This is a genomic window from Sphingobium sp. LMA1-1-1.1 (assembly GCF_040676365.1).
Lineage (GTDB): Bacteria > Pseudomonadota > Alphaproteobacteria > Sphingomonadales > Sphingomonadaceae > Sphingobium.
Genome location: NZ_JBEGHS010000045.1, coordinates 1 through 115,343, shown reverse-complemented (window position 1 = coordinate 115,343; position 115,343 = coordinate 1). Strand labels below are relative to the sequence as shown.

Genomic DNA, 115,343 nt, shown 5'->3' with positions numbered 1-115,343 from the left:
CTTTCGGCCCGCGCGATGAGGTGCTGGGACGGCTGAAGGCCATTCGATCGGAAGAAAAACCCGAGGCACAGAGGGCGGAGGGATAGGCACCATGGGGGACATCGAGCTCAGCGACGCCAGCGGCGCCATCCGCCTGACCTATCCAGCCAGCCATGAGACGCCGGTGATCGACGACCGGCCCGACCGGGACATGCGGACCGGCATCATCATCGCGTTCCTGTTTTTCGTCGTCTTCCTGGGCTGGGCCGCCTTTGCCCGGCTGGACGCCGCCGCCTATGCGCAGGGACGGCTGACCGTGGAGGGTCAGCGCCAGTCCGTCCAGCATCGCGACGGCGGCGTGATCGGCGCCATCTTCGTCAAGGAAGGGCAGCATGTCCGTCAGGGCCAGCCGCTGATGGAACTGGCGGCCGCGGATGTGCGGGCGCAGGCGCGCATGTACAGCGCGCAATATATCGGATTCCAGGCACAGCGCGCCCGGCTGATGGCCGAGCAGCTTGGCGCAGGTCATGTCGAATGGCCCGCCGAATTCGCGACGCTTCAGGGACAGGAAAAGGAGGATGCGCAGGAGGCGATCAAGCTTCAGACGACCCAGTTCGACAGCCGCGCCTCCGTGCTGACGGCGCAGACCGGCGTCCTGCACGAACAGGCCGGCCAGGTGCAGGAAACAGCGCGCGGATACAGGTCGCAACTGGCAGCATCGGCGGAGCAGGCCCGGCTGATCGGCGAGGAACTGGACAGCCTGCGCGACGTGGCGGAGAAGGGTTTTGTTTCCAAATCCCGTATCCGGGCACTGGAACGCGCGCGCGCCGACCTTCATGGGCAAGAGGGGCAATATTCGGCCAGCATTGCCCGGTCTGGCGCGGAGGCCGGCGAAAACCGCCTGAAGGCTCTGGAAGCGGAAAAGGCCTATAGGGAGCGGGCCGCGTCTGAGCTGCGCGACGTCGAATTTTCGCTGAACGAGATCGCCCCCAAATTTCGCGCGGCCAAGGATCAACTGGCGCGGCTGGCGATCCGCGCGCCCGCGACCGGCATCGTCGTCGGTCTGAGCGTTTTCACCGTGGGCGGTGTGATCGCACCGGGCCAGAAGCTGATGGACATCGTACCCGACCATGCGGGCCTGGTCATAGAGGCTCGCATTTCGCCGGAAGATATTGACGACCTGAAGGTGGGCCAGGACGCCCAGATACGCTTCAACAGCCTGCATGAGCGCGACCTGCCGATCATGGACGGCCGGATCACCCGGCTGTCGGCGGACAGTTTCCAGGACGAGAAGACCGGCCAATCCTTCTACACCGGCGAAATCACGGTCCCGTCAAAGGAACTCGACATCATCCGCAGCAGGCGCGGAGAGGATTTCAATCTGAAGGCCGGAATGCCGGTCCAGGTGCTGGTGCCGCTTCGTGCCCGGACCGCCCTGCAATATGCGCTGGAGCCGCTTACCCAATCGCTGTGGCTCTCCTTCCGGGAACATTGATCATTGCAGTTCCGAAAAACGGGCCTGGGCGCCCAGCATGCTGTAGATATGCCGATATTCCGCGATGATGGCGCGCCTGTCATAGTCCTTGACCACGCGATCGCGTAGCGCTTCGCCCATGGCGCGGCGCAGCGACGGCGCGCGCAACAGGCGGAGGATGGCGGCCGCCGTTCCTTCCGGATTGACCAGTTCGGTGACGATGCCGCCGGGCCGATCCACGTCGGGCGAGCGCCCTTCGATCATCTCTCGGCAACTGCCTACATCGGGTGCGACCACCGGCACGCCACATGCCCCCCCTTCCAATATGACCAGCGGCTGGGCTTCCGACAGGCTGGTGAGGACAAGCAGGTCTATGCGCGGCAACCATTCGGCAACCTGGACGCGCCCGGCAAATTGTACCGCATTGCCGATGCCAAGTTCCTTGACGAGCGCCTTGCAATCGGCGGCATAGTCGGGATCCTCGTCCATCGGGCCCAATATGGCGAAGCGCACTTCAGGCATTTCCGCCAGGACGAAGCCGGCCGCCCGGACGAAGGTCTTCACATCCTTGATCGGTACCACGCGTCCGATCAGCGCCACCAGGGGGCGTGCCGGATCGCCCATGCGCTCGATATGGCAGAAGCGGTCGGCCTCGATACCGTTGGGAATGACCCTCAATCGCTCTTGCCGGGCGCCCAGCCGCCGCTGCGTCTGGTTGTTGGCGCCATAGAGCGCGATGATCGGATCGCAGGCATCGTAGCAGGCGCGCGTATAGGTCTGGAACACCGCAAGCCAGAGATCGCGCAGGTCATGCCCTTCCCGGTCGAGCGTCAGTCCGGTTTCGATCTGGTCGCCGATCCAGTCCGCCATCATGATCTCTATCTGGCGCTCCAGCATGTAGATGCCATGTTCGGTGATGAAGGCGGGCTTGCCGGTTTCATAGGCGGCACGCGCCGCCAGCAGACCCGCAAAGCCGGTAGAAATGGTGTGATAGACCCTGGCCCGGGGCAATGGCGCCAGCAGCATCTTGAGCAAGCCGCCCAGCAGCACCCGCATTGCCCAGAAGAAATGATGAAAGGATGCGGAACGGAAGGCCTTTTCATAATAATGGGTGAAGAGGTCAAATATCTCCGGATTGGACAACAGATCGCCCGCGGCCGGCGGCGGATTCAGTTTCCCGATCTCCTGCCGCAGCCTTATCAGGTCATCCTTTCCTCCCGTCGACAGGAAGGCGAGCAGCAACCGGCCGATGCGCTTCACCTGCGGCGCCGGATAGCGGCGCGGCAGGCACGGTTCGATCAGCAACGGGACTTCGATCACCTCGACGACATTGGGCGGCGGCGTCATTCGCCAGGGCTGTTCCATCGACCCGGCCTTGATCGCGACCAGGGAAAATCGCAGGTCGGGCATGGACAGGACCAGATCCTGCAACCAGTTCGATACGCCGCCGATGACGAAAGGATAGGCGCCCTCAACGATCAGGCATACATCGCTGTCCGCACGGTCGGGCATCAGGGCGACAGCTCCATCCGGAAGCTGCGAATGGGCCTGGACTGCGCTTCCCTGTCCTGTTCCATCGTCCGCCGGACATGGGCCCGCGCCGTGCGCAGCGCCCGGCGGCGAATGTCCGTGGCGGACAGTTGTTCGGTGATTTCATCCAACTTCCGGCAGGCATCCTGACAGAGGCGCGCCCGCTGAGACTGCGGCAAAAGCTGGTTGAAGCAGCCATGGTCGGCGAGCAGCATCGCCAGCGCATAGCGGTCGTCCGGATCCTGCGCCGGCGCGATGCGCGCCTGCAATTCGCTGATCTGCAGGGTCAGATTATAGCTGACCTGCGCCGCGGCGGCCGCAGCCAGGGCGCGGATGGTCTGATCCTCATCGGACAGGGCCATGACGATCAGCGGGGAAAGCCGCGGTTCGAACGAGGTCACGGCCGTTTCCAACGCTCTGTAGCGCGCCTGCAGGCTGCCGTGGCGCAGGATCGTAGCCAATGATCCGATTTCATCGCAATCGGGATAGCGTACCCGCTCGTCGAGTATCCGTCCCAGCCGCTCGACCGGCGAAAGGGCATTGCCGATCCGATAGCGGCCGATGCGGATATTGCTGTAGACGATCTGCTTCCTGCGCCTGGAACTGCCCGCCAGCGGCGCCATCAACAGGCACAACAACATGCCCGGCGCGCCCAGCGCCGCGCCGACCGGCAAGGCGAAGGATTGCAACGCGCTCATTCCGTGCAGCCTTCGCACCACGATCAGCAGCGTGGCGATGGCGAGCGCCATATGCATCGGCGCGAACCAGTAAATGGATGTGGCCCCCGCCAACAGCGCCTGGGCCAGCAGGAGAAGATCGATGATCGAACCAAGGGCGAGCAGCGCGATCACGCCACCTTCTCTTCGGGCATCTGCCATTTGGCATGGAAAGCAGGCTCCCGCCCGAAGAGCGCGCAGCTCTTGCCGAGCAGATCGGTGACCTGCAGCAATTGCGCCCTGTAGGCTGCGGTGACCCTGCTCACATTGTGAATGATGATGATCCCGACCAGTTGATCCCTTGCCCCCATGATCGGCAAGGCGATGGCGCCGACCTGCGCCAGAATGGCTTGATCCGCCGGATCGTCATTCTGCAACACCCTGGGTTTTGCGAACATGGCCTCGGCCAGCATCGACCTGCTGAGGTCGCGTGCCTGGCCCGAAGTCGCCCTGCCGCAAAAGCGGGCGACGACCTGGCTCCCGCGCACGTCGTAGAAGGTGAAGTCCTCGGTCCGGGCGACCAGTGCGATCATGCGGGCGACGGCATCGATCTGATGTTCGGAATCGGATCCCGACAGGTCGAGACCGGCCGCAATCGCCTCGACAACCGTCCGCTGTTCGGTTGCGATCCGCACCTGGAGCCTGCGGTTGGTGTCCGCCAGGCGCGCCATCACCTTGGCCAGCTTCTCCCGGTCGCGCAGCATGGCCTGGTGCTGCCGCTTTTGATCGGCGATCCGGTTGCGTCTGCTGGCCGTCACCTCGCCGACGATGAGCGCCGCCACCATCCAGAGCATCGGCTGGATGGACAGGCGCAGTTGCTGCTCCAGATGATCTGCCGATCCGGACCAGATGTTCGCCTGGCAGAGCCAGATCGCCGAAGCGATTGCCCCCGCCACCAATCCCATGCCCGTCCCATAGGCAATCGCCATGACCAGCACCGGCAACCAGTAGGGATTGGGGTTCAGACCGGAATAAGCGTCACCATGCGACAGCCCGTGGTCGATCGCGATCAGTATCGCGAACAGGACCAGCATTTCTGCGCCTTGCAAAAGGATGGGCTGCCTCTTCAGCATCAATGTCTCCCCAGATAGCGCGTCAGCGCGATGCGCAGATAAAGCTGCCGTCCCGAAATGCCGGGCCGGCTGATGGAACTGACGCCACCGCTCGCCTGCAGGCGCCAGCCGTCACTGAGCCGCCCTGTGGCGCTGATATTGGCGGTCGGGCCGTTGGTCTTGCCCTTCCGGTCGAAGGTCCAGCCGGCGGCACCCGTCAACTGCCACCGGGTCCAGGACATGCCGGACACCAGTTGGAAGCTGTGGTTCTCCCGGTCGCTCAGCGGAATATAGGCGAGGCCGTTCGGCCTTATGCCGGTGTGATCGACATATTCGGCGTCCAGCCGATAGCTGAACGCCAACGACGGCTTGCCCCGCCGCAGCAGATAGTCGAAGCCGCCCGCGGCGGTGAAGCTGCGCGTCCGCGCGCCGGTGCCTCTCAGTCCATAGCCGTTCCAGGCGCCGTCCGCCTGCACCACCAGTTCCGGCGTCAGGCGGATCGTGCCGCCAAGCCCGGCGCGGCTGATATGGCCGCCGAAGGTCGACTGTTCAGGCGTGGCGAGATCGGGCAGATGATAAGCCAGCACCAGCCGCCCCTGCCTTTCGGGCGGCCCCGCGAACAGGCGCAAACCGGCGCCAGCGACCTTTTCGTCAAGCTGGGCGCTGCCCTGCAGTTCCAGCCGCGAGACAGGCCCGAGGTTGATCGTGGCGAACAGGTCGCCGATGGTCGAGCGGGATGTGCGGTTGCTGAGAATGCCGGTGGGTCCATAGACCGTGTCGGCTTCCGAGCGGAACCAGCGCAGGCCTGCCCCGGCGGAGATTTGGGCGTCGAGCGGTATCATGCCGTTGAGACCGCCCTCCGCCTGCCAGAAGACCTTGCCCCCGCGCAATGTCAGCGCCGCTGCGACATTGCCACCCGCTTCCGCCAGGGTCTGCCGTGCGAAGGGGTCGTCCGCCGCCAGATTACGGTAGCGCCCCGCCCCCAGCGCCAGCGCGCCTTCGGCAATTTCCATATCGGCCAGCAGGCGCTGAATCCGCTTGTCGTCGGGATGCGCGGCCGCCAGCGGCGCAAGCCGCCGCCGCGCCAGGTCGGAATAGCCGGCGGCTGCATCGGCCTGCGCCCTGGCTATGGCAAGTTCGACGTCGATATCGGACGAGGACGGCGGGCTGGCGATCGTGGGCGCGGCTGGGGACTGCGATTCCGGAACGAAGCGGACGCGCAGCTTTCGCGCTTCGGCGACGGCCTCCAGCCGACGTCCGGCTGCGGCGCGCAACAACAGGCTGTTGTCGTTCCAGCGCAGATCGGCGAGGTCGTCGCCCGCCATGCTGGCGAAATCCTTCAGCCTCTCGTCCGCTATCGGCCGGTCGAAGCGGACGACCAGTTCATAGCCGTTATTTTCCAGTTGCAGATGCACGTCCCCGCTCCATTGCAGGTCGACCGTTCGCACCTCGGCCGAAGCCGAAACGCCGGTATCGGGCGGCAGCGCCGCGACGAGCAAGGGCAGCGGCGGCGCTGGCAGCAGAAGGGCAGCGACAAGTGGCGTCACGGCCGCAGCACCTTTCTTGCCCGTCCAGGATCACCGGAGGCAATCAGCAGCCGCGACAGCATGATGTCCAGCCTGCGGTCGCCGGGCGATACCCGACGCAACATTTCCACCAGCGCCATGGCGTCGGACGTGCGCCCCAGCCGGTTCAGCAGATCTGCCCGATCGATCGATGGCGGCGTGATGGCCAGAAGCCGTTCCAGCCAGGGCCGGGCGGCGACCTCTCCCTTCAACTTCGCCTGCGCGTCCGCCATCAGGCGCAGCGCGGCCCGGTCATCGGGCCGATCCCGCAAATAACCCTGTAAATAGCCCACGGCTTCCTCCGCATTTCCCCTGTCCCAGCCATCCCAGGCCAGGCTCAGGCGGTCGGACGGCTCCCCCTGCCCCGCCGCGATCCGGGCGCGGGCCAGGGCAAGCGCATAGTGCCCGGCCCTGTCCGCCGGAACGGTGGCCGTGGCGGCGGCCTTGAGCTGCCTGGCGGTCAATGGGCGGCCGTCAAGCAACCCGTCCAGCGCCCGCGCCGCCGCCACACGATCCCGCGCTGCATTGGCAAGCGCGATGCGCTGCACCAGCATGTCGCTGCTATCCGCCGCCGGGCGGGATTCGACGAAGGCCAGCGCCTTGGCGGGCTGTTCCCGCTCGATATAGGCAGCCAGCCAGCGCGGGTCGGCCGACGCGCGGGACCGCAACCAGTCCAGATCCTCCCCCGTCGGGCGCGGCCCCATCAGATAAAGCATGCGCGCCGAAGCACCCCCGTCACCCGCTTCCCGGGCCGATTGCTGCCTGAGCAGCGCAATAGCGTCGGGGCGGAAACCCTTTTCCAGCAGCCGCTGGGCGATGGCGGGACGATCGGCGCCCCTGGCGGAGGCCTGAGCGAGCAGATATTGCCGAATGCCCTGCGGATTGCCCGACGCCATGACGATGCTCTCCCGCGCGGCATCGCGGCCGGACGGCAGCAGGGCGGCGTAGCGCAGCGCCGATCCGGTATCGCCGGACCGTTGCGCCAATGTCATGGCCAGCCAGGGATTGTCGGCGCGCCAGCCGGGCGTACCCGCCCGGTCGATGCGGGATATCAGGTCATAGCGCTGCGCCGTGTTCGCCCATGATGCCAGATCGAGTGACTGCGCCTGGCTGAGCGGCGGGATCGCCCCATGTTCGGCGGCGGTGATCAACAGCTCGGGCGTGGCAAGGGCATAGGCCGCCTCCGCGAGATCCTGTGGCGGCGCGTTTCCGGGCGTCATGACGGCAGACCGCAACAGGTCGGCGGCACCCGCCATGTCGCCGGTCTTGCGATGCAGGTCGAAGCGCAGGCGCCAGAGAGCGGGAGCAGCGCGATCCGGGCGGCTTTCCAGAAAGGTGAGGGCGACGTCCGGCCGGCCGGCGGCCATGATGTCATAGCTGACCCGGTCGGTCGCGACAGGGGCGCCGTTCTTTGCCAATGCGTCGGCGATCGCCGAAAGCGTGGAGGCGCTGCCCGTGGCGGACGATGCCGCCATCAGGCGCTGAAGATCGGGCGATGCCAGCCGCCTGCCTTCGGAAAAGCGCTGCATCAACTGGGCGACACCGGGCGGCGGCAGGGGAATGGCGGCGGGCGGCGGCGAGAATGTGCCCCGGCGTATGGCGTCAGCGATCTGCCAGCGATTGGGCATCAGCACGAGCGTGGCGGCAAGCAGCACGCCTCCCCCCAGGATCGGTCCGAGGAAAACCATGTTCGGCTTGCGTAGCGCCTGAATATTGATGGCTCTGAGATTCATGGTCGGGGCTCCGGAATGAGCCGGTCGAGGGCCAGGGTGGATACATAGGGCTGGAACCCGGCGGCGCGTTCACGCGCATAGAGGCTGGCGACGGTCGCCTCGTCCTGAGGATCCCAATAATCGAGCGTGGCGAGGACCAGGCGCGGGTTGAGCTGGCGCGCGGCGAGCAGATGCCCGGCCTGCCACGCCCAATCGTCCGCGGATGTCATTTCATAGCGCCCATCCGCGAAGTTCCAGCGGGATGCCATGGCCTCCCCCAGCACCAGGTCGATCCGGGTCGCAACCGCCGGCAGCAACCCATAGCCGCGGTTCATCATGATGGTGATGCCCGGAAACCGCTCCCGAATGGCCGCCACCAGCCGGGCGGCGGCGGCGGTCATGCCTTTGTTCCTGTCGGCGTCCTGCCGTTCCAACGCCTCCGCATTGTCGAGCGTGTCCATGAAGATGCCATCATAGCCCTTCTCCAGGATTGCCGGCACCAGCCGGTCGAGCACCAGCTTCATCCAGGTGGGATCGCGCAGGTCGACAAGGCGTGCATCGGGCCAGTTGGGATTGGGTTGGCGCAGCGCTCCCGCCCTTTCCAGTTCAGGGACGAAGGGACGCCCCCCATGGACTTCACCCATGCTGATATAACCGAGCAAGCGGCTCCCCTCGGCCCGCAGCGGGGTCACGGGGCGCGGGAAATCGGGTTCGAGCACGAGCAGCCTGAACCGGCGGGCAACAGCCGGATCGGTGGCGTGGCCATAGTCCACGCCCCAGGCCCCGGCATGGTCGGTGTTGGGGACCGCTCGCGCCGACAGGCCGAATACCATCAGCGACAGGGCGAACAGGTCGCGGCGGCGAAGAGAGGTCGGGCTCATGGCCAGAACCTCGCATTGCCGACCACCGCCGGATTGTTGCCGACGAACAGGAGATAGGTGAGGTTGCCGGTGGCCTGCGCCACCAGCGCCACCGCCAGCGATGCGCCGGTGACGGCCCCCGCCAGATAGCCGAAGCCGAAACCGGCAAAGCCCAGATCGCGCAACAGCCATGTTCCGATGGCGCTGGCGATCAGGAAACTGCCCCAGACGACGACGATCCGGCCGGTGAGGTCATAATAGGAAAGGATGATGCTCATCTGGATGACGACGAGGTGAAAGACCACCCCCACCGCGGTCAGGCGAAAACCGAATATGGCCCGCGCATTAAGGTCCAGCAGCCGAACGATCTCCGGCGCGAAGACCCAGCAGAAACTGGCCAATATCGCCTGCTCGACCACCAGCAGGCGCAGATCCAGCCGGATCGTGCTGCCCACCTTCCGCCGGGCCTTTTCGATCCGGCGCCAGTTGGCCGTGCCCGTGCAATGCGCCATCAGTTCGGCAAAGGCCCGGTCGAACCGCGTTTCAGTCGTCACCAGGATGAGCGTCAGGCCGGGAATCATCGTCAACAGGCCAAGGAAGCTGGCCTGGTCGTTGATCGGATTGACCCTGAGCGCGCCGACTGCCTGGATGCTTCCCGGCGCCCACCAGAGCAGCCATTTGTCGATCCAGATGGCCAGCGCATTGGCGAGGCCCGCCACCCCCAGCGCCACCACGCCGGGCGTACGGCCGATCCAGTCGAGCCGCCAGCCGGGGCTGCCCGGAAAATCGTCCCTGATCGCCTTGACCAGCAGTGCCAAGGTCACGACCAGGCCGGCGGCGATGGTGGCCAGCACGGCTGATGGCGTCATCGGCCGAACAATGGCCAGGCAGATGGCGGCCATGGCAATGCCCGAGAGATAGGCAAGGAAGATCGACCCATGCCGCGACGTCGCATGGAGGAAGGGGCTGGCGATCCAGATCTGGGCGAACAGGGCAAGGATGGCCGTCGCCAGCAGGAACTGGTCCGGGCGCATGGCAGCAGCGAGACCGAACAGCACATCGCCCGCGATCAGCGCCGCAATGGCGGCCAGCACCATCGCGACCATCAGGATCGATGGAATGGCGTCCCGCTCGCCGAGGTAGAAGCGATCCGATGCCATGCGCGTGGCGATCATCGCCAGGGGCGCGGTGACGACGGTCGACACGCCAAAGGCATAGACCAGGCTTGTCTGGACGATTACATGGTCGGCAGGTTGCATGACCGAGCGGGTCCAGCCCTGAAGCAGGAATATGGCGCAAGCGGTTATCAGCCAGGGACCGGAGCTGATGACAGCGCCCTGGAAAGTGGCGCGGGCGATGCCGCCCAGCCCCTCCTCCCGCGCTATCCGATCCAGCCTGAAACCGATCCCCGCCATGTTCCCGCCCTCCTCATGTCCAGGCCTAAAGCAGGAAATCGCTCGCGGTCAGGTTATGCACACCGATCAACCGGATCGCCATTTCAATCGTTGCAGGATTATTGTCCGTATTCGCTTCGACAAAGCTATCCGTGCCGTCCGAATAGACATGGACCTGTCCGGGCGCGGTGAAGGCTCCTGTAACGAATGCGAAGTGCTGACTGCCGCCAAGCACAATATTGGCATCGATGCCGGACAGGCTTATCTTGTCGATGCCGTCCTCGAAATCCATGATCCGATCCATGACGAGGGGCGTGCTGTTGCCGATTGCATTGTAGATGAACAGATCGGCACCCGAACCCCCCGTCAATATATCGGCCCCCGCTCCGCCGGTGATGCGATCATTGCCTGCTCCGCCATCGATAACGTCATTACCGCCATTGCCGACCAGCGTGTCGTTGCCGCCGTTGCCGATCAGCGTGTCGTTGCCCGCCGCTCCCTTCAGCGTATCTTCCTCCCCCGTGCCCGTCAGCGTCGATCCGCCATTCGCCGCCGTCAGCGAAACGCCTTTGACGTTGGTGATGACGATGGTCAGGTTCTGGAAATCCTGCGCACCCAGGCTGTCGGTCGCCAACACCTGCACCTGGTAGCGGTTGTCCTGATTGGAGTCGGTGGGACTTTCGAAATCCGCAGCCGTTTTGAAGGTCAGGACACCCGTGGCCGGATCAATATTGAAGAGTGATCCATCAACTGCCGATCCCAGCGAATAGCTGACGGTCTGGCCGATATTGACATCGGTCGCATGGACAGTCGTCACCGCCGTCCTGTTCTCCGCCACATTGATTGTGGCCGACGCGCCACCGCCATTGGACGTGATGATCGGCGGTGCGTTGAATATGGTGACGGTCACTGCAATGGCCTGTTGGTCATAGAATGTTCCGTCCGAAGCGCGAACCGTCACATCGTAGACATTGTCGTTGCCGGCATCGGTCGGCAGCAGAAAATTGGGCGCGTTCAGGAAGTTGAGCTGGCCGGTCGACGCGTTGATCGTGAATTTGCTGGCATCCGCTCCCCCGGCGATCGAATAGACCAGCGTCGTGCCGACATCAGGATCGATGGCCGTCACCTTCATGACGGGTTTCGTGCCGCTGGAAACGGAAATGGCAGCCGTGTCGCCACCGCCGCCCGAAGTGATGACGGGCGTGGATTCGTTCGCATTGGTAATGGTGACGTTGATCGCCTGATCAGCGAACAATGTCCCGTCGGATGCGCGGACGGTCAAGCTGTAGACATTGTTTCCGTTTGCATCGGCAGGGGCTTCGTAATTGGGCGGGGTCAGGAAACTGAGCGCTCCCGTCGATGGATCAATCGCAAATGCCGTGCGATCCGGACCCCCGACGATCGAATAGACCAGCGTCGTCCCCGCGTCGGGGTCGATCGCCTGGACCGTGGTCACTATGGTGGTGTTTTCAGGAACGGAGATGGCCGCTGACGCTCCACCGCCATTTGAGGTGATGACGGGCACCTCGTTCACATTGGTGACGGTGACCGCCATGGCCTGTTCATCGAACAGATAGCCGTCGGAGGCGCGGACCACCACATTGTAGACATTATCCTGGCCGACATCGGCGGGCGCTTCGAAATTCGGTGCGTTGATGAACGAAAGTACGCCGGTCGTGCTGTTGATCGTGAACCTGGCCGCATCCGCCCCGCCGGATATGGAATAGGCGACGACGTCCCCGACATCCGCATCGGTGGCGGTGACGGTGGTGACCAATGTGCCGTTCTCCGGCCTTGAAAACACCGCGCTGTCGCCGCCGCCGTCGGAAGTGATCACGGGCTGATATCCCGTTTCCAGCGTGACATTGTGAAGGCCGGAGCTGCCGAGATCCAGCGTCACGATCTCTCCGACCTGGCTGGCCAATGTGGCGCCGCTGACGATGACGCCCTTGGCGCCGGGATTGGCGATATCGATGATGACCTTGCCCTCGCCCACCAGCGAGAAGGCCAGATTGCGACCGTCACCCGTGACGTTCATCAGCACCGACCGCATCGGCAGGTCGATGATATGGGTCACGTCGTCTGCCGCAGCACCCATGTGGATGGTGAATGTGCCGCCGCTCTGCGGCAGGAATACGCTGTCGCTGTCATAGGCATACCAGCCCGAGACATTCTGTATGACCAGTGATCCCTGGCGGTCGACATCGAGCGAGAGATTGCCGACATTGGCTCCCGTGACGGAGGCGGTGATGGTGGTTCCAACCACCGTCGAGGTGATCGTCGAACTCTTGAGCGCCGTCATCCGGTGCGCCAGATCGTCCAGTGTCACAAATTCCATGTTGGCCGCGACCGCATGTTGCAGCCAGGCGTTGAACATCGAAATGTCATAGGGGCCGTCAGCCGTCGGACTGCCCGACACGAAGTCCGCCGCGCCATAATCATGCCAGGGCCAGACGATCACAGGGGTTTGCGCATTGGCAACGAGCTTGTCGAATTCGGCCAGCCAGGCGCTGGTGGCATCAGCCACGCTCTTTCCCTGGAACTCGACCAGGGTAAAATCGAAGGAGGTGTTGGGCGCGAAATAGATCTGGCTCTGATTGTCGGGCGTCATATAGCCGAAGGCATTGGGAAAGCCCGCCCCCTGCGCCGCATAGCCGCCCGTCAGATAATCCGTCACATATTTCATGATCTCCTGGGAGACCGGCAGCGTTTCCGGCATGCCGGGGACAGCGGCGCCGGCCACCTGGAAGGCGTAGCCCAGATAATTGCTGAGCTGGGTGTTGATGATCGAGGTGCTGCCGCCGAACTCCGTCGCGATCTGGCTCGCGCTCAGCTTGTTGGTATCGTCAGGATGGGTCAGGCTGTGCGTGCCGATCTCGCTGCCCAGATCCAGTATCGCCTTGTAATAGGGCGCCGATATGGCCCAGTCCGTGCCGGTGCCGTTCGTTCCATTCCCGACATTGATGAAAAAGCTGCCGACGAAATTGTAGTCGGCCTTCCATTGGGTGAGGATGGGCAACAGCTTGTCGTAGATGCCCGGCGTGGATCCCGGCGGATTGACGTCTTCCAGTTCCTGGCTCTGATCCATGTCGACGCGCGCAGCGACGATGCCGGAATCGCGGGTCAGATGCAGGCCGACCGACAGGCCGGTCCCGTTGACCGCATAGCTTATCGCCTGTTGCAGCATATTGGCGTCGGCCATGACGCCGTCGCTGGAGAAGAGGACATTGCGCGCCAATCCCGTCTGGGTGGCGAGCGCCGCCGTATAGGTCTGGCCGCCGTTGATGGTTTCGGTCGCGATCGTCTGGCCAGTGCCGCTGACGCTGGTGAAGGCGTTCCACCCGACATTGGTGTAGCTGTTGACGAGTTGTCCGTTCGTATAGTGATCCAGCACTAGACCCGCCGGATCGGTCGCGTTCACCTGCACGTTGCCGGTGCCCCCCGTGACCCGCGTGGCGTCGAACAGGACCTTCATCGCCGCATAGGGATCACCCGGAAGCGGGTCGCCGCCAATGGTGCCTCCACTCACATAGGGCTGGTTCGTCATGAACTCGCCCGCGGTGATGAGCCCTATGCCCAGTTGCTTGCTGGCCATTTCGAGCGTGTGGGTAATCGCCTCCACCTGGTCGACCGGTACGTTGCGGAAGGACGGAAAGACCAGCGCGTCATAATGGGAAAGCTTGTTGAGGTCGGTAAGATCGGCTTCGGTCAGGATGTCGAAGGGGATGCCGGCCTGCATCGCCTGGGACTGGACCGACATGAAGAGTTGGGAATAGGCGGTCGAGTTGAAATAGGCATCGGAGGTCGTCTGCGAAAAGACGATGCCGATCCGCATGTCGGGCGCCTCGGTCGCCGTCGGCTGATTGAAGACCGTGAAAGGTGCAGACTGGTAGTTCGACGGCAGGAAGATCGTGTCGTTGATGTCGTAATAGCTGTACATCGCCGCCGGATTGCCCACCGAAGCGGTCGGCAGCCGGAATTCGACGGTCGTGTGATCAGCGGACCAGGCGGCGGTCAGGCCGCCGAGCACCAGGGTCTCACCTGCAGCGCCGGTATAGAGATTGATCGTCCCGTCGGCGGCGAAATTGATGTTATATTCCGCGCCGCCCGCATAGCCGAATATCTGATAGCCGGTGGACGTCTTGCCATCCGTGTTCAGCCAGATCGTCGTATTCGTGCCGATGGCGACGGGCGCCTTCAGGGCGAAGACGAAGTCGCCATTATCCACGGTTGAATAGATCTGATAGCCGGAATTACTGTTGTCATCGATCCGATCGGTGGCAAACCAGTCATCCAGAGAGCCGTCTATTGTGACGCTATGGCCAAAGGTCATGACAAACCCCCAAACTTATGGATCCTGGAAATCACATCATAAGTTTGCGACCGGAACGTTTTTTCTTTTATTCGGCAAAGCCGAGACAGAACATATATTGGACAACGAAGGACAGCACTTCTCCTGGCATCGACGATAAATCGATGCCATCCGGCCCGTCCCGGCCATTATCCGCGCCAATAAGGCGATATCAGAGTAAAAAGCTCACTTTTCTCAAAACGCCCTTGCGGCCCGAACATCGGAAGCGCCGCATATGGCTACAGTCAAACCACGCAATCTTGGGGCGACTCGATTTTTAACAATTTTTTTCCATGGTTAATGTGCTGTTAGATACGATCTTATGTCAACTTCATTTAACCAGCATTCCCATAAAATTGTCCCGTTCATGAATAGATGGGTCTGTCATTCGACATATGAGATCGTCGATTATAAAATTTGATTTATATCTTAGGGTATATCCCAGAGGGAGTTGTTTTTCTTTATAAGGTTGCCAGTTTTGATTGCCCGTCCCGCCGGAACCATTTCGTGATCCACGATCAATGTTCCCAAAATACAGGGACCATGACTATGTCTCCGGCTCACAAAAATCTCTCGCAACTCAGCGCCTTGGCAATGGCAGCTTTGATGCTTGCTGGCTGTGGTGGTGGCGGTAGCGGTGGCGGCGCCAACAACAATAGCGCCCCGACTCCGACGCCCGCGCCAACAACAGCGCCTTCGCCCAGCCCGACCCCGTCACCGACGCCGCTGTCCAGTTGGGACTGGATATTGCAGAGCCAGGGATTACCGGCGACGCCGCCTTCGGTCGCCTATCTCGACGTCGACGGGTTCGACACGCCGACGAGTTATGTGACGCTTGCCAAGGCCAGCGGGATCAGGACGATCTGTTATCTCGACATTGGATCGGCCGAAAATAATCGTCCAGACTATGCCAGCCTGGCCGCCATTTCCGGACTGTTGGGCAACAGCTATCCCGGTTTTGCGGGGGAACGCTATATCGACATCCGCCGCTATCCCGAGTTCATCCAGATCATGGATGACCGATTGCGCATGTGCCGCGACAAGGGATTTGATTATGTCGAATTCGACGTCATGGATTCCTTCGAGGATGGCGCATCGACCACCGGCTTCGCCCTGACCGAGCAGGATATGATCGATTATGCCACCGCCCTGTCGGTTCGGGCACGGGGCTATGGGCTGAAACCGGTGCAGAAGAACGCGAGCAAATCATCCGCCAAGCTCCTTCCCCTGTTCGACGCGATCCTGTTCGAAGGCTGCGTCCTGGACAATTTCTGTTCCGATGCCGCGCCCTATATCGCGGCGGGAAAACCCGCCTTCAATGCGGAATATCCGGAAGAATGGCCAGCAGGCTCATTCGATCGAACACGGGTGTGCAGTACCTCTGTCAGTGCGCAGATTTCGACGATCATCACCGTCGTCGCGCTCGATCGGCCTGCCCCCGACCGGTGCAACTGACATGATCCATTGATAATTTCGGCAGAAATGGAGCGGATTTACGCGTGCAAAAGGGAAATTCGACAATCTATTTCTTGCACTATTTCTCTTTAATATCGGTTACGACTTGTCACTATTCTTAAGTTTTTATCTGTTTTTTCAATTCTGTGGCGAGACAATCCGACTTGCGGCATTGACGTCATGCGGCTAGGTTCACCTTTCGTTCTGGAAAGGGGCATATATGGACAGCCTGGCCACCATCTTTGTCATTGTCGCTCTGGTCGCGGGGCTGGCGATCGGCTGGCTGGCGCGGGGCCGGTCCGTGGCTCCGCTGCTGGCGGAAAAGGCCGATCTGGCGGGCAAGCTCGACATGGCGGCGGCCCAGCGCAATGCCGCCATCCAGGAACTGGTGGTGGCGCAGGAACGCGCGGCGCAGGCGGCGGATCTGGCGCAGAAGGTGGAAGCGGAGCGCGCGGCGCGGGAAGTGGCGGGGCGGGAACTGGCGGCGTTGCGATCCGACACGCAGGCACGGGCGGAAGCCTTCGAGGCGCAGATCGCCGCGCTCAAGGACGCGAAGGAGCAGCTTTCCGCCCAGTTCAGCGAGATTGGCGGCAAGCTGCTGCACCAGGCGCAGAGCCATTTCCTGGAACGCGCCGACCAGCGCATGACGCAGGCGCATGAGAAGAGCGAGGCGCAGCTCAGGCAATTGCTGCATCCGGTCAACGAGACGATCCAGCGCTACGACCAGAAGATCACCCAGATCGAGCAACAGCGGACAGAGGCCTATGGCATCCTTCGCGGCGAGATCGAATCGATGAAGACGGGCCAGGAGGCGGTGCGCGCCGAGGCCCAGCGGCTGGTCGATTCGCTGCGCCATGCACCCAAGGCGCGCGGGCGCTGGGGCGAACAGCAGTTGCGCAATGTCCTGGAAACCTGTGGACTGTCCGAGCATGTGGATTTCCGGACCGAAGTGAGCGTGGAGGGCGAGGACGGCCGTTTGCGCCCCGATGCGATCCTGCGCATTCCGGGCGGGCGGGCGCTGGTGATTGACGCCAAGGTGTCGCTGAATGCCTATCAGGATGCCTATGGCGCGGAGAGCGAGGAGGAGAGGAAACGGCTGCTGTCCGCCCACGCCGCCGCCATGCGCGCGCATGTCGATACATTGGGGCGGAAAAGCTATGCCGACCAGTTCGACGAGGCGCCCGATTATGTGATCATGTTCGTGCCCGGCGAACATTTCCTCTCCGCGGCGCTGGAGCATGATCCCCAGCTTTGGGACCATGGCTTTGCAAAGCGGGTGCTGCTGGCCACGCCGACCAACCTCATCGCCATCGCCCGGACCGTCGCGGCGGTTTGGCGCCAGGAAAAGATGGCGGACGAGGCCAAGCGAATCGGCATGCTGGGCAAGGAACTATATGAGCGGCTGGCCGGAGCGGCAGGTTCGCTCAAGAAGCTGGGCAACCGGCTGAACGGGGCCGTGGCCGATTATAACAGCTTCGTCGGCAGCTTCGAAGGTCGTGTGCTGGTGACGGGGCGCAAGCTTCGCGACCTCAATATCGAGACGGGTGGCAAAGAACTGGAGGAACTGGAGCCGGTGGAGGCGCTGGTCCGCGAACCCTCTTCGGCGGAAGCGATTCGGGCCCTGCCGAACGCGGCAGAATAGAAGGCGGCATGAAGTTAGGAAGCTAACCAATGCCGTTCACCACAGGATGGGACGCTGAGATTGCTTGTCGCGGCTATTTATTAGTTCGCTAAGAATAAGAGAGTGCTCCCGTCACCCCCCTTGAATTTGCGTGCGGGGCCGCTGACTGGCATGGGCGAATCATGAAACGCATCGGCCTTCTCGGCGGCTCCTTCAATCCGGCGCATGACGGACACCGAGATATTTCCCTGTTCGCGATCGATGCTCTGCGACTGGATGAAGTCTGGTGGCTGGTCTCTCCGGGCAACCCGCTCAAGCCGAAAACCGGCATGGCGCCCCTGCCCGCCCGCCTTGCCCACGCGCAAAAAGTTGCGCGGCGCAACCTCATCCGGCCGACTGCGATCGAGGCGCGGCTTCATACCCGCTACACGATCGACACGGTGAAGGCGCTGCAAAGCCGCTATCGCCGCAATCGCTTCATCTGGTTGATGGGGGCGGACAATCTTGCCCAGTTCGGCCAATGGAGGGACTGGCGTGGCATAGCCCGGATTATGCCCATTGCCGTAATCGCCCGGCCCGGCTATGATGAGGACGCCCGTGGCTCATCGGCCATGAGCTGGCTGCGGCGCTTCGTCCGGCCCGCACGCCAGAGTGCAGCATGGACGGATTGGAGACCGCCGGCGCTTGTGCTTCTGCGCTTTCGCCCTGATCCAAGATCGGCGACCCTGCTGCGGCAGGCAGACCCCCTCTGGCATCGCGAATATGAACACAAACGCGTGCGCGACCCGCTCACGCGCCGGTTGATTGTCTAGAATGGAGCATCTTTGACCAGACCGCATCCCGCCAACGACACGGCTCATAATGCCGACAGCGTTGCCGCCCTGCACGACCTTGTCTTGAAGTCGCTTGACGACGACCAGGCGCAGGAAACCATCTCCATCCCCCTCGAAGGCAAGAGCAGCATCGCCGATCATATGGTGATCGCCAGCGGGCGTTCATCCCGTCAGGTGGCATCGATGGCGCAGAAGCTGGCCGAGCGGATCAAGCAGGCGACCGGCCGCTCCGCCCGCGTCGAGGGCCTGCCCGTGGCTGATTGGGTGCTGATCGACGCGGGTGACGTGATCGTCCACCTTTTCCGGCCGGAGGTTCGCAGCTTCTACAATCTGGAACGGATGTGGGGTTTCGTCGACGCGCCGGTAGCGGGAACCGCCTGAGCCGCCCTTCGACAAGCGTGTCCCAAGCCGTTAGTGGGGGGACATGCTTCTCCACATCATTGCCCGCGGAAAGATCGGGCGCTCGCCCGAAGCGGAACTGGTCGACCGTTATGCCAAGCGGCTGACCATGCCGTTCAAGATCACCGAACTGCCCGACCGGGGCGGCAAGCTGCCGCCGGCCTCGCCGGGCACGGTGAGCGTCATGCTCGACGAAAAGGGCAGGCAACTCAGTTCCCTTGATTTCGCCCGTCATGTCGAGGGCTGGCGCGATTCCGGCAAGCGCGAATGCCGCTTCCTGATCGGCGCGGCCGATGGCTTCGACGATGCGGAGCGGGACAAGGCCGACCTGCTGATCGCCTTTGGCGCGATGACATGGCCGCACATGATGGCCCGCGCCATGCTGGCCGAGCAATTATGGCGGGCTTGCTCGATCCTGGCCGGCCATCCCTATCATCGCGAGGGATAGCGCCCACGGACCCGTGTTCCTGCGCCGATCAGGAATATGCGGGAATGGAGGTTCTTTCATTCCGCCCAAACACGGCCTAGTCAGATGCGGTCGGCATAGCGGGCCGGCAGGGGGCCTTGGTTGAGACGGACGGCAATCTTCGCGGCATGTCTTGCTGGTGCGGCGGCGCTCGCCGGATCGCGCCTGCCCGCCGCCGATGGGCAGGCCATCATCCTGACGGGCACTGGCGGGACCAGCCTCAGCGAGGAACAGGCCGCCCTGAAGACCGCGCGCCGCCAGTCGGAGGAAGCGCGATCGCGTTCCGAGCGGCTGGAGAAACAGGCGGCCGCGGCCCGCAGCGAAGCCGATCAGGCCCGTCGCCGCGCCGCCGCCATGGCCGCCCGCATCCAGCAGGCAGAGGCCGACATCCAGGCCGCGCAGGCCCGCATCGCCATTGTCGCCCGGCTTCAGCGCGCGCAGGCCGCTCGTCTGGCCGCCAGGCAGGAGCCGGTGGTGCGCCTGACCGCCGCCTTGCAGATGATGGCGCAGCGACCATTGGCGCTGGCGCTCGTCCAGCCGGGATCGATCGACGATGCCATCCATATGCGCGCCATGCTGGCACAGGTGCTGCCCGTCATCGAGCAACGGACAGCCGGCCTGCGCGCGGAGCTGGAGCGCAGCCGCGCGCTGCGCGCCACGGCCGAGCAGGCGGCGGCGTCCCTGGCGCAGAGCCAGGAGGACCTGAAGCAAAGGCAGGCCGCGCTGCAAAAGCTGGAAGCGCAAAAGCGGCTCGCGGCGCAGGATTACCGCGCCAATGCCGATCTGGAAAGCGACCGGGCGCTCGCCCTTGGCGAGCGGGCCCGCGACATCGTCGACCTGATGGACAGGCTGGAGGAGGCAGGCGACCTGCGCGACCGGCTGGCTGCCCTGCCGGGGCCGCTGCTGCGCCCCGCCCGACCTGACCAGGCCCGCGCCCCCGCGCCCGCCCGTCCACGCGGCATGGGCGCGCCGCCGCCCTATCGCCTGCCCGTCGTCGGCGAGCTGGTGACCGGCATGGGCGAGGTGTCGGAAGGCGGCGTCCGGTCAAGGGGCCTCACCATCGCCACGCGGCCCGATGCGCTGGCGGTCGCGCCGACCGCGGGGCGCGTCGTCTTTGCTGGCCCCTATCGCGGCTACGGGCAGATCGTCATCATCGACCATGGCGGCGGCTGGACGACGCTGATCACCGGGCTGCTGCGGCTGAACGCCGCCGTGGGCGATGTGGTGCGGCAGGGCGATCCGCTGGGGAATGCCGGGCCGGGGCGACCCAGCGTCACGGTCGAACTGCGGCGCAATGGCCGCCCCGTGGACATTGTGCCGCTGGTGGGCGCGGGCTGATCCAGGCCGGTCCAGGCTATTTGCGTCGGCAGGGCGCGGGCCCCGCCTTCGCCGCCAGGCCCCCGATCGGCAAAGGCGCGACTCGCATTCGAACACAACTTACTTTCCCGCGCATTTTGCCCTAGGCGCTTTCCATGCCCCGACCATCTGCCCCCAAGGACGTCCCCGGCCTCCCCGCCCGCCGCGCCGCGCTTCGCCTGCTGGATGCCGTTCTGCGCCGCGGCGATCCGCTCGAAGGCGCGCTGCATGGCGCGGCGCAGGGGCTTGCCCCGGCGGACCGGGCGCTGGTCCACGCCATCGCGGCCGAGACGCTGCGCCACCTGCCGGACCTCGACGCGCTGATCGACAGCGCCACGCGCCAGCCGCTTCCCCATGATGCCAAGGCGCGGATGGTCCTGCGCATCGCCCTTGTCCAGGTGCTGGCGCTGGGCACCGCGCCCCACGCCGCCATCGCGACTGCCCTGCCGCTGGTCGATGGCGGCCCCCGCAAGCTGGTGCATGGCGTCTTCGGCACGCTAACCCGCGCCGATCCCGCGCTACCCTCGCCACCCACGCTGCCGCATGAGACCGCCAGCCGCTGGGCCGCGCAATGGGGCGAGGCCATGCCGCAGGCCGCGGCCCACGCCTATGCCCAGCGTCCGCCCGTCGACATCAGCCTGCGTGATCCCGGCCAGACCGCGCATTGGGCCGAGGCCCTCAATGGCCTGAGCCTTGCCCCCGGCCATGTCCGCCTGCCCGAAGGCGCCGTCATCCCGGATCTTCCCGGCTTCGACGAAGGCGCCTGGTGGGTCCAGGACCTGGCCGCTTCCATCCCCGCGCGCCTCCTGGGCAGGGGAGAAGGACGCGATGTGCTGGACCTCTGCGCGGCGCCTGGCGGCAAGACGATGCAGCTTGCCGCTGCCGGCTGGCGCGTGACGGCGGTCGACCAGTCCAAAAAGCGCCTGGAGCGCCTGAATGAAAATCTGGAGCGCACCGGCCTGTCCGCCGCGATCGTGCAGGCGGATCTGCGCCTGTGGGAACCCGACGCTCCGGCGGACGCCATATTGCTCGACGCGCCATGCACCGCGACCGGCATCTACCGCCGCCATCCCGACGTGCTGCACCGTATCGGCGCGCGGCAGATAGCGGAGCTGGCCGAGATCCAGGCCGAACTGCTGGCGCGCGCCGCGGCGTGGCTGAAGCCGGGAGGCATGCTGATCTACGCCACCTGTTCGCTCGAACGCGCCGAGGGCGAGGAGCAGGTCGCCCGCTTCCTCGACGAATGGAAGGATTTCAGCGCCTTGCCTGCGACGGCCGCCGAATTGCCTGACGGCATCCAGCCTACGGCGCAGGGCTGGGTCCGCACCCTGCCGGACAATCTCGCCGCGCAGGGCGGCACCGATGGCTTTTTCGTCGCAAGGCTGATACGATCCATCAAGCCTTAACCAGACCAGCCCTATGGTGCGATCCGGCATTCAGAAAGACCTGTCTTGCGCCCGACCGAGCCTCTTCCCCTGCATCATAGCTGGCCGCTCTACGCCTTGCGGGACCATCTGGCGCCCGTGATGCTGGACGACCGGATCGCCAGCGACGATGGGGCACTGGCGGAACGCGGCCTTGGCCTGTGGCATTGCGACCTTGGCGACGACAGTCTGAGCTGGACCAACGGCGTCTATGATATTTTCGGGCTGGAGCGCGGGATAACGGTTCCCCGCCCGCTCGCCGTGTCGCTGTACACAGCCGAAAGTCGTACCGCGATGGAACAGTTGCGCGCCTATGCGATCCGCCACAGGCGGGGCTTCACGGTGGACGTCGACATCCGTCCGGCGGATGGCGGCGAATGCGCCATGCGCCTGATCGCTGCGCCCATCGTCCAGCGAAATCAGGTGGTTTCCCTGCACGGCGTCAAGCAGTTCCTGCCGAAGGGTTCGAAGCCGTCGACGGGACTAGACCCGACATTGTTCGTCCTCTCCTGAAAGCCCGCGATTCGGATCGGCACGTCCCGGCCAAAGCCCGTGCCGAAAGCCTGTGGCCAAAAGCCTGTGGATAGCGTTAATCGAACGTTGCCCTTGGCTTCTGCCAAGGCTAAGGCCGATAGTCAAATGACCAGCCCGATCCTGATCTCGCCCTCCATCCTGTCCGCCGATTTCGCCCGTCTGGGCGAGGAGGTCCGCGCCATTGACGAGGCCGGGGCGGACTGGATCCATATCGATGTGATGGACGGCCATTTCGTGCCCAACATCACCATCGGCCCCGGCGTGGTGAAGGCGCTGCGCCCCCATACGAAGAAGCCGTTCGACGTCCACCTGATGATCTCCCCCGTGGACCAGTATCTGAACGCCTTTGCCGAAGCGGGCGCCGACATATTGACCGTCCATCCGGAGGCCGGGCCGCATATCCACCGCTCCATCCAGCATATCAAGTCGCTGGGCGTGCAGGCAGGCGTGGTGCTCAATCCCGGCACCCCGGCCAAGATGCTGGATTACCTGATCGATGATGTCGACCTGATCCTGGTGATGAGCGTCAATCCCGGCTTTGGCGGACAGAGCTTCATCAGCAACCAGCTTCGCAAGATCGAAGCGATCCGGAAGATGATCGAGAAGTCAGGCCGCGACATCCGCCTTCAGGTGGACGGCGGCATCGACTTCGCCACCGCGCCCCGCGCCATCGAGGCGGGCGCCGATGTGCTGGTCGCCGGCACAGCGACCTTCCGGGGCGGGCCGTCCGCCTATGCCGACAATATCCGGACGTTGCGCGGCGGGTGAGCGACCGCCGCCGCCTTTCCCCCCATCCCGCCCCCGAGGAGGCCGGATCCGGCCCGGAGGACGGGATCGAGCAGGGCAAGCGGCTCATCCGCATCGCGGATGACAAGGGACTTTCGCTGGCGCAACGCATCGCCAATCGCTTCTATCTCCTGAGTTGGAAGACGCCGATCCACGGCCGCCGGCTGAAGGGCAAATATCCACTCAAGCTGCTCGCCGTGCCGGACGACGAAATTCCCGGCAACGCCCATGCGGGCCAGGCGATCCGTGCCGGCTATTTCCTGTTCCGGGGCCAGAAACTGCCCCTGGACAGGCTGGATTTCGCCAATCCCGGCGTGCCGGCGGGCTTTGCCGATTATCTGCACGGTTTCCATTGGCTGCGCGACCTTGCCGCCGTGGCCACCCGCGAACAGGCCGCGCCGATTGCCGAAGGCGTCATGCGCAAATGGCTGGCCGCCCATGCCGACACGCCCAGCGAACCCGCCTGGCGCGCCGACAATGCGGGCTGGCGCCTGTTCTTCTGGTCGGCCTATGCACCGCTGATCCTCTCGTCCAGCGACCTTGTCTATCGCTCGCTGGTACTGAACTGCATCGCCCGCACCGCCCGCCATCTGGACCGCGGCGCGGACAAGGCGCCGGTCGGGCTGCCGCGCCTTGTCGCCTGGGGCGGGATCGTGGCGGCCTCTATGCTGCTGCCCGGCGGCGCGACGCGCAAGCTGTTCGGAGAAGCCGGCCTCAAACGCGCGCTCGACACCGGCCTTCATGGCGATGGCGGCATCATTTCGCGGTCGCCGCTGGACCAGCTTGAAGCCATCATGCTGCTGACCATGGTCGCCGCCGTCTATGAGGTGCGGCGTGAACAGACGCCCGCTTTCCTGACGGAGGCGCTGGCAAGGGCGGTTCCGGCTTTGCTGGGCCTCACCCATGGCGATGGCGGGCTGGGCAACTGGCAGGGGGCCGGCGCCGTCGATCCCGCCACCGTCGAAGCCGTCATCCGCGCCAGCCGCGTCCGCGCGCGCCCGTTGCGGCAGGCCAATGGCTGGGGTTATCAGCGGCTGGCCGCCGGGACCACGGTGATACAGGTGGACGCCGCCCCGCCCCCGGTCGCCCAGTTGGCGGATGCAGGTTGCGCCTCCACCGGCGCGATCGAGATCAGCGACGGGCAGCAGCGGTTGATCGTCAATTGCGGCGGCGCGGCATTGGAGGGCGCGTGGGTACCGCGCGATCTGGCGCAGGGTCTGCGCACCACGGCGGCCCATAGCACGCTGGTGCTGAACGACAGCAATTCCACCGCCCTGCTGCCTGACGGCACGCTGGGCAAGGGCGTGACCGAGGTCGAGATCAACCGGCAGGAAACGGAAAGCGGCAGCCGGTTCGACCTCAGCCATGACGGCTATGTGCGGCGCATGGGCTATGTCCATCGTCGCCTGCTGCTGATGAGCGGAGACGGTAAGGAAATCCGTGGCGAGGACATGCTGACGCCTGCAGCGCGGCGCCGCAAGCCGGTGAAGCTGCCCATCCAGCTCCGCTTCCACCTGGCGCCCGGCGTTGAACCCACGCCCACAGCCGACGGGATGGGCGCGCTGCTGCGCATCGACACGGGCGCGACCTGGCAATTCCGCGCCAATGCGGGGAAGCTGACGATAGAGGAAGGCCTGTGGGTGGATGCCCATGGCCGTCCCCATGGCACAAAGCAGTTGGCGGTCACCAGCGAAGCCCTGCCGGGCGGATCGACCGTGGGATGGCTGCTGAAGAAAGTCAGCTGAGGCACCCTACAGCAAATGATCCGCAACAGGGCTTGATCGCCCACCTCCCCGACCGGCGCTAGAGCGGGTTTCGATCTGATTGAATCAGATCGCCGCTCTGGATTCCTTGTTTTCCGCGATTTCTTAACCAGCGATCGGTGCCGATCGCTTGGAAATCGCTCTAGTCCCGCCGGAGCGGATCGAGGGCGCTCGACTTGCGTATCTTGGGCGCGTGGGGCGCCGCAGCGGGGGAAAGGGCGGAGGCGCGAGGCGGCATGAACGTGCCGCCCGCCAACTCCTCCAAGGCGGCGATGCGCTTTTCGGTTGCCGGGTGGGTGGAGAAAAGCTCGCTCACATGCACGGGCACGATATAGAGTTGCGCGGCGGCGGGATTACGTTCCGCCACCGGGTTGGGAATCATTTCCGCCCGGCCGGAAATCTTGGCGAGGGCAGAGGCCAGCGCGCGGGGGTTACCGCTGATCTCCGCACCCGCACGATCAGCGCCAAACTCGCGCGTGCGGCTGATCGCCATCTGCACGATCATGGCCGCGAAGGGCGCGACGATCACCGCGAGCAGGGTCGCCACGATATTGCCATGGCCATTTTCCTGATTGCCGCCGCGGAAGAACAGGCCGAAATTGGCGAGCATGGAAATCGCGCCCGCAATGGTCGCCACCATCGTCATGATCAGCGTGTCGCGGTTGCGCACATGGCCCAGTTCATGCGCCATGACGCCGCCGACTTCGTCCCGGCTCAGCATCGAGAGCAGGCCGGTTGTGGCCGCGACGGCAGCATGATCCGGGTCGCGACCCGTCGCGAAGGCATTGGGATGGGCCTCATCGATCAGGTAGACGCGCGGCATGGGAAGGCCGGCGCGCTGGGCCAGCTCTGCAACGAGGGTGTAGAATTCGGGCGCGCTTTGCCCATCCACCTCCCGCGCATTGTGCATGGACAGCACGATCCTGTCGGCGTTCCAGAAGGTGAAGAGGTTCATGCCCGCCGCCACCAGCAGGGCGACCACCGCCCCGCCGCTGCCGCCCAGCGTATAGCCCAATGCCATGAACAGCGCCGTCAGCGCCGACAACAGCATCGCCGTCTTCATCCCATTCACTTGCACAAATCTCCTTTGCGGCCCAGAAGCGGGCCGGCCCTGAATATGGGGTGACGATGACGCGCCCGCAATCGAAAGGATGATCGATGGGAACCTTCAACGGCAAGCGCCCCGCGCATGTGAAGCCGCCCGCGCATCTTTCCAAGAGCCCGCCCGTGCCGCAGCCCGACCCGATCGACAATCCTTCGCCTCATGACGAGGAATTGAGCCCGGTTCGCTATGGCGACTGGGAACGCAAGGGAATCGCTGTCGATTTCTGAACGGTCGTCGAAGAGGGTTAACGGCTCATCGCTGTTTGGGCACAGTTGGCGACGGCCTGTGCCGCTGCTGCGGGCGGCATCGGCGCCCCCCCTAGCCTTTTGCGCTGCAAAACGGGCAGGCTTTCTTTGGAGCGGAAAGCATAACATGCCGGGGCGCGGATGAAGTGAACGTGGTTGCCGAAGTCAATTTGAGGGCAGTGTCGGATTATGCGCCGGAAGATGCGGCGCTTTTATGTGCGGTGGGTCGACTGGTCTGCGCCTGGACGATGCTGGAGCAGAGCCTGGAGGCGAAGATCGCGATGATGCGGGAAGCCATGGGGGATGTGCGGACCGTAGGTGCCCGGACCCGTCCGGGCATGACGAAGCTGATGACCGAAATGCGAACGATGGTGTCGATGCGGGACAGGCGCAATGCCAGCGCATTGATGGAAATATCGGATATCGAGCGCGACATGCAGAGGATCGACCGTTTCCGGTCGCTCATCATCGGCGGCTTTCAGCAGCCCGCGCCCGGCGGTTTCACATGCCGCGATGCGCGGAACAATCAGACGCATGTCTCGCTTGAGCAACTCGAAGCGGAAATTGCATCCCTCGAAAGGGTGGCGCAGCGCCTGCTGGCTGTCTGAAGGGGTTAAGTAATCTTCCATGCTTGATCTTTACGTGGCGGAGGGCGAAGCCTTTCGACGCGCCTAGCGAGAAACAGGAGCCTCATGTCCTATAAACCGATTCGCAAAGCCGTTTTCCCTGTCGCGGGTCTTGGCACGCGCTTCCTTCCGGCGACCAAGTCGGTGCCCAAGGAATTGCTGCCGGTCGTCGATCGGCCGCTGATCCAATATGCCGTCGACGAGGCGCGAGAGGCGGGGATCGAGCAGATGATCTTCGTGACCGGCCGCGGCAAGGGCGCGATCGAGGATTATTTCGACATGGCCTATGAGGCCGAGGCGACCCAGCGCGAGCGGGGCAAGGATCTTTCGGCGCTGGATGGCACCCGCCTGTCGCCCGGCAATGCGGTGTTCCTGCGCCAGCAGGAGCCGCTGGGCCTGGGCCACGCCATCTGGTGCGCGCGGGACATTGTCGGTGACGAGCCCTTCGCCATCCTGCTGCCCGACGAATTCATGAAGGGGACACCCGGCCGGGGATGCCTGAAGCAGATGGTCGATGCCTATGAAAAGGTCGGCGGCAATCTGGTCTGTGCGCTGGAAGTGCCGATGGCCGATACGCCGAGCTATGGGGTGATCGATCCGGGCCAGCGCGACGGCGCCCTGACCGAGGTGAAGGGATTGGTGGAAAAGCCCGCACCGGGTACGGCGCCGTCCAACCTGATCCTGCCGGGCCGCTACATCCTGCAGCCCGAAGTGATGAAGATCCTGGAGACGCAGGAGAAGGGCGCCGGCGGCGAGATTCAGCTGACCGATGCCATGGCGTCGATGATCGGTACCCAACCCTTCCATGGCGTGACGTTCGATGGCCGCCGTTTCGATTGCGGGTCGAAGGCAGGCTATATCGAGGCGAATCTCGCCTTGGCGCTGGATCGCGAAGATATGGGCGAACATATCCGCAAGTTCGCGCTGGCCGAACTGGGCGTCAGCGGGATCGCGGCCGCGGCCTGACAGGGCAGGAAAACGGCAGGATCAGGGAAGGCGCGGCGATGGGAGCCGCGCCTTGACCGGATCCTGCCCCTTGCGGAACAAGGCATCCGCCAGACCTTGCCTCTCCCCCCGAATTATCATAAGGCCCCGGCGTCATCTGGGGAGTAGCCAGCCGTTCCGAAGGGGACGGACCGTTCGTCAACATATTTGGCCGAGAGGTCGTGGCGGACGGGATGCAGGGGACTTTTGAGCCTCCCTGCATCGGGCGAGACCAATGGCATCATCCTCTCCGTCCGGCCGGGCGGGAGCGGATGGTGGCATTGTGTCTTTGTCTTTCGCCTGGCCCGGACAGATCCTGATGGAAGCATTTTTCACCTCCGCCGCACTCGTCGCCCTCGCCGAAATGGGGGACAAGACGCAATTGCTGGCGATGCTGCTCGCCACCCGCTTCCGCAAACCGGTGCCGATCATCGCGGGCATATTCGCAGCAACCCTTGCCAATCATTTCCTGGCCGCCCTGGTCGGTCATTCGGTCGCGGGCGTGTTGAAGGAAGCCTGGTTTCGCTATGCCGTGGCTGCGAGCTTCATCGCCATGGCGGCGTGGACGCTGATCCCCGACAAGATCGACGAGGACGAACCGTTGCGCGCGCCGTCGAAGGCGGGCGTGTTCCTGACGACGCTGGTCGCCTTCTTCCTGGTCGAAATGGGTGACAAGACGCAGGTCGCGACCGTGATGCTCGGCGCGCGGTTCGACAATGTGCTGGCGGTGACGGCCGGCACGACGATGGGCATGATGATCGCCAATGTCCCTGCCGTGCTGTTCGGCGAAGCATTGGCGAAGAAGGTGCCGATGCGCGCGCTCCAGATCGGGGCGGCCCTTCTGTTCCTGGGACTGGGCCTGTGGATGATTGCTGATTTGCAGGGCTGGATCGGGTAAAGCAGTTGTCAGCGGGCGGCGGCTGTTGCAAGGGGATGGCGTACGCGTCCCCTCGAAAAAGGGGATGCGCAGGATCATTCCCTTTGAACATACAGGCATGGGACGCGTGATGAAGGACAGTCTGGTTACGGTGTTCGGCGGCGGCGGCTTTCTGGGCCGGCAGGTCGCCCAGGCGCTCCTGGCGCGTGGCGCGCGGGTGCGCGTGGCGCAGCGCGATCTGTCGACCGCCCTGCGCGTCAAGCCGTTGGGCGCCCTGGGCCAGACCCAGTTCGTCGCGGCCGACATCCGCAAGCCCGAAAGCGTCGCCCGCGCCGTTGCCGGCAGCGACATCGTCATCAATCTGGTGGGCGTACTGTCCGGCGATTTCCAGGGTTCCCATCATGACGGCGCGGCGAACGTCGCCAGGGCGGCGGCGGAAGCGGGCGTCCGGGCGCTCGTCCACGTCTCCGCCATTGGCGCGGACGCGCAGAGCCCGTCCGCCTATGGCCGGTCGAAGGCCGAGGGCGAAGCGGCGGTCAAGGCGGCCTTCCCCCATGCGACCATCCTGCGCCCCTCGATCATTTTCGGGCCGGAAGACCAGTTCCTCAATCGCTTTGCGGAGATCATCCGCATCGCCCCCGTGGTGCCAGTGATCGCCGCCGACACCCGGTTCCAACCGGTCTATGTCACGGACGTGGCGCAGGCCGTCGCCAATGCCGCCGGGAATCCCGGTGAATATGGCGGCAAGACCTATGAACTGGGCGGGCCGCAAAGCTATACGATGCGGGAACTCAACGCCTGGATCGCCAGGGCCATCGGCCGGGAGCGCAGCCTGTGCGCCGTTCCCGCCTCTGTCGCCTCGTTGATCGCCATGCTGCCGGGCGGCCCGATCACGCAGGACCAATTGTCCATGCTGGCCAGGGATAATGTCGTCGCGCCCGGCGCGGAGGGACTTGCCGAACTGGGCGTCGCGGCCACGCCGATGGCGGCCGTCGCGGAGAAATGGCTGGTCCGTTACCGCAAGCATGGCCGCTTTGCCGGCCGTGCTCAGGCCTGATCGGTCGCAATCCGATCAGGCGGGCCGACATGGGACCGCGACAGGCCGTCTTGCACGGGCCATTCGCTTCTGCACAATGGATGCCACGTTCCTGACGCCCTTCCCCGTTCGGGGGAGGGCTTTCCCCTGCTTGCCCCATAAGGATCTCATCCGCCCATGGACCTGCATTATCTGACAGTCATCCTGCTTGGCATCGTCGAGGGGTTGACCGAGTTCCTGCCCGTATCCTCGACCGGCCATCTGATCCTGGCGAGCGAATTGCTGGGCTATGATGCGTCGACATGGGCGATGTTCAACGTCATCATCCAGTTGGGCGCGATCCTGGCGGTGGTGGTGCTTTACTGGCGTACATTCTGGGCAGTGGGCATGGGACTGCTGCGCCGGGAACCGACAAGCTGGCGCTTCCTGCGCAATCTGCTGGTAGCCTTCATCCCGGCAGCGATCATTGGCCTGGCGCTGCATGATCATATCGAACAGTTGCTGGGCGCGCCGAAGGTCGTCGCCTGGGCGCTGATCGCCGGCGGCGTCGCGATCCTGGCGATCGAGCGGATGGTGAAGGAAAACCTCTTTCACGGCATAGCCGACATTCCCCTCCTCCGCGTGGTCGGCATCGGCCTGATCCAGTGCATGGCCATGATCCCCGGCATCAGCCGTTCGGGCGCGACGATCATGGGCGCGCTGACGCTGGGGGTGGAACGGCGCACAGCGGCGGAATTCAGCTTCTTCCTCGCCATCCCGACCATGTTGGGGGCATCGACATTGGAACTGCTGAAGAATGGCGACAAGCTGACATCGGCGGCGGTGGGATGGGACAGCATCGCTCTGGGCTTCTTCGTGTCCTTCATCGTCGCCCTGCTGGTCATCAAATGGTTCGTCGGGCTGGTGTCGCGGCACGGCTTCGCGCCATTTGCCTGGTATCGAATCGTCGCCGGAATCGCCGCCCTGGCGTGGCTTTCCCTAAGATAGGTCCAAATCGGCCATATTAAGCGCAAGATTATTTCAGACTTGGGTGCATTCCAGCGCGTTTTTCCCATAAATATGTCATCTGTGCTGACCTAATTCGTAGAATCCACGTGACTCTGCGGGTTTTTCTGCTATGCGCACCCTGCAAATTCTTTTCAGGGACTCATCATGGCAGACAATCCAATGCTGAAATTCGTGGGAACGGGCCAGGCCTATCCCGAGAAGCGTTCGGCCGACGATCGCGCCGACGACTTCCTGGAAATCAGCCGCAGCTTCATCCTGGACAGGGCGGAGGAACAGGCGTCGCGCTGCTCGCAATGCGGCGTGCCCTATTGCTCGACCCATTGCCCGCTGCACAACCATATTCCCGACTGGCTGCGCCTGACCGCCGAAGGCCGCCTGCGCGAAGCCTATGAACTCAGCAACCTGACCAGCACCATGCCGGAAATCTGCGGCCGCATCTGCCCGCAGGACCGCCTTTGCGAGGGCAATTGCGTCATCGAATTTTCCGGCCATGGTTCGGTCACTATCGGTTCGGTCGAAAAGTTCATCACTGATACGGCCTGGAAGGAAGGCTGGGTCGAGCCGCTCGTGCCCGGCGCGTCGCTGGGGCAGTCGGTCGGCGTCATCGGCGCGGGTCCGGCGGGCCTCACCACGGCGGAATATCTGCGCGTCGCGGGCTATGATGTCCATGTCTACGACCGCCACGACCGCGCCGGCGGCCTGCTGACCTACGGCATTCCCGGCTTCAAGCTGGAGAAGGACGTCGTCATGCGCCGGATCCAGCGCCTGAAGGATGGCGGCATCGTCTTCCATGAAAGCTTCGAGGTCGGCCGCGACGCGACCATGGATGAACTGCGCAGCCGTCACGACGCCGTCCTGATCGCGACCGGCGTGTACAAGCCGCGCGACATCAAGGCGCCGGGCGTCGGCGCGCCGGGCGTGGTCAAGGCGCTCGATTTCCTCATCGCCTCCAACAAGGCCGGCTTCGGCGACGCCGTGCCGGAGCATGAGGACGGTTCGCTCCACGCCAATGGCAAGAAGGTCGTCGTTATCGGCGGCGGCGACACGGCGATGGATTGCGTCCGCACGGCGGTCCGCCAGGGTGCGACTTCGGTCAAGTGCCTCTACCGCCGCGACCGCGACAATATGCCCGGATCGCAGCGTGAAGTCGCCAATGCGGAGGAGGAAGGCGTGGAGTTCGTCTGGCTCTCCGCCCCCATCGCCTTCGAAGGCACCGACCACGTGACCGGCGTCAAGGTGACGAAGATGCGCCTCGGCCAGCCCGACGCATCGGGCCGCCGCGCCCCGGAACCCGATCCGGGCACGGAGCATGTGCTGGAGGCCGATCTGGTGATCAAGGCGCTGGGTTATGATCCGGAAGAACTGCCCAGGCTGTTCGGTGCGGAAGACCTGTCCGTCACCCGCTGGGGCACGCTGCGCGTCGATCACAAGACGATGATGACCAGCATGGACGGCGTGTTCGCGGCGGGCGACATCGTGCGCGGCGCCTCGCTGGTGGTCTGGGCGATCCGCGACGGCCGCGACGTGACCGAACATATGCACCGCTACCTGAAGGCGAAGGCCAAGGCGGCGGCCGGGGAAAGGGTAGCCGCCTGATGCGCGCCGCCTTCCTCCTCCTGCTGGCGACCCCGATCGCTGCACAGGCCCAGGCCCAGGCACAGGTTGCCGCGGCGGCGGTCCAGCCTGTGGACCCGGCACTGCTGGCCAAGGCTCAGCCGATCGCCTCCATCATCTTGCCCGACGGCACCATGGAAAGGATGATGGGGCCGATGATGCAGAAGATGATGGGACCAATGATGGACGGCATGACCCGAATGCCCATCCGCGAATTCCTGAAGATGGGTGGCCTCGATCCGGAAAAGGCCGATAGCCTGGGTAAAGGCACGGTCGAGGAAATGATGGCGATCATCGACCCCAATTTCCGCAAGCGGATGGACGTGATGGTCAACAGCATGATGCCGGCCATGGGTCGCTTCATGGGACGCTATGAACCGGACATGCGGGAAGGCATGGCAGAGGCCTTCGCCTATCGCTACAGCGCGGCCGAACTGGACCAGATCAGCGCCTTCCTGAAAACGCCCGTCGGCGCCAAATTCGGTGCGGGCTTCATGGAGCTGGCCACGGACCCGCATTATATTGGCCGAATGCAGAAGATCATGCCTGAAATGATGCAGGCCATGCCGGAGATCATGAAATCCTCCGCGGAACAACTCGCCAAGCTGCCCAAGCCGCGAACCTATAATGATCTGACGAAGGCCGAACGCGAGCGTCTCACCGCGTTGATCGGCGCGGACGCGAAGAAGGCCAACTGACAATAGCGCCGGCCCCGCCGGCAACCAACGGAATGACAGCGGCCGTACCCAGGAACAGGGACGGCCACATGCAAGGGTAAGTCATCATGACCGACACCAATTTCATGGCCAGCCCCGAAGAGCGCGCACGGATCGCGGCCGAGGGCATGTATCATCCCCAGATGGAAGGCGACGCCTGCGGCGTCGGCCTGGTCGCCGCGACCGACGGTCGCGCCAGCCGGCGCGTGGTCGCCAGCGCGATCGACGCGCTGAAGGCCGTGTGGCACCGCGGTGCCGTTGACGCCGACGGCAAGACCGGGGACGGCGCGGGCATCCATGTGGACCTGCCGGTACGATTCTTCGACGATGCGATCGCGGATTCGGGTCACAAGCCGCTGCCCAACCGCCTTGCCGTCGGCATGATCTTCCTGCCGCGCACCGACCTCAGCGCTCAGGAAACCTGCCGCACCATCGTCGAGAGCGAGATCATCGAGGCGGGCTACACCATCTATGGCTGGCGCCAGGTGCCGGTCGACGTTTCCGTCATCGGGGAAAAGGCGCAGCGCACCCGTCCCGAAATCGAGCAGATCATGATCGCCGGCCCCATGCCGGAGGAACGCGATCAGGCCGAGTTCGAAAAGGACCTCTACCTGATCCGCCGCCGGATCGAAAAGAAGGTGATCGCCGCGCAGATCCAGGACTTCTACATCTGTTCGCTCTCCTGCCGGTCGATCATCTACAAGGGGCTGTTCCTCGCCGAATCGCTGTCGGTCTTCTATCCTGACCTGCAGGACGAGCGGTTCGAGAGCCGGGTCGCGATCTTCCACCAACGCTATTCGACCAACACTTTCCCGCAATGGTGGCTGGCCCAGCCGTTCCGCACGCTCGCCCATAATGGCGAGATCAACACGATCCGCGGCAACAAGAACTGGATGAAGAGCCACGAGATCAAGATGGCGTCGCTGGCCTTCGGAGATCACTCCGAAGACATCAAGCCCGTGATCCCGGCCGGCGCTTCCGACACCGCCGCGCTGGATGCGGTGTTCGAGGCGATCTGCCGCTCCGGCCGCGATGCCCCGACGGCAAAGCTCATGCTCGTCCCCGAAGCCTGGCAGTCGGCCGACGCCGAACTGCCGCAGGCGCATTCGGACATGTATGAATATCTCGCCTCCGTCATGGAGCCGTGGGACGGCCCCGCCGCGCTGGCGATGACCGACGGCCGCTGGGTCGTGGCCGGCGTCGACCGCAACGCGCTGCGCCCGCTGCGCTACACGCTCACCGGCGACAATCTGCTGATCGTCGGTTCCGAAACCGGCATGGTCGTCGTGCCCGAAACCACCATCGTCCGGAAGGGCCGCATGGGTCCGGGCCAGATGATCGCCGTAGACCTGCAGGAAGGCGTGATCTTCGACGACCGGGAGATCAAGGACCAGATTGCGGGCGAGCGCCCTTATTCGGAACTGATCAAGGACTTCATGACGGTCAATGATCTGAGCGAGGCGCCGTCCGCCCTGCCCGCCTGGGACAAGGCCGAACTGACGCGCCGCCAGGTCGCCGCCAATCTGACGCTGGAGGATATGGAGCTGATCCTCGCCCCCATGGTCGAGGATGCGAAGGAAGCGGTCGGCTCCATGGGCGACGACACGCCGCTGGCGGTCATTTCCGACAAGCCACGCACGATCAGCCATTTCTTCCGCCAGAATTTCAGCCAGGTCACCAACCCGCCGATCGATCCGTTGCGGGAACGGTATGTCATGAGCCTGAAGACGCGCTTCTCCAACCTGCACAACATATTGGAGCAGGAAGCGCAGAACAGCCATGTGCTGGTGCTGGATTCGCCGGTGCTGACCTCGACCGAATGGGCGAAGCTGAAGAGCCATTTCGGTCCGGCTGTCGCGGAAATCGACTGCACCTTCCCGGCCGAAGGCGGGCAGGAACAGCTTCGCGCCGCCATCGCCCGCATCCGCGAAGAAGCGGAGCAGGCCGTGCGCGAGGGCCGCACCGAAATCTTCCTGACCGACGAGCATGTCAGCGCCGGCCGCGTCGCCATCGCCGGCGTGCTGGCGGCGGCGGCCGTGCACACCCATCTCGTCCGCAAGGGGTTGCGCAGCTATGCGTCGATCAACGTGCGCTGCGCCGAAGCGCTCGACACCCATTATTTCGCGGTGCTGATCGGCGTCGGCGCGACCACGGTGAACGCCTATCTGGCCGAGGCGAGCATCGCGGACCGCCATGCCCGTGGCCTGTTCGGCGACCTGTCGCTGGAGGCCTGTTTCGAACGCTACCGCATCGCCATCAATGAAGGCTTGCTGAAGATCATGTCCAAAATGGGCATCGCGGTCATCAGCAGCTATCGCGGCGGCTATAATTTCGAAGCTGTGGGTCTGTCGCGTGCACTGGTCAACGATCTCTTCCCCGGCATGCCCGCGAAGATTTCGGGCGAGGGCTATCAATCGCTCCATTATAGCGCGAAGATGCGCCATGACGCCGCCTATGACGGTGCCGTGGTGCGCCTGCCGGTCGGCGGCTTCTACCGTCAGCGCAACGGGGGCGAGACGCATGCCTATTCGGCGCAGCTGATGCACCTGTTGCAGACCTCGGTCGCGACGGACAGCTATTCGACCTATCTGCAATTCTCGCGCGGCGTGCGCGACCTGCCGCCGGTCTATCTGCGTGACCTGCTGGAGTTCAACTTCGCCCGCGAGGCCGTGCCGATCGACGAGGTCGAGGCGACCACGGAGATCCGCAAGCGCTTCGTGACGCCGGGCATGTCGCTGGGCGCGCTCTCTCCGGAAGCGCATGAGACGCTGGCGATCGCAATGAACCGGATCGGCGCCAAGGCCGTGTCGGGCGAAGGCGGCGAGGATGCGAACCGCTTCAAGCCCTATGACAATGGCGACAACGCCAATTCGGTGATCAAGCAGATCGCGTCGGGCCGCTTCGGCGTCCATGCCGAATATCTGGGCAGCGCCGAGGAAATCGAGATCAAGGTCGCGCAGGGCGCCAAGCCCGGCGAGGGTGGACAGCTCCCCGGTTTCAAGGTGACCGAGTTCATCGCGAAGCTGCGCCATGCGACGCCCGGCGTGACGCTGATCTCGCCGCCGCCGCACCATGACATCTATTCGATCGAGGATCTCGCGCAGCTCATCTACGACTGCAAGATGATCAACCCGCGCGCGCGGGTCTGCGTGAAGCTGGTCAGCCAGGCGGGCATCGGCACCGTCGCGGCGGGCGTGGCGAAGGCGCATGCCGACGTCATCCTGGTCGCGGGGCATGTCGGCGGCACCGGCGCCTCGCCGCAGACGTCGGTCAAATATGCGGGCACTCCCTGGGAAATGGGGCTTTCCGAAGCCAATCAGGTGCTGACCCTGAACGGCCTGCGCCATCGCGTGAAGCTGCGCACCGACGGCGGCCTCAAGACCGGCCGCGACATCGTGATCGCGGCGATCCTGGGCGCCGAGGAGTTCGGCATCGGCACGCTGTCGCTGGTCGCGATGGGTTGCATCATGGTGCGCCAGTGCCACAGCAACACCTGCCCGGTCGGCGTCTGCGTGCAGGATGAGCGCCTGCGCGAAAAGTTCACCGGCACGCCGGAAAAGGTCATCAACCTCATGACCTTCATCGCGGAGGAGGTGCGCGAGATACTGGCGCGTCTGGGCTATCGCAGCCTGGACGAGGTGATCGGCAGGACCGAACTGCTGAAGCAGGTCAATCGCGGCGCGGAGCATCTGGACGATCTCGACCTCAACCCGATCCTGGCCAAGGTGGATGCGCCGGACGATCAGCGCCGTTTCAGCCTGACCGAATGGCGCAACCCGGTGCCGGACAGCCTTGATGCGCAGATGATGAAGGACGCCCGCGCCGTGTTCGAACGCGGCGAGAAGATGCAGCTCACCTATACGGTGCGCAACACGCATCGCGCCGTCGGCACCCGCCTGTCGGCCGCCGTGACCGAGAAGTTCGGCATGTCGACGCTGGCGGACGGGCACCTTACCGTGCGGCTGCGCGGTTCGGCCGGCCAGTCGCTGGGCGCCTTCCTGTGCAAGGGCATCAAGCTGGAAGTGTTCGGCGATGCCAATGACTATGTCGGCAAGGGCCTGTCGGGCGGCATCATCACGGTGCGCACCACCGTATCCTCGCCGCTGTCGAGCAAGGACAACACGATCATCGGCAACACCGTCCTCTATGGCGCGACCAGCGGCAAGCTGTTCGCGGCGGGCCAGGCCGGGGAACGCTTCGCCGTGCGCAATTCGGGCGCACAGGTGGTGGTCGAAGGCTGCGGCGCGAACGGATGCGAATATATGACCGGCGGCACCGCAGTCATATTGGGCAGGACCGGGGCGAATTTCGGTGCGGGCATGACCGGCGGCATGGCCTTCATCCTGGATGAAGATGGCAGCTTCCCGACACGGGCCAATCCGGAAAGCATCCTCTGGCAGCGGCTGGAAAGTGCGCATTGGGAAGCGGAGCTGAAGGCCCTGGTCGCCCAGCATGCCGTGGCGACCGACAGCAAATGGTCAAACACGATCCTGGACGACTGGGATCGCTGGCGCCGTTATTTCTGGCAGATCTGCCCGAAGGAGATGGTGAGCCGCCTCGCCCATCCGTTGAGCGATGCTCCGGCGGAAGTTGTGGCCGCCGAATAAAGGGCAGTCCGGCAGAACGGCATCAATATGACATGGCAACGTCCGCCGGGGCATCCTCGGCGGACGTTCTGTCTCCGGCGGCCTGGGCGATCTTCACCCCATGCGGGCCGCCGTCGCTTGATCCACCATCAAGCCCCTCCAGGGATACAGACGACGCCCCTCCGGCCTGTGGCGGTTCAGGGACGGCCTCGCCCAGGTCATACCGCGCCTCATCATGGCGGACATCAGGATCGTTCGACCCGTTCCAGTTTGCCAGGTCTGCCGCCATTTGCCGATCGGCCAGCGTGGGGCCGCATCCCTTGCAATCAACGACCGCAGGGCCAGTCAGACCGGCAGGATCAGAAAGGCTATCCTGCGGCATCGCGGCTTGCGGCAATGGCGTTTCCAGCGCGGCCCGCGGCGACGTCGTGGCATATAGGCCCAGCCCATAGCCCCCGGTGAGGGCCGTCGCCGCGCATGCACATGAAAATAACCAGAAGCGCGCGGACATGAGCAGCCCTTCCTCTATTCGTCACTCGCTCCCCGACTTTCTCCGGGCAAAACAACGCAAATGAAGATCGGTTGTTGCATGAGGAAAAAGCCTTTGCTAAGGGCCGCCTCCTACCAAGGCACCGGCCCCGCCGGTTCCCGGAAAATGTGCGGTCGTGGCGGAATTGGTAGACGCGCAACGTTGAGGTCGTTGTGGCCGAAAGGCCGTGGAAGTTCGAGTCTTCTCGACCGCACCATTCCATCTTGAAAATCTCCCTCCTCCCCCCCCCTCAAGGGGCCCGTTGGTGGTTTACGGTGTGATCGCCCTTGTGCACGATCTCGCCCGGCTAGATGCGCTCGGTCATCGCGTCCCGCGAACCCGTCGCGATCGATCGCACTGGATCAAGGTCGAATATCGGATGAACCACGTCCGGGGATGACCTGCGCGCCTCTCCCCTAGCGTATTTTCAAGTTGACCGTTTACGGTCGACGGCTGGGAAAATGCGGCCTCAAAAGACTGAGCGATTTCCACTCAAAGTGAAATCGCTCTAGTCGTCAGCCGCGTCGAAGGCTGCACGCGCCATGCGGATCGCCTCCTCGTTCGCGTTCACCCAGTAAATCAGCCGTCGCGTCTCTCCGTGCAGCGCCGCGCCCAGCCCGGTAAGCGCATAGCTCACCTTCGGCGGCACGTCGGCGCTTACGCTGCGCGCCACGAAGCCGTCGCGTTCGAGCGCGCGCAGCTTCAGGGTCAATATCCGCTGTGAAATTGCCTGCTCGGCCGAGAGCGTCGCCAGCAGCCGCCTGAGTTCGGCCTGGCGCAGCTCGCCCGTGGCGAGCACCAGCAGGATCAGGGTCGACCAGCGGTCGCCCAGCAGGCCCATGACCTCACGCACCGGGGCGTCCCGCGCCGTGCCGTGCCGTGCCATTTCCTGGGCCAGGCTGGCCAGGCCCGGACGGTCCGGAGTATCGCTGCACCCGTTGGTCATGATGTGCCCTGGGCACAAAAAAGTGCCGTCTTCCCTCTGTTCGCGGATACATTATGCCGCCTGCCGGGAAGGTCAACGAATTGGGAGAGCATGATGGCCGAAGATGCCATTCGTCTTGACGGCAAGGTGGCGATCGTGACCGGCGGCGCCGGGGGCATCGGCTCGGCCACCGCACGGCTGCTCGCGCGGCGCGGCGCCAGCGTGGCGATCGCCGATATCGCGTTGGATCCGGCTCGCTCCTTGGCCGCCGGAATTCCCGGTGCCATCGCCGTGTCCCTCGACCTTGAGAGCGAAGCCTCGATCGAGGCGATGATCGCCGAGGTTGTCGCAAGGTTCGGCCGTATCGACGTGCTCCACAACAACGCCGCCCTGCTCGGCCCCGATATCGCCCGGGCCGACGGTGACATAGAGCACATGGCGACGGCCCTCTGGGACCGGACCTACGCCGTCAACGTGCGCGGCACGATGATCGCCTGCCGCGCCGCCCTGCCCCATCTGCGCGGCACCCGCGGCAATATCGTCAACATGGTCAGCAACCTCGCCCTGCAGGGCCATCTGATCCAGTCGGCCTATTCCTCGTCCAAGGCTGCGATCATCCAGTTGACCCGCGCCATCGCCGCCAGCCACGGCAAGGCCGGCATACGCTGCAACGCGGTCGCCCCCGGCATGACCATGACCCCGGCCCTGCGCGAGGCCTTTCCCCCTGCCCTGCGCCGGACGGTCGAGGATGAAACCCTGCGAGATCAACTCGGCGAGGCAGAGGACATTGCCGAGGTCGTGGGATTCCTCGTTTCGGATGCGGCCCGCCACGTCACCGGTCAGGTGCTGGTGGCCGATGGTGGCTGCGCCAGCCATGTTCCGGGCCTCGCGGGCTTCCGCTCCTTCCTGTCCGGAGAACATTGAAATGAGCCCTTACGACATCGTCGTCATGGGCGCGGGCCACAATGGCCTCGTCGCCGCCGCCTACATGGCCAAGGCGGGCAAGAAGGTGCTCGTCCTCGAACGCAAACCCCATTATGGCGGCGGCGTTTCCACCCGCGAATTGCTTCACCCCGGCTTCTGGCACGACGAACACTCGAACGTGCACATCATGATCCAGGGCAACCCGATGCTGCGGGAGGACGAGCTGGGGCTGCTGTCGAGGTTCGGCCTGGAATATATCTACCCCGACCTGATCCATGTGAGCATCTGGGATGATGGCACGGTCATCCGCTCCTACAAGGATCTCGACAAGACCTGCGAGGAACTGGCGCGGATCTGCGGCCCGAAGGACGCGGAAGCCTACCGCCGGTTCGTCCAGATGAGCCAGACCGCACTGCCCATGCTGGTCAGCGGTCTCTACAGCCCGCCCTTCCCGATGGGCGCTTTCGTGGCGATGATGGACCAGTCCGACGAGGGCCGCTTCCTCCTCGACCTGATGCAGCGTACCGCGCTCGACATTGTCGACGCCTATTTCGACAGCGAACTGCTCAAGCTCCACATCGTCCGCATGGTGACCGAGAACCTGCAGATGCCGGACGAGCTCGGCACCGGCATGGGCGCCTTCGTCATGCCCGGCATCGTCCACAGCTATGGCTGCTCGATGCCCAAAGGAGGCTCCGGCCAGCTCTCCCACGCCCTCGTCCGCGCGATCGAGCATTTCGGCGGCGAGGTGCGCTGCAATGCCGAGGTCAGGCGCGTCATCGTCTCAGGCGGCAAGGCTGTCGGCCTCGAACTCGTGGACGGCGAGACCTTCATGGCCAGGGACGGCGTGATCGGCGCGATTCATCCCCACGTCCTGCGCAAGTTCGTGGGCGAAACGCCCGAACCCGTGCTCCAGCGGGCCGAGCGCGTGACCCAATCGACTTTCTCGATCAATCTCACCCATATGACGCTCAAGGAGCGGCTTCGGCTCAAGGTCGGCAACGACTGCAACGCGATGATGACCGAGCTGATGGATTTCTACACTGTGCGCGACATGAGCCTCGAATATGACAAGCTGCGCCGGGGGGAGGTCAGCTCGCGTCTCGTCGCGGGTGGCGACAACACGATCTTCGATCCTTCCCGCGCCCCTGAAGGAGCCGGCCTGTTCTACGGCGTCAACTTCGCCCCCTATAATCTCTGGCCGGGCGGCCCCGCCTCGTGGGACGAACGCAAGGAGGAGATCGCCGACAAGGCTCTCGCCCAGTATCGCAAGTTCTACGTCAACCTCACCGACGAGAACATTACCGGCCGCCTCATCCGCTCGCCGATCGACCACGAGCGCGACAGCCCGGCCAGCTTCGTGCGCGGCGACATCCACGGCTGCGCGCCGTTCTTCTACCAGTCCGCCGGCCACCGCCCGACGCCCGACCTCGGAAGCTTGCGCGTGCCCGGGATCGAGGGTCTCTATCTTGTCGGCCCCTTCATGCACCCAGGGGGCGGCGTGTTCGGCGCGGGCCGCGCCACGGCCATCCAGATGATGGACGACATGGGGATCGACTACGACAAGGTCTGCGGAAGGGCCGTCCAGTGAGCAATGCAGCCAAGCCTCCGGTGGCGAGGATTCTCGACGCCAACGACAAGGAACTCATGGCGATCCGCAAGCTTGAGCGCGACGGCAACACGCTGGTCGTGCGCGGCAAGATCTTCGGCGCCATGCCCATGGTGGCCAAGCTCACGCCGGGCGAGGCCCGCGCCGCGCTCAGGCTGCTGGATTTCCGGACAATCCTGTTCCTGCTGACCCTGCTATTTCGAAAATGAGGCGATATCCAGGAGCGCTGGAGCCACGGTGATCAGATGACCGTAGCGACATGCTCCACGCTGGGGGGCTCGACGAAGAACGGCCCGGCCAGTGCCCGCCAATGCTGGAAGCCCTGGCTTTCGCGGAAATCGACCATGTGCGCCTCGACGCTTTCCCAGCCGACCACCAGCCGATAACGCTCGGGATGCTCGATCGACCGCTGCAGGGCGAAGGAGAGGAAACCCGTGGCGCCTTCGAAAAAGGGCCGCGCCGCAGCAACCGCCGCCTCGAACTCGGCGCTGCGCGTAGGGTCGATCGTCAGCGTTGCAATCTCATATATCATGCTGGGTCTTTCACAGGCTGGGTTTTGCTCAAGTCCATTTCGCCGTCAGCTCGATGCTGCTTCCGATCGGAAACTCGTCGCGCACCGCCAGCCCTGCCGGGCCAAGCTCGCGCGTCCGCCGTTGCGCGGTCGGCATAGCGCTCGAACTCGGCTGCGACCTTGGGTTCAGCGAAGATCATCCAGCCCTGATCACCGGGCCGGTCGCCGCTGTCAAGCGACCACCACCCGGCCCCGGCTGCTGGGAGCCATCCTCGACAAATTCGATCAAATTGCCCGCGCAGTCGCGGATGAAACAACCCTTGCCAAAGGCTTCGCGCACGACAAACGCGATGTCGGCTCCCTTCTCCGTCATCTCGGCCAGAAATGCCTCGATATCCTCGACCCGGAAGGCCACATGCTTGTTGCCGTGGACCAGCAGGTCGCGCAGCGGAGAGCGCCGGTCCTCCGGCAGCGACGCCGCCCCCTCCACCTCGAACAGCTCGAATCGCAGCGGCCCCTTGCGCACCATGGCGGTGTGGCTGCGCGCCGCCTCGATCCAGAACCGCTTCTCCAGTTCGAAGCCGAGTACGCGTCCATACCATTTGATGGCCTCGTCAAGGCTGGGTACGGATACTCCTCCGTGATGAAAGGTGAACTCCGCCATCAGCCCATCTCCGCAAGGGTTTCGGCCCGCCAGTCGGTCATGCAGTCGCGCATGCCGATGCCGCGCCCGCGCGCCGGACGGCGGCGCTTGCCCGGCTCGGGATCATTGCCGACGCAGACCAGGGCCAGGTTCATGCCAGGATTCCACATGCAGTTTCGGAAAAGCATTCGAACATGAGGATTTCTTCCTAGTCGGCGGTCCAACCGGCATCGACCACCATGCTGGTGCCGGTCATGAAGGCGGAGGCGTCGGAAGCGAGGTAGAGGACGGCTCCCATGAGGTCCTCGACCCGGCCGATGCGGCCGAGCTTGATCTTGGTGAGGACATTGGCCCTGAACACGGCATCGGCGAACATCGGGGCGGTCATCGGCGTCTCGATGAAAGTCGGTGCGATGGTGTTGGAGCGGATGGCATGGGGGGCAAGGTCGAGCGCAAAGCTCTTGTTCATGCCCTCAAGCGCCCACTTCGACGCGCAGTAGAGGCTGCGGTTGGGTCCGCCGACATGGCCCATCTGGGACCCCATGTGGATGAGGCTGCCGTGCGTTGCCGTCTCGATCATCCGTTTCGCGCAGGCCTGCGCGACAAAGAAGGCGGCCTTGAGGTTGAGGCCAAGGACGGCGTCATAATCTTCTTCGGTCACGTCCCATATCGGCTTGGGCCGGTTGGTCCCGGCGTTGTTGACAAGGACGTGGAAGGGCTCGCGCGCGGCGAAGAAGGTCTCAACGGCGGCAAGGTCCGAGACGTCGAGCACCGCCGCCTCCGCCGTGCCACCGGCGGCACGAATGGCCTGGGCAGCTTCCCCGATCTCGCCAGCGGAACGGGCAGCAAGCGTGACCACCGCGCCCGCCTGCGCCAGTGCCGCGGCGCACGCAAGGCCGATACCGCGCCCCGCCCCGGTGACGAGGGCGCGGCGATGGTCGAGGCGAAAGCTGGGAGTCTGGGGGAGAGCGGTCATGCCCCCGGTCCTCACGCCCGTGTCAGTTCGCTTGGTTCGACCTGCCCGGCATAGGGCACGTTCCTGCCGCCGAAACGGCGGACCCGGATGTTGGCCTGCTCGCCATGGCCAGCGAAGCCCTCAAGCGCACAGAGGCGGCTGCAATATTCGCCGATGAGCGTGCTTGCCTCGTCGGTCAGAACCTTCTGGTAGGTGCAGGTCTTGATGAACTTGCCGACCCACAGGCCGCCGGTATAGCGGGCCGCCTTCTTCGTCGGCAGGGTGTGGTTGGTGCCGATAGCCTTGTCGCCATAGGACACGTTGGTGCGGCTGCCCAGGAACAGCGCGCCGTAATTGGTCATGTTGGCCAGGAAGTAGTCTGGGTCGGCGGTCATCACCTGGACATGCTCGCTCGCGATCTCATCGGCGATGTCGACCATCTCCTCGTAGCTTTCGGCCACGATCACCTCGCCGAAGGCCTCCCACGCCTTGCGGGCATGGTCGGCGGTGGGGAGGATATTCAGCAGGCGCTCGATCTCTCCCATCGTCTCGCGGGCGAATTTCTCGCTGTTGGTGAGCAGCACGCCCGGGCTGTCGGGTCCGTGCTCGACCTGTCCCAGGATGTCGGTCGCGGCCATTTCAGGGTCGCAGCCAAGCTCGTCGGCAATGATGAGGGTCTCGGTCGGACCGGCGAAGAGGTCGATGCCGACGCGGCCGTAGAGCTGACGCTTGGCTTCGGCCACGAAGGCGTTGCCGGGACCTACAAGGATATCGACAGGGTCGATCGTCCCGGTACCCAGGGCCATCGCCCCGATCGCCTGGATGCCCCCGAGCGCATAGATCGCATCGGCCCCGGCGAGCGCCTGCGCGGCGACAATAGCCAGCGCCGGCTTGCCCTGGAACGGCGGAGCGCAGGTGATGACGCGCGGCACGCCGGCGATCCTGGCGGTGATCACGCTCATATGGGCCGAGGCGAGCAGAGGATATTTGCCACCCGGCACGTAGCACCCGGCATTCTGGATGGGCAGGTGCTTGTGGCCAAGCACGACGCCGGGCAGAGTCTCGACCTCGACGTCCTTCATCGAATCGCGCTGGACCTGCGCAAAGTTCCTGACCTGGGCCTGGGCGAAGTCGATGTCCTTGCGCTCCTGAGGGGTGAGGCTGTCGACCGCCGCGTCGATCTCGGCCTGGCTCAGGCGATAGTCCTCTCTGTCCCAGCCGTCGAATTTGACGCTCATCTCGCGCACGGCCACATCGCCGCGCGCCTCGATATCCGCCAGTGCCGCCTCGACAATATCGCGCACCTTGCGGTCCGCGTCTGCCTTCGCTTCCGCGCTCGCTCCGCGCTTGAGCCAGATCGCCATCGAATACTCCGAAGATATGATTGCGGCACGGATCAATGCCGCTAGCTCCGTCGACCGACCATCACATTGTATCGATGCGAGCGTATCGACCAAATGCCTTTGGCCTCGTCTGCGCGGTCCGATAATCCGACGTCGAGATAATCGGGAGACCCTTCCACCATGCGCCTTGCCACGCTTCGCAACGGAACCGCCGACGGCCGCCTGGTCGTCGTTTCGCCCGATGCGGCGCACTGCGCCGCTGCGCCGGTCCGGTGCCTGCAGGAAGCCCTGGAGAATTGGGAGATGATCGAGCCGGAGATGGCCGCGATCACCGACTTCCCCGAAGCGCTGGACCTGGCCCATGTGCTCGCCCCGCTGCCCCGCGCCTGGCAGTGGCTCGACGGCTCGGTCTATCCCAGCCATGGCGAACTGATGGACAAAGCGCTCGGCATCGAGCCGTTCAAGCCCGACTGGCCGCTGATGTACCAGGGCGTTTCGGACACCTTTCACGCACCCCTAGCCGAGGTGCCGATGGCAAGCGAGGAACTCGGCATCGATTTCGAGGGCGAATTCGGCGTGATCACCGACGCCGTGCCGATGGGCACGTCCGCCGAGGAGGCCGGCAGGCACATCAGGCTCGTCGTCCAGATCAATGACTGGTCGCTGCGCAAGCTCGCCGGGCCGGAGATGAAGTCGGGCTTCGGCTGGATCCAGGCCAAGCCGCCCTGCGGCATGGCACCCTTTGCCGTCACGCCTGAAGAACTCGGCCTGGCCTGGCGCAAAGGCCGCCCGGCGATGAACCTGTTCGTCCAGTGGAACGGCAAGCAGTTCGGCAATGCCGATGGCGAACAGATGGCCTATGGCTTCGACGAGCTCGTGGCCCATGCCGCCCGCACCCGCAATCTCGTCGCGGGAACGGTGATCGGCTCGGGCACGGTGTCGAATCCCAATTTCCGGGAGGTCGGCTCATCCTGCATCGCTGAACGGCGGGGCATCGAAATCGTCGACACAGGCGCGGCCATCACCGAATTCATGCATTACGGCGACACTGTCCGCATGGAGGCGGTGTGTCGCGACGGACGCTCTCCCTTCGGCGTGCTCGAACAGACGGTGGTCAGGGCCTGAACGAAGGTCTCTCCGGCGGCAAGAGCGCCGCCCCTTCGGTCGCCGAGCCGCTCAGGCATGGACCATGGCCGAGTCTTTGCGCAGCCGCGCGAACAGGCTCAGCGCCGCGCCCACCAGCGCCGCCGCGGCGAGGACGCCGAAGGCTCCGCGCAATCCGCCCGTGTGGCTCCCCGCCACCGTCACCACCACCGGGCAGAGGAATTGCCCGACCGAGAACGCGCCGGTCCACAATCCTGCGCCGCGGCTGCGGACCTCGAACGGCAGTCCGCTGATCGCCCAAACCAGCAGCGAGGGCAACAGCATGCCGGCGCCGAGCTGGTTGATGAAGCACCCGGCAAGAAAGCCCGCCGGCGCACCAGAGCGGCTCATCAGCAGGAAGCCGATCGCAAGCAGCGTGAACTCGATCAGCAGCAGGCTCGCGATCGGCAGCTTCGATCCCACCCGCGAATAGACATATGTGCCCACCGGCACCCCGATGCTGGCGAGCGAAGTGAGGAAGCCGATCCGCGCCGGATCGGTGATGCCGAACTGGGTCAAACCGATCGGGGACTGGATCTGCGCGGTGTAGAACAGCACGGACCCGAACACGGTGATCGCAATGATCCCGGTCATGCGCAACCACGGGAAACCGGCCGAACTGGCGTCGCGCTGGGCAATTTCCGCCTCCGGGGAGTCGCGCCGTGCCGGTTCCCAGGTGAATAGCAGCACCAGCACGAACATCAGCAGCGCCGAACCATAGACCCAGAATGGCGCGCGCCAGCCGAACCGGCCCAGGAGACCGCCGACGTTCAGGAACAGAAGAGCGGATATCGAGGCCATGGCTGTCTGCCCTGCCAGCCAGCGGTCACGCGCGGGGCCTTCGAAATAGTCGCCGATCATCGTCGTGCTCAGCACCATGATCATCGCTTCAGCCATGCCGACCGCCACGCGTGACACGATGATCCAGCCAAGATCGCGCAGGAAGACCGGCGCGATGCCCACCACCGCATAAACGAGAAAAGCCGCCAGGAGCAGCCGCCTGCGACCGAACCGATCCCCCAATATTCCCGCCATCGGTGAAAACAGCGCAACGCACAGCGCCGGCACCGTCAGCACCATCGGCACCCAATATTCGTGATGCTCAACGCTGGCGAATTCCTGGAGCAACGCCGGCAGGTTGGGCGCCAGCAACACGATCGCCATTGCCGACAAGGTGATCGGCAGGAGCAGCGAGATCCCTGTGGCAAATCCCGCCCGTTGATGCGTGGTCATATCTTCTCCCGCCTTGAGGCCATGTCTTGTGGCAAGTTCCCCAGCCCTGACGCATTAGACTGCCGTGGCCCATCGATCCAAACGATGGTGTAGGATCGTGCACATCCATGAGAAGGGATCGGAAAACCTGTCGAAGGGCAGATTGTTCGACGCCATGCCAAGCGGAGGCGTCGAGCGGCACCGGGTGGTCAGGAAGGGCGCACGGCGAAGGCATCGCGCGTGGTGATGGTGTGGCGAGCGGAACTGATGCGCCCGCTCTGACCGCCGCGTTGAAAGCTCAACTAGGCTCGCAAGTCTATTTTCTACCAAAACAGAAGACAATATGCTGCTATCCTGGGCACGCCAGAGATGGAGGACCAATGAGGAACAGTTCGCATAGCAGCGCCGGAAGCCGGACCGACGTCGGTCTGGTGGCAGCAGCGAATGACGATGGCCGCCCCCTGCTGGCCTATGACTGCGATCAGCATCACGCCGTCGGGCCCCGCGCCCGCGCCCTGATCTTCAACGATCCGCGATCGCGCGCACTCCTGCCACTGATCGCACGAGTGGCGCCCAGCGACGCCAATGTGCTGATCATGGGCGAGACCGGCACCGGCAAGGAACTGGTCGCACGCTATGTCCACAGCCTCAGCGATCGGGCGCACGCGCCCTTCGTCGCGGTCAATTGCGGCGCCTTTTCCGAATCGCTGATCGAGGGTGAACTGTTCGGCTATGAAAAGGGCGCCTTCACCGGGGCGAACGTCGCGCGGCCCGGCTGGTTCGAGGCCGCCAATGGCGGGACACTGTTCCTCGACGAACTGGGCGACCTGTCGCTGCCGCTGCAGGTGAAGCTGCTGCGTGTCCTTCAGGAGCGGGAAGTCGTCCGGCTGGGATCGCGCAAGGCGGTGCCGCTCAACGTCCGGGTGATCGCCGCCACCAATGTCGAACTGCAGCAGGCGGTGAATGAGGGCCGCTTTCGATCCGACCTCTTCTACCGCCTTCAGGTCGTGGCCATCCCCCTGCTCCCGCTACGCGAACGGCGAGCGGACATCCTGCCGCTGGCGCGCCATTTCCTCGAGCAATATGGGAAGCGAGCAGGCGCCAGCCGGCTGGAGTTGAGCGCGGCGGCCGAAGAGGCGCTGTTCCAGCATGGCTGGCCCGGCAACATCCGCGAGTTGGAAAATGCGATCCACCGCGCCACGCTGATCTGTGAGGATGGCCGGATCCGGCCTGCCGATCTCGGGCTGGGCGACCCTGTGGGCGCCAGCGATCCGGGCGCCGATCCCGCCTCGCTGGAGGAGGCGGTTCGTCCCCTCATCGGCCGGCTGCTGAAGGGCGACCATGATCAGTTGCTAGACCGGCTGGTCGCGTTCACCGTGACCGAGGCGTTTCGCCTGTCGAGCGAAAATCAGATCAAGACGGCCGCGGCGCTGGGCATTAGCCGCAATGTGGTGCGGACCCATCTCAAGAATCTCGATCTGATCTGACGATCCCGCTTCGGCCGATCCCCGCCCCCATCCGCCAGACCGATGGCATGATCGCCATCGCTGCCCGCGCAGAGGCGAGCCGGCCAGGCTTGACGGTCTCACCTGACGCTGATTCTCGTCTGTCCGGGTTTCGCAATATGCAAGAACCCCGCCCGGACACGCTGGGCGTGCCCGGACAGTTGCACTTTATCTTACAGCTTGCCGCTCAGTGACACGCCGATGATGCGGGGTTCGTTGAAGACCGCCGCCATATAGTTTTCGATCACGCCCTTGAGGTTCTTCTCGTTGGTGATGTTGCGGGCGAAAGCCGCAATCTCATATCTGCCGCCGGGCGCGGTGTAGCCGATCTTCAGGCCGCCTTCGAAGTCGCCCTTCGAATGGAACTCCTTCGTCCGGTAAAGGACGAAATTGGTATAGCCCTGGATATTCCAGTCGGTCGCGACGAAGGCCTTGCCGCCATTGCCGAGCGGAACATCATAGCGGGCCGCGATATTCGCCGTATATTTGGGCGCGTTGGGCAACGGATTGCCGTCGATCCTCGCCAGATAGACCGGGCCGAAGGCCGTCGCCACGGTGCGCAACGGGTTTTCGACCGTGCAGACCACCACGCCGTTGAGAGCGCAGACCTGCGCTTCGGCATTGGGGTCGTCAATCTCCGTATGCAGCAGGCTGACACCCGCCGAAAGCGTCAGATTTTCGAACGGACGCGCTTCCAGATCGGCTTCCATGCCATAGGCCTTGGCCGCCCTGGCATTGAACAGGACGCCATTGCCGTTGACGTCATTGCCGTTGAGCTGGATGTCCTTCACCTTCCAGGCGAAACCGGTCAGGTTGAAGCGGACGCGGTTGTTCAGCAGGCTGGTCTTGATGCCGCCTTCATAGGACATGATCGTTTCCGAATCCGCCGTCGTGAAGTCGCTGTTGAACACCGCAGAGCGGCCCTGGATGGTCGGACCACGGAAGCCGCGCGCGACGCGGGCGTAGAGGCTGACCTCGGGGCTGAACGCGTAGAGCAGGCTGACGTCCCAGCTCGGCTCGTCGCCCTTCAGCTTCACATAGCGACGGCCCGCATAGGTGGAGACGCCCGCTGCATTGGCGGCGGCGCGGACCAGGCGGGTCGATTTCTCGTCCTCGGTATACCGGCCGCCTGCCGTCAGGGTCAGTCCGGGCACGATTTCATAGCTGGCCTGGCCGAACACCGCCCAGCTTGTGTTGACGTTGCGCAGGCGAACCCAGTTGTTGGGATTGCGCGCGGCGGTGGTCAGGAAATAGGCGCGCTGGTAGAAATCGGTCACGTCGCGGCTGTCGAATACCATGCCGCCGACCTGCCATTTCAGGGCATGGTCGCCATTGCTGGCAAGGCGGACCTCCTGCGTCAACTGGTCGAGATCGCGGACATTGCCCTGGCTCTGGCCGAAGCCGTTGGGGACGCCCGCGACGGGGAAATTGGCGGCCGCGCCGCCGTCGGTATCGCCCCGGCTGTAACCCTTTGTCGTTTCATAGGCGGTAATCGAGGTCAGGGTCACCGGGCCGAAGTCCAGAGCGATATTTTCCGATGCGCCGTAGGTCTTGTAGGCCTGCGGGTTGTTGTGCGCTTCGTCGAGGGCGATCTTCGTGCGCGGTTCGGCCGCGACGCTGTTCGATCCCTTCACCAGCGCGCCGCGATGGAAGATGGTCGAGGTGCCGTCATAGTCGCGATAATGGAAGCTGGTGAGCATCGACAGCGTGTCATTGGGCGTCAGGAGCAACTGGACGCGAACGTCCTTTTCGTTGAAGCCGCCCATCGCGTCCTTCTTGGGCGAGACGGTGCCGTCGGCGCTGGCGCCGGTATAGACATTGTCGACCCAGTCGTCGCGATGCTGATAGAGCGCCGAAACGCGGAAGGCGAGCTTGTCGGCGACGATGGGGCCACCGATGCCGCCGTCGAAGGTGACGGTGTTGTAGCTGCCATAGCTAGCCGAGGCGCGGCCCTGCCAGTCCATTGACGGACGGACCGTGTCGAACTTGATGATGCCCGCCGTGGTGTTGCGGCCGAACAGCGAACCCTGCGGGCCGCGCAGCACTTCCACCTGGTTGACGTCGAAAACGGGGTTCGATTTCAGCACGACATGTTCAAGGACGACATCGTCCTGGATGATCGACACCGGCTGCGAGGCGCCGAGATAGAAGTCGATATTGCCGAGACCGCGGATGTAGAAGCGCGGAAAGATGCGGCCGGTGGTCGTCTCCGCGTAGAGGCCGGGCACGCGGGCCGCCAGTTCAAGAATATCGCCGCCGCCGGACTGGAGGCCGCGCAGCTGGTCGCCCTGGACCACGCCGACGGAAACCGGGACGTTCTGCAGATTTTCGGAACGACGTTCTGCGGTCACGACGATCTCGTCGAGCGCGCCGTCAGTCGCCGCCTCCTGCGCGTGGGCGATCCCTGCGATCGACAGCGCGCCAAATGCCGAAGTCAGCAGCAACACTGACCGTCCGTAGCAGGTTTTGGACAAGATGATTTCCCCCAGAATAGCCGTTGTTCACCCCGGCCGTGTCGATCCCCTGATCGTCTCTCACCGCAGGCGATGTGGCGCCTAGGAGCGGATTGTGGCGGTTCGGTGACAAAGAGCGGCCATTGCCGGACGATCGTATAATTTCTGCTGCATTGTTGCTGCCTGGCAACATGGGAACAGGCCGCGCTTCTCATCATCAGCGATCGATGGCGGCATTCCTGATGCGTCAGCTCTTCCATTCCCCGGCATGATCGATGGCCTGGCGACCCAAGGCGGGATCATCCGTGAAAATGGCATCAAGCCCAAGGGCAAGGTAGCGCTGCATCTCCGCCACGCTCCCGGCAGGGTTGCGGGCGCTGTCGCCCTGATCATTGCGGAAGTCGGCCGCCAGAAAATGATTTTCCGGCCGGAAAGTCCAGGTGCCGACCAGCAATCCCGCCCTGTGCGCGGCTTCGACCAGGCCTGTCGGCCGGGCGAGTCGTCCATCGGGCGCCAGCGGAATGATCATGCGGGTCGACGGGGCCAGATAGTCGGCATAGGTCGCGATTTCGCTCAGACCCAGGGGCGCGACGATGTCTGCATAGGTGCGTTTCATGCCCTGCGCGGCGATGTCGGCGGGCATCGCGGCCGGATCGCCAATAAGCTGCATCAACCGGGCATGGGGGAAGGATGAGAGGCGGGGATGCAACTCTTTCAGATTGCGCGTCTCAAAGGACTGGATGATCAACGGCGCGCGGGACAGATAGCTGCTCTTGCCGATATGGTCCAGGAGGCGCGGCTCCAGCGGCAGACCCAGGCGGGCAAAATAGGTGGAATGCTTGATTTCGGGAATGAGGCCGATGCTTCGTCCTCGCGCGGCTGCCTCGGCGGCCAGGAAATCGGCGATCTCCTCCAGCGAGACGATCTGGAACTGGCCATCGAGGCCGCGGCTTTCCGGCCGCATCGGCCCCAACCGCTCGCGGGCGCGCAGGGTCTTGAGTTCCGCCAGGGTGAAATCCTCGGTGAACCAGCCGACCTGCTGTTCCCCGTCGATCGTCTTGCTCGTCCTGCGGCTGGCGAATTCGGGGCGAGAGGCGACATCGGTCGTTTCGGCAATGTTGTTTTCGTGCCGCGCGACGAGAACGCCGTCCTTCGTCGCCACCAGATCCGGCTCGATGAAGTCGGCGCCGTCCTCGATCGCCTTTGCATAGGCGGCAAGCGTATGTTCGGGCCGGAGCGCCGAACAACCGCGATGCGCCAGGAGAAGCGGGCGCCTGCGGTCCGGGACAGGGGCGGCGACCGCCACCCCTGTCTTCATGGCCGCGCCCAGCAGCGCAAGATCGGCGCCCGAACGGAGCAGATCCCGCCGGGTGAAAGGCGCGGCCGTCATCAGAACATCACCGACAGCGTGCCGAACCATTGGCGCGGCGGGATGGGATAGACATTGTAATTGTTGGTGTTCGCGCTCGCCTGCACGGTCGATGCGCCCTTTTCGTCGAACAGGTTGGTGACGTTCAGGCTGATTTCCGCCTTCTGCAGGCCGAACATGTCGGCCGGCAGGCGGTAGGCGAGGCAGGCGCTGGCCTGGAAATAGGATTTGACCCAGGCGTCATTGGTGAAGGTCGTGTAACGGCGGCCGACATAATCGCCCACCAGCTGTGCATCGAAATTGCCGATGGTGAGGGTCGCGACCGTCTTGTTCATCCATTTCGGGCTGACCGGGATCAGCTTGCCGCCGGTCGGCACGACTCCGCCTGTCGTCGCGATACCGCCGATGCGCGTGCCGGTCGCCTGGCCGGTGGTGGTGCTGTAGTCGCTGTCATAGATGGATCGGTTGTAGGACAAGGCATTGTAGAGCGAGAAAATCTGGCCGAAGCGCAGCGTCACGGCGGCGTCCACCCCGTCCGTCTTGACGTCGCCGACGTTGAACACGGCCGGCGTGCCACCCGAAATGCCGCCGCCGCCAATGCCGCCGATCGCGGCAGCAGGCGTGATGCCGATCAGGCGATCCCGGAAATCGACATGATAATAGTTCACCTGCGCGTCGATGCCGGTAAGGAAAGCCGTGTCGATTTCGCGGCTGGTGCGGAAGCCGATTTCATAGACCCAGCTCGTTTCGGGCCGGCCGTTATTCTTGAGATTGTCGAAGGCGGCCTGGCTGCCGCTGCTCCACGGCGTCACGCCGCCCGCCCCATAGGGCTGGAACTGGCGCAGGTTTTTCTGGACGTTGACGTAGAGCTGTTCCTTGTCGGTGATGTTCCACTTGGCGCCCAGTGCCGGCAGGAACCAGCGCTTGGTGTTGATCTCGCCCTCCGGCAAGGCGCTCGACGACCCGGGCAGCGAGCCGATGATCGGCTGCACCGGGAAGGTGCCGCTGGCGAATTGCAGGCTGGACTTGAAGCCGCCCTGGATCAGCAGGCTGGGGGTAAGCTGCCAACTGTCCTGCAGGTGGAATTGCAGCACATTGGTCCGCATCTCGCTGCCATATTGGGTGAAGAGCGGGTTGGTCGGCCGTTCATAGGGGCTGTAGTCCTGCGGCCGGGTCACATCCAGCGCATACCAGCGGCGATAGGCGGCCGAGCTGTTATATTCATACCAGATGCCTGCCTGAATGGCATGGTCGCCCAGCGTCGCATCGAGCGAGGAAAGCACTCCGCCACGATCGATCCGATATTCGGTGGTGCGGATGGCATAGCCCGAATTGCCGGTCGCGGCCTTCAGATTCTGGCCCGGGAAGTAGAGCGAGAACAGGGTGGGAAGCGATGCGACGGTGATCGGCCCGGCGACGATGCCCGCGCCGTCATTATGGTGATAATAGACCTGGGTCGACCAGTCGACGGCATCCGAAAGATGCGCCTGATATTTGACATAGCCCAGATAATCCGTGCGCAGCGCCGCGCTGTAGTAGTTGCGGTAATTCTGCGCCTGCGCGGCAGGAACGGTGCCATTGGCGTCGAGATAGGCGATCGCCGCGTTGAAATCGGGATAGAAGAAGGGACGGACATAGGGCTGATAGGCCTGCGCCGCGTTGGCCGGGTTCTTGAAGACGGTGGTTGCGTCTTCGTTCGGCTCCTGCTTGTCGGAATAGGCGAAATAGCCGGTCAGCTTGCCGTTGCTGTCGTCATGCACGAACTTGGCATTGACCTGCCAGCCGCCCTGCCGCCCGTTGAAGTCCCAGGCGCGGGCGCGCTGGCGCAGTACCGACACATAGCCGCTGTTGCCATTGCCGAATTCGCCGCTGTCGAGGCGCAGGAAGGTGCGCGACGTCCCATAGCTGCCCACCGTCTGGTTGATTTGCGCACCCATTTGCTGGCGGGGATCGCTGGAGAAATTCTCGATCGCGCCGCCCAGGTTGCTGGTCGACGCAATGCCCAGTTCCGCCGCGCCGGTCGCCACGACCACGCTGCCGACATTTTCCGAGATGATCGCGCGCTGCGGCGAGAGGCCGTTGAAATTGCCGTAGCTCTGGTCGCCCAGCGGCACGCCGTCCAGCGTGTGGCCGAGTTGCTGGCCGCTGAAGCCGTGGATGAACAGCGAGGCGTTCTGTTCATTGTTGCCCCAGGGATCGGCCGTCGCATACATGACGCCCGGCAGGGTCTGGATCGCCTTGAACGGCGCAACGCCCGGCAGGATCTTCTGGATTTCGGTCGTCGTGATCGCAGTGGCCGACCGGGTCGCCTTCACGCCGGTCACGATGATTTCGGAATTGCCGGAAGCAGCAGCCTCTTCGGCGGGCGCAGGCTCCGCAGGCGCCTGGGCAAAGGCGGGAGCGGCCGCGAAAAACGACAGCAGTGCAGCGCCGGCAAGCAGCCGGCCCCGCGAGGACGGGTGAGCGATCATGGATGGATTCCCCTAAGGTGCCGTGCTGGCTTGCACGGTTGGCGGCAGCAACTAGGCGGGGAGAATGACGGTTTGTTGGCACCTTGGGGTCAATATTGTTACACAGGAATAAAATAATCGCCTGCCGCCAGAAGCCTGTTTTCTGCGGACAATCATGGGGCTGGGACGCGCAGGATCGTCATTTCCGGGCCCTCAGGACAGGATGCGCGATACAGGCTGTAAAGGCGCGAAAAACCATTTTCCCCTTGCTCCGGCGGCAATCCCATGCACAAAGCTTGCCAATTGCCGCGCGGGACATCGGCTTAAACCTGCGATAAGCATTCGGCAGCAAGGATGACGTGATGGACGACGTAATGATGCAGGACCGGTCAGCCCCGGCATCGCCCCTTCCCCCCCAGGAAGTGGGAGAGGGCCTGTCCGTTATCTCCATCGCCAAAAGCTATGACAAGCGCGTGGTGCTGGCCGACGTGTCGCTGACCGTCGGCAAGGGCGAGGTGGTCGGCCTGCTCGGCCCCAATGGCGCGGGCAAGACGACCTGCTTCTATTCGGTGATGGGGCTGGTGCGGCCGGATCATGGCCGCATCGTGCTGGATGGGCAGGACATCACCGGGCTCCCCATGTATCGGCGGTCCATATTGGGCCTGGGCTACCTGCCGCAGGAAACCTCAATCTTCCGGGGGCTGACGGTCGCGCAGAATATCGGCGCGGTGCTGGAACTGGCGGAGCCGGACAAGGCGGCGCGGCAGGCGCGGCTGGAACAGTTGCTGAACGAGTTCGGCCTGACCCGGCTGCGCGATTCCTCCGCCATGGCGCTGTCTGGCGGCGAGCGGCGGCGGTGCGAGATCGCCCGCGCCCTGGCGGCCGATCCGTCGATCGTGCTGCTGGATGAACCCTTCGCGGGCATCGATCCGCTGTCCATCGCGGATATTCGCGATCTGGTGAAGCAGTTGAAGACGCGCGGCATCGGCGTACTGATCACCGACCATAATGTCCGCGAAACGCTGGAGATCGTGGACCGCGCCTGCATCATCTATGACGGCAATGTGCTGTTCGCAGGCAGCCCGACCGAGCTTGTCGCCAACGCCGACGTGCGGCGCCTCTATCTGGGCGAGAATTTCTCGCTCTGACATGAGCGGCGGACCGACCCTTCCTGACTTCGGCGAGGGGAAGGGCTGATGGCGCTCGCGCCCCGTCTGGACCTGCGACAGAGCCAGTCGCTGGTCATGACACCGCAACTGCAGCAGGCGATCAAGCTGCTGGCGCTGTCCAATCTGGAGATCGAGGCGTTCGTCGCTGGCGAGCTGGAGAAGAATCCCCTGCTGGAAGCGGGAGGGCCCGAAGATTTGGCGCCTCCCGCCGACGGCGTTGACCGGACGGTGGAACAGCATGATCTGCCAGCCGCCACGGGCGATGCCGACCAGTTGATCAGCCAGGGTCTGGGCGCTGCGGATTCGCCGCTGGACGTCGATTATGGCGCGGAAACCTTTATCGACGACGGGCCGGGCGACCGGATGGCAGGCGGAGCCATCGGTTCCGGCGGGAACGATCTTCTGTCGGGCGGAAGCGGCGAAGCGCCCGATTTCGACAGTTTCGCCAATCCGGAGCAGGGCCTTCAGGAATATCTGATGGACCAGGCGCGCAGCGCGCTGTCGGGCAGTGACCTGATGATCGCGGCGCAGCTGATCGGGCAGATCGACGAGGCCGGCTATCTGGAGGCCGACCTGCTGGAGACCGCCCATGGCATGGGCGTTCCGCTCAGTCAGGTGGAGCAGGTGCTGACGGTGATCCAGGGTTTCGACCCGACCGGCGTCGGCGCCCGGTCGCTGTCGGAATGCCTGGCCTTGCAGGCCCGGGAAGCGGATCGCCACGACCCCTGCATGGCCAAGCTGCTCGCCAATCTGGATTTGCTCGCCAGGGGCGCCCTGCCCCAGCTTCGCCGGATTTGCGGAGTGGATGAAGAGGATATGGCGGACATGATCCGCGAACTGCGCGGATATGACCCCAAGCCCGGCCTGCGTTTCTCCACCGAAAGCGCAGCGCCGGTGACGCCCGACCTGTTCGTGCGTCCGATGCGGGAGGGCTGGTCGATCGAGATCAACAGCGCCACCCTGCCTCGCGTGCTGATCAATCGACATTATTATGTCGAGCTGGCCTCCGGTCCGCAGGACAAGACGTCCAGGGCCTGGCTGGCCGATTGCCTCGCCAGCGCCAATTGGCTGGTCAAGGCGCTCGATCAGCGGCAGAAGACCATCATCAAGGTCGCAAGCGAGATCGTCCGACAGCAGGAGGATTTCTTCCGCAAGGGCGTGGCGCATCTGAAGCCGCTGACGCTGAAGGCCGTGGCGGATGCGATCCAGATGCATGAATCGACCGTCAGCCGCGTGACGTCGAACAAATATCTGTCCTGCCCCCGTGGCCTCTATGAACTCAAATATTTCTTCACGAGCGGCGTTTCGGCGTCCGGCGGCGACGGCGCCGTGTCGGCCGAAGCGGTCAAGAGCCACATCAAGGCGCTGATCGCGGCGGAAACGCCCGATGCCATATTGTCCGACGATACGCTGGTCGATCTGCTTCGCGCCAAGGGCACGGACATCGCCCGCCGGACCGTCGCCAAATATCGCGAAGCCATGGGCATCGGATCGTCGGTGCAGCGGCGGCGGCAGAAGGCGCTGCGCGGGCAGGCGGCTTGACCCGGCAACGCCGCCGGGCCAGATCGGCCGCCCCCAGACAAGGAACAGCTTCATGTCCATCGCCTATCTGAACGGGAGCTTCCTGCCGATCGAGCAAGCCCGCGTCTCCGTACTGGATCGCGGCTTCCTGTTCGCGGACGGCATTTACGAGGTCGCAGCCGTGATCGACGGCAAGCTGGTCGACAGCGCGTCCCATCTCGCCCGGCTGGAACGGTCGACCAGCGCGATCGGCATCGCCCTGCCGCTGTCCCTGGCGGAGATCGAGGCGGCGCAGAAGGAATTGGTGGCGCGCAACGCGCTGACCGAAGGGCTGGTCTATCTCCAGATCACGCGCGGCGCCGATGCGACCCGCGATTTCCTGCCCTCCCCCGATATCCGGCCGACGCTGGTGATGTTCGCCCAGGCCAAGCATTTCCTCGACGTGCCTGCCGCGCGCGACGGCATCGCGGTGGCGACCATGCCGGATCTGCGCTGGGCCCGCCGCGACATCAAGAGCGTCGGCTTGCTCGCCCAGGCCATGGCGAAGCGCGCCGCTGCCGAGGCGGGCGCGCAGGAGGCGTGGATGGTGGAGGATGGGTTCGTCACGGAAGGCGCATCGTCCACCGCCTTCATCGTGACGGAGGACGGCGTCGTCACCCGGCCATACAGCCAGGCGGTGCTGGCGGGCTGCACCGGCGCAGCGCTGACGGCGCTGGCGGAGGAAAGCGGCATCGGGATCATCCGCCGTCCCTTCACCGTCGCCGAGGCATTGGCGGCGAAGGAAGCCTTCATCACGAGTGCATCCACGCTCTGCCAGTCGGTGGTGCGGATCGACGGTCAGGAAATCGGCGGCGGCAAGCCCGGCCCGATCGCGATGCGGCTGCGCGCGCTCTATATCGACTTTGCCCGGCGCACCGCCGTCTGGGCAAAAATGCGCAAAAGCTGATCCATATCGGATGAAGAATCGAACGAACGCCATTGCCGCCATTTCGGCGGCGATCATGGCTCCATTTTGGTGTCCGTTACGGCGATTTCGGGAAAAGACCCGTTTACAGGCGCGCTGATGGGCGCAATGCGCGGCATAAATCTCCATAGTGGAGAATGGTCTGGCTGCGTAACGACGGCGTTACGATAAGCTGAAACAAACAGGATGGAGATTTTCGGCGTGGGTTTGGATCATGAAGAGATCGGTTTTGGCGCATCGCCGGACCAACCCTTCGGCACGCGGGACGAGCGGCCTGGGCTGCTCATCCTGGCCGACGATATCTATAACGACGATGCCGCGCTGCTGAGCCGGGCGGCGGGGCTTCGCCTGCTGGGCACGGTATCGCTGGATCAGGCATCGAACCGGCTCGACGTGCAGATCGGCTGCGACATCATCCTGTGCTTTTGCCCATCGCCCGATCCGATGGTTGAGCGGCTGCTGGTGCAGATAGAGACATTGGCGCTGCAGAATGACATGCCGGTCATATTGGTCGCCGATCTGGACACGATCGATCTCGCTTATGCCTGCCTGCGCAGCGAGCGGACCCAGTTGCTTTGCCGGCCGGGACATACGGATCTGGCCGCCGCGTTGCTGGCCGCCGCGCGCCAGACGCCGTCCCGCTCGCTTCATGAGGTGAATCGGGAGAGTGAAGGGCTGCGGCTCCAGCAGTTGAGCGACGAGGTAAGCCGCCTCGCCCGCACGCTGGAGGCACTGACCCTGCGGCCTCGTCACGCGACGCCATCCTTCGACCTTGGCCCGCGCATATCGGACGAACCAAGCGACTATATCGGCATGCCCGCGCTGGAACCGATCGGCAGCGCGGACAAGTCGGCCGAAGCCGCAACCTTGGAGGCGGCGCAGGTGCGCGACCTGCTGCGCGCGCGCCGGTTGCGCGACGATTTCCTGCCCGCCGACCTGTTCGCCGACCCCGCCTGGGACATGCTGCTGGATTTGCTGGCCGCGCGGCTGGAGCATGAGCGGGTGTCGGTATCCAGCCTGTGCATCGCATCAGCGGTGCCGCCCACCACCGCGCTGCGCTGGATCAGGACACTGACCGAAAAGGGCTTTGTCGACCGGCAGGCCGACCCGCACGATGGACGACGCGTCTTCATCGCGCTGGCCGATCACACGGCCGAGGCCCTGACCCGCTGGTTCACCGCCAGCCGCCGTTTCCTTTGCGCATGACGATTATCGCCTCTTCCCCGCTTGACCGGCGTCCGGATTGCCGTAGATAGGCGCGCACCGGACGCCCGCGATCAATGCTGGCATCGGGCGATTAGCTCAGTTGGTAGAGCGTCTCGTTTACACCGAGAATGTCGGCGGTTCGAGCCCGTCATCGCCCACCATTTTCGCCCCGGAAAGACACGGTTTTTGGCCATATCGCGGGGTGAGGCAGCCAGGCCTTGGCTCTGTGTATCCACCGTGTATCCCGCGAGGCGGGCCGGATCGTCACCTTTCCAATAAGTTCATGTCTTGTGGGGAGCGCGATAGGTTCCTGACATGGCATTTGACGTTGTCATTCACCGGTCAGATTCGATCTATGATGACAGTCCGGCGGAGCCAAGCCATTGCGGCTGTTTGCCCGTGACTTCGCGCAGGAGAGCGCCTTGCCCAAGGTGTTCACGCCTCCAAAGTCATGGAGCAAGCGAGGGGAGACGTGATGGCCGTAGCCGAGAGGCAACTCTCTACGCGGCAGATAGTGCACTGAGTCGAGCCGTGCATAAAGTGAGTCAGGCTGATTTGACCCATAAGCCGTCGAGGGCCATTATAGCCCCCGACGACCCACGTTAGACTAGTGCGGCTCAGTTAACAGGCCGACCGCGCGAGTCCTTCTTGAAGGTTTCAACAATAGCGCCACTGCGCCGTTGCTGTGCCTCCCTCACGGTAATGAACTGGCCATTGCCAGCGTCACGACCGCGCTTACCCTTCTTGTCCATTGGATTTCTCCTATAGCAAGTCGAGCGGATGGTCCGCCCTCCCGGAAAGCGCCGCTTGCGCCTCCCTGCTACAAGGCGTTGCGGTTCTCCGGTCGTTCAGACCATGTATATTGATTCCAGAACCGTGGCTGAGAGTCGAGTCTCTTTTTGTTCTCAAACCTCCCAGTGCCGGTAGCCATTCCATTAGCGGCTAACAGGTGCTTCCATCACAATGGCATTTTGGAAAAAATAGCCTAATCAGCCGAACATTTTCTTCCAGATGGCCTCCACCCGGCCAACTATGGCTCGGATGCGGCGACGTTTCGGCGGTGCCAACGAGCCAGACGTGGCAGCCGGCATTACTGTGGTCACCGGCTGCTGTGGCGGCGGCCGCTTAAGCCGGCGGTCCCGCTCGCGCCCGAACTCGATATCGTGGCGTGACAGCCTGCCCGCCCAGACAATCCGTCCCCGCTTGATGACATAGTGCGACGCGCAGGCGAAGTCGTGGTTGCCGATGGAGGGCCAGACCGACGCCTCGTTATCATGCATGGTGAGAGTGTATTCTGTTCGGACCAGCGGGGTGGAGACCTCCTCCCCGCACCCGCAGGCGCAGTTGTGCAAGGCGACGCGACACTCCTGGGAGACGTATAGGATCCCGTCCTGCAGGACCTCCGGTATCTCGTCGACAAAGACCGTCTCCAGTCTGTCCACGCGCCTCATGCGGCCGACCTGTTGGAGATGTTGTTGCCCTCAATCATGTAGACGGAGTTCACCTCGTCCCGTTCGTCGCGGAAATACCGCGCCCACCGCTTCCAGCGAAGGATCGCCAGGATCGCGTTGAGCGAGTTGATGGCGGCGATCTGGATGTCGGTTCGATACACATCGTCCCCCTCGCTGTCGTCACCGAACGGCAGCAGCTTCTGCACATCGGCCCAGGGCGTTCCCGGACGGATGAACGTCGCGCGGGCGCACCCATCCATGCCGTCGTCTTCCAGACCGACGCCGATGCCGGTGTCGACAAACGGGACATCCAACCGCAACAGACCCTCGGCGATTTCCCGACGGGAGGATCCCTTGTCGACGCAGACGAAGACGAAGTTGAAGTCCCCCAGCTCGTCCACGTTCGCGGCGGTCACCCTCTCCCGGTGCGGGGTGATGCCAGTGTGCATCCGGGCGTAGACCTGCGCATAGTAATCCACCTTGAACGGGAAACTCCTGAGCAATTCGATGTCCGGCGCCCCGGGAGAGCGGAACAGGTTGTGATTCAGGAGCTGATCGCCATCGTAGAGGTGGATCTCGGTAACCCAGGTCTTCGCCAGAAGGTCGAGCAGGAAGGATCCGGTGCCGCCCAGGCCGATGATCGCCACCCGCCCCTTCAGCTTGCGGTTCACCCCGCCGATCTGATAGCGGGCCGACGCGGAATCCGGGATGGCGAACGGGCTGTCGTCGTTCGCTACCAAGGCCTTCGCATGCGTCCGCGCGTTCGCCGTCCTGTCCAGGGAACGCGCGGCGCCGCCGATGAGCCCCTCATAGGCCACCACCTTGTCGTAGACGTTCTCATAGCGGTGCGTCACCTCGGGCTTGGAGGACAGATAGTGGTCCACCTCCATCGACCCCAGAGTCTGCCGCGCGGAACTGTTGATGATGTTCAGCATGGGCTGGCCATTGCGGTGGCACGGCACCCCGCCAGCGAAGTACATGGTGTGATCATGCTGAGGCGTCGACGTGAGCCCCGTCCCGTCCAGAGACAGGGCGCAGGTCAGCGCGCCCCTCGCCAGAGTCCTCTGTGAAGTGACGTAGGGCACGTTGCGGACGATGAGGTGGCTGTTGCACACCTCGATCTCGAAGCCCTCATCGACGAGGCGCTTCATGTGAGGGTCAAGACTTGTCAGAGCGGCGGACATTGAAGACCATCCCTTTCTTCACCTGAATGCTCTCGCCCTCGACGAGGTCGCCCTCCGCACCGGCGACGCCGTGGAGATAGGTGATCGTGTAGTTGAAGTTGTCGAAGTCGGCGTCGGGGTAGGCGAGCTTGGAGATCTCGCGGTAGGTGTGCCGCCGCTTCTCCACCGTCCGCGAACGGCCGTTGACCTTGATGGTCACCGTCTTCGGCTCGCGGCTGCGAATCCCCTCCACACCCTCTCCGTCCAGCCTGACCTCGCCGTCGGGGGCGATGGGGGCGTCGCCCGCGCTGTCGAGGATCAGCTCCAGATCCTCGTCGATCCCGCCGTGGCGATAGATGTCTGCGACGAGGACCGTCGCGGCGCCCCACTCCCATCCCCGTTCGTTGACGGTGAAGGTGTAGGTGCGGTCACTGCGGAAGGACAGAAAGGTGGCCACCTTCCCACGCTCGAAAGAAACGTCCTTCTCGATGCCGATCGAGAAGGCGACACCCCCTTCGATTTGGACAAGGACGAAGTCGCTCGCCGGCGTGAGACCGACGGCCTCACGGATCTGGCTGCCATCCATGGTCTTGTCGTTGGTGCCGTAGGCGACACCGTCGACGGTGAACTGGAACTTGTCGTGGCCTTTAGCCAAGTCAGTCATTGCAATCTCCATATGCGACGCGGCCTGGATCTATTGGCAGCGGCCGGACTTGCTGCCATCATCTTGGAATGCGCGGCCGAGCGGATGTTCGGACGAGGAAACTTTTTTTAAATTTTCCACGTCCGAATCCCGGTGCTGGAGCGCACTGGTCAGGGTGAGCCCAGGAGATCTCGGTGATTGCGGAAGACGAAGATCGGGAGCCCGACAAGGTTCCCACCGCCCGAAACTACACTGTCGACGAGGTCGTCGACGGCCTCCTCGCCCTGACCGATGTCGAACTTGCAACGCTTGACGGCATCAGCAAGGGCCTCGCCTCGACCGCCGGCATGGGGCCCAGGGATCTTTTCCACGAGGCGTTGCACCGGATGGTGACGACCCGGAAATGCACCACCGACATTAGTGTGATGGGTTTTGCGATCGGGACGATGAAGAGCATCGCCTCGACCGCACACCGCAGGCGGAAGAGGGAGGCCGACGAAGGAACAACCCCCATTCTGATCGCGGCCAACGACGGCGGGTTCGACCTAGCGGACGATGCCGTCTCGCCCGAGGACGAGGCCCTTTCGAACCTCTTCTACGCGGAATGCCTCGAACGGGTGGAGGCGTTGATCGCCGACGACGAGGAACTGCAGCTTCTGGTGATGGGCCTTTGCGACGGATTGCTGGGCAAACAGTTGGAAGAGGCGTTAGATACAGACACGAAGGGGTTGGCGGCAGCTCGGAAGCGCCTCGCCAATCGCCTTCGCAGGGCGTTCCCGAACGGCGCGCCCTTATGAACAGAGGACGTGAGATGGATGACAAGGAAAAGCTCGAGCGGCTGCAGGACGTCGTCGTCGAAGAATTCCTGGCGATGTCGCCCGAAGAGGTGATGGCGTTCACCACCCCTGAAGACCTGGCGTCGATCAAGTCAAACCTGGCCGACGCCATAGCCGCGGCGGGCCGGGCGAGGTTGGCCCGCGCCAAGGCCGCCGCCGCAAAGGACGCCCGGCGTCCGCGTCTCGTGGGTGCCGCCGGCGGCGCCGACGCCCTACGTCAGGCCCGCGCGAACGATGCCGACTTCGACCGCAAGCTGACGCTTGCCGCGCGCAAGGGCAGCGCGAGCTACGAGGCCGACCAGAGCGGTATCGAGGAGGATCTCGACGAGCTGCGCCGGTGGGAGGAAGACGGGGATCAGGCTTGAGCCTCCCCTACACGCATCCTGAACGGCTCCTGCGAAACTTCGGCATCCGACGACCGGAGGACATCGACCTCGAGGCGATCGCGTGGGAACTCGGGGCAAAGATACGGTCTCGCCGGCTGCACACTTGCGAAGCGAGGATCGTCGGAAGGAACGGCCGGGCCATCATCACCGTCGACAACAGGATGCCGTCCACCCGGCAGCGGTTCTCGATCGCCCATGAGATCGGACACTGGTGCCACCACAGGGGCCGGTGCCTGGTCTGCCGACCCGAGGACATCGGCAGCACGGCCAGCCGTTTGGCGACCGATCCCGAGCGCGTGGCCGACGAATACGCGTCCGATCTCATCCTGCCGCGCTATCTCCTGGCCCCGCTGCTCCAGGACGTCGGCCGGCTGACGATCAAGTCTCTTGACCAGGTGGCCGCCGAGTTCGGCACGAGCAGGACCGCCACCTTGCGAAAGGTCGTCGACCTCGACCGCTTCCCTGTCATGATGGTGTGTAGTGGCCGGTCGCGGCGCAGATACTTCAGGGCCTCGCCCTCGATCCCGTCGAAATGGTTTCCGCGGGACGAGGCGTCACCCGAGAGCTCGGCATTCGACTTGCTGTTCGGAGCGAAGAAGGAGTTCCCCACTCCCAGGCCGGTCCCCGCCACGGCATGGTTCGATCGCAACGAGGCCAGCGGGCTCATGATCCAGGAGCAAAGCTTCGGCCTGCCTGGCAGCGAGGTCATGACGATCCTGACATTCACCGACCGGAAGATGCTGGCCGCCTAGGCGTCCGGAGTCTGTATCCGGACTGTCGTTCAGTCCTTCATGAGCTTGCGCAGCTTCCTGGCAGTCTCGGGATCGCCCATCGCCTTGATAAGAGCGATCTCTTCGTTAATTATTCTTCGCTTCGCCATTTCTGTCCCCACTTTGTGGGTGCAATCAACCTCAGAACAACCGATTCAGCAACCTCGGCTCGCTTGTCTTGAGACGGTCGAGCATGGTGTTGACGTAAAACATGTCGGGATTGGCGACGGCAGGGAGAACGATGACGGAGTAATCGGGCAGATTACGGTCGAGCGTGAACACGACGAGACCAACGCCGTGAATGCTGCACAGCGAAGTCAGGCGGTTCATGTCGTCGCTGGTGGTCGTGCGCGGTACGACGATGTAGCTCTTGTGGCTGAATAGTCGGTAGGCGACCGCCTGTCCGAAGGCGACGACGGGCTGGCCCGGCGCAGCCTTGATTTCGGCCGTGACGATCTGCGGCTCAAACTTGAAGATATCCTGTGCGCGCGGCTTCAGCACGCCGATCACGTCGGGCGTGCCCCACTTGCCGCCCAGCACACTGCCGCCGAGCGCACCCGCGACGGTCACCTCGTCATTCTCCTCGAGCCATTCGGCGAAGCTCGCATAGAAATCCCGTTCGGACAGCGATGCCGGATCAGTTGTGGCATTCTCAACGACGACTGGCTCTGCGGCGATGGCGTCGTCCTGCGCGACCGCCTCCGCAGCATCGGCGTCGGCAAAACGGGCAAGTTGATAGGTGCCGCGCGCGATCTTCACGATGCCCTCGCCGCGCTGAAACAGGTGGTGCGTCGCGCCGCGGATCGAGTTCGGCGGGGTCTCGGGATGCTCGGCGGACACCGCCTTCAGCACTTCCGCCCAACGTACCCCGCCCGGATGGCGTTCGAGCACGGCGCGGGTGGCGTCCTCGATCTGCTTGCGGTTTAGCTTTGCCACGGTCGGTCCCCCTGTTTCATTCGGCCGCATCGAAGGCTTCGTTCAGCATCGCGGGAAGAAGCGCCTGGAGAGCCGCGACGCTATCGCGCCGAGCCTCCAGCACAGCATTGCGGCGCTCCAATATGGTCATAATCATCGCCTGTTCAGCGGTCGAAGGTATTGGCATCTTCAAACCGAGAAATTGGCCGGGCTGAATGCGACGCCGCCGCACGTTGGTGCCGGAACTTGCTGAACGAAGCATCGGTAATGTGCGCGGATCACGAAAAAACGTGTCAACCACGGCGGGCTGGACAATAGCGGCGTCGATCTCAAACACTGGAAACTCGGGCGAAACCACCAATCCGTCGCACTCGGTTGGGACAACACCAAGCGCGCCTTCCCACGCCATCAGCTTGGGATAGGTGAAATCGCCAGCTCTGATGCGGGTCAGGGCGGGATAACTGAACGTCGATCCACCCTTGACCTCGGACCGAAAGATTCCACGGCCGAAACTGTAAACGCCGGCAAACGCGTACTCGATCTCGGCCTCCACGCGCACATCAAGTGCGCGCTGACGAAGGAAGGAGCCGCAAGGAACCCAAACTTTCGGGTCTTCGCCGGCTTGCCAAATAATATTACGTGCAGCTTGGAGCAGATCGTAATCGACTTCGGAAATTAGCTGGTTGGCGCGTTCGACTGCCGCCGCTGCCGCATCCAGTCGCGCCACAAGCCGACGTTGTTCGGTCAACTGAGGCAGGGCAAAGCGATGCCGCAACACACGTTCGGGGTGAACACGCTGTCGCCGATCGCCCATACCTACAGCACCTGCCCGGAGGCTTCGCCACGTCTCGGACCAGCGAAAAAGCCAGCCGATGAATGCCGGGTCAGCGCGGGCGGTATCGACCGTGAAGGTCGGAAACTCGTTTGATACGAACGCGCCGTCATGCTCCGCCGGCACGGACGCATAGGCACCCTCGAAGGCGAACAGACGGCTGTAGATGATCTGTCCGGCTCGGATGCGATAGAGAGTGGAGGCGCTGGTTTCGGCTGCGTCGATGGCCTGCTTGCCAAACGTGCCGCGACCGAAGCTGTAGATACCGATATTCGGATAAGTGTTCCCCGCCTCGACCCGGTGCGGATCGAGGTCGAGGGCCATCACGTCTCCAAGCGTAACCGCTTGCTTGGTCATGCTGCGTCGCGCTCTGCGACCAGCGCGTGTAATTCTTCGAGGATCGCCAGCACCTCGCGTTCCTTCGCGAGCGCGGTGGCGACGATCTCCGCCGGTGCGCGATGGTCTTCTGCCCCCTTGGCGTTTGGGTTCTTCTGGTCGAGGTTGACGGCCCGGATCGCCCCATCATCGTCACGCTGGATCAGGGACGGGCCGTTCACCACCCAGGCGCGCGCATCTTCGCCGCGATCGGCCCACCAGGTCGTCAGATCGGCGAGGTCTGCAGTCTGTAGCGGTGCAGTCTTGCTATACTTCTTGCGGCCCTCGGGCGCTGGCTGCTCCCAGTAATGGATATCGCCGGTCGGCCCGGTGGTATCGAAGAACAGCAGGTTCGAGGCGATATCGGTATAGGGCGCGAACACGCCCTCGGGCAGGCGGACGACCGTGTGGAGATTGAACTTCTCCAGCAGGTCGGCCTTGATGCGGGCGGCAACGCCATCACCGAAGAGCACGCCGTGCGGCACGACGACGGCTGCGCGCCCCTTACCCTTGCGCTTCAGCCGCCGCATGATGAGTTGCAGGAACAGCAAGGCCGTCTCGGCCGTGCGGCGATCGTTGGGGAAGTTGGCGAGGATGCCGGCCTCTTCCTCGCCGCCGAAGGGCGGATTCGATAGGATGACTTCGACCCGTTCGCGCTCGCCGATGTCGGCCAGCCGGTAACGCAGGGCATTGCCGGGATCGATGTTGGGTGATTCCAGCCCGTGGAGCAGCAGGTTCATCTGCGCAAGCAGATACGGCAGCGGCTTAGCCTCGACGCCGATCAGCGAACCGGCTTGGAGTTGGCGGCGCTTCTCGACGCTGTCGGCTTGTCCTGCCATGTGGGCATAGGATTCGGTCAGGAAGCCGCCGGTGCCGCATGCGGGATCGAGCACCTTCTCGCCGATCTGGGGATCGATCCGATCCACCATGAACCTGACGACCGCGCGCGGCGTGTAAAATTCGCCGCTGTCGCCGGCGGCGTCGCGCATCTCGCGCAGCAGTGTCTCATAGAGGCGACCAAGCGTGTGCATCTCGTTCGAGCTGTCGAAATGGATGCCATCGACCAGATTGATGACGTCGCGCAGCAGATAGCCGCTCTCCATGCGGTTCTGAACGCCGCGGAAAACGGTGGCGATCACGTCGCGCCGGTCGCGCCCGCCATTGGTGCCGCGCAGGCCGCGCAGATAGGCGAACAGGCCGGCGCCCTTCGTGCCGTCCGGGCGGATGGGTTCATCGGCATTGAGGAAGGCGAGCAGGTCCGGCCCAGTGATCCCGTCCTTGTCGGCCGCCCAGTCGCGCCAGCGATACGGCGCCTCGATCGCTGCGTGAAACGCTTCCCCGGCCAGTTCTGCCTCATCCTCATGCACACGCTCAAGATCGTCGAGGAACTTGAGGAACATGACCCAGGTGAGCACGGGAAGCCGGTCGAGGTCGCCGTTCAGCCCCTTGTCCTTGCGCATGATCTTGCGCGCGGACTTCACGATCGAATCAAGGCGTTGGGCCGTGGTCTGGGAGGCAGCAGTTTTCTTAGGCTGACGAGCCATCGTATTCCTTCAGTATCGCGTCAGGCCGCGTATAGGGCGGCGGTGAGTTCGGCCACAGCCTCACGCATGGGCTGCGGGCCACCGAAGCGGCGGGCGATCTCGCTGGGGTTACCGAAGTCGGACACCGGCTGGACCTTCAGTGCCTGTGGCAAAGCCAGTTCGTCCGCACCCCCGCTGGCGTAGCGGTCGAGCAGCGCGTCAAGGATCGCGCGGGCATCGTCGCCGTAGCGGTCGAACAGTTCTGCATCGCGCAGGCGGCGGGCACGCTCCGCACGAGTGGTAAGTGGCGCGTTCCAAGCGAGGTGGCAGAGCAGGTCGAACGGATCGTCGTCCGGGCGACCAGCCTCAAGAGCCAGCGCGTGCAGGTCGATCCCGCGCTCGGCCAGCGCGTCGATGACGGCGCTACGTTTGTCGGGCATCGCCCATTCGGCGCGGAACGCAGCCGGGGTGGCGAACAGCGTCCGCACCTTCTCGCCGGTCCAGTCGGTTAGCTTGCGACAGGTTAGCCGTTTGCCGTCGCTGTCGAGATCATAGACGAGGTGGGCCACCACTTCCACGTCACCGCCATCGACGTAGAATTTGCGCGGCATCCCATCGTCTTTGGCGTCGGGTGGCAGCACAGTCGGCCCCGCATCCTGTCCGTTCGCGAGGTCATCGTCTTCGGGCTGTTCGTGTTCCTCGACGTCGGTCGAGATTACTGCGCCAGCCTCGTCGATCTCGGTGCTGATCTCGGCGGTCGGCTCCCCATCGAAGCTGGGGTCGGCAAACTTCTCCGTCGCTGTGCCGGTGTAATCGAGGATCGAGAACCACAGCTTGCCGTAATCCTCGCGCAGGCGCGTGCCACGGCCGATGATCTGCTTGAATTCGGCCATCGAGCCGACGACGCGGGCGAGTACGACATTCTTGCAGGTCGGCGCGTCGACGCCGGTCGTCAGCAATTGTGACGTCGTCAGGATGACGGGCGATTCGCTCTCCAGATCCTGAAACCGGCTCAGCATGCCCTTGCCGATATCGCCTTCATCCGCGGTGACGCGGACGACGTAATCGGGATGCCTCGCGACCATGTCGGCGTTGAGCCGAACGAGGGCGGCGCGCATCTCGCTGGCGTGATCCTGATCGACGCAGAAGACGATGGTCTTGGCATAGCGATCGGTATTCTTGAGGAAATCGGTCAGGTGCCGGGCGATCGCCTCCGTCCGGGCCCGCAATGCGACCGTGCGCTCGAAGTCGCGCGTCTGATATTCCTCGTCGGGCACCTCGCGACCGTAGCGGTCTAGTTCGCCCGCGCTCGGCCGCCAGCCGACTGCATCGAGATCGGTGACGATGCGGTGAACGCGGTAAGGCGCGAGAAAGCCGTCGGCGATGCCCTGCGCCAGGCTGTAGGTATAAAGCGCGTCATGGAAATAGGCGTAGGTGTCGCGGCTTTCCTCACGCAGCGGCGTCGCCGTCATGCCGAGCTGGTAGGCAGGTTCAAACCAGTTTAGGATCTCGCGCCATGAACTATCAGACCGGGCACTACCTCGATGGCATTCGTCGATGACGATTAGGTCGAAGAAGTCAGGCGCGAATTCGCGATAGAGGCCGGGGCGGCGTTCGTCCGCCGCGATCGCCTGATAGGTCGAGAAATAGATATCGCGTCCGTGGCTGACTGATCCAGCGCCGAGTTTCCACCGTGCGTCGCCAAAGGGTGTAAAGGTCTTGTCCTTCGGATCATCGACCAGAATGTTGCGGTCCGCGAGGAAGAGGATTTTCGGGCGACGGTGGTCGCCACGCTTGTTCCAGCCCGCGGCCCACAGGCGCCAGCAGATCTGGAACGCGACTGCGGTTTTGCCCGCCCCGGTGCACAGATTGAGCAAGAGCCGGCGCTGGCCACCGTGGATCGCCTCCAGCGAGCGATTGACGGCGATTTCCTGATAGTAACGTAACGGCCGGTCGGCGTCGGGGAAGCCAGGCTCGAGGACGCGCTCCGCCGCCGTTTCGGGCAGGTCGAGTCGGTCGCGCAGGCGCGCCCAAAGCTCATCGGGCGTCGGGAAGTCGGTGCGGATGGCCTCGGTCCCCGCGACCATATCGATCTCAATGATCTCGTGACCATTGCTGGAATAGGCAAAGCGCAGGCCCAGCACTTCGGCATAGTCGCGCGCTTGCTGGACACCGTCCTGAGCGGACCGATAGCCGGCCTTGGCCTCAATGACCGCGATCGGATAATCCGCTCGATACCGCAGGATATAGTCGGCCCGCTTTTTCTGCCCACGGCGTGGTGCCCCGCCGACGAACATGACACGGCCATCGGTGAAGGTGCGCTGTTCCTGGATGGCGCACGGGGCATCATCCCAACCGGCGGCCTGCAGGCGGGGAACGATCAGTTTCCGGCAAGTATCTGCTTCCGTGACCATAACTTAACCGGCGTTCTGCCGGGCGCGCGCCGACATAGCAACGAGCGATTTTCAAAAACGACGCTCGACGGCAGGAATGTCCGGTTTCTTCAGTGCGGCGCTGGCAGGCCAAGCGGTCCGAGAGTCCGCCAAATGCCAACTGAACAATGGCATTTTAGTATCTAGGGACCAGCTCCCAACCGTCGACCACATAGGAAGTTGCCGGAGCAGAAAGACGCATCACGGCCATACGAACCTGATCACCGCCCGCTCCGGCGGCCAGGGCGCGCAAAAGAGAAATACCTTGTCTCCCGATAAATTGACGCAAACTCGGCGCTGTGTTTTCCGGTGATTTTATACGGAAACTGCAATGTTTGAGACCGATCGATTGCTCAGCGCAGCTGGCAGCGCTCTGATGAGAGCATCCAATGCTTGCCGAGAATGGGAGATGGGCGGCGACAACCAAGCCGTGGGCGACACAGCCGTATCAGCGTATGATGCCAGCCTGACCGCGGTACAGCAGTTGGTCATAGAGGGAGCGCAGCCGGCAACTGCTGACATCGGCGCATCGCGTCGGGCGCGGCTCGCCAGCGCGGCGCACATGCTCTGCTTAGCTGGCGTCGATGAAGGCGGTACCAGTGAAGATCTGGAACTCGCGGCAAGCCTGTTTCGACTGGCAGCCGACGCTTGATTTGATTCAACTCACGCAACGTTGAGCTCCTTGATCGCGAGCAGAATCTTGCGCTTGAGCCTTCGCCGTGCTGAAACGGTGACGGAGCCGCCACGCACGGCTCTGGGGCGTAGTAACCCCTAGCTTACCGGTTGGATCGCCCGATGCGGTCCACACATCCTTGACCCTTATGGTCGGGGAGCCTGTGACGCATGTCCAGGGCTCTCCAGCCTAAAGGTCTCAGGGACCGGGTAAGCTCGGTTTACTAACTCCCCGATCACCAGGGTTGATGGTGTGAAGTCGAAAGCGGGGGCGTACCGCAGTCGACTTCTCGGGGGGAATCACGATGAGAACGATGACCATATTGGGCGCGGGCTTGCTCCTGACCGCATGTGTGTCGGTGGGGACGAATTATGACGTGAATGCGCTGGCACAGTTGAAACCGGGTATGTCACGCGGCGAGGTGGTGAGCCTGCTCGGCAAGCCGAACACCGAAGCAAAATTACCAGATGGCAAAACGGTTCTCGGCTGGGTCCATTCGACCGGAACCGCATTCGGCGGCGCGAGCGCACGCTCCGTATCTCTCCAGTTCGATCCCAACGGCAAACTGGTCGACAGCGGATACCAAACCCAGTTTGACACCAAATAGGCATCAGGGAGCGATTAGTTATGGCACTCTCCGTCGCAGCGCCTTCTGAACCGCGCCGAAAAATTTCCATCCCGCTCGGGATAGGCATAGCGCTCCTGCCGATATTGTTCGCATGGTTCCTGCTCGGCCGGGGCTATTCGACAACTGCCCGAGTAATCGGCTTCGGCTGGCTGGCTTTGATCGCGATTATGATGGCGATCAATCAACCGACGCCGGAAAGTGGAACGGCAACGGCCTCACAGGTCGATGTCGATCCGCAACGTGTCGACAAAGATCGCGCCGCCTATATGGCCAAACAGGCGGTGCCAACCGCCATGAAAGACCCCTCCTCCGCCGAGTTCGGAGAAGTGTGGGGCATGTCTGCAACCATCGCCTGCGGCTTTGTCAACGGAAAGAATGGCTTCGGAGCCATGGCGGGGCAAACACCCTTCATCTACGATGCCGGGAACGTACAGTTCCAGGAAAGCAGCGCGAATTTTGTCCGTAACTGGAAGAAGCTGTGCGTTGACAAGCCGAAGGTAGCGGCGCCGACCGGAGTAGCCGGCATCAGGTGGGGCGGAAAACCTACTTCGGCGCTGAAACCCTATATGCCGGAAACGGATGAAGGCCTGTCACTGTACGTGCCGACAGGCAAACCTGAGCCGCTCGAAGGCGTGCCGGTCGCCGAAGCCAATTTCAGCTTCGACCACAAACACCTCTATTCGGCGGATTTCTATATCAACGGGGTCAAGCAACGCGATGCGATCCTGCGGAAGCTGGTCGACAAATATGGGACGCCGCAGTCCTATGACCAGGGTCGCGGGAACTTCAGTTGGCGATGGCCCAAGGTCATGACGATTCACCTTCGTTTCGGTGCGGATCATGGCGCGACCACGGTCACATATATTAGAGACGAGAAAGCTGACAGACACTGACGCTGGCTGACGACTGAACGGTGGCGAAGCGTCAACCTCGGGTTGTATTGCCATGTATGTCGGTGATCGCGCCTGAAGGGGCTGCCCAGTTCCTTCCTCAACCACACTGACACCCTGACATTAAAGGGGGTTGTTAGTTATGGAAAAAAGCGACGACGATGTCCGTATCGTTCGTTTTGGGGCGACCGACGACAGCGTCAGGAGCGTCAGGTCGTCAGCGCCACTACCGTTCCGAGCCGCGATCGGCATCGCGCTGTGGGACGATTACTCCGTCGCGGATACCTCCTGGTGCCGGAGAGCTATCGCCGGAGCGCGGCGCGCTAGCCACACGGCCTCATATAGCTGGTGACACCCCGGCGCGATATCCGCTGATCTGAAGCAGCGATTAAAGCACTAAGTCCAGGAATATATTCGGGGCATTCAGCCAGCGGGTTACATGCCACCACCGAGGCTTTTGGTGAGTATGTGCCGACGGGCTAATGCAATTCACCACGATTCTGCGGCCACTTAGATTGAGAGCTGGAAAATTAAGGAATCTTGTAGCACGACGGGGAGATGAAACTTCCTCGCCTCGCCGTGCCGCTCCTGTCGCTCGTAATTGTCGCTGCTGCTCCGGTTCCTTCTGCAGCAGCACATAGGGCCACCCCCTTGGTGAGTCCTGGCACGTGGCTTACTGACGCGGACTATCCTCGGGACGCAGCGCGCGCACAAATCGACGGCACGACGGCCTTTCGGCTGGAGCTCGACAAAGCGGGAGTTCCACAGCGCTGTACGATCACTTCAAGCAGCGGGTCGGCTCTCCTCGACAATGCAACCTGCGACAAGCTGATGATCCGAGCGCGTTTTACCCCAGCTAAGGATGCCAGGGGAAGGGCCATCGCAGACGTGTACAACGGCAGGATCACTTGGCGCCTACCCGATCCGAACGCGCCCGCTCAAATGATGTCCATTCCCCACATGATAAAGGTGACTTTTTACGTCAATCCGGATGGGACGACATCCGATTGCACTGCGACATTGAACGACGTCGATCCTGGCCCGCCTGAAATGTGCGCCAATATGGTTCTAAATCGACACTTTCCCGTGCAGAATGATGCGGCCGGCAAGCCAATCCGGCAGAAACTGCGGATGATCATGGGCATTGAGAAGGTTGCCAATCAGCCTTAGCTATACGGCGCCCTTACAGCGGTGTCATTTTCCCGGCCCTTGACATGGCGTATCAGCGGCGACCCAATCGATTGCATCGCCCTTGTCGAGCAAAGGCTCGTTACGGCCTACATCCGCCTTCAGGGAGAAGTCCTGTTCTACCCGCGTCATATCATTGTCGAAGCCGGGAATGAGATCATTCGCCGTTCTGACGTCTGTTGCGCTTATCTCGGGTGATAGGCTGCGGGTGGACTGGACCGACCTTACGACATTGTCGCTGATCGAGATGCCCCGCCAATAGGCCGTGCCACCCAAGGTCCGGTTCATCCGTTTGCCATCCACGTTCCAATGCCAGTTACCGTTGGGCTTGGGCAATCGCAACACCGTTGCCCAACAACGGAAGCGGGGAAAATCATTGGCAAAGGGCGCGGTTTGATCCTGTTCCTTCGGCCGCTTGCGCTGATTGGGAGCGTAAAGGCCGGCACCATGCATGTAACTGTACCAGCCATCCTCGTCGCTGCCCCTCCAATCCAGCTTGCCTTTCCCCGTTAGGGTGAGGATCAGCGCCGCCTGATCTTCAGCATAACGCCATTCGACCTTGTCAGCATCGACCCAGTCGGCCTGCTGGCGCCAGTAGGCCTGCAATTGGCGATCCGCTTCCTCCGGCGAGAGACTGGTCAAGCTGGTCCGCATGGCATAGATTTCATCGCCGCGCAGAATATTCCGCAGCGTCACCTTGGCCGGTTTGGCAATGCCTTCGCGCATGTCGACCTCCTCGAAGCCGATCAGTTGTGGTTCCTTCGGGGCGGTCGGCGCTAGGGGCTCCAGAGTCGCACCGACCTTGCGCAGTGGTAGCACCCAGCGAAAGTTCGGCGGCGGAATCAGCGCGAGACGCCGGTCACCAAGTCGTGTTCCATCCAGCCAATAGAGCCTACCGTTTATGGTCGCGCGCACCAGGACATGATCAAATAGGACAGGACTTGGCAGCCGTTGATCCAACCCGTCGCCGCCGGCGGACTGTACCAAAACCGCTTCTGCCGGAATATCCAGCTCGCGCAATATGGCGAGCAACAGCGCCGTCTTTGCCTTGCAGTCGCCGAAACGGCGGACCCAGCTCTCATCGACCGTTGCCGGCCGATAATTTCCGCCATTCAGCCCGACATAGACGTAGCGGACATGGTCCTGCACCAGCGCCAGCGCTGCTTCGGCTCGACCCGCCGGATCCTTGCTGGATGCGGCGATCTTCGCAATTTCCTGCCGGATTGCAGAGCCCGGATTGAGCACTGATGCTTGGTCGAAAAGACCCCACACGCGGCTGGAAACATCCTCCCAATTGGAAAAGTCGGAATATTCCAGAAGGCGGCGCACATTGTAGCGTACCGGTGCGCCCTCGGTCGGAACGGCAGGCTTGGGATCGCGCAGCGTGTAATCGATCACGTTCTGGCTGCCTTCAAGATGAGGTGCCAGTTCGCCCATGTCAGCCGATCCCTGCCAGCGGAGCACATGAGCCACTGGCCAGCTCAGCCGCATTCGATACGCACCCGGACTTCCTTGCGGCGGCAGCGCACTGAGGCCGAAATGATGATCGCCCAAGGTCGGATCCTGACCATGGACGGTCGCGGCGAACTCGAGCTCATCACCAACCTGGAGGCCAGGCGTTTGCAGACTGGCGGTCAAGATTCCGTTCAATATAGAGGATTCAAGGTTTACCTCCTGCCGCACGACAGCGAACCGCGCAGTTTTAAGTACGTCGATTGATTTGCCGTCGCGCCAGATGCGCAGATGATGGATGGTTGCAGATCCGCTGCCTGGGCTCCACGTCGCCGCGATATTGCCAATCGGCAGAGCATCAGCGGTCAGCAGTTTGATACGCCAAGCTGTGTAAACATCATCGCCTTTGTCACCAACACGCGTCTGTGTGTCGGAATAAATGACACGTGCAGCTGCTCCGGTGGGTGCTATCCCTTCGGTTGGCGCAGGAGGGGGTAACACCCAGGCGGCAGGCTTTCCATATTGGACCTTATCGGCCGCGAAAGCCGGACTTGTCAGAACAGCCGCAACTGCCAGACCGATACTATTTCGCAGCAAATTATCCCCCAATTCGTAACCTTTAGCGGCTCTAACACACCCTTCCCCGGCATGACCAGTCATACCCTTTGTCGATGCAGTCCAATGCGGATGACGGCACATCTTGCTGGAAGTGTCCTGACGGCAATTTGATCGATGTGCGGTATGCCTGTCTGACGAGCAGAGGGTCCTGGGTCAGAAAGCGCGAAATAACGCGCCTTTGTTCTGATTGGGCGCCTTGTGTATCCAGCCGTGTACACGAATGTCGCCCCTACGGCACCTAACATTGCAAATGCCACGTCGAATGCCTTTAATATCTGCTTCATGGCCGGCATCACCGAACGCAGAGAGGGAGGCTGTTATGTCCAATTTGCTAAAAGTTGCCCCGTCTATCCAAGATTTTGAAAGTTTCGGTGCGGCGATTGATGCAGCTGGATTCGCCGGCCTTGTCCCGCGGCTGATGGACGCACTCGAAGCTGGAGAAGTCGGGGCGGCGGCTCAACGCAAACCTTGCGCGACCGAGCACCTAGGTAATAAAACTCTCAAGGATGCGGGCTCACCAACCCCTTCTTGGTGGCGAGACTATCGGACTTTTTGCGAGCCAAGCACGACTATCCCCCATACCTGGGTTCAATGGCTCCGTTCACAGATTCGGTTAAATCATGTGCAAGTGCTGTCCATCTTCCAAGATAGTTTCGAGCAAACGCGCGAGAAATATCGCGATTATCCCAAACAGGCAGGAGATAAAGCGGTATGGAGTCATAAGGAAATGCTCGCATGGCTGGCGACCGGCGACGACGACTTGATCGGTTCTCTCCGCGACTTTGCCCCGAAGCTATCCGATCGGATTTTAGAAATTCAATTAAGAAACCAAGCACTTCGATATCTCAGGTTTCAGATCGCATGTCATCATTGTCGATGTGGTTCGGTTCGACCACTGCTACCCCTCAAATCGTCAGAAAGCTGCCAATGTTCGCAAAAATCTTGGAACCTCCTACTGGAAAATATTAGCCAAGAGAATTTTGACTTACAGTTTAATTTTGATTCAGGCTTATCTAAAAAGCTCTCACCCCTTGATGTTTTGATGATTGAAGCAAATTTCGATTCTGGCAAAATCTTCCTCAACGAAGAATCCGGTCAGTTGATAACTCGAAAGTCAACATTTTTATCAGCAGCGAAGCGTTGGAAAGGCGTGCCTCCACCATTTACCTGCGACGAAATCAAAACCTGGATCGAAAAACACACCCAATATTCGGATCACAAAACGGCGCGCGCCGCGTTTATGAAGGAAGATCGAGCGAAGGGTCTTTCTGCGACCTTTGAAACGACGTGGCGCGAGGTTAATCCGGCCGAACGAGGACGGCCCCGTAAGCCGCGATAAATACACGGAGAAAAAATTCCTTTTTTGGATTTTTGCGCGGAATTCCCCTCAGTGCAGACCTTTTTGGCCAGCATCCGCCTTCGCATCGACATTCGGAGGTAGGCGCAGCTAACCGCAAACAGAGGGTTCAAAAACCTATGCAAAAACTCGTCCGAGCCGTCGTCATCCGACGAAAAATCCTCAATCATCCCAATGAGGATTGGGAATTCGCATATCAGAACGACGTCATGCGCCTGTCCATCGACGGAAATGGATGGCGGGCACTAATTTGGGCAAACTTGCCTGATCCGGCAAGTTCTGCCGACCCAGCCGAAGAACGCAGATTGTTCCTGGATAAATGTCGAAGGCAGGCTTGTCCGTACATGCTAAATGTATGGTGTGAAAATCAAGGCGAAGTACTATCCATTTTGTCCAGGACCAGGACCTTAAAGATGATTATCTTGAGGCGTGGCAAGTGGGAAGAGCACTTTGGCTTGCGTCCGCCAGGATACCGCAAAGCGTCAGAACTCAAAGCTTGGCGCAAAAATTTTCGTCAATAAGTGAAGGTACAGGCTGATCAACTAAGCAGCCTGTCGGTCATCATCCTCCTCCGAAACACATCGATGAAGGTTCAGGGCTGCGCCTCTGGCGTATAGTCGGTCGATGACCTGCGCGCTGTGCCTGCACTGTTGTGGGGTGGGGGGATGGTGAACCTCATTTTTCGCGTGTTTTCTCATGAAATGCCAGCAGCAGGCGGGACGGCTACGCGCCCATCCGGCGTAATCGCACCGCCGATAAATTCGCCCGCTTGCTGGTCTTCGAACGATCGGAGCAAAGTAAATGACACAATTTCATAACGCAACTTCATCAGCGGGTTCGTCTGACCGCTTTCTCAGGCAACCGGAGGTCTTGCAACGCATTGGCGTCTCTTGGGTGACTATTCTGAGGTGGGAGAAGCAGGGCCTGTTCCCTCGGCGCCGCAAAATCGGACCGCGCCTAGTCGCGTGGCTCGAATCTGACATTAATCAGTGGGTGACTGACCGCGGCGCCTCCGTGCAGGGGGAGGCCCAGTGATGGAAGACGTGCTCACTCCTGCCCTGCAGCTTCTGGACCGGGGCTACGTGCCTCTGCGGTTAGAGCCGGAGAGCAAGGCGCCCAAGCACCCCGGCTGGCAGATCGAAACGCCTACGAAGGAAACGCTTCAACGCGCACTAGCCCGGCCGTCAAATCTCGGTGTCCGCTGCGGCGATGTCCATGCGGACGGAACATGTCTATTGGCCATCGACATTGACCACGACGATCATCCGCTGATCGCGTGCGTCCAGCGCGCAATTGGCGATGTAGCCGTGCCGGTCAAGAAGGGCAGCAAGGGCGCAACCTTCTTCGTGCGCATCGATCATCAGCGCAAGACCGGGAAGATCAAGCTCGAACGCGACGGACGAAAGATCAATGCTATCGACATCCTGTGTGGCGGTGCCCAGTCCGTCCTGCCACCGTCCATTCATCCGGCCACGAAATTACCGTATCGTTGGATCGCGGGACCTGCATTGTGGGATGTCGACTATCAATCCCTGCCAATCTTCGGGGCATCGCTGATCGACGAAATTGCTGGCTTCTGCAAGAACGCAGACGATCCTGTCCACGCCCTCAACGACATGGAATGGCGGGGCGTCGGCGGTGGTGGCAATACCCATGACACTTGCGTGGCGGCGGTTTTCGCTATGGTGAAGCGGAAATGGGCAGATGCCGATATCCTAGAACGCATTCACCGTGCCAAGCGCGAGGCCTGCGAATTCGCCGGGATGCCTTACAGCTGGCCTGAGGCCGATAAGGTCATCGAGGAGTGGATCAGTTCAGCCCGCGCCAAGCTCGGCACATCCCAGGAGCCACCGAAGCGGCCAAGTCATGGTATGATCGCGGACGATTTCCTACCTCGTGCGCGGGACCATTACCGCTTCGACCGCGACCTTGGCTGCTGGTATCACTTCGACGGCATATGTTGGCGCAAGGACAGCGGATATCGCCTTCGCAACGCCATCGACGCGTTCCTTCCAAGCGAGTTGCGCAATAGCCATTTCATCAGCGGCGTCGAGATGTCGTTACGAGATCGACCGGAACTGAGCATGACGCAGAAGGATTGGGATCCCGATCCTCATCTGCTCAACACGCCTGTTGGGATCGTTGATCTCAAATCGGGTACGGTCGGCCCGGCCTTGCCCGGTTACCATATCACACGCGCAACTTCAGTGGCGCCGGCCGACAGCGCAGACGGAGCACTCTGGCTCGACAAGGTGCGAGAATGGGTCGGCGAAGACCCCGCCGAGGTCGCCTATTTTCAGAAGCTGGCAGGACTGTTCCTGACAGGGAGCAATCCGGAGGCTTGCCTGCCCATGTGGATAGGGCCCGGCGGCGACGGCAAGTCGGTCATCTCGAATTGCTATCGGCATATTCTGGGTGATTATGCGCGCACTTCGACGGACACGGCCTTCCTGGAAACCCGACAAGGCCAGCATCATGAGGAGATCGCTTGGCTCAAGGGCGCCCGCCTCGTCCTCGTCAACGAGATCAACGGTTCGCTCTCCTGGAATGATGCCCGGATCAAGGCGGTCACCGGTGGCGAGAGCCAGGCCGCCTCGTTCAAGGGTGGGCACATCTTTGAGTTTCAGCCAGAGTTTAAGCTTCTTATCACTGGCAACGAGGCGCCAAGCCTCCGCTCGGTCGGCCCGGAATTTCGGCGACGCTTCCACGTCCTAAAATTCACGCGGCCTGTGACTCAGCCTGACCGCCAACTGGGCGAGAAGCTGCGCAATGAAGCGGACAAGGTCCTTCGCTGGATGATTGACGGGGCTATTCGTTATTATGCCGAAGGTCTTGAGCCATCTCCGGCGATCAAGGCTGCTACGGCGGATTATTTCGAAGAGAATGACGCGCTTCAGCAGTTCTTGGACGATCGCACCGAAGCAGCACCGGATCACAAAGAGCGCTGCGACCGGGTCTATGAAGTCTATCGGCAGTGGGCGGAAGCCCAGGGCTTTCGATACCCTCTGACTCGTCCAAAATTCACGGCAAAGCTTAAGGCAAAGGGCATCTTATCGAAAACAGCTGCTATAGCGGGCGAGAAGCACCCGGTTCGGTGTTATATCGGTTTGCGACTGACAGTTGATGATGCTGTGCCATTTTGATGACGAGGTTGCTGCCGGCGCAGGCGCTGGCAGCATAGTCCGGCCATCAGGTCGACGCACAGGCAGATGACGAGACGACGCCCATCACATGCTCCGACCATGCCTCAAGCGCCACCTTCTTCTCCTCGTCATAGCCATGATGAAGATAATGCGCGCCGGCGCCTGACCGGGTGCTGCCGACGTGACCGATAACCTGGTCGGCGATGTCTGGTCGGAAGCCGAGCCGTTGCAATCCGGTGGCGATGGTGCGGCGGAAATCGTGCACGCACCAATTATCTACCTCATTGACTCCCGTCTTAACGAGCATTTCGCGCGCCCGTCGATCTATCCTGCCCTTGACCTTCTGATCACCGGACATCGGCCGGGTGGCATTGCCGGCCGCAGGGAACAATAAATCGACGTTGTTGAACCGCGGCACAGCATCCAGAACCGCCAACATTGCATCGGTCAGATAGACGGTGTGAGCATAGCCATTCTTGTACCGCTCTGCCGGGATCGTCCAGAGGCGCGCTTCCAGATCGAATTCCGACCAGCGGGCACCCCTGACTTCCATGTTCCGGCCACCGGTCAGGATGAGCAATTTTATCCAGCAGCTCCAATGGCCTTCCGCTTCGCTGGCGCGCCATATGGCTCCAACCTCCTTATCAGAGAGCACACGTTTGCGGATCACCTTGGCACTACGAATTTTCCGGATGCGGGCGAAGACGTTCTTTTCCACATGATCGCGTTCGATCAGCCATTGGAAGAAGGCAGCGCCTTCCTGGCGAACCTTGTCAGCCATCGGGCGCCTCTCGCGCGATATCAACGCGTCCAGCGCGGCAAGGGCGTGGTTCTTGGTGATCTCGGTCACGCACAGGCCGTGAACGTGAGGAAGTATGTATTTCCGGAAGACCCGGTCCTTCTCGGCGCGCGTCCTAAGCTGGCTCGCCACCTGCTGCATGTAGGTCTCCCACATCCGTTCAACGTCTAGCCTGACCTTGTCGATCTCATCCTGCCTCAGCTTGGCGGCCAGTTGGCGTTGGTTCAGTTTCTCGCCGTGCGGATCGCCACCGGCTTCGATCTCGTAGCGGAACCGGGTGGCCAGCTTGCGCGCATCGCCAAGCGTGAGACGTTTGGTGGTCCCCAAGGTAAGCTTCTTACGTTGCCCATTCGCGCGATAGACAAGACCATAGCTGGTATGGCCTGCAGGCGTATGGACCAACACAAAGCCCGGAACACCACCCAAGTAGCGATGTTTGATACAAGGCGGCGGAACCGCGGTAAGCTTCTCGATCTCTTTGACGGTGAGGGGCTTCAGTCGCGACCCAGCCATAAACAGCCTCTTCATAATCCCATGAAAAAGCTATAAATTTACCACGTAGGCGAGCTCCGCATAAGTACTTGCGGAGAAATCTGAGGCACGAGCCCCCTACCGATGCACCAACGACCGCAGGCCTACCGACGTCTTTCAAGCGGAAAATGACAGTATCCGCCCTTCGCGACTGGCATAGCCATTCACGTTCGGAAAGCACGTAGAGGGGAGCGGCTGGCCATTAACCTTGCCCAGCCCCAACCGTGCACCGTTACAACTCGGGCAATTCATCAAGATCAAGGCCGACACCTGTACCATGGTTGAGCAGAGCGTAGCGGATCACGCGCTCCAGGCCGGCGAATAGCGGCGCCCACTTCAGCACCTTAGCCATCTCCCTGTTCTGGACCACCGGATCGCCCAGCTGCACCTCGAACCCGAGCCTGTCCGCCGCGATCCAGCCGCCGAACTCGTAGCCGGTGTGGACGTGCTGACTGCGTAGGTCGTACGCCGCTGCGATCCTACGGGCGAAGTCTTCACGCCGCAGCCCCCCGACCCCCTCCATCGCCTCAGTCCGGTCGAAGAAGCTCTCGTCTACCAGCCCGGTGATCGCGTCCACAAAGCGCTTTTTTATGCCGCGCAGTCGGGCGAGGAGGATGCGCGCCATCCTCCCGCCGCCCGGCAGGCCGGCGACGGTCGCGAGCACGCCGCGAACGTCGTCGTCGAGGTGGCGCGCCTCATCGAAAGGGATGGAAGCGGACAGAATCTCTCCAGCCGTAATCAGGTGCAGATAGGCCACCTCGGGATCATCCTCAGCCGACTGCAGGGCACGGCGGTAGAAAGCGGCGGCACCGTGGAAGGTCGCACTCGCGTTCTCGTCTACATCCTGGTCGAGGAGCAGGCCGCTCATGCGTCGTACCTCGGAGAGCTGCAACGGCACGGGGTAGTCGACCCGGGGCCGGCCACCGTTATACGGTAGCGCCGGATTTACGGGCGCAGCGAAGCGCGTCATGTCGGGCACGCCGAATCGTCCAGACATCTCGAGGGGACCGTGAACGTCGAAGCGCTTACCGAACAACACGCTCAGCGCGGCTGCGACGTGGTCGCCCGCGCGCTCGTAGTTCGGGACTACCACGCCCGGCGCCTTCCTGACCGGCGGCGTGCGAAAGACTACGACCACCGCCGTACGTCCGATCGGCGAGTCCTGGTGGTGAAGCCAGTCATGCCTTCCGCGATGGAACGGCGGCCAAGCGTGTGTCAGCAGCAGGTTAGGATGCCGGAACTCCCCCGTGAAACGCGCGGGCGTCGATAACAATATCTTTTGGACCTCGTCCGAAGGCATGAACAGCTCGATGGGATCGCGATACTCTTCGATGGCCTGCGCCTCGGTCTCTGCGGGCGCGGGCTGCTGAGGCCGGTCAGCCATTGTGCTTGCCCCGATTGCCGAGCAGATTGTGGATGCGCCCTCCCATAGCGACGAGCATCTCCATAGCGATCCGATCGAATGCGTCCGTTGTGTCCGCCACGATGCCGTCGCGCCGCCGGACGTAGCGACCAATCGAGTAGAGGGCAGCGTCGGCGACCTGCAGGCCCGTGACGGCGGAGGAGTCGGCGCGCACCGCTCCACCGCCGACGAGGTGGCCCGCGCGCGGCATCGGCGTCAGCGTCGGCACCGAGCCCGGCTTGTCTCGATCCATCACCAACACGGCTTGTCCCATGGGTTCCAGATGCTCCACGATCAACGGGGTGAACACCAACTTGACGCCTGACTTGTGGCGCTGGGGGAAGCCCTTGCCGCGGCAATCGCAGCGCATGTCCGCGTATTGGCTCTTCGACACGTGGACGTAAGCGATCTGATTTCCCGGGCGCGCGGCAATCCCGCATGCGAGCGCGAACGCCTCCTCCCTGACGGAGCGCTCGACTTGCCGCCATTTCGAGCGCGTGCCTGGCGTCACCACCTCATTGGCGTGGATTTCCGGCAGGCCCCAAGCTGCACGGAAGCCTTCCAACTCGTCCTGTATGGCGGCATAGTGGTCGGACGCCATGACCAACGCGCCCATCAGGTGAATGCCGGGCAGCATCGTGGACGTGCCCTCGTGTGTGACATCCGTCTCGTCGCAGAACGCAAGCGTTCGCCCGGGCGTCGCTAGGTCGGCGAGGATCGAAGCGGGGTCGGAAGCCAACTAAGCCCGGCTGCCCAAGAAGTCGGCATTGGCGAGATACTTTACGGCCAGGCCATTATGATCGAACATCTGCGAGGCTCGCCGGCTCAAGTCTGCATCGACCAGCCTACGCTTGAATTCGGCGAGGTCGGGAACGCCGAGCACTGGTGCCAGCTGCGCGAAGTAGACCTCCGACTCCGAGCGCGCGAACACCGGGAAGGGCGAGAAGCGATCGGTGGCGTAAACCAGTGGGAACGGATACCAGCGCGACTGCGTGGACTGCCCCAACGAGCGCAGGAAGATCACAAAGTCGGCCTGCATCACACTCTCGAAGCTCGGCACCGCGCCCTTCCGATGCGCGTCGTGCACGATGTCTGCGTGCACGCTGATGCGATTGAGCTTCAGGCGCTGATTGCGGTGCTCAAGTGACTCGATGTGCTGATTGAAGACGGTGAAGTCCGACGTCGACTGGCGGTTCGCCCCCTCCGTAACGCAGACAAGCCAAGATCGCCCTAGGATAGTTGAAGCGAGATCGAAGCGCTCCTCGTCTAGCGCGACGGCGACGATCGAGACGAAGAGGTCGTGCCCAACGACCTTGAACGCATCGAACTGGTGCGAGTGCCAGCTCCTCAGGTCCGAATCCCGCCACATGAGCCGGCCGACTTGTTCGAGGACTGACAAGACCGCATCCCAGACCCGGGCATCATGGCCATAGCGTGCCGTTACGGCGGCGAGCTCAACGAATTGCCGGGCGTAAGGACGCATCGCTTCGACAGCTGCGAGCACCTTTTCGTCGGCGGCTTCTCCGCTCGCGAGCGCCGGTGTCAGATTCTTTAGCTCAGGCAGCAGGGCGTCGCCATACTCGCGCACGTAGGCGGCGGCGTTAGCGGTACCTTGGCGAATCGCCTCCTCGGCCCTTCGCTCCCTCGACTGTGTGCCGATGGCGGTCGGTGTTGCGGAGAGGATCGCCTCCGGGATCGCGCCGAGCTTCGGCTTTACGTGCTGGGGACGGTCGACGAGCCAGCGCAGCAACTGCTCGTAGGAATCCTCGAAGGCGTCGCCGGAGCGGAAGTCGAAGTAAATCCTTCCTCGATAGTAGGCCGGCAGGTAAGCCTTGCCGTTCTCGTCCGCCTCGGTCAGGATCGCCGCGAATTTATCTTGCGTGCTGCTGGCGTAAATCCCCGGCGAAATAATCTGGCTTTCGGTACCGACCCCACCAGCCCGGGCGTCGGCCTTCTCAGCATAAACCCGGTCGCACACCATGATGACCTTCATTACCGTCGGATCTGTGACCATGCCTTCCATGAACTTGATCGAATCGTGGCCGGGCTTCAAATCCCACTTATCGAGGATGACATCGACGCCGTCCTCGCGCAGGCGCGATGCGAGCGAGAGCACCCACGCCTCGTGCATGGGCGAAGACCAGGAGTAGGAGATGAAGGTGCGTGGGCTGGTCGTGTTTTGTTGAGACATACCTACCCCGTGCAGCCGCTGATTTCGCTTGGCAAGGGCGGACTGCATTCGGACGCTGTGATCGCTCGCTGGATGTCCGACATTGGCTTAATGTAGCTTGCCGTTCCTTAGCTGATGTTGCAGCGATCTTTTTGGATGGGCTTGGCCTGCCCGGCACGAGGATGCGCCGTCACTTCGGTTTGCGTGACCGAGAAACCTCCGTCAATGTGGTCCAATCTCGCCTTAAGGCCTTGTCGCACCGCTCGTTTCGGGCAACGTGCGAAAATGCGCTTTGTCGAGAATGGTCCATCGCTTCCCTCTCACCTGCTCCAGGAACAGAGCCAGGGTAATGTGATCTTCTTCTGCGGGGCCGGCGTGTCGGTGCCCGCCGGTCTCGACAGTTTTGCCCGTCTGACCAACCGAATCATCACGACGCTCGATGCTGCCAAGGCCCGGCAGGCGCTGGCTGAGGGCCAGAGCTTCGATCGCGTGTTCAACGTTCTGGTGCGCGAATTCGGTCGCGAAGAAATCGATCGCCAAATTTATAGCGCGCTAGGTGTCGGCAAACCACGCACGCTCAAACACCATCGCGATATTCTCACGTTATCCCGCGGTGCGAGTGGCAATCCGCAGGTCGTTACCACCAATTTCGACCAGCTGTTCGAACAAGCCGGTCGGGGCATTCGACCAATCGTCCCGCCGGGCCTACCTGACATCGAACTCAACCAGCCGATCCGCGGCGTGGTCTACCTCCATGGACGGCTTGCTGATCCCAAACAAGCCGAAGAGATTCCGAGCTACGTTATCGGCAGCAGCGACTTCGGGCGAGCCTATCTTGCGGAAGGATGGGCAACGCGCTTTGTAAAGGCGCTGCGCGAAAAATACACGATCGTCCTGCTCGGCTACAGCGCGGATGATCCGCCGATGCGTTACCTGCTCGAAGGCCTCAATGTGCGCGACGGGGTTGTCTACCATTCCCCGATCTACGTGTTCACCGACAGGTCATCCGATGAGGCCGAAGAAATCTGGCAGGATCGTGGCGTCACGCCGATCTGCTACACGCCGGATAAGACCCATTCGGGGCTCTGGCGCACGATCGCAGCCTGGGCGCAGGCAGCGAAGTCGCAGGATCGCTGGACCGACCAAGTCCTGTCGCTCGCACGTCAGTCACCGGCCGAGCTCAAGCCGTTCGAGCGCGGTCAGGTTGTCCAACTGGTGAGTACCAAGAAGGGCGCCAAGGCATTCGCCGATGCCCACCCCGCGCCGGGCGCAGAATGGCTTTCCGTATTCGACCCTCAGGTCCGATACCTCAAACCTGCTCCGGCATCACACGACCCGGAAGCCGAGGAGATTGATCCGCAGGACCTCTACGGCCTCGACGACGATCCGCTTCGCCCATCGCCCAATGAGCGCCGACTGGTTCCCGACAATGCCCACAATCCGTTAGCATGGCAGAAGGGCGACGGGTTCCAACCCGAACGCGTGACACTCCAGGGCGGGAGTTCCCTGTGGCAATTTCCCTTGCCGGATCGCCTGCACCATCTGGCGCGCTGGTTTGGTACGCAAAGCCATGAGCCCGCAGCGCTTTGGTGGGCCGCAGGCTCGCATCGGCTCAATTCGCACCTGCTGTGGTTCGTCTCAAATCGCGTTCGCAATCGTCATGGCAAGGATATGCCGACGATCGCGCAGTTGATATGGAGCCTTCATCTCGAGGCGCTCGACCTGACGTCCGAGGAAGAGCGCAGCGATCGCTGGTTCGAATTCGAGGCCCTACTCAAAAAATCCGGCTGGACACCTGCGGTCGCGCGATTCTTCGAGCGATGCGTCACCCCCTACGTCCAGGTCGCGCGACCGTTCATGTCGCCGCCGCGACCACCGCTGGAGGACTGGGACAAATTACGCATTCGCGAGGTCGTCGATCTCAAAGTGGCCTCGCTCGACCGTCACAATCACGACGTGAAATGCCCGCCTGAAGCTCTAGCGCAAGTCGCCCGAATTGTCCGAATGTCCCTCGAACGTATATCCGACCTGCTCGAGGAAATTGGCGACCTGTTCTGGCATCCACCAACCCTGTTACCCGACGCAGCCGATGAAAACTTTGGAGGCAAGAAGGCGCATAATTTCCTCTGGTTTAAACAGATCTTTCTCGCCTTGGTCGCGCATGATCCGAACCAAGGACGCCGCGAGTTTCTCGCTTGGTCATCCACGGAGACGCGGATTTTTCCCAAGTTCAGGTTGTGGGCTGCGGCCGATTCCCACATCGCAACCGCAAGCGAGGCGCTCTTGGTCATCGTTTCGCTCCCGCGCGACACGTTGTGGAATACATATAACCAGCGGGAACTGCTCCATCTGCTCAGAGCCCGATGGTCCGAATGGTCGTTCCGCCAACGGCGTACGGTCGAACGGCTGCTGGAAGCCGGCCCACCCAAATGGCGCGATGAGAAGCGTGGACAATATCGCGAGCGGCGGGCCGCCTATGCCGCCAACAACCTTCGATGGCTCGAAATGCAGCATTGTCAACTGACCGCGGCAGGTCAGCGAAGCCTTGCCAAGCTGAAGCTTGTGCATCCCAAATGGAGCGATGCCTGGGCCGAAGAGGCCGATGACAGTCATGAGGGTCGCGGCGGGTATGTTCTGGAAGTCGATGATCCGGGCGATCTCGCTGTCTTGCCGCTCGATCAGGTTTTCGACACGGCGTTGGCGCGCACCAAGAGCCCGTTCCGGGAACTGAAGAGCTATCATCCTTTCAGGGGGCTGGTGCAGGAACATCCGTACAAGGCCCTCGCCGCGCTGCGTGCCGCCTATCGCAAGGGTAAATTCTCGGCAGCTCTATGGGGCGACCTCCTGAGTAAATGGCCCGATACCACGTCGCCGAAGTTGCAAAATCTGCTCGCGCATTCAGTGATCCGTCTCAGTCCGGCAGAGGCGATCGCCGTGCGTTTCGAAGCCCCCCGCTGGCTCGAAAAGCATCTGCCCGCACTTTATGCAAGAAGCCGGGCCAACGCGCTCGACATTTTCGACGGTTTCCTACGCCCCTTCCTGTCGAGCCCGCCCGATGCCGCCGACAGCGGCATCGGCGCGACCACCATCGACGGCGTCGAACAGAAACAGTCAGAAGTCTCGATCAACAAGGCGATCAACAGTCCAATCGGTACGCTCACGGAAGCTTTGTGGAAGCTGACGCCCAAAAAGGCAAAACGCTACAACTCATTGAACCGCAATCTTGCCCGTCGTTTCGAGGTCCTCGCTTCAGCGCCGGGTCATGGTGCCGGGCATGCAGTCGTCGTTCTGACCCAGCGGCTCGGCTGGATCGATTATTGTTTTCACGACTGGATGCAGGCGTTCCTACTGCCAATGTTCCGACTCGATCATCCCTTGGCTGAGGCAGCGTGGCATGGTCTTGCCTATAATCGCAACGCTATGCCGGGACCGTTCTGGCACGAACTCAAGGCGCCGATGCTCAAAATCTTGATGGGCGAAGCCAGCTGGTCCCTCGACGAACATGAACGCGAATATTTCGGCTCCTCCGTGGTGTGGCTGTCGCGGCCCATGCCCGATTTCACCCCGCTGTTTAGCTTTACGGAAATTCGTGAGGCACTGAGCGCCTTCGATGACGATCTGCGCGGCCGCATCCTTTGGGCACTGGCCAACAGTCTCCAGAAACATGGTCAATGGACCGAGTTCATCAAACCCTTCATCGAGAACGGCTGGCCACGGGCTCTGCGCTATCGCAGCGACGAAACCACTCGGGGATTTGTCCAGATTGCCGAGCGGGCGGGTGACCATTTCCCCGACGCGGTGAAGACCGTCTTGCCACTGATCCGCCCCGTGCCGAACGCAGACATGCTGACCTATCGCATTTCACGGGATCGCAAGGACAAGGAAAACATCGCCCGGAACCATCCGCGCGCCGCGCTGCAGCTATTGAACGCCATTACGCCGGACGACCGCGCTCGCATGCCCTACGAACTCGAAAGCGCGCTCGATGCGCTGGCTGAACTCGACCCGACGATCAAAGACATGCCCGAATATCGTCGCCTGAGAGACTTGCTTGAATAAGCTAACGGTCGACCTCTGAAGATTGGTACCGTCGCGTCTGTGCGGAAGTAATTGGCATGTCTGCCGTTTCGTTAATTGGCCCGCGTTCTGTGTATCCAGCCGTGTACACGCAGAGCGCGTGTCATGATGAAACGCCCTGCATACACGTGAATGCAAAATGTCCCGAAACACGGCGACTTACCGCGATCGACCCTCTGCTCATGAAATTTTATGATACGTCATGATAATTATATTACACCGCTTTACACCGAGAAGGTCGGCGGTTCGAGCCCGTCATCGCCCACCATTTTCTTCCATTTGAAATATCTGTTCCCGTCCGAGCAACAATGACGTAGGATCAGGCACTTAAGGAATGCTTGGGTAGGGCAACTGACTCATGTCTCTCACGCTTGTCTTCAGCGGTACGATAGCGCCTTTGCTGCTGATCCTCTCGCCCGTTTCACTGGCTAAAGCGCGCGATTGCGTGAATTGGGACGCGCTGGCAAAGGCAGTGGACATTGCGATGGAAAAGCCCTGCCCGAAAAAGAGGCCCCGGCTGCCCTTGATGTAAAAAGCCCGTGCGCCACGGATATTGCGGCGCAACGCGAGCGCTGCTAATTGGTGGCGCCATGATCCAGCCGCCTGAAATCATCCGCGTCACCAAGCCCCGTGTCTCCTGCGACGGTTCGGGAGATATTCCCGCCGCGCTGGGCCATCCGCGCGTGTTCCTTGAAATCGACGAGCATGGCTATATCGATTGCGGCTATTGCGACCGTCGCTTCGTGCTCGTAGGCAGCGCGGCGGACACGCCGGAAATCGCCGGTTTGCCGGATATTCCATCGGGCGCCAGCCTTTAATCCTGGCAGGCGCGCTCCTGCAAAGGCAGGAGCAAGCCATAGCCGGATCTCTGTCGTGAGCGCCAACAAATCGGTTGGGCTTGCGACTTGCCGCCCCTATATCGGACAGCATGACCGATGCTGTTCCCCAGTTTACCGATGCCCGCGGCCTGCTTTATCGCCCTGGCCTGCTTGATCCCGACGGCGCGCGCCGCCTGACCGCAGAAGCGCTGAAGGGCTGCGACGATGGCGAGCTCTACCTGCAATATCGGGCGAGCGAGAGCTTCGGTTTCGATGACGGTCGGCTGAAGACAGCCGATTATTCCACCGATGCGGGCTTTGGCCTGCGCGGCGTTTCCGGGGAGATGACCGGCTTCGCCCATGCCAACGACATCAGCGAAGCGGCGATCCGCCGGGCGGCAGAGACGCTGACGCTGCTCGATCCCGCCAGCGGCCAGCCGCCCCCCCCACCGCAGCGCACCAACCGCCACCTCTATACCGACGTCAATCCGTTGGAGATCGTGCCCTTTGCCGAGAAGGTGACGCTCTGTGCCGCCATCGACGCTGCCGCGCGCGCGCGCGATCCCCGCGTCGCGCAGGTCTCGGTCAGTCTGGCGGGAAGCTGGTCGGTGGTCGAGATCGTGCGCGCCGACGGTTTCACCGCGACCGACATCCGCCCGCTGGTGCGGCTCAACGTGTCCGTGATCCTGGAGGAGAATGGCCGCCGCGAGACGGGGGTGTTCGGCATTGGCGGCCGTTATCTCTATGACGAGGTGATGGCCCCGGCGATCTGGAACCGCGCGATTGACGAAGCGCTGGCGCAGGCTCGCGTCAACCTGCGCTCCGTCGCTGCTCCCGCGGGTGAGATGACCGTGCTGCTGGGGCCGGGATGGCCGGGCGTTCTGGTGCATGAAGCGATCGGGCATGGGCTGGAGGGCGATTTCAACCGCAAGGGCACCAGCGCCTTTTCCGGCCGGGTGGGTCAGCGGGTTGCGGCTCCGGGCGTTACCGTTGTCGATGACGGCTCGATCATGAGCCGGCGCGGCTCGCTCTCCATTGACGATGAGGGCACGCCGACGCGGGAAAATGTGCTGATCGAGGATGGCATCCTCAAGGGCTATATGCAGGACCGGCTGAACGCCCGGCTGATGGGCGTGGAACCGACCGGAAACGGTCGCCGCGAAAGCTATGCCCATGCACCGATGCCACGCATGACCAACACGTTCATCAAGGGCGGGAATGACGATCCGGAGGAACTGCTGAGCCGTATGAAGTCGGGCATCTTCGCCAAGAGCTTCGGCGGTGGGCAGGTCGACATCGTATCGGGCAAGTTCGTCTTCTCCTGCACCGAGGCCTACAAGGTCGAGAACGGCAAGCTGGGCGATCCGATCAAGGGCGCGACACTGATCGGCGATGGGCCGACCGCGCTGACAAAGGTGGTTGGCGTCGGCCATGACTGGGCACTGGACGAGGGGATCGGCATGTGCGGCAAGGCGGGGCAAAGCGTCCCGGCCGGCGTCGGCCAGCCGACGCTGCTGATGGAGGGACTGACCGTCGGCGGCACGGCGACCTGAGCCGCTAACGCCATGGGCGGAGGAACCCTTGGCGGGGTCGGTCTTTATTTTCATGATGAACATGCTGACCGACAGCCATGATGCCGTGACCGAGGACTGGGCGGCTGCTCTGCTGGATTTCTGGTTCAACCAGATCGGCGAGCAGGGCTGGTGGAACCATGATCCAGCGCTGGATCGAAGCTGCAAGATGCGGTTCCACGCACTGTGGGAAGAAAAGCGTCACGTGCCCGCGGACGAATTTCTGGAACGGGCCGACGATGCGTTGGCGGCAGTGCTGTTGTTCGACCAGTTGCCGCGCAACATGTTCAGGGGATCAGCGGCCGCCTTTTCGACCGATGCGCTCGCGCGGGCGGTGGCGCGTGGTGCCGTCGCCCATGGATACGACATTCAGATTGGCGGAGCGGGACGGCTGTTTTTCTACATGCCGTTCCAGCACAGCGAGGCTTTGGACGACCAGATATTGTCGCTCAGCCTGTTCGAGGGAGCGGGGGATGAAAAATCCCTGGCTTTCGCGCGGCAGCATTACGCCATGATAGAGCGCTTCGGTCGCTTTCCCCACCGCAATGCGGCGCTGGGCCGGGTGGATGCGCCCGGCGAACAGGAAGCGATCCGGGAGGGTGGCGCCTGGTAAGGCGCGTGCCTCTGACCCACCATCGGCCGGTTGCGACGACGGCCCGACGCCGATGACCCCTGTGCCTAAAATTTAAGCAGGGCCGCAATGCTGCCCATTTTTTCAGCGCCCCATATTGCCGCACTTCCGCAAAAGCCCGCATTAACCCGACCTTCGCGAATTGGCACGGCCCTTGCTGAGGATGTCGCCGCACACCAATAACAGGGGGGCGACATGAAACTGGTCATGGCAATTATCAAGCCGTTCAAGCTTGACGATGTCCGCGAGGCACTTTCCTCGCTCGGCATCGCCGGCATGACGGTCAGCGAAGTGAAGGGCTTCGGCCGCCAGAAGGGGCAGACCGAAATCTATCGCGGCGCTGAATATTCGACCAACATGGTTCCGAAGATCAAGGTCGAGGTGGTCTGCGACGACGACCTCGCACCGCGCGTGATCGAGGCCGTTCAGGCCGCCGCGAATTCCGGCGCCATCGGCGACGGCAAGATCTTCGTACTCGATGTCGAGCAGGCGGTGCGCATCCGTACCGGCGAAACCGGCGAAACCGCACTGTAAGAAGGGGGACTTAATGACCTTTTCCAAAAAGCTCTGCGGCGTGATGGGGGCGGTCGGCCTGTCCCTGCTCGCAGCCGCACCGGCGCTCGCCGCGCCGATCAAGGCGCCAGACGCCGCCGCCATGGCCGGCATGGTCAACAAGGGCGACGTCGCCTGGATGCTGGTTTCTGCCGCACTGGTGCTGATGATGTCGGTTCCGGGCCTGGCCCTGTTCTACGGCGGCCTGGTCCGCACCAAGAACATGCTGAGCGTCCTGATGCAGGTGTTCATGATCGTCTCCGTCGCCGGCCTGGTCTGGTGCTGCTGGGGCTATTCCATCGCCTTCACCTCCGGCGGCGACAATCATTTCTTCGGCGGGCTGTCCAAGGCCTTCCTGATGGGTGTCGACGGCACGACCTATGGCGCGACGTTCAGCAACAACGTCTATCTGCCTGAATTCGTGTTCGTGGTCTTCCAGATGACCTTCGCCATGATCACCCCGGCGCTGATCGTCGGCGCCTTCGCGGAGCGCGTTAAGTTCTCCTCGCTGATCGTGTTCGTCGTGCTGTGGCTGACCTTCATCTACTTCCCGATGGCCCACATGGTCTGGTACTGGGCCGGCCCGGACTTCCTGGTTGATACGCCGAGCGATGCCGGCCTGCTCTGGAGCTGGGGCGCACTCGACTTCGCGGGCGGCACCGTGGTGCACATCAACGCCGGTATCGCCGGCCTGGTCGGCGCGCTCATGATCGGCAAGCGTGTCGGCTTCCCCAAGGAACCGATGCCGCCGCACTCGCTGACCATGACCATGATCGGCGCCAGCCTGCTGTGGGTCGGCTGGTTCGGCTTCAACGCCGGCTCCAACCTGGAAGCCAATGCCGTCACCGGCGTTGCCTTCATCAACACCATGGTCGCCACCTGCGCGGCGGCGGTGAGCTGGTCGCTGGTCGAGCAGGTCCACCATGGCAAGGCCTCCCTGCTGGGCGCCGTCACGGGTGCGGTGGCAGGACTCGTCGCCATCACCCCTGCGGCTGGCTACGCGGCCCCGATGACCTCGATCGTGCTCGGCTTCGTCGTGTCGCCGATCTGCTACATCTTCGTGGCATTCGTGAAGGGCAAGGTCGGCTATGACGACAGCCTGGACGTGTTCGGCGTGCACTGCATCGGCGGGATCGTCGGCGCCATCGGCACCGGCATCGTCGCGGCTCCCTCGCTGGGCGGCCAGGGCGTGTTCGACTACACCGTCTTCCCGGCGGCCTTCCATCCGGAGGCCTACAGCATCCCGGCCCAGGTCTGGATCCAGGTCAAGGCGGTCGTCTTCACCCTGCTCTTCTCGGGCATCGGCAGCGCGATCCTCTATTTCATCATCGACAAGACGATGGGCCTGCGGCCGAGCCAGGAAGCCGAAATGGAAGGTCTCGACCTCTCCAGCCACGGCGAGCGGGCCTACAACTACTGAGATTGGCAGGGCGGGCCGACACGCGAAAGGCCCGCCCGCCTCACCTTGTTCCTCCTGCGAACATCCCTGGGGACCGATGCGCAAGTATCGGTCCCTTTTTTTGCCCGTCAGCTTCTTTTGCCTGTCAGTTCCGGGGCCGGGTCCACAAGGATGCGGGACGCTCCTGCGTTGCGGACCAACGGCGGGCACGGCCCGGCACCTGGAGCCCGGCGCGGAAGACCCAGCCCAGCTTGTCGCCCTTGGGCGTGGTGACGCGATGGTCCCAGGCATGCTCGCCGCGGCGGGCCACCTCGCGGGCGATGTCCCCATAGATGCCAGCGGCGGCAAGCACCGCCCAGGCTGAGCGTGGCGGCAATGCCCCGGTGCCATGGCGGGCGCTTTCCTCATGGACGGCGGCCATGTCGGCCAGGCGGCGGGCCAGGACGGCAAGACGTGGACGAGCCCAGGGTTTCATGTGCTCGCCGGGCGGAATGTCCATTTCGACGAGCCATTCTTCCGGCAAATAGCAGCGATCGGCGGCCTCATCTTCGCTGATGTCGCGGGCGATATTGGCAAGCTGGAAGGCCAGGCCCAGATCGCAGGCACGGTCGAGCGTCGCCTCATCACCAGGATCGACGCCCATCAGGATCGCCATCATGCAACCCACCGCGCCCGCGACATGATAGCAATAGCGCAGCATGTCCGCTTCGCTGCGGGGGCGCCATTCGCGGGCGTCGAGGGCGAAGCCTTCGATCAGGTCATGGGCGTAGCGCTCCGGAATCGCGCATTCCCGCATGACCAGGCCGAAGCCGTCGAAGGCCGGATCGCCCGTCGGTTCGCCCCGAAGCGCCGAGCCGGTGAGCGCGCGCATGCTGGCAAGGCGTGCCGCGCCGTCGGCGACGCCGCGCATCGTGCCGCCATGATCCTGTCCGTCCGCGATATCGTCGCATTTGCGGCACCAGGCATAGAGCAGCCATGCCCTTTCCCGGGTTCGACGGTCGAACAGCCGAGAGGCGAGAGCGAAGGATTTGGAGCCTCGAGCGATGCTCTCGCGGGCCTGGACGATCAGGGCGGCGCGGTCGAGAGCTGCCATGCTGCCTGCGGAGGGGGTGGGCGGAGGGCTTGGGTCCATGGCTTCGGACATGCCCTGCCCCAGCGCCCACGTCGAGTCACTTGCCCCGTCGCGACGCAAGTCGGAAGGGCATTAGAGCGGGTTTTGATCTGATTGAATCAGCTCGCCGCTCTGGATTCCTTGTTTGCCGCGATTTCCTGACCAGCGATCGGGTCCGATCGCCTGGAAATCGCTCTAGGAGTTCACAGCCGGTCGGCCTTCATCGCAAAGATGGTTTCATGCGGCTGATAGGCGGCCATCCTGTCGAGCAATGCCTCGATCGCATTGGCGTGGATCAGTATATTGGCGTGCTGCGCGCGGATGAAGCCCGCCTCCACCATATGCTGGTTGAAGGCTATGAGTTGGTCGTAAAAGCCCGCGACATTGAGCAGGCCCACAGGCTTCCGGTGATAGCCGAGCTGGGCCCAGCTGATCGCCTCCCACAATTCATCCATCGTGCCGACGCCGCCGGGCAACGTCACGAAGCCGTCCGACAGGTCGGTGAAAAGCTGCTTGCGCTGGTGCATGGTCTGCACGACATGCAGTTCCGTGCAGCCGCGATGGGCGACTTCGGCGCCGACCAGCGCCTCGGGAATCACGCCGATCACTTCACCGCCGGCTTCCAGTGCCGCATCGGCGACCGCCCCCATCAGACCAAGCCGGCCGCCGCCATAAACGACGCCTATGCCCCGTTGGGCCAGAGCACGTCCCACATGGCGGGCCGCATCGACATGGGCCGGGTCCACCGGCGTGGCCGAGCCGCAATAGACAGCCAGTCTCTTCATCAGTCCTTCACCCCTCAGGCCAGGTCTTCCAGCATCAGCGCGGCGGTCGCCTTGGCGCTGCCGACGACGCCGGGGATGCCCGCGCCCGGATGCGTTCCCGCCCCGACCAGATAGAGGTTGGGAATGACGTCGTCGCGATTATGCGCGCGGAACCAGGCGCTTTGCGTGAGCAGCGGCTCCAGGCTGAACGCACTGCCCAGATGCGCCGACAGGTCGCGGCGGAAATCAGGCGGGGCATAGTGGAACTGCGTGACGATGCGCGAACGGATGTCGGGAATCAGGCGATGCTGGATTTCGTCCAATATGCGTTCGGCATAGACCGGCGCGAACCGATCCCAATCGATCGGCAGCTTGCCCATATGCGGCACCGGGGCGAGCGCATAGAAGGTCGAATGACCCTCCGGCGCCATGCCGGGATCAGTGACGGTCGGATGATGCAGGTAGAGAGAGAAATCCTGCGGCAGGACGCCATGGTCGTAGATATCGGTCAACAGCCCCTCATAGCGGGGGCCGAACAGGATCATATGGTGCGGTATGCCCGGCCAGCTCCCCCTGATGCCGAAATGCAGCACGAACAGGCTGGGCGACCAGCGTTTGCGGGCGAGTTTCTCTGCCTGCTTCTCGCCCCGGGGATGATGGCCGACCAGGTCCCGATAGCTGTGCATCAGGTCCGCGTTGGAGGCGACGGCATCCGCCTCCCCGCGCCAGCCCGAAGCGGTGCGCACGGCAACGGCGCGATCGCCATAGGTTTCGATCTGCACCACCGGATCGGCCAGACGCAGCGTGCCGCCCAGCCGCTCGAAATGCGTCGCCATCGCCTGGACCAGGCGGTTGGTACCGCCCTTCGCGAACCAGACGCCGCCGTCCTTTTCCAGCTTGTGGATCAGGGCATAGATCGAACTGGTCCGCAACGGATTGCCGCCGACCAGCAGCGTGTGGAAGGACAGCGCCTGACGCAGCTTCTCATTCTTCACATGGGAGGAGACGACCGAATAGACCGAGCGCCAGGCCTGATGCTTCGCCAGCGCGGGCGCGGCGCGGACCATGGATGCGAAATCGAGAAAGGCGACGGAGCCGAGCTTGCGATATCCCTCCTGATAAACGCCGTCGGCATAGTCGAGGAAGCTCTCATAGCCCGCGACATCCTCCGGGTTCAGCCGGGCGATCTGGGCGCGGAGCGCAGTCTCGTCATTGGAATAGTCGAAATTCGTCCCGTCGCGCCAGTTGAGGCGATAGAAGGGCGTGACGGGAACCAGATCGACATCCTCTGCCATGTCGTGGCCGGACAGGCGCCACAACTCGCCCAGACAGTCGGGATCGGTGATGACGGTCGGGCCCGCGTCGAAGACGAAGCCGTCCTTTTCCCACATATAGGCGCGGCCGCCCGGCCGGTCCCGCGCCTCGACCAGTACCGTGTCGATTCCCGCGGACTGCAGGCGGATGGCCAGTGCAAGGCCGCCAAAGCCAGCACCGATGACGATTGCTTTCCGGTTCATCGGGGTGGGTTCATCGGGCGGGAGGGCTCAGCAATGCGCGCATGGCGTTCCTTATGGGCACGGGGGGCCGCCCGCACAAGATGCGGATACGGTCCCGCAGCGTCGAGCGGCCCGCATAGAAGCGGCCGATCAACGCCGGATCGAGGCGATAGAAGCGCTCGAATATGCGCCGGCGTTCCGTCGGCCGGGCGGCACCGAACAGCATACGGCCAAGCAGGCGATAATAGAGGCCCTGTCGCCAATGGTCCTTCGCCCAGCCGCGTGTGGCCTGGGCCAGAAGCGCGCCCTCCAGCGGCCATTCATCGACCAGCCGCAGCGCGAAACGCACCGCATCGGGCAGGGAATAGCCGGTCATCGGCTGGAACAGCGCCGCCCGCGTCCCCAGCCGCGCGACCGGGTCCTCCTGCGGCCAGAAGCGATCGAAATCGCCGCCATGGACGACGGGAAGGACGCCGCTCTCGCTGTGGACGACCGCCTCCACCTGCCAGCCCTGTGCACGCGCATAGGTGGCGATCCGCGCCTGGAGCACGGGCAGGTCGAGGTCGGGCGCGTCGCTGTAATAAGTATCCTCGACAAAGACCGTCCTGTCGTCCCGGGGCAGCAGATAGACGAAGCGATAGCCGTCCAGCTGATCGACGGTCGCGTCCATGATGACCGGGCGGGCAAGCCCGTGGGGGACTTGCAGACGCAGGGTCTGGCCGATGAATTTCTGCCAGCCGCAGCGCAGCGCCGAAAGATCCCCCCCTCCCCGCGTGTCCAGTACCGCTTTTGCGCGGATCACGCGGCCATCGGCCAGAGTGACGCTGACCGGCGTCAGTTCGGCTGCCTCGGCACCGGTCAGCACGGCATTGCCGAGCGTCCGGCGGACATGGCTGTCCAGCCGTGCCGAGGTGATGCTGTTATAAGGCACGGCAAGCCCGCGACAGTGGCCGGGAAAGCGGACCTCATAGCCCTCCGCCCAGCGATGGGCGATCAGCGGTTCGACCAGCCAGCGATCCCGGCTGTCCACATCGCTGTCGAAAAAGGACCAGATATGATTGCCGCCCAGCCTGTCGTCGCTTTCCAGAAGGCACAGCGAAACATCCGGGTGACGTGCGGCGAAGGCAAGCGCGGTCAGGCTGCCCGCAAGGCCGCCGCCCACTATCGCCAGATCATATTCCGCCCCGGTCGTCATCGCACCCTTGTTAGGGGCTGGGCGGGGAAATGCACGGATTGATTTCCGGCGCAATATAGTATAGGGGGGTATCCTATGCATATCGTGGCGGATCGGGACAAGCTTTTGGCGCGGGTGCGCCGCATCGCCGGGCAGATCGGCGCGGTCGAACGGCAATTGTCGGGCGATGCGGGTTGTTCGGAAACATTGCAGCTCGTCGCCTCCGTCCGGGGCGCTGTCGGCAGCCTGATGGAAGAACTGATCGAGCAGCATATGCTGGAACATGTCGCCCGGCCCGGCATCAGCGACGAAGCGCGACAGGCCGCGGCGGAGGAAATGCTGGCGCTGATCCGGCGTTACGGGAAATGAGCATGCATGACGATCATGGGGGCCATGGCCACCACCACCATCCTCACAATCCCGACCATGGCTATCCGTCCGGCGCGACGGACGATGGCGAGCAAAGCCACTATTTCGACCATATCTACCTGACCCGCGGACATGACGAGAATGCCCGCAAGACGATCTGGGTGGTGTGGCTGACAGCGGCGACCATGGTGGTCGAGATCATCTTCGGCTGGCTGACAGGGTCGATGGCGTTGCTGGCCGACGGCTTCCACATGGCGACGCATGCGGGCGCGCTGGCGGTGGCGGCGGCGGCCTATGGCTATGCCCGGCGGCATGCGCGCAATCCCCGCTATACCTTTGGTACCGGCAAGGTGGGCGACCTGTCCGGCTTCGCCTCCGCGCTGATCCTGGCATTCACGGCGCTGTTCATCGCGGTCGAATCGGCAATGCGTTTCTTCGAGCCGGTGAAGGTCGCGTTCGGCGAAGCGACGCTGGTCGCGGTGATCGGCCTGGTCATCAACCTGATCAGCGCCCTGCTGCTGGGCCACGACCACAGCCATGATCATCGGCATGATCATGGGCATGAGGGGCATGGGCATGACCATGATCATGGCGGCAAGCATGCCGACAATAATCTGCGCGCCGCCTATGTGCATGTGCTGACCGACGCATTGACGTCGGTGCTGGCGATCGGGGCGCTGCTGGCCGGGCGCTATATGGGCTGGTGGTGGCTCGACCCTGCCGTAGGCCTGCTGGGTGCGGTGGTGATCGCGCGATGGGCCTGGGGGTTGATGAAAGATACCGCCGCAATCCTGCTCGACACGGCCGAACCGGCGCTGATGGAGCGGATCAAGGCATTGGCGGAAGCGGAAGGCGCGACCATCCGCGATCTGCATGTCTGGCGCATCGGGCCGCATGCCCATGCCGCGATCGTCAGCCTTGCCCCCGGCGCGGATGTCGCGGCCGTGCGCCGTCAGGTCCGTGCCTTGCCGCGCATGGAGCATGTGACGGTCGAGTGCGGATAGGATCGCCTCCGAACCTCTCTCCGCGAATTGCAGCCTGAGCCGAAAGGCAGAGGAGGCCATCGAAGCCGCGGAGCAGGCGAACCCGTCCGAAGAAAATTCTCCGTAGCATCTTGAAACTTAAATGGACCCTCCTATTTCTGCGCTGTCCCGGCTTTCTCCCCCCTCCCGCCGGGACACCCCCTCTTTGCGGCCCCGGCGTCCCTTGCGCCGGGGCCGCTTTTGCTTCGCTCGAATGGAAAACCGCTTCAGAGATATTGGGCGGCCACCCAGCCGCTGGCCCAGGCCCATTGGAAATTATAGCCACCCAGCCATCCGGTGACGTCGACCGCCTCGCCTATGGCGTAGAGGCCGGGGAGATGGCGCGCCTCCATCGTCTGTGACGACAGGCCGGCGGTAGAGATGCCGCCAACAGTGACTTCCGCCTTGGCGAAGCCTTCCGTGCCGTTGGGCGTGAAGGACCAGGCGGAGAGGCGGCGTTCGATGTCCTGGAGCTTGCGGTCGGGAACATTGCCGAGGTCGCCGGCGAGTGCCAGCCGCTCGGCAAGTGCATCTGCCAGACGGTCGGGCAGGCAGGCGCGCAGGCTTTGCGCCAGCGTGACGCGCGGCCTGCTCCGCTTCACCTCCGTCAGCCAGCCTGGCGATTGATCGGGCAGGAAATCGAGGATGATCGCCTCCCCATGCCGCCAATAGGAGGAAATCTGCAATATGGCCGGGCCGGACAGACCGCGATGGGTAAGCAGCGCGGCTTCGCGGAAGGCGGCCTTACCGTAGCGCGCCACGACTTCGGTCGAGACACCCGAAAGGGAACGGAACAGCAGTTCTTCGCCGCCCAGGGTGAGGGGAACAAGCGCCGGGCGGGGCTCCACCACCTTGAGACCGAATTGGCGGGCGAGGTCATAGGCGAAAGCCGTCGCGCCGATTTTCGGGATGGAGGGACCGCCCGTGGCGATCACCAGCGCGGGGGCGGTGGCGGTCCTGCCGCCATGGGTGACGCTGTACCGGCCGTCCGCGTGGCTGACGGCGGCGATGGCGTGGCCCAGCCGCATGGTGACGCCGCCCGCTTCGCATTCGGCCAGCAGCATGGCGACGATCTGGCGAGCACTCTGGTCACAGAAAAGCTGCCCCAGCGTCTTTTCATGCCAGGCGATCCCATGGCGCTCGACAAGCGCGAGGAAGTCCTGCGGCGTGTAGCGGCGCAGCGCCGACTTGGCGAAATGGGGGTTGGCCGACAGATAGCGGTCAGGCGCGGTGTGGATATTGGTGAAATTACAGCGGCCGCCGCCGGAAATCAGGATCTTCTTTCCCGGCTGGTCGGCATGGTCGATGACCAGGATGCGCCTGCCCCTCTGCCCCGCCACGGCCGCGCACAGCAAGCCGGCGCCGCCAGCGCCAAGCACGATGGCGTCATAGGTTTCCGCTGCGGGCGCCATCAACCGGCGGCGAGCGCGTCCATGATCTGGCGGACCGGGGCGACATCATAGCCGGCCGACGCGGCCTGTTCGGCAAGGGCGGCGGGATGGTCGCCGGCGCGGGCGCGGGTCAGCGCCCAGAGCAGGGTGCTGCGGGTGCCAGAGCGGCAATAGGCCAGTATCTTGCCCTCCCCCGCCTGTTCCAGCGCAGCGGCCATGCCGTCGAGCTGCCACGGGGCGAAGCCGCCATGGGCCACCGGGACGGCAGCATAGGCGATACCCGCGGCCTTGGCCGCAGCCTCGATCTCCGCGCCGTTGGTCTGGCCCGGTTCCTCGTCGTCGGGGCGATTGTTGATGATCACCGTCACGCCCAGCGCCTTGGCCTCCGCCACCTGATCGACGCTGATCTGTGGAGAGACATAGAGGCTTTTGGTAAGCTGGCGGAACATGGGCGGAACTCCTTTGCGGGTCTCCTTGCGCTTGTGGGCTACGGGATTCAAGGGGGTATGGGCTAAGTAGCACCGTGCTCGGCGCGAAGGCGGGAGCGCGGAGCGGGTTTCAATCTGATTGAATCAGATCGCCGCTCTGGTTTCCTTGTTTGCCGCGATTTCTTAACCAGCGATCGGTTCCGATCGCCCGGAAATCACTCTAGTTCAGACGGCAGGACTGGGCTCCCGCCTTCGCAGGAGTACGGCAGTTAATCCTTATCTTGTTCGATCAAAGATAAGGCCGGATCGCCGCGAGGAAGGCGTCGCCATAGGCGTCGAGCTTGCGCTGGCCTATCCCGCTGATGTGCCCCAGTTCGGCCAGGTTCGTCGGGCGTTGCTCCGCCATTTCGCGCAGGGTTGAATCGTGGAAGATGACATAGGGCGGCACGCCCGCTTCCTGCGCCAGTGCGCGGCGGCAGGCCCGCAGCGCGTCGAACAGCGGATCGCCCACCGGATTTTCGGCACTGCCGTTGCGGGCGCTCTTGCGGCGGCGCTCCTTGCGGGGCGGCAGGATCAGGCTGACCTCCTCCTCCCCGCGCAGGATCGGACGGGCGTTGGGGCCGAATTCCAGCCCGCCATGCTCGTTGGTCTGGAGCGCGTCCCGGACCAGCAGGGCGCGGGAGACGGGACGCAACAGCGCCGTCTCCTCCCCTTCGACAATACCGTAGACCGATATCTTGTCATGGCCCCGCTCACGGATCCTGTCGCTGACGGCGCCGATCAGCACCTGCTCGATATGGCCGACGCCAAAGCTCTGGCCGGTGCGATAAACAGCGGACAGGAATTTGCGCGCCGTCTGCGTCGCGTCGATGCTGGGCGGCGGGTTCAGGCAATTGTCGCAATTGCCGCAGACAGGCGGCGGATTTTCTCCAAAATGACGGAGCAATATGGCGCGGCGGCAGGTGCCGGTCTCGACCAGCCCGCCCAGCGCGGTGATCCGGGCGCGTTCGCCCTGCTGGCGCAGCGGGTCGAGTTCGCCGATTCGTTGGCGGGCGCGGGCGAAATCGTCGGCGCCCCAGAAGAGATGCGCCTGCGCCGGTTCACCATCGCGGCCGGCGCGGCCGGATTCCTGATAATATCCCTCGATCGACTTGGGCAGCGCCGCATGGGCGACGAAACGGACGTCAGGCTTGTCGATCCCCATGCCAAAGGCGATGGTGGCTACCATCACCATATCCTCGCTGGCGATGAAGGCAGCCTGGTTGGCGGCGCGGACCTGCGGGTCGAGACCGGCATGATACGCACGGGTCGGGCGGCCTGCCCTGCCGAGCGTCTCGGCCAGTTTCTCGGCGGCGGCACGCGTTGGAGCATAGACGATGCCGGGGCCGGCCTGGCTGGCGATCAGTTCGGAAAGCTGGCGCGGCAAACCATCCCTTGGATGGACGGTATAGCGGATGTTGGGCCGGTCAAAGCCCGCGATGATCAGGCCGTCACCGGGAATGCCGAGCTGGACGAGAATATCGTCGCGGGTGTGATGATCGGCCGTGGCGGTCAGCGCGAGGCGAGGAACATCGGGAAATTCGTCCAGCAGCGGGCGCAGCAGGCGATAGTCCGGACGGAAATCATGACCCCATTCGGATACGCAATGGGCCTCGTCAATGGCGAAGAGCGCGATCTTCGCGGTGCGCAGCAGGTTGCGGAACCCCTCTCCGCTCGCGCGTTCGGGCGCAACGTAGAGCAGGTCGAGATCGCCATTGCGCAGCCGGTCCTGCGTTTCGCGCCAGTCGGTATCGACGCTCGTCAGGCTGGCGGCGCGGATGCCGACCGCCTGCGCGGCGCGAAGCTGGTCGTGCATCAGCGCGATCAGCGGCGACACGACCACGCAGCAACCATCCAGCGCAACTGCGGGAAGCTGGTAGCAGAGCGATTTGCCCGCGCCGGTCGGCATGATCGCCAGCGTCGGCTGGCCCGCCATGATGCGCCCCACCACCTGTTCCTGCACGCCCCGGAAACCGGGAAAACCGAAAATATCGTGGAGGAGGGTCGGGATGTCGGGCCGCATGGCGGACGGCTCTAACGGCTCAACGGGTGGAGGGCCAGCCTTAGGGTTCCAGCAGGCATCCCCAGCCGGGCTGGTAGCGCGCGGTGCGGGACGCGAGCAAAGGCACCGCCGCGCTGACCGATCGCGTTTCGGGCAGGTCCTTCAGCGATACGGCCCACATGCCCGGTTCCTTGTCCCCCTTGCAGCTTTCCATGGAGCGGCCCTCGACATAGCGGCAGGAGCAGGTGACGCGCGCGCCAAATCCTGCGCCGACCTGCGCCCTGGCGCGCAACACGCTCCAGTTCCACGCCAGCAGCACGAGCGGCAATGCCGCCGCCGCCAAGGCCAGGTAAATCCATTTCGGGCGACCGGACATGCACCCCTTCCCCGCTTCCCGCGCTGTGTTCGATACTCCATCCCAGGCCGGCGGACCATTTCGCCGGGCCCGGAAATGCTCTAGGGCGCGGCTTATGAGGCTTGAGCGGAAAAGCGTAAAGCGCCTTGGCGCATGGGGTGGCATTTTGGCGATTCTCGCCATGGCCGGGCTGTGGACGGTACGCGCCGCAGCGGGGCCGGAGCCGGTCTATCATGTCACCGGCGATTCGGATGCCGATGCCGCGGCCCTGCGCGCCGCCATCGACCCGCTGTTCGAGGATGCAGTGGGCGAAACACGGGCGCTGGTCGTCATGCACGACGGCGAGATCGTGGCGGAGCGCTATGCGCCCGGCTATGCGCCGCAGACGAAGCTGCCGTCCTGGTCCCTGGCCAAGAGCGTGACGGCGGTTCTGATCGGGCTGATGGTATCGGACGGACGGCTGGCGCTTGACGCCCCCGTGCCTGTCGCCGCCTGGGGCCAACCGGGAGATCCAAGGGGCCGCATCACCCTGCGGCAGTTGCTGGCGATGACGTCCGGCCTCGATCATGTCGAGGACAGGGAACCGCTGGCGGAGGCCGACACGATAAGGATGCTGTTCACCGACGGTGCGCAGGACATGGGCGCCTTTGCGGAGGCGAAGCCGCTCGCCCATGCGCCCGGTACCAGCTTTTCCTACTCGACGGGCAACAGCATCATCCTGGCCGACCTGATGGCGCGCATGCTGACCAACAGCACCGATCCCGGGGCGCGGCGGCGGGCGATGCAGATGTTCATCGACGGGCGGCTGAAAGTACCGGCGCGCCTCAACAGCCTGACGGTGGAATATGATGCGGCCGGGACGATGATCGGCGGCAGCTTCATGCATATGACGGCGCGCGACTATGCCCGATTCGGGGAATTGTTGCGCAATCAGGGACGCGGCGTGGCGGGCCATCAGATCGTGCCGGAAAAATGGGTCGACCATATGCGGACGCCATCGCCGCGCAATGCCGCCTATGGGGCGCATCTTTGGCTGAACCGCGACAGCGAGGAAAGCGCGCTGATGCCCGGCCGGGGCCCGCGCAGCCTGTTTGGCTGCGTCGGGCATGGGGGGCAGTATATACTTGTTTCCCCATCCCAGCGCCTGACGATCGTGCGGCTGGGCATGTCGCCCGACAAAGAGGAGCGCGACGCGGTGAAGGCGGGGCTGGCGAAGCTCGTCGGGCTTTATTCGCGGTGACGGGGGGAATGTCCCAGCCTGGACAGAAACAGGTTCAGCCGCAGTCGATCCATGCCTCTCCAGAGCGCATTGCGTTAGATTCGAGTCATGCAGCGCGCTCTATGGTTTTGATGTCGCATCGTTTTTGCGCACGATACTATAGAGCGGGTTTTGATCTGATTGAATCAGCTCGCCGCTCTGGATTCCTTGTTTGCCGCGTTTTCTTGACCAGCGATCGGTTCCGATCGCCTGGAAATCGCTCTAAAGCAGGAAATTCCCTTCGATCACCGTCCGGCAAGCGCCGGTCAGGATCACCCGGTCCCCTGAAAGCTGGCAGAGCAATCGCCCGCCGCGCCGCGAGGCCTGGAAAGCGGTGAGCCGGACCCGGTCGAGCCGCCTGGCCCAATAGGGCGTGAGCAGGCAATGGGCCGAGCCGGTGACGGGATCCTCGTCTATGCCGGCGCCGGGGACGAAGACGCGGCTGACGATGTCGCTGTCCTCCCCAGGGGCCGTGGCAATCAGCAGGATGGGCCCGGCCTTCTTCAGCGTCGCGAAATCCGGTTCCAGCGCATGGATCGCCGCGGCATCGCGATAGACGAAGATCGCATAGCCCCCTTCGCGCCAATGGCTTTCCAGAACCTCCCCGCCCATGGCTGCCGCCAGTTCCGGCAGCGGTTTGGGCTCGGTGGGCCAGGCGGGAAGAGAGAGGGCATAGCCGTCCCGATCACGCGATACGCTGAGGACGCCCGCCTGTCGCGTTCGGAAGCGGATGGCGGTGCGTCCGGCCATCAGCACATGGCCGCTGGCCAGCGTGGCATGGCCACAGAGCTTCACCTCCACCGCCGGCGTGAACCAGCGCAGCGCATAATCCGCCTCTGGATCATCGGGCGTGGGTACGGTGAAGGCCGTCTCCGACAGGTTGTTTTCCGCCGCTATCGCCTGGAGCGTCGCATCCTCCAGCCACCGGCCGAGCGGCATGACCGCAGCCGGATTGCCGGTAAAGGGCGCGTCGGCGAAGGCGTCGACCTGAATGATGGGCAGGCTGGTCACGGGCAATCCTTTATTCCGACGCCCATCATGGCGGTGCGCCCGGCGTCGGCATAGGGCCGATCCGGCGAAAATGGCTTGGCGCGGCCTGGTGCTTCACGCCAGCAGGACGAGCGTGGTGCACACCGCCAGCCCGACGATGAGATTGAGCGGAATCCCGATCCGCACGAAATCGGAAAAGCGATAGTCGCCCGCCGCATAGACCAGCGCGTTGGTCTGATAGCCGATCGGCGTGGCGAAACAGGCCGACGCGCCGATCATCAGCGCGATCACCAGAGGGCGCGGATCAGTGCCCAGCTGGTGGGCCAGCGCGATCGTCAGCGGCGTGAGCAGCGCCGCGACCGCATTGTTGCTGAGCAGTTCGGACAGCAGCAGCGCGAAGAAATAGATGAGGAACACCAGCGACCATGCCGGCGCGGCGGCGAGCACCGGCTTGATCCATCCGACCATCAGTGCGACGCTGCCCGCCTGTTCGAGCGCCAGCCCGACCGCCAGCATCGCGAAGATCAGGATCAGCACGTCGCCGTCGATCGCGGCCCAGGCTTCCTCCGGGTCGATGCACCGGGTGACGAGAATCACGCCCACCGCGAGGAAGGCGGCGAGGCCGATGCCGACGAGGTTGATGGCCGACAGCAGCACAACCGCGGTCAGGGCAAGGATCGCGATCCATGCCTTGCGCGGACGGAAGGCGCGCGTGCGGCTGATGTCGACGCCGATCAGATGGGCATTGTCCTTGAGCGAGCGGATGCTGTCGTCGCTGCCCGCGATCAACAGGCGATCGGCGCCCCGCACACGGGTTTCGCCAAGGTCGGGGCCCGGCAAGTGGCGCGCCCGGTGAATGCCGATGATCCGCACGCGCAGCGCATGGAGGAAGGAAATGTCGATCAGCCGTTCCCCGATGGACGGATGGCTGGGGGCGATCATCGCTTCGATGACCGTGCCGCCGGCGGGCGTCTCGGACGCGGCGGCCAGGCCGATGTCGAAGTCACCGGAATCGCGCAGGGTCATGATCATCGCGCCGTCCGCATGGACCAGCAGGCGATCGCCGGCGTGCAGTTGTTCCGCCTCTATTCCCCGGCGCCGTATCTCCCCCGCCCTCTTGAGGCCAAGAAGGCTGGCGGAACGGCCGAAGATCGACAGGGAGCCGATAGTGCGGCCGATCAGGTCGCTGTCCCGCGAGACGATGAGTTCGGTCAGATAATCCTGCACATTGCCGCCATTCTCGCCCGCGATGGAGGGCGGGTCGCTGGGCAGCAGGAAGGACAGCCCGGCCAGCGCAGCGACGCCGGCGCCCACCCCTGCCAGCCCATAGGGTGTGATGTCGAATATGCCGAAGGGCGCCATACCCTGGTCAGCGGCGATGCCCGCGACGATCAGGTTGGTCGATGTGCCGATCAGCGTCATGCAGCCGCCCAGCACGGCGATGGCGTTCATCGGGATCAGCAGCTTCTTGACCGGATAGCCGGTCGCCTGCGCCAGCTTGAACATGATCGGGATCAGCAGGACCACGACGGGCGTGTTGTTGAGAAAGGCCGAAAGGACGACGGTGCCGAGCGTGACTTCGGCCAGCACCAGCCGCGGGTGGCGCTGAGCACGGGCCATGACCAGGTCGGCGACGCGGTTGATCGTTCCGGTGCGGATCAGCGCGCCGGAAAGCACGAACATCGCCCCCACCGTCAGCGGCGCACTATTGGAGAAGACGGAGAACAGGTCCTTTTCGTCGAGCATGCCCAGCAGCGCGAAGGCGCAGGCGCCGACCACCGAAACGACGGTGGGGGAATAGCGTTCGCGCACAAAGGCGACGAACATCAGCGCAAGGATGACAAGCCCGATCTCCGCGCGATAGACGCCGATCAGCGCGGTGATGAAATGCATGCGTCTTGTGCCCCGGATCGCGTTTTCGCGCGCTGCATCAACGAAATGGGCCAGCCATGGTTGCATGGCTGGCCCGTGTTCGCGGCTGAAGGGGACGTTTTGACCGTCAGTCCATGGAAACCATGGTGACGCTCCCCAGGCTTACGCACTGCCGCTCGCCCTCCCGCGGGCGATCTATGACGATGATGTTACCGCAGATTGGCTGAGTCGTCTCGCGCGAATCATGCCTTTATCGAAAGAATACGTCGATTCGGCGCGTTGTGAGGCAGGATGGAGGTCTCCTGCCCTGCATCAGGCCTGCTCCTCCGCAGGCAGGGACGCGGCACAACCCTGGATCAGCCCTCTCCGCACTGCGCGCGATGGAGTAGTTTCTGGTCGGCCAGCACCAGCGCCATCATCGCCTCCACCACGGGCACGCCGCGAATGCCGACGCAGGGGTCATGGCGGCCCTTGGTGATGATGTCCGACGCCGCGCCTTCGCGGGTGACGGTTTCGACCGGAATCAGAATCGAGCTGGTCGGCTTGAAGGCGATGCGAACCTTGATCGGCTGGCCGGTTGCGATGCCCCCCGCAATTCCCCCCGCATGGTTGGCAAGGAAGACGGGATTGCCGTCATTGCCCGGCCGCATCGGATCGGCATTCTGCTCGCCGCGCAGGCGCGCGGCCGCGAAACCGTCGCCGATCTCTACCCCCTTCACCGCATTGATGCTCATCATCGCGGCGGCCAGTTCACTGTCCAGCTTGGCATAGAGGGGCGCCCCCCACCCCGCTGGAACGCCACTGGCGATACATTCCACGACCGCCCCGAGCGACGAGCCGTCCAGCCGTGCCTCGTCCACCAGCTTTTCCCAGCGCTTCGCCGCTTCCCGATCGGGACAGAAAAAGGGATTATTGTCGATCTCGCTCGCGTCGAAGCGGGCATGGTCGATGGCGTCGCCGCCGATTTCGCTGACATAGGCGAAGATGTCGACATCAGGGATGACAAGCCGCGCAACCGCACCCGCCGCCACGCGGCTTGCGGTTTCGCGAGCCGACGATCGGCCGCCGCCGCGATAGTCGCGAAAACCATATTTGGCGTCATAGGCATAGTCGGCATGGCCGGGGCGATAGGCCTTGGCCACTTCCGAATAATCCTTGGAGCGCTGGTCGGTATTCTCGATCATCAGGCTGATCGGGGTGCCGGTGGTCTTGCCCTCGAACACGCCGGACAGGATGCGCACCTCGTCCGCTTCGCGGCGCTGGGTGGTGAATTTCGACGTGCCGGGCTTGCGCTTGTCGAGATAGGGCTGGATGTCGGCTTCGCTCAACGGCAGGCCCGGAGGGCAGCCGTCGACCACCGCACCGATGGCGGGGCCATGGGATTCGCCCCAGGTCGAGAAGCGGAAGACGCGGCCGAAGGTGTTGAAGCTCATGCTTGCCTTTCCTTGGGGGAGGGCCTTTTCACCCTCGCCCTCCCGCCGCTTCGCGGCAGGCCCCTCCCCCTCCATGAAGGGAGAGGGGGTTATAGCCTATTTGTCCAGCGCGATGTCGGGCGCGTCTTCGGCCTTCATGCCAATGACGTTGTAGCCCGCATCGACATGGTGGATTTCACCGGTCACGCCCGCCGCCAGATCGGAGAGGAGATAGAGGCCGGCGCCGCCCACATCTTCGATCGTCACATTGCGGCGGAGTGGGCTGTTCAGCTCGTTCCACTTCATGATGTAGCGGAAATCGCCGATGCCGCTCGCCGCCAGCGTCTTGATCGGGCCGGCGGAGATGGCATTGACGCGGATATTCTCCGGGCCCAGGTCCATCGCCAGATATTTGACGCTGGTTTCCAGCGCCGCCTTGGCCACGCCCATCACATTGTAATGGGGGATGACCTTTTCCGCGCCATAGTAGCTGAGCGTCAGCAGGCTTCCGCCCTCCGCCATCAGCGCCCGCGCGCGCCGGGCCACCGCCACGAAGCTGTAGGCGGAGATATTCATCGTCAGCAGGAAGTTTTCCAGGCTGGTGTCTACATATTTGCCGCGCAGTTCGTTCTTGTCGGAAAAGCCGATGGCATGGACCACGAAATCCAGCTTGCCCCAGCGCGCCTTGACCTCGTCAAAGGCGGTGTCGAGCTTTTCCATGTCAGACACGTCGCAATCGATCAGGAAGTCGGAACCCAGTTCCTCCGCCAGCGGCCTCACCCGCTTGGCCAGCGCGTCGCCCTGGTAGGAAAAGGCCAGTTCCGCGCCCTGGGCGTGCAGCGCCTTCGATATGCCCCAGGCGAGCGACTTGTCATTCGCCAGTCCCATGATCAGACCGCGTTTTCCCGCCATCAAGCCTGTCATCTTGTTCCGTTCCCTTTGTCGACCTGCGCGGCGGCGGCGGCTTCCTCTTCCGGGAACTCCGCCAGCGCCGCATTCAATTCCGCGCCAATTACCACGCCAAGCCCGACAAGGAAGAAGAAAATGAGCGTGATCATCACCCCGGCCAGGCTGCCATAGGTCCGGTCATAACCGCCCAGCAGCGAAAGCGTGACCGGCAGCAGCAGGGTCACGCCATACCACCACAGCGCCGTGGCAATGGCGCCGGGCAATTTGGGAAAGCAGGAATCCTTGTACAGGCTGGGGGTCAGGGAGACGTAGAGATAATAGAGCGCGACGCACAGGATCGCCATCGGGGCCAGCTTGGTCACGGCGACGATCCGGATCGCCTGGTCGGCAAAGGGCAGGATCTGGTGCAGGAACTGGTCGATGCCGGTGATGATGACCTGCATGGAAAAGGCGAACATCACCGCAAAGACGCTGATCAGCGTGATGCCGATGGCGGTCAGGCGATAATGCCAGAAGGGGCGCGTACTCTTGGTCCCATAAGCGCGGCGCAATATGTCACGGATCGTCTCTATGAGGCTGCCTACGGTCCACAGCCCGACCAGCCCACCCAGCCAGAGCAGCGGCCCCGTGCGGGCATTGAGCACGTCGACGATCGGCTGGCGCACCACCTCCGCCACGCCGGGCGGCACCGTTTCCAGAAAGGCGCTGACCGCTGACAGCCCGTCCTGCGAGCGGCCGAAGATGCTGGCCACTGCTGCCGCCACGATGAAAAAGGGAAACAGCGTCATCAAAGAGAGATAGGCAAGGTTCCCGGCATGGATGAAACCGTCGCTATAGGTGCCGACCACCACCCGTTTGGCGATTTCGAAGGCATGGCTGCCGGGCCGCACGCGCGCGATGTGGCGGTTGAACTTGGTGCGGGCTTCTTCGGCGAGCCGCTGGCGGCGGGATTCGGGGGAATAGGGGGACGGTTGCGGCATTCCCCCCTAACCCTTCAAACGCCCAGATGGGTCCGCACGGCGCGGCTGTCGCGCCACCCTTCGACCAGCGCCCTGATCGCTGGATCGTCCGCCGGCACGTCGATCAGCAGGGTGACGAGCTGATCGCCGCGCTGGCCATCCTTGCCCGTGAAGCCCTTGCCGCGCAGGCGCAGCGTCTTGCCGGAGGAGGCGCCCGCCGGCACGCCGAGCATGACCGGGCCGTCGACCGTGGGCACCTTGACCTTCGCGCCCTGCACCGCCTCGTCCAGGGTGATGGGCAGGTCAAGCAGCACATTGTCGCCGTCGCGGGTGAAGAAGGGGTGCGGTTTCACCTCTATGGTGACGATGGCGTCGCCCGCGCCGCCGGGGCCCTGCTGCCCCTTGCCGGAAAGCCGCATCTGCGTGCCCGTCTCGACGCCCGCAGGCAGTTTGAGGTCGATGGTCTTGCCGTCCTGAAGCGTGATCCGCTGGGGCGCGAGCGTCGCGGCGTCGACGAACTGGACCGCCAGGCGATAGGTGACGTTCGCGCCCTTTTGCGGCGGTGCGCCCCGGCCGAAACCGCCAAAGCCTCCGCCCGCGCCGCCGCGCCGCCCTGCGCCGCCGCCGAAAAGCCCTTCGAATATGTCGCCGAAATCGGCGCCGCCCTCCTGAAACTCGAACCCGCCATTTGGTCCCGGCCGGCCCCGGAAGCCCCCGCCCCCGGCCCCGGCCCCGGCCCCGCCGAAACCGAAGGGCGAAGTCGGATTGCCTTCGCCATCGATTTCGCCCCGGTCGAAACGGGCACGCTTGTCCTTGTCCGACAGCAGGTCATAGGCACTGGTGACGGCGGAAAACTTCTCCGCTGCGTTCGGATTGTCCTTGTTCCGGTCAGGATGCAGTTCCTTGGCGAGCTTTCGATAAGCCGACTTGATCTCTGCCTCGCTCGCGCCGCGCGCGACGCCCAGAGTGGAGTAGGGATCAGCCATTGCCGCTAACATATCCTTCTGCATGAAAAACCGTCTGCGCCCTATGTGGCGAAAGCCGCGGGATCGTTCAAGCGTGGGAAAGCCTTATCGACATGGCTTTGGCAGGGGCGTACATCACCGCGCATGACCGACCCCTTCGTCCTGTTCGATGCCTGGTATGCCGAGGCGCGCGAAACCGAGATCAACGACAGCAACGCCATGGCCCTCGCCACCGCCGACGCGCGTGGACGGCCTGCGGTGCGGATGGTGCTGCTGAAGGGGCATGGGCCGGACGGTTTCCTGTTCTACACCAATTTCGAGGGACGCAAGGCGGGAGAACTGCTGGCCAATCCGCACGCTGCGCTGCTGTTCCACTGGAAGTCGCTGCGGCGGCAGATCCGCATCGAAGGGCCGGTGAGCCCGGTCGACGACGCCATGGCCGACGCCTATTTCGCGTCGCGCAGCCGCGACAGCCAGTTGGGGGCATGGGCCTCCGACCAGTCGCGCCCGCTGGAGTCGCGCGACCTGTTCATGGCCCGCTATGAGGAAGTCAGCCTGCGCTTCGATGGCGGGCCGGTGCCGCGTCCGCCGCACTGGTCGGGCTTTCGCGTCGTGGCCGAACGCATCGAATTCTGGCAGGATCGCGAACATCGCCTGCATGAGCGCCGCCTGTTCGAACGGTCCGCGGAGGGCTGGCGCGAAGGACTGCTCTATCCCTGATGCCACGGATTTGCCGCGTCGGGCGAGGCGCGGAATATGGCTCCTCATTCGTCTAATGCGATGACGGCAGAGATCTGCCTTCGATTGCGGGCGTTGCGGGTGGCTGTTAGAGATGGCCACCATCAGGAAAGACCATGCATGCGGTGCGCCCACGCGCCGGTTAAAGGAAAAAGATGCGAAATCGACTGACGGCGTTCATCCTGACAGGCATGGTTCTAGGGGTGATCGTGGGCTTTGCCACCAATATCTGGGTGGGTGGCGACAAGACGCTGGCGAAGGATGTGGCGGGCTATTACCACCTGCTGGCCGACATCTTCCTGCATCTGATCAAGATGATCATTGCGCCCCTGGTCTTCTCCACTCTGGTGGCGGGCATCGCGCATA

98 protein-coding genes, 2 tRNA genes and 1 riboswitch (1 of these 101 running past the window's edge) are annotated in these 115,343 nt (G+C 63.4%); of the genes, 53 read left to right on the top strand and 47 right to left on the bottom strand.

Features of this window, described 5'->3' with window-relative positions; genetic code table 11:
* Nucleotides 1-86, top strand: partial view of a type I secretion system permease/ATPase gene (locus tag MRBLMA1_RS17235; protein ID WP_363738421.1) — the 3' end only. Its footprint begins 1,627 nt before the window's first position; the window shows 86 of its 1,713 coding nt (coding positions 1,628-1,713); the start codon falls outside the window, past its left edge; its stop codon occupies nucleotides 84-86.
* A gap of 5 nt (nucleotides 87-91) precedes the next feature.
* Nucleotides 92-1,474, top strand: coding sequence for an HlyD family type I secretion periplasmic adaptor subunit (locus MRBLMA1_RS17230; RefSeq protein ID WP_363738419.1), 1,383 nt, complete (start codon nucleotides 92-94; stop codon nucleotides 1,472-1,474).
* Here the strand turns inward: MRBLMA1_RS17230 and pelF are convergent, their stop codons facing one another.
* From pelF to MRBLMA1_RS17190, 8 genes are read right to left on the bottom strand one after another with little or no spacing between them, the layout of a single operon-like run.
* On the bottom strand, nucleotides 1,475-2,965 hold the full coding sequence (gene pelF / locus MRBLMA1_RS17225) for a GT4 family glycosyltransferase PelF (protein ID WP_363738417.1): 1,491 nt from the start codon (nucleotides 2,963-2,965) through the stop codon (nucleotides 1,475-1,477). It abuts the gene before it with no gap.
* Nucleotides 2,965-3,834, bottom strand: coding sequence for a hypothetical protein (locus MRBLMA1_RS17220; protein ID WP_363738415.1), 870 nt, complete (start codon nucleotides 3,832-3,834; stop codon nucleotides 2,965-2,967). The genes pelF and MRBLMA1_RS17220 overlap by 1 nt, the downstream gene beginning before the upstream one ends.
* The gene (locus MRBLMA1_RS17215; RefSeq protein ID WP_363738413.1) at nucleotides 3,831-4,733 is read right to left on the bottom strand and encodes a hypothetical protein; all 903 of its coding nucleotides are present in this window, start codon (nucleotides 4,731-4,733) and stop codon (nucleotides 3,831-3,833) included. The genes MRBLMA1_RS17220 and MRBLMA1_RS17215 overlap by 4 nt, the downstream gene beginning before the upstream one ends.
* A gap of 38 nt (nucleotides 4,734-4,771) precedes the next feature.
* The gene (locus tag MRBLMA1_RS17210; RefSeq protein ID WP_363738412.1) at nucleotides 4,772-6,298 is read right to left on the bottom strand and encodes a hypothetical protein; all 1,527 of its coding nucleotides are present in this window, start codon (nucleotides 6,296-6,298) and stop codon (nucleotides 4,772-4,774) included.
* Nucleotides 6,295-8,049: a tetratricopeptide repeat protein gene (locus MRBLMA1_RS17205; RefSeq protein WP_363738410.1), complete on the bottom strand. Its 1,755-nt coding sequence runs from the start codon at nucleotides 8,047-8,049 to the stop codon at nucleotides 6,295-6,297. The genes MRBLMA1_RS17210 and MRBLMA1_RS17205 overlap by 4 nt, the downstream gene beginning before the upstream one ends.
* Nucleotides 8,046-8,909 carry an endo alpha-1,4 polygalactosaminidase gene (locus MRBLMA1_RS17200; protein ID WP_363738408.1) on the bottom strand — a complete coding sequence of 288 codons (864 nt, stop codon included), beginning with the start codon at nucleotides 8,907-8,909 and terminating at the stop codon, nucleotides 8,046-8,048. Before MRBLMA1_RS17200 ends, MRBLMA1_RS17205 begins: the two co-directional genes overlap by 4 nt.
* Nucleotides 8,906-10,303, bottom strand: a complete 1,398-nt coding sequence (gene pelG, locus MRBLMA1_RS17195; protein WP_363738406.1) for an exopolysaccharide Pel transporter PelG — start codon at nucleotides 10,301-10,303, stop codon at nucleotides 8,906-8,908. The genes MRBLMA1_RS17200 and pelG overlap by 4 nt, the downstream gene beginning before the upstream one ends.
* A gap of 25 nt (nucleotides 10,304-10,328) precedes the next feature.
* Complete coding sequence (locus MRBLMA1_RS17190; RefSeq protein WP_363738404.1) at nucleotides 10,329-14,615, bottom strand: cadherin domain-containing protein; 4,287 nt, start codon at nucleotides 14,613-14,615, stop codon at nucleotides 10,329-10,331.
* 612 nt (nucleotides 14,616-15,227) lie between these two features.
* Between MRBLMA1_RS17190 and MRBLMA1_RS17185 the strand changes: the two genes are divergently transcribed.
* The 10 genes from MRBLMA1_RS17185 to MRBLMA1_RS17140 all read left to right on the top strand — a co-directional run bounded on the left by MRBLMA1_RS17185 (nucleotide 15,228) and on the right by MRBLMA1_RS17140 (nucleotide 25,252).
* Entirely contained in the window at nucleotides 15,228-16,088 is an 861-nt protein-coding gene (locus MRBLMA1_RS17185) for an endo alpha-1,4 polygalactosaminidase (RefSeq protein WP_363738402.1), read from the top strand.
* A gap of 220 nt (nucleotides 16,089-16,308) precedes the next feature.
* Complete coding sequence (gene rmuC / locus MRBLMA1_RS17180; RefSeq protein ID WP_363738400.1) at nucleotides 16,309-17,730, top strand: DNA recombination protein RmuC; 1,422 nt, start codon at nucleotides 16,309-16,311, stop codon at nucleotides 17,728-17,730.
* Between the two features lie 158 nt (nucleotides 17,731-17,888).
* Nucleotides 17,889-18,521, top strand: a complete 633-nt coding sequence (locus tag MRBLMA1_RS17175; RefSeq protein WP_363738943.1) for a nicotinate-nucleotide adenylyltransferase — start codon at nucleotides 17,889-17,891, stop codon at nucleotides 18,519-18,521.
* A 12-nt stretch (nucleotides 18,522-18,533) separates the two neighbouring features.
* Nucleotides 18,534-18,923, top strand: coding sequence for a ribosome silencing factor (gene rsfS, locus MRBLMA1_RS17170; protein WP_007686701.1), 390 nt, complete (start codon nucleotides 18,534-18,536; stop codon nucleotides 18,921-18,923).
* 43 nt (nucleotides 18,924-18,966) lie between these two features.
* The gene (locus tag MRBLMA1_RS17165) at nucleotides 18,967-19,389 is read left to right on the top strand and encodes a 23S rRNA (pseudouridine(1915)-N(3))-methyltransferase RlmH (protein WP_363738397.1); all 423 of its coding nucleotides are present in this window, start codon (nucleotides 18,967-18,969) and stop codon (nucleotides 19,387-19,389) included.
* A 120-nt stretch (nucleotides 19,390-19,509) separates the two neighbouring features.
* A complete protein-coding gene (locus MRBLMA1_RS17160) occupies nucleotides 19,510-20,745 on the top strand; it encodes a murein hydrolase activator EnvC family protein (protein WP_363738395.1) in 1,236 nt (411 codons plus the stop codon).
* A gap of 134 nt (nucleotides 20,746-20,879) precedes the next feature.
* The gene (locus MRBLMA1_RS17155; protein ID WP_363738393.1) at nucleotides 20,880-22,169 is read left to right on the top strand and encodes an RsmB/NOP family class I SAM-dependent RNA methyltransferase; all 1,290 of its coding nucleotides are present in this window, start codon (nucleotides 20,880-20,882) and stop codon (nucleotides 22,167-22,169) included.
* 45 nt (nucleotides 22,170-22,214) lie between these two features.
* The gene (locus tag MRBLMA1_RS17150; RefSeq protein ID WP_363738391.1) at nucleotides 22,215-22,700 is read left to right on the top strand and encodes a diguanylate cyclase; all 486 of its coding nucleotides are present in this window, start codon (nucleotides 22,215-22,217) and stop codon (nucleotides 22,698-22,700) included.
* 126 nt (nucleotides 22,701-22,826) lie between these two features.
* Nucleotides 22,827-23,489 (top strand): ribulose-phosphate 3-epimerase, encoded by a 663-nt coding sequence (gene rpe / locus MRBLMA1_RS17145; RefSeq protein ID WP_363738389.1) that lies wholly within the window; start codon nucleotides 22,827-22,829, stop codon nucleotides 23,487-23,489.
* Entirely contained in the window at nucleotides 23,486-25,252 is a 1,767-nt protein-coding gene (locus MRBLMA1_RS17140; protein ID WP_363738387.1) for a heparinase II/III family protein, read from the top strand. Before rpe ends, MRBLMA1_RS17140 begins: the two co-directional genes overlap by 4 nt.
* Before the next feature lie 160 nt (nucleotides 25,253-25,412).
* Here the strand turns inward: MRBLMA1_RS17140 and htpX are convergent, their stop codons facing one another.
* Nucleotides 25,413-26,333, bottom strand: coding sequence for a zinc metalloprotease HtpX (gene htpX / locus MRBLMA1_RS17135; RefSeq protein WP_414714777.1), 921 nt, complete (start codon nucleotides 26,331-26,333; stop codon nucleotides 25,413-25,415).
* Between the two features lie 95 nt (nucleotides 26,334-26,428).
* On the opposite strand from htpX, the gene MRBLMA1_RS17130 reads away from it, so the two are divergent.
* From MRBLMA1_RS17130 to gltB, 9 genes are all read left to right on the top strand, one after another.
* Nucleotides 26,429-26,602, top strand: a complete 174-nt coding sequence (locus MRBLMA1_RS17130; RefSeq protein WP_133652548.1) for a DUF1674 domain-containing protein — start codon at nucleotides 26,429-26,431, stop codon at nucleotides 26,600-26,602.
* A 197-nt stretch (nucleotides 26,603-26,799) separates the two neighbouring features.
* A complete protein-coding gene (locus tag MRBLMA1_RS17125) occupies nucleotides 26,800-27,228 on the top strand; it encodes a hypothetical protein (RefSeq protein WP_133652712.1) in 429 nt (142 codons plus the stop codon).
* Nucleotides 27,229-27,312: 84 nt separating this feature from the next.
* Nucleotides 27,313-28,212, top strand: a complete 900-nt coding sequence (locus MRBLMA1_RS17120; protein WP_133652547.1) for a UTP--glucose-1-phosphate uridylyltransferase — start codon at nucleotides 27,313-27,315, stop codon at nucleotides 28,210-28,212.
* Nucleotides 28,213-28,337: 125 nt separating this feature from the next.
* Nucleotides 28,338-28,454, top strand: a riboswitch (yybP-ykoY riboswitch).
* A 95-nt stretch (nucleotides 28,455-28,549) separates the two neighbouring features.
* A complete protein-coding gene (locus MRBLMA1_RS17115) occupies nucleotides 28,550-29,128 on the top strand; it encodes a TMEM165/GDT1 family protein (RefSeq protein WP_363738385.1) in 579 nt (192 codons plus the stop codon).
* 109 nt (nucleotides 29,129-29,237) lie between these two features.
* A complete protein-coding gene (locus MRBLMA1_RS17110; RefSeq protein WP_363738384.1) occupies nucleotides 29,238-30,164 on the top strand; it encodes a complex I NDUFA9 subunit family protein in 927 nt (308 codons plus the stop codon).
* A gap of 156 nt (nucleotides 30,165-30,320) precedes the next feature.
* Nucleotides 30,321-31,130: an undecaprenyl-diphosphate phosphatase gene (locus MRBLMA1_RS17105; protein ID WP_363738382.1), complete on the top strand. Its 810-nt coding sequence runs from the start codon at nucleotides 30,321-30,323 to the stop codon at nucleotides 31,128-31,130.
* Nucleotides 31,131-31,295: 165 nt separating this feature from the next.
* Nucleotides 31,296-32,747: an NAD(P)-dependent oxidoreductase gene (locus tag MRBLMA1_RS17100; protein WP_363738380.1), complete on the top strand. Its 1,452-nt coding sequence runs from the start codon at nucleotides 31,296-31,298 to the stop codon at nucleotides 32,745-32,747.
* Nucleotides 32,747-33,463, top strand: coding sequence for a DUF2059 domain-containing protein (locus tag MRBLMA1_RS17095; RefSeq protein WP_363738379.1), 717 nt, complete (start codon nucleotides 32,747-32,749; stop codon nucleotides 33,461-33,463). The genes MRBLMA1_RS17100 and MRBLMA1_RS17095 overlap by 1 nt, the downstream gene beginning before the upstream one ends.
* An 86-nt stretch (nucleotides 33,464-33,549) precedes the next feature.
* On the top strand, nucleotides 33,550-38,088 hold the full coding sequence (gene gltB / locus MRBLMA1_RS17090; protein WP_363738377.1) for a glutamate synthase large subunit: 4,539 nt from the start codon (nucleotides 33,550-33,552) through the stop codon (nucleotides 38,086-38,088).
* 22 nt (nucleotides 38,089-38,110) lie between these two features.
* On the opposite strand, the gene MRBLMA1_RS17085 is transcribed toward gltB, so the two are convergent.
* Nucleotides 38,111-38,578: a hypothetical protein gene (locus MRBLMA1_RS17085; protein ID WP_363738375.1), complete on the bottom strand. Its 468-nt coding sequence runs from the start codon at nucleotides 38,576-38,578 to the stop codon at nucleotides 38,111-38,113.
* Nucleotides 38,579-38,726: 148 nt separating this feature from the next.
* Between MRBLMA1_RS17085 and MRBLMA1_RS17080 the strand changes: the two genes are divergently transcribed.
* Nucleotides 38,727-38,813: transfer RNA gene (locus tag MRBLMA1_RS17080), tRNA-Leu, on the top strand.
* Between the two features lie 291 nt (nucleotides 38,814-39,104).
* Here the strand turns inward: MRBLMA1_RS17080 and MRBLMA1_RS17075 are convergent.
* Complete coding sequence (locus tag MRBLMA1_RS17075) at nucleotides 39,105-39,542, bottom strand: winged helix-turn-helix transcriptional regulator (RefSeq protein ID WP_363738373.1); 438 nt, start codon at nucleotides 39,540-39,542, stop codon at nucleotides 39,105-39,107.
* A gap of 90 nt (nucleotides 39,543-39,632) precedes the next feature.
* Between MRBLMA1_RS17075 and MRBLMA1_RS17070 the strand changes: the two genes are divergently transcribed.
* From MRBLMA1_RS17070 to MRBLMA1_RS17060, 3 genes are read left to right on the top strand one after another with little or no spacing between them, the layout of a single operon-like run.
* Nucleotides 39,633-40,445 carry an SDR family NAD(P)-dependent oxidoreductase gene (locus tag MRBLMA1_RS17070; RefSeq protein WP_363738371.1) on the top strand — a complete coding sequence of 271 codons (813 nt, stop codon included), beginning with the start codon at nucleotides 39,633-39,635 and terminating at the stop codon, nucleotides 40,443-40,445.
* A 1-nt stretch (nucleotide 40,446) separates the two neighbouring features.
* Complete coding sequence (locus MRBLMA1_RS17065) at nucleotides 40,447-42,036, top strand: phytoene desaturase family protein (protein WP_363738369.1); 1,590 nt, start codon at nucleotides 40,447-40,449, stop codon at nucleotides 42,034-42,036.
* Between the two features lie 56 nt (nucleotides 42,037-42,092).
* Nucleotides 42,093-42,263: a hypothetical protein gene (locus MRBLMA1_RS17060; RefSeq protein ID WP_363738367.1), complete on the top strand. Its 171-nt coding sequence runs from the start codon at nucleotides 42,093-42,095 to the stop codon at nucleotides 42,261-42,263.
* Nucleotides 42,264-42,295: 32 nt separating this feature from the next.
* Here MRBLMA1_RS17060 and MRBLMA1_RS17055 read toward each other — a convergent pair whose 3' ends face one another.
* The 5 genes from MRBLMA1_RS17055 to hisD form a co-directional block, all read right to left on the bottom strand.
* A complete protein-coding gene (locus tag MRBLMA1_RS17055; RefSeq protein WP_363738365.1) occupies nucleotides 42,296-42,586 on the bottom strand; it encodes an antibiotic biosynthesis monooxygenase family protein in 291 nt (96 codons plus the stop codon).
* Nucleotides 42,587-42,761: 175 nt separating this feature from the next.
* Complete coding sequence (locus MRBLMA1_RS17050) at nucleotides 42,762-43,229, bottom strand: VOC family protein (protein ID WP_363738363.1); 468 nt, start codon at nucleotides 43,227-43,229, stop codon at nucleotides 42,762-42,764.
* A complete protein-coding gene (locus tag MRBLMA1_RS17045) occupies nucleotides 43,229-43,363 on the bottom strand; it encodes a hypothetical protein (RefSeq protein WP_363738361.1) in 135 nt (44 codons plus the stop codon). The genes MRBLMA1_RS17050 and MRBLMA1_RS17045 overlap by 1 nt, the downstream gene beginning before the upstream one ends.
* 53 nt (nucleotides 43,364-43,416) lie before the next feature.
* Complete coding sequence (locus tag MRBLMA1_RS17040) at nucleotides 43,417-44,184, bottom strand: SDR family NAD(P)-dependent oxidoreductase (protein WP_363738359.1); 768 nt, start codon at nucleotides 44,182-44,184, stop codon at nucleotides 43,417-43,419.
* An 11-nt stretch (nucleotides 44,185-44,195) separates the two neighbouring features.
* Nucleotides 44,196-45,527 (bottom strand): histidinol dehydrogenase, encoded by a 1,332-nt coding sequence (hisD, locus tag MRBLMA1_RS17035; RefSeq protein ID WP_363738358.1) that lies wholly within the window; start codon nucleotides 45,525-45,527, stop codon nucleotides 44,196-44,198.
* A gap of 159 nt (nucleotides 45,528-45,686) precedes the next feature.
* On the opposite strand from hisD, the gene MRBLMA1_RS17030 reads away from it, so the two are divergent.
* On the top strand, nucleotides 45,687-46,631 hold the full coding sequence (locus MRBLMA1_RS17030) for a fumarylacetoacetate hydrolase family protein (protein WP_363738356.1): 945 nt from the start codon (nucleotides 45,687-45,689) through the stop codon (nucleotides 46,629-46,631).
* Nucleotides 46,632-46,682: 51 nt separating this feature from the next.
* On the opposite strand, the gene MRBLMA1_RS17025 is transcribed toward MRBLMA1_RS17030, so the two are convergent.
* Nucleotides 46,683-47,882 carry an MFS transporter gene (locus MRBLMA1_RS17025; RefSeq protein WP_363738354.1) on the bottom strand — a complete coding sequence of 400 codons (1,200 nt, stop codon included), beginning with the start codon at nucleotides 47,880-47,882 and terminating at the stop codon, nucleotides 46,683-46,685.
* Between the two features lie 359 nt (nucleotides 47,883-48,241).
* On the opposite strand from MRBLMA1_RS17025, the gene MRBLMA1_RS17020 reads away from it, so the two are divergent.
* Entirely contained in the window at nucleotides 48,242-49,348 is a 1,107-nt protein-coding gene (locus MRBLMA1_RS17020) for a sigma-54 interaction domain-containing protein (RefSeq protein WP_363738352.1), read from the top strand.
* 191 nt (nucleotides 49,349-49,539) lie between these two features.
* Here the strand turns inward: MRBLMA1_RS17020 and MRBLMA1_RS17015 are convergent, their stop codons facing one another.
* The 3 genes from MRBLMA1_RS17015 to MRBLMA1_RS17005 form a co-directional block, all read right to left on the bottom strand.
* Nucleotides 49,540-51,840: a TonB-dependent receptor gene (locus tag MRBLMA1_RS17015; protein WP_363738350.1), complete on the bottom strand. Its 2,301-nt coding sequence runs from the start codon at nucleotides 51,838-51,840 to the stop codon at nucleotides 49,540-49,542.
* A 226-nt stretch (nucleotides 51,841-52,066) separates the two neighbouring features.
* Complete coding sequence (locus tag MRBLMA1_RS17010) at nucleotides 52,067-53,209, bottom strand: glycerophosphodiester phosphodiesterase family protein (RefSeq protein ID WP_363738348.1); 1,143 nt, start codon at nucleotides 53,207-53,209, stop codon at nucleotides 52,067-52,069.
* Complete coding sequence (locus MRBLMA1_RS17005) at nucleotides 53,209-55,659, bottom strand: TonB-dependent receptor (protein ID WP_363738346.1); 2,451 nt, start codon at nucleotides 55,657-55,659, stop codon at nucleotides 53,209-53,211. Before MRBLMA1_RS17005 ends, MRBLMA1_RS17010 begins: the two co-directional genes overlap by 1 nt.
* 341 nt (nucleotides 55,660-56,000) lie before the next feature.
* Between MRBLMA1_RS17005 and lptB the strand changes: the two genes are divergently transcribed.
* From lptB to MRBLMA1_RS16980, 5 genes are all read left to right on the top strand, one after another.
* Complete coding sequence (lptB, locus tag MRBLMA1_RS17000) at nucleotides 56,001-56,786, top strand: LPS export ABC transporter ATP-binding protein (RefSeq protein WP_363738344.1); 786 nt, start codon at nucleotides 56,001-56,003, stop codon at nucleotides 56,784-56,786.
* A gap of 48 nt (nucleotides 56,787-56,834) precedes the next feature.
* On the top strand, nucleotides 56,835-58,349 hold the full coding sequence (gene rpoN / locus MRBLMA1_RS16995) for an RNA polymerase factor sigma-54 (protein WP_133653125.1): 1,515 nt from the start codon (nucleotides 56,835-56,837) through the stop codon (nucleotides 58,347-58,349).
* 52 nt (nucleotides 58,350-58,401) lie between these two features.
* Nucleotides 58,402-59,274 carry a D-amino-acid transaminase gene (locus MRBLMA1_RS16990; RefSeq protein ID WP_363738343.1) on the top strand — a complete coding sequence of 291 codons (873 nt, stop codon included), beginning with the start codon at nucleotides 58,402-58,404 and terminating at the stop codon, nucleotides 59,272-59,274.
* A 219-nt stretch (nucleotides 59,275-59,493) separates the two neighbouring features.
* Entirely contained in the window at nucleotides 59,494-60,498 is a 1,005-nt protein-coding gene (locus tag MRBLMA1_RS16985; RefSeq protein ID WP_363738341.1) for a MarR family transcriptional regulator, read from the top strand.
* 85 nt (nucleotides 60,499-60,583) lie between these two features.
* Nucleotides 60,584-60,659: transfer RNA gene (locus MRBLMA1_RS16980), tRNA-Val, on the top strand.
* A 456-nt stretch (nucleotides 60,660-61,115) separates the two neighbouring features.
* On the opposite strand, the gene MRBLMA1_RS16975 is transcribed toward MRBLMA1_RS16980, so the two are convergent.
* From MRBLMA1_RS16975 to MRBLMA1_RS16960, 4 genes are all read right to left on the bottom strand, one after another.
* Nucleotides 61,116-61,250, bottom strand: a complete 135-nt coding sequence (locus MRBLMA1_RS16975; RefSeq protein WP_363738339.1) for a hypothetical protein — start codon at nucleotides 61,248-61,250, stop codon at nucleotides 61,116-61,118.
* Nucleotides 61,251-61,487: 237 nt separating this feature from the next.
* Nucleotides 61,488-61,949: a DUF6527 family protein gene (locus MRBLMA1_RS16970; protein ID WP_363738337.1), complete on the bottom strand. Its 462-nt coding sequence runs from the start codon at nucleotides 61,947-61,949 to the stop codon at nucleotides 61,488-61,490.
* The gene (locus MRBLMA1_RS16965) at nucleotides 61,946-63,100 is read right to left on the bottom strand and encodes a ThiF family adenylyltransferase (RefSeq protein WP_363738336.1); all 1,155 of its coding nucleotides are present in this window, start codon (nucleotides 63,098-63,100) and stop codon (nucleotides 61,946-61,948) included. Before MRBLMA1_RS16965 ends, MRBLMA1_RS16970 begins: the two co-directional genes overlap by 4 nt.
* A gap of 7 nt (nucleotides 63,101-63,107) precedes the next feature.
* Nucleotides 63,108-63,776: a multiubiquitin domain-containing protein gene (locus MRBLMA1_RS16960; RefSeq protein WP_363738334.1), complete on the bottom strand. Its 669-nt coding sequence runs from the start codon at nucleotides 63,774-63,776 to the stop codon at nucleotides 63,108-63,110.
* A 173-nt stretch (nucleotides 63,777-63,949) separates the two neighbouring features.
* Between MRBLMA1_RS16960 and MRBLMA1_RS16955 the strand changes: the two genes are divergently transcribed.
* The 3 genes from MRBLMA1_RS16955 to MRBLMA1_RS16945 are packed head-to-tail and all read left to right on the top strand — an operon-like array spanning nucleotide 63,950 to nucleotide 65,729.
* Nucleotides 63,950-64,552, top strand: coding sequence for a hypothetical protein (locus tag MRBLMA1_RS16955; RefSeq protein WP_363738332.1), 603 nt, complete (start codon nucleotides 63,950-63,952; stop codon nucleotides 64,550-64,552).
* Nucleotides 64,553-64,566: 14 nt separating this feature from the next.
* Nucleotides 64,567-64,956: a hypothetical protein gene (locus MRBLMA1_RS16950; RefSeq protein WP_363738330.1), complete on the top strand. Its 390-nt coding sequence runs from the start codon at nucleotides 64,567-64,569 to the stop codon at nucleotides 64,954-64,956.
* On the top strand, nucleotides 64,953-65,729 hold the full coding sequence (locus MRBLMA1_RS16945; protein WP_363738328.1) for an ImmA/IrrE family metallo-endopeptidase: 777 nt from the start codon (nucleotides 64,953-64,955) through the stop codon (nucleotides 65,727-65,729). The genes MRBLMA1_RS16950 and MRBLMA1_RS16945 overlap by 4 nt, the downstream gene beginning before the upstream one ends.
* Nucleotides 65,730-65,888: 159 nt before the next feature.
* On the opposite strand, the gene MRBLMA1_RS16940 is transcribed toward MRBLMA1_RS16945, so the two are convergent.
* From MRBLMA1_RS16940 to hsdR, 4 genes are read right to left on the bottom strand one after another with little or no spacing between them, the layout of a single operon-like run.
* Nucleotides 65,889-66,683, bottom strand: coding sequence for a hypothetical protein (locus MRBLMA1_RS16940; protein ID WP_363738326.1), 795 nt, complete (start codon nucleotides 66,681-66,683; stop codon nucleotides 65,889-65,891).
* Nucleotides 66,684-66,699: 16 nt separating this feature from the next.
* Nucleotides 66,700-67,851, bottom strand: coding sequence for a restriction endonuclease subunit S (locus MRBLMA1_RS16935; protein ID WP_363738324.1), 1,152 nt, complete (start codon nucleotides 67,849-67,851; stop codon nucleotides 66,700-66,702).
* Nucleotides 67,848-69,413, bottom strand: a complete 1,566-nt coding sequence (locus tag MRBLMA1_RS16930; RefSeq protein WP_363738323.1) for a class I SAM-dependent DNA methyltransferase — start codon at nucleotides 69,411-69,413, stop codon at nucleotides 67,848-67,850. Before MRBLMA1_RS16930 ends, MRBLMA1_RS16935 begins: the two co-directional genes overlap by 4 nt.
* Before the next feature lie 20 nt (nucleotides 69,414-69,433).
* On the bottom strand, nucleotides 69,434-71,806 hold the full coding sequence (gene hsdR / locus MRBLMA1_RS16925; RefSeq protein ID WP_363738322.1) for an EcoAI/FtnUII family type I restriction enzme subunit R: 2,373 nt from the start codon (nucleotides 71,804-71,806) through the stop codon (nucleotides 69,434-69,436).
* A 349-nt stretch (nucleotides 71,807-72,155) separates the two neighbouring features.
* Between hsdR and MRBLMA1_RS16920 the strand changes: the two genes are divergently transcribed.
* The 4 genes from MRBLMA1_RS16920 to MRBLMA1_RS16905 all read left to right on the top strand — a co-directional run bounded on the left by MRBLMA1_RS16920 (nucleotide 72,156) and on the right by MRBLMA1_RS16905 (nucleotide 75,185).
* Nucleotides 72,156-72,476, top strand: coding sequence for a hypothetical protein (locus MRBLMA1_RS16920; RefSeq protein ID WP_363738321.1), 321 nt, complete (start codon nucleotides 72,156-72,158; stop codon nucleotides 72,474-72,476).
* A gap of 325 nt (nucleotides 72,477-72,801) precedes the next feature.
* A complete protein-coding gene (gene bamE / locus MRBLMA1_RS16915; protein ID WP_363738320.1) occupies nucleotides 72,802-73,104 on the top strand; it encodes an outer membrane protein assembly factor BamE domain-containing protein in 303 nt (100 codons plus the stop codon).
* Nucleotides 73,105-73,124: 20 nt separating this feature from the next.
* Nucleotides 73,125-74,018, top strand: a complete 894-nt coding sequence (locus tag MRBLMA1_RS16910; RefSeq protein WP_363738319.1) for a hypothetical protein — start codon at nucleotides 73,125-73,127, stop codon at nucleotides 74,016-74,018.
* Between the two features lie 555 nt (nucleotides 74,019-74,573).
* Nucleotides 74,574-75,185 (top strand): energy transducer TonB, encoded by a 612-nt coding sequence (locus MRBLMA1_RS16905; RefSeq protein ID WP_363738318.1) that lies wholly within the window; start codon nucleotides 74,574-74,576, stop codon nucleotides 75,183-75,185.
* A 24-nt stretch (nucleotides 75,186-75,209) separates the two neighbouring features.
* Here the strand turns inward: MRBLMA1_RS16905 and MRBLMA1_RS16900 are convergent, their stop codons facing one another.
* Nucleotides 75,210-77,252, bottom strand: coding sequence for a DUF3857 domain-containing transglutaminase family protein (locus MRBLMA1_RS16900; RefSeq protein WP_363738316.1), 2,043 nt, complete (start codon nucleotides 77,250-77,252; stop codon nucleotides 75,210-75,212).
* A gap of 340 nt (nucleotides 77,253-77,592) precedes the next feature.
* On the opposite strand from MRBLMA1_RS16900, the gene MRBLMA1_RS16895 reads away from it, so the two are divergent.
* The 3 genes from MRBLMA1_RS16895 (at nucleotide 77,593) to MRBLMA1_RS16885 (ending at nucleotide 81,773) form a co-directional block, all read left to right on the top strand.
* Nucleotides 77,593-78,612, top strand: coding sequence for a hypothetical protein (locus MRBLMA1_RS16895; RefSeq protein WP_363738314.1), 1,020 nt, complete (start codon nucleotides 77,593-77,595; stop codon nucleotides 78,610-78,612).
* 819 nt (nucleotides 78,613-79,431) lie between these two features.
* Complete coding sequence (locus MRBLMA1_RS16890; protein ID WP_363738312.1) at nucleotides 79,432-79,665, top strand: helix-turn-helix transcriptional regulator; 234 nt, start codon at nucleotides 79,432-79,434, stop codon at nucleotides 79,663-79,665.
* Nucleotides 79,665-81,773 carry a phage/plasmid primase, P4 family gene (locus MRBLMA1_RS16885; protein WP_363738310.1) on the top strand — a complete coding sequence of 703 codons (2,109 nt, stop codon included), beginning with the start codon at nucleotides 79,665-79,667 and terminating at the stop codon, nucleotides 81,771-81,773. The genes MRBLMA1_RS16890 and MRBLMA1_RS16885 overlap by 1 nt, the downstream gene beginning before the upstream one ends.
* A gap of 46 nt (nucleotides 81,774-81,819) precedes the next feature.
* Here the strand turns inward: MRBLMA1_RS16885 and MRBLMA1_RS16880 are convergent, their stop codons facing one another.
* From MRBLMA1_RS16880 to MRBLMA1_RS16865, 4 genes are all read right to left on the bottom strand, one after another.
* Nucleotides 81,820-83,100 (bottom strand): tyrosine-type recombinase/integrase, encoded by a 1,281-nt coding sequence (locus MRBLMA1_RS16880; protein WP_363738308.1) that lies wholly within the window; start codon nucleotides 83,098-83,100, stop codon nucleotides 81,820-81,822.
* Between the two features lie 235 nt (nucleotides 83,101-83,335).
* On the bottom strand, nucleotides 83,336-84,487 hold the full coding sequence (locus MRBLMA1_RS16875; RefSeq protein WP_363738306.1) for a hypothetical protein: 1,152 nt from the start codon (nucleotides 84,485-84,487) through the stop codon (nucleotides 83,336-83,338).
* Nucleotides 84,480-85,244: a hypothetical protein gene (locus MRBLMA1_RS16870; protein ID WP_363738304.1), complete on the bottom strand. Its 765-nt coding sequence runs from the start codon at nucleotides 85,242-85,244 to the stop codon at nucleotides 84,480-84,482. Before MRBLMA1_RS16870 ends, MRBLMA1_RS16875 begins: the two co-directional genes overlap by 8 nt.
* A complete protein-coding gene (locus MRBLMA1_RS16865) occupies nucleotides 85,245-86,744 on the bottom strand; it encodes an SEFIR domain-containing protein (RefSeq protein ID WP_363738302.1) in 1,500 nt (499 codons plus the stop codon).
* 216 nt (nucleotides 86,745-86,960) lie between these two features.
* Between MRBLMA1_RS16865 and MRBLMA1_RS16860 the strand changes: the two genes are divergently transcribed.
* The 6 genes from MRBLMA1_RS16860 (at nucleotide 86,961) to MRBLMA1_RS16835 (ending at nucleotide 95,744) form a co-directional block, all read left to right on the top strand.
* On the top strand, nucleotides 86,961-90,734 hold the full coding sequence (locus tag MRBLMA1_RS16860) for an SIR2 family protein (RefSeq protein WP_363738300.1): 3,774 nt from the start codon (nucleotides 86,961-86,963) through the stop codon (nucleotides 90,732-90,734).
* Between the two features lie 608 nt (nucleotides 90,735-91,342).
* Nucleotides 91,343-91,570 (top strand): zinc-finger domain-containing protein, encoded by a 228-nt coding sequence (locus MRBLMA1_RS16855; RefSeq protein ID WP_133653123.1) that lies wholly within the window; start codon nucleotides 91,343-91,345, stop codon nucleotides 91,568-91,570.
* Nucleotides 91,571-91,680: 110 nt separating this feature from the next.
* A complete protein-coding gene (gene tldD / locus MRBLMA1_RS16850; RefSeq protein WP_363738297.1) occupies nucleotides 91,681-93,123 on the top strand; it encodes a metalloprotease TldD in 1,443 nt (480 codons plus the stop codon).
* Nucleotides 93,124-93,178: 55 nt separating this feature from the next.
* The gene (locus MRBLMA1_RS16845; RefSeq protein ID WP_363738941.1) at nucleotides 93,179-93,754 is read left to right on the top strand and encodes a DUF924 family protein; all 576 of its coding nucleotides are present in this window, start codon (nucleotides 93,179-93,181) and stop codon (nucleotides 93,752-93,754) included.
* A 213-nt stretch (nucleotides 93,755-93,967) separates the two neighbouring features.
* Nucleotides 93,968-94,306: a P-II family nitrogen regulator gene (locus tag MRBLMA1_RS16840; protein WP_133653121.1), complete on the top strand. Its 339-nt coding sequence runs from the start codon at nucleotides 93,968-93,970 to the stop codon at nucleotides 94,304-94,306.
* 13 nt (nucleotides 94,307-94,319) lie between these two features.
* On the top strand, nucleotides 94,320-95,744 hold the full coding sequence (locus MRBLMA1_RS16835) for an ammonium transporter (RefSeq protein WP_363738295.1): 1,425 nt from the start codon (nucleotides 94,320-94,322) through the stop codon (nucleotides 95,742-95,744).
* 124 nt (nucleotides 95,745-95,868) lie between these two features.
* On the opposite strand, the gene MRBLMA1_RS16830 is transcribed toward MRBLMA1_RS16835, so the two are convergent.
* The 4 genes from MRBLMA1_RS16830 to crtY all read right to left on the bottom strand — a co-directional run bounded on the left by MRBLMA1_RS16830 (nucleotide 95,869) and on the right by crtY (nucleotide 100,289).
* Nucleotides 95,869-96,816 (bottom strand): phytoene/squalene synthase family protein, encoded by a 948-nt coding sequence (locus tag MRBLMA1_RS16830; RefSeq protein ID WP_363738293.1) that lies wholly within the window; start codon nucleotides 96,814-96,816, stop codon nucleotides 95,869-95,871.
* A 221-nt stretch (nucleotides 96,817-97,037) separates the two neighbouring features.
* Nucleotides 97,038-97,619 (bottom strand): TIGR00730 family Rossman fold protein, encoded by a 582-nt coding sequence (locus MRBLMA1_RS16825; protein WP_363738291.1) that lies wholly within the window; start codon nucleotides 97,617-97,619, stop codon nucleotides 97,038-97,040.
* Nucleotides 97,620-97,633: 14 nt separating this feature from the next.
* The gene (locus MRBLMA1_RS16820) at nucleotides 97,634-99,115 is read right to left on the bottom strand and encodes a phytoene desaturase (RefSeq protein WP_363738289.1); all 1,482 of its coding nucleotides are present in this window, start codon (nucleotides 99,113-99,115) and stop codon (nucleotides 97,634-97,636) included.
* A gap of 10 nt (nucleotides 99,116-99,125) precedes the next feature.
* Complete coding sequence (gene crtY / locus MRBLMA1_RS16815; protein ID WP_363738287.1) at nucleotides 99,126-100,289, bottom strand: lycopene beta-cyclase CrtY; 1,164 nt, start codon at nucleotides 100,287-100,289, stop codon at nucleotides 99,126-99,128.
* 75 nt (nucleotides 100,290-100,364) lie between these two features.
* Here crtY and MRBLMA1_RS16810 point away from each other — a divergent pair, with 75 nt between their 5' ends.
* Together MRBLMA1_RS16810 and dmeF are read left to right on the top strand one after the other, a co-directional pair.
* Entirely contained in the window at nucleotides 100,365-100,637 is a 273-nt protein-coding gene (locus MRBLMA1_RS16810) for a metal/formaldehyde-sensitive transcriptional repressor (RefSeq protein WP_363738285.1), read from the top strand.
* Nucleotides 100,634-101,641 carry a CDF family Co(II)/Ni(II) efflux transporter DmeF gene (gene dmeF / locus MRBLMA1_RS16805; RefSeq protein WP_363738283.1) on the top strand — a complete coding sequence of 336 codons (1,008 nt, stop codon included), beginning with the start codon at nucleotides 100,634-100,636 and terminating at the stop codon, nucleotides 101,639-101,641. The genes MRBLMA1_RS16810 and dmeF overlap by 4 nt, the downstream gene beginning before the upstream one ends.
* A 245-nt stretch (nucleotides 101,642-101,886) precedes the next feature.
* Here dmeF and MRBLMA1_RS16800 read toward each other — a convergent pair whose 3' ends face one another.
* The 4 genes from MRBLMA1_RS16800 to MRBLMA1_RS16785 form a co-directional block, all read right to left on the bottom strand.
* Nucleotides 101,887-103,071 carry an NAD(P)/FAD-dependent oxidoreductase gene (locus tag MRBLMA1_RS16800; RefSeq protein ID WP_363738940.1) on the bottom strand — a complete coding sequence of 395 codons (1,185 nt, stop codon included), beginning with the start codon at nucleotides 103,069-103,071 and terminating at the stop codon, nucleotides 101,887-101,889.
* On the bottom strand, nucleotides 103,071-103,499 hold the full coding sequence (locus MRBLMA1_RS16795; RefSeq protein WP_020820263.1) for a TIGR01244 family sulfur transferase: 429 nt from the start codon (nucleotides 103,497-103,499) through the stop codon (nucleotides 103,071-103,073). Before MRBLMA1_RS16795 ends, MRBLMA1_RS16800 begins: the two co-directional genes overlap by 1 nt.
* A gap of 268 nt (nucleotides 103,500-103,767) precedes the next feature.
* Nucleotides 103,768-105,540, bottom strand: coding sequence for a DNA helicase RecQ (gene recQ / locus MRBLMA1_RS16790; protein WP_363738281.1), 1,773 nt, complete (start codon nucleotides 105,538-105,540; stop codon nucleotides 103,768-103,770).
* A gap of 40 nt (nucleotides 105,541-105,580) precedes the next feature.
* The gene (locus MRBLMA1_RS16785) at nucleotides 105,581-105,895 is read right to left on the bottom strand and encodes a hypothetical protein (protein ID WP_166666358.1); all 315 of its coding nucleotides are present in this window, start codon (nucleotides 105,893-105,895) and stop codon (nucleotides 105,581-105,583) included.
* Nucleotides 105,896-105,989: 94 nt separating this feature from the next.
* Between MRBLMA1_RS16785 and MRBLMA1_RS16780 the strand changes: the two genes are divergently transcribed.
* Nucleotides 105,990-107,114: a serine hydrolase domain-containing protein gene (locus MRBLMA1_RS16780; RefSeq protein ID WP_363738279.1), complete on the top strand. Its 1,125-nt coding sequence runs from the start codon at nucleotides 105,990-105,992 to the stop codon at nucleotides 107,112-107,114.
* Between the two features lie 240 nt (nucleotides 107,115-107,354).
* Here MRBLMA1_RS16780 and MRBLMA1_RS16775 read toward each other — a convergent pair whose 3' ends face one another.
* From MRBLMA1_RS16775 to MRBLMA1_RS16750, 6 genes are all read right to left on the bottom strand, one after another.
* A complete protein-coding gene (locus MRBLMA1_RS16775; RefSeq protein WP_363738277.1) occupies nucleotides 107,355-108,143 on the bottom strand; it encodes a PhzF family phenazine biosynthesis protein in 789 nt (262 codons plus the stop codon).
* A 93-nt stretch (nucleotides 108,144-108,236) separates the two neighbouring features.
* Complete coding sequence (locus MRBLMA1_RS16770) at nucleotides 108,237-110,015, bottom strand: SLC13 family permease (protein ID WP_363738275.1); 1,779 nt, start codon at nucleotides 110,013-110,015, stop codon at nucleotides 108,237-108,239.
* 335 nt (nucleotides 110,016-110,350) lie between these two features.
* The gene (aroC, locus tag MRBLMA1_RS16765) at nucleotides 110,351-111,427 is read right to left on the bottom strand and encodes a chorismate synthase (protein WP_363738273.1); all 1,077 of its coding nucleotides are present in this window, start codon (nucleotides 111,425-111,427) and stop codon (nucleotides 110,351-110,353) included.
* A gap of 96 nt (nucleotides 111,428-111,523) precedes the next feature.
* Nucleotides 111,524-112,330 (bottom strand): enoyl-ACP reductase FabI, encoded by an 807-nt coding sequence (fabI, locus tag MRBLMA1_RS16760; protein WP_363738272.1) that lies wholly within the window; start codon nucleotides 112,328-112,330, stop codon nucleotides 111,524-111,526.
* Entirely contained in the window at nucleotides 112,327-113,295 is a 969-nt protein-coding gene (locus MRBLMA1_RS16755) for a YihY/virulence factor BrkB family protein (RefSeq protein WP_363738270.1), read from the bottom strand. Before MRBLMA1_RS16755 ends, fabI begins: the two co-directional genes overlap by 4 nt.
* Before the next feature lie 14 nt (nucleotides 113,296-113,309).
* A complete protein-coding gene (locus MRBLMA1_RS16750) occupies nucleotides 113,310-114,260 on the bottom strand; it encodes a J domain-containing protein (protein ID WP_363738268.1) in 951 nt (316 codons plus the stop codon).
* A 123-nt stretch (nucleotides 114,261-114,383) separates the two neighbouring features.
* Here MRBLMA1_RS16750 and pdxH point away from each other — a divergent pair, with 123 nt between their 5' ends.
* On the top strand, nucleotides 114,384-114,959 hold the full coding sequence (gene pdxH, locus MRBLMA1_RS16745) for a pyridoxamine 5'-phosphate oxidase (protein ID WP_363738266.1): 576 nt from the start codon (nucleotides 114,384-114,386) through the stop codon (nucleotides 114,957-114,959).
* Nucleotides 114,960-115,132: 173 nt separating this feature from the next.
* The coding region (locus MRBLMA1_RS16740; protein WP_363738264.1) for a cation:dicarboxylate symporter family transporter at nucleotides 115,133-115,343 on the top strand (211 nt) is incomplete at its 3' end.

Coding starts and splice junctions, on each gene's coding strand:
- MRBLMA1_RS17010 (WP_363738348.1), bottom strand. CDS start 53,209: ATGACGGCCGCGCCTTTCACCCGGCGGGATCTGCTCCGTTCGGGCGCC.
- MRBLMA1_RS16865 (WP_363738302.1), bottom strand. CDS start 86,744: ATGCAGTCCGCCCTTGCCAAGCGAAATCAGCGGCTGCACGGGGTAGGT.
- MRBLMA1_RS16835 (WP_363738295.1), top strand. CDS start 94,320: ATGACCTTTTCCAAAAAGCTCTGCGGCGTGATGGGGGCGGTCGGCCTG.
- hisD (WP_363738358.1), bottom strand. CDS start 45,527: ATGGCGATCTGGCTCAAGCGCGGAGCGAGCGCGGAAGCGAAGGCAGAC.
- MRBLMA1_RS16820 (WP_363738289.1), bottom strand. CDS start 99,115: ATGAACCGGAAAGCAATCGTCATCGGTGCTGGCTTTGGCGGCCTTGCA.
- MRBLMA1_RS17115 (WP_363738385.1), top strand. CDS start 28,550: ATGGAAGCATTTTTCACCTCCGCCGCACTCGTCGCCCTCGCCGAAATG.
- MRBLMA1_RS17120 (WP_133652547.1), top strand. CDS start 27,313: ATGTCCTATAAACCGATTCGCAAAGCCGTTTTCCCTGTCGCGGGTCTT.
- lptB (WP_363738344.1), top strand. CDS start 56,001: ATGGACGACGTAATGATGCAGGACCGGTCAGCCCCGGCATCGCCCCTT.
- MRBLMA1_RS17110 (WP_363738384.1), top strand. CDS start 29,238: ATGAAGGACAGTCTGGTTACGGTGTTCGGCGGCGGCGGCTTTCTGGGC.
- MRBLMA1_RS17155 (WP_363738393.1), top strand. CDS start 20,880: ATGCCCCGACCATCTGCCCCCAAGGACGTCCCCGGCCTCCCCGCCCGC.
- MRBLMA1_RS16825 (WP_363738291.1), bottom strand. CDS start 97,619: ATGAAGAGACTGGCTGTCTATTGCGGCTCGGCCACGCCGGTGGACCCG.
- pelG (WP_363738406.1), bottom strand. CDS start 10,303: ATGGCGGGGATCGGTTTCAGGCTGGATCGGATAGCGCGGGAGGAGGGG.
- htpX (WP_414714777.1), bottom strand. CDS start 26,333: ATGAAGACGGCGATGCTGTTGTCGGCGCTGACGGCGCTGTTCATGGCA.
- MRBLMA1_RS16970 (WP_363738337.1), bottom strand. CDS start 61,949: ATGAGGCGCGTGGACAGACTGGAGACGGTCTTTGTCGACGAGATACCG.
- MRBLMA1_RS17065 (WP_363738369.1), top strand. CDS start 40,447: ATGAGCCCTTACGACATCGTCGTCATGGGCGCGGGCCACAATGGCCTC.
- MRBLMA1_RS16930 (WP_363738323.1), bottom strand. CDS start 69,413: ATGGCTCGTCAGCCTAAGAAAACTGCTGCCTCCCAGACCACGGCCCAA.
- MRBLMA1_RS16875 (WP_363738306.1), bottom strand. CDS start 84,487: ATGGCTGACCGGCCTCAGCAGCCCGCGCCCGCAGAGACCGAGGCGCAG.
- MRBLMA1_RS16990 (WP_363738343.1), top strand. CDS start 58,402: ATGTCCATCGCCTATCTGAACGGGAGCTTCCTGCCGATCGAGCAAGCC.
- MRBLMA1_RS17205 (WP_363738410.1), bottom strand. CDS start 8,049: ATGAATCTCAGAGCCATCAATATTCAGGCGCTACGCAAGCCGAACATG.
- MRBLMA1_RS16810 (WP_363738285.1), top strand. CDS start 100,365: ATGCATATCGTGGCGGATCGGGACAAGCTTTTGGCGCGGGTGCGCCGC.
- MRBLMA1_RS17100 (WP_363738380.1), top strand. CDS start 31,296: ATGGCAGACAATCCAATGCTGAAATTCGTGGGAACGGGCCAGGCCTAT.
- tldD (WP_363738297.1), top strand. CDS start 91,681: ATGACCGATGCTGTTCCCCAGTTTACCGATGCCCGCGGCCTGCTTTAT.
- MRBLMA1_RS16960 (WP_363738334.1), bottom strand. CDS start 63,776: ATGACTGACTTGGCTAAAGGCCACGACAAGTTCCAGTTCACCGTCGAC.
- MRBLMA1_RS17070 (WP_363738371.1), top strand. CDS start 39,633: ATGATGGCCGAAGATGCCATTCGTCTTGACGGCAAGGTGGCGATCGTG.
- MRBLMA1_RS17075 (WP_363738373.1), bottom strand. CDS start 39,542: ATGACCAACGGGTGCAGCGATACTCCGGACCGTCCGGGCCTGGCCAGC.
- aroC (WP_363738273.1), bottom strand. CDS start 111,427: ATGAGCTTCAACACCTTCGGCCGCGTCTTCCGCTTCTCGACCTGGGGC.
- MRBLMA1_RS17190 (WP_363738404.1), bottom strand. CDS start 14,615: ATGACCTTTGGCCATAGCGTCACAATAGACGGCTCTCTGGATGACTGG.
- pelF (WP_363738417.1), bottom strand. CDS start 2,965: ATGCCCGACCGTGCGGACAGCGATGTATGCCTGATCGTTGAGGGCGCC.
- MRBLMA1_RS16885 (WP_363738310.1), top strand. CDS start 79,665: ATGGAAGACGTGCTCACTCCTGCCCTGCAGCTTCTGGACCGGGGCTAC.
- MRBLMA1_RS17185 (WP_363738402.1), top strand. CDS start 15,228: ATGGCAGCTTTGATGCTTGCTGGCTGTGGTGGTGGCGGTAGCGGTGGC.
- MRBLMA1_RS17095 (WP_363738379.1), top strand. CDS start 32,747: ATGCGCGCCGCCTTCCTCCTCCTGCTGGCGACCCCGATCGCTGCACAG.
- MRBLMA1_RS16950 (WP_363738330.1), top strand. CDS start 64,567: ATGGATGACAAGGAAAAGCTCGAGCGGCTGCAGGACGTCGTCGTCGAA.
- MRBLMA1_RS16795 (WP_020820263.1), bottom strand. CDS start 103,499: ATGTTCCGCCAGCTTACCAAAAGCCTCTATGTCTCTCCACAGATCAGC.
- MRBLMA1_RS17130 (WP_133652548.1), top strand. CDS start 26,429: ATGGGAACCTTCAACGGCAAGCGCCCCGCGCATGTGAAGCCGCCCGCG.
- MRBLMA1_RS16830 (WP_363738293.1), bottom strand. CDS start 96,816: ATGGCAGCTCTCGACCGCGCCGCCCTGATCGTCCAGGCCCGCGAGAGC.
- MRBLMA1_RS17020 (WP_363738352.1), top strand. CDS start 48,242: ATGAGGAACAGTTCGCATAGCAGCGCCGGAAGCCGGACCGACGTCGGT.
- MRBLMA1_RS16855 (WP_133653123.1), top strand. CDS start 91,343: ATGATCCAGCCGCCTGAAATCATCCGCGTCACCAAGCCCCGTGTCTCC.
- MRBLMA1_RS17200 (WP_363738408.1), bottom strand. CDS start 8,909: ATGAGCCCGACCTCTCTTCGCCGCCGCGACCTGTTCGCCCTGTCGCTG.
- pdxH (WP_363738266.1), top strand. CDS start 114,384: ATGACCGACCCCTTCGTCCTGTTCGATGCCTGGTATGCCGAGGCGCGC.
- MRBLMA1_RS16890 (WP_363738312.1), top strand. CDS start 79,432: ATGACACAATTTCATAACGCAACTTCATCAGCGGGTTCGTCTGACCGC.
- MRBLMA1_RS17105 (WP_363738382.1), top strand. CDS start 30,321: ATGGACCTGCATTATCTGACAGTCATCCTGCTTGGCATCGTCGAGGGG.
- rpe (WP_363738389.1), top strand. CDS start 22,827: ATGACCAGCCCGATCCTGATCTCGCCCTCCATCCTGTCCGCCGATTTC.
- MRBLMA1_RS17005 (WP_363738346.1), bottom strand. CDS start 55,659: ATGATCGCTCACCCGTCCTCGCGGGGCCGGCTGCTTGCCGGCGCTGCA.
- crtY (WP_363738287.1), bottom strand. CDS start 100,289: ATGACGACCGGGGCGGAATATGATCTGGCGATAGTGGGCGGCGGCCTT.
- MRBLMA1_RS16770 (WP_363738275.1), bottom strand. CDS start 110,015: ATGCATTTCATCACCGCGCTGATCGGCGTCTATCGCGCGGAGATCGGG.
- gltB (WP_363738377.1), top strand. CDS start 33,550: ATGACCGACACCAATTTCATGGCCAGCCCCGAAGAGCGCGCACGGATC.
- MRBLMA1_RS16905 (WP_363738318.1), top strand. CDS start 74,574: ATGAAACTTCCTCGCCTCGCCGTGCCGCTCCTGTCGCTCGTAATTGTC.
- MRBLMA1_RS17030 (WP_363738356.1), top strand. CDS start 45,687: ATGCGCCTTGCCACGCTTCGCAACGGAACCGCCGACGGCCGCCTGGTC.
- MRBLMA1_RS16755 (WP_363738270.1), bottom strand. CDS start 113,295: ATGCCGCAACCGTCCCCCTATTCCCCCGAATCCCGCCGCCAGCGGCTC.
- MRBLMA1_RS17055 (WP_363738365.1), bottom strand. CDS start 42,586: ATGATATATGAGATTGCAACGCTGACGATCGACCCTACGCGCAGCGCC.
- MRBLMA1_RS16895 (WP_363738314.1), top strand. CDS start 77,593: ATGTCCAATTTGCTAAAAGTTGCCCCGTCTATCCAAGATTTTGAAAGT.
- MRBLMA1_RS16780 (WP_363738279.1), top strand. CDS start 105,990: ATGAGGCTTGAGCGGAAAAGCGTAAAGCGCCTTGGCGCATGGGGTGGC.
- MRBLMA1_RS16935 (WP_363738324.1), bottom strand. CDS start 67,851: ATGACCAAGCAAGCGGTTACGCTTGGAGACGTGATGGCCCTCGACCTC.
- MRBLMA1_RS16785 (WP_166666358.1), bottom strand. CDS start 105,895: ATGTCCGGTCGCCCGAAATGGATTTACCTGGCCTTGGCGGCGGCGGCA.
- rpoN (WP_133653125.1), top strand. CDS start 56,835: ATGGCGCTCGCGCCCCGTCTGGACCTGCGACAGAGCCAGTCGCTGGTC.
- MRBLMA1_RS17060 (WP_363738367.1), top strand. CDS start 42,093: ATGGCGATCCGCAAGCTTGAGCGCGACGGCAACACGCTGGTCGTGCGC.
- hsdR (WP_363738322.1), bottom strand. CDS start 71,806: ATGGTCACGGAAGCAGATACTTGCCGGAAACTGATCGTTCCCCGCCTG.
- MRBLMA1_RS17230 (WP_363738419.1), top strand. CDS start 92: ATGGGGGACATCGAGCTCAGCGACGCCAGCGGCGCCATCCGCCTGACC.
- MRBLMA1_RS16920 (WP_363738321.1), top strand. CDS start 72,156: ATGTTTGAGACCGATCGATTGCTCAGCGCAGCTGGCAGCGCTCTGATG.
- recQ (WP_363738281.1), bottom strand. CDS start 105,540: ATGCGGCCCGACATCCCGACCCTCCTCCACGATATTTTCGGTTTTCCC.
- rmuC (WP_363738400.1), top strand. CDS start 16,309: ATGGACAGCCTGGCCACCATCTTTGTCATTGTCGCTCTGGTCGCGGGG.
- MRBLMA1_RS17085 (WP_363738375.1), bottom strand. CDS start 38,578: ATGTCCGCGCGCTTCTGGTTATTTTCATGTGCATGCGCGGCGACGGCC.
- MRBLMA1_RS17045 (WP_363738361.1), bottom strand. CDS start 43,363: ATGAACCTGGCCCTGGTCTGCGTCGGCAATGATCCCGAGCCGGGCAAG.
- MRBLMA1_RS16860 (WP_363738300.1), top strand. CDS start 86,961: ATGCGCTTTGTCGAGAATGGTCCATCGCTTCCCTCTCACCTGCTCCAG.
- bamE (WP_363738320.1), top strand. CDS start 72,802: ATGAGAACGATGACCATATTGGGCGCGGGCTTGCTCCTGACCGCATGT.
- MRBLMA1_RS17040 (WP_363738359.1), bottom strand. CDS start 44,184: ATGACCGCTCTCCCCCAGACTCCCAGCTTTCGCCTCGACCATCGCCGC.
- MRBLMA1_RS16845 (WP_363738941.1), top strand. CDS start 93,179: ATGAACATGCTGACCGACAGCCATGATGCCGTGACCGAGGACTGGGCG.
- fabI (WP_363738272.1), bottom strand. CDS start 112,330: ATGACAGGCTTGATGGCGGGAAAACGCGGTCTGATCATGGGACTGGCG.
- MRBLMA1_RS16880 (WP_363738308.1), bottom strand. CDS start 83,100: ATGAAGAGGCTGTTTATGGCTGGGTCGCGACTGAAGCCCCTCACCGTC.
- MRBLMA1_RS17050 (WP_363738363.1), bottom strand. CDS start 43,229: ATGGCGGAGTTCACCTTTCATCACGGAGGAGTATCCGTACCCAGCCTT.
- MRBLMA1_RS16965 (WP_363738336.1), bottom strand. CDS start 63,100: ATGAAGCGCCTCGTCGATGAGGGCTTCGAGATCGAGGTGTGCAACAGC.
- MRBLMA1_RS16750 (WP_363738268.1), bottom strand. CDS start 114,260: ATGGCTGATCCCTACTCCACTCTGGGCGTCGCGCGCGGCGCGAGCGAG.
- MRBLMA1_RS16840 (WP_133653121.1), top strand. CDS start 93,968: ATGAAACTGGTCATGGCAATTATCAAGCCGTTCAAGCTTGACGATGTC.
- MRBLMA1_RS16975 (WP_363738339.1), bottom strand. CDS start 61,250: ATGGACAAGAAGGGTAAGCGCGGTCGTGACGCTGGCAATGGCCAGTTC.
- MRBLMA1_RS16910 (WP_363738319.1), top strand. CDS start 73,125: ATGGCACTCTCCGTCGCAGCGCCTTCTGAACCGCGCCGAAAAATTTCC.
- MRBLMA1_RS16800 (WP_363738940.1), bottom strand. CDS start 103,071: ATGGCGCCCGCAGCGGAAACCTATGACGCCATCGTGCTTGGCGCTGGC.
- MRBLMA1_RS17165 (WP_363738397.1), top strand. CDS start 18,967: ATGCTTCTCCACATCATTGCCCGCGGAAAGATCGGGCGCTCGCCCGAA.
- MRBLMA1_RS17215 (WP_363738413.1), bottom strand. CDS start 4,733: ATGCTGGTCCTGTTCGCGATACTGATCGCGATCGACCACGGGCTGTCG.
- dmeF (WP_363738283.1), top strand. CDS start 100,634: ATGAGCATGCATGACGATCATGGGGGCCATGGCCACCACCACCATCCT.
- MRBLMA1_RS17025 (WP_363738354.1), bottom strand. CDS start 47,882: ATGACCACGCATCAACGGGCGGGATTTGCCACAGGGATCTCGCTGCTC.